General features: G+C 40.8%; 82 protein-coding genes and 1 tRNA gene (1 of these 83 only partly in view). 14 read left to right on the top strand and 69 right to left on the bottom strand.

The annotated features are described in order from the left end of the window. From F9K23_13190 to F9K23_13465, 56 genes are all read right to left on the bottom strand, one after another. Positions 1 to 681: the beginning of a PKD domain-containing protein gene (locus F9K23_13190; protein ID KAB2914678.1), read on the bottom strand. Its footprint begins 16,185 nt before the window's first position; 681 of the gene's 16,866 nt are visible here — the first part of the coding sequence; it begins with the start codon at positions 679 to 681; the stop codon falls past the left edge of the window. Positions 682 to 931: 250 nt separating this feature from the next. Further along, positions 932 to 1,771: a methyltransferase domain-containing protein gene (locus F9K23_13195; protein ID KAB2914679.1), complete on the bottom strand. Its 840-nt coding sequence runs from the start codon at positions 1,769 to 1,771 to the stop codon at positions 932 to 934. Between the two features lie 57 nt (positions 1,772 to 1,828). After that, positions 1,829 to 2,269 (bottom strand): exosortase F system-associated protein, encoded by a 441-nt coding sequence (locus F9K23_13200; protein ID KAB2914680.1) that lies wholly within the window; start codon positions 2,267 to 2,269, stop codon positions 1,829 to 1,831. Further along, positions 2,256 to 2,867 (bottom strand): exosortase family protein XrtF, encoded by a 612-nt coding sequence (gene xrtF, locus F9K23_13205; GenBank protein ID KAB2914681.1) that lies wholly within the window; start codon positions 2,865 to 2,867, stop codon positions 2,256 to 2,258. Before xrtF ends, F9K23_13200 begins: the two co-directional genes overlap by 14 nt. Further along, positions 2,833 to 3,669: a glycosyltransferase gene (locus F9K23_13210; protein KAB2914682.1), complete on the bottom strand. Its 837-nt coding sequence runs from the start codon at positions 3,667 to 3,669 to the stop codon at positions 2,833 to 2,835. The genes xrtF and F9K23_13210 overlap by 35 nt, the downstream gene beginning before the upstream one ends. Next, positions 3,662 to 4,246, bottom strand: coding sequence for an acetyltransferase (locus F9K23_13215; GenBank protein KAB2914683.1), 585 nt, complete (start codon positions 4,244 to 4,246; stop codon positions 3,662 to 3,664). The genes F9K23_13210 and F9K23_13215 overlap by 8 nt, the downstream gene beginning before the upstream one ends. Then, a complete protein-coding gene (locus tag F9K23_13220; protein KAB2914755.1) occupies positions 4,246 to 5,199 on the bottom strand; it encodes a glycosyltransferase family 4 protein in 954 nt (317 codons plus the stop codon). Before F9K23_13220 ends, F9K23_13215 begins: the two co-directional genes overlap by 1 nt. A gap of 69 nt (positions 5,200 to 5,268) precedes the next feature. Then, on the bottom strand, positions 5,269 to 6,303 hold the full coding sequence (locus tag F9K23_13225) for a Gfo/Idh/MocA family oxidoreductase (GenBank protein ID KAB2914684.1): 1,035 nt from the start codon (positions 6,301 to 6,303) through the stop codon (positions 5,269 to 5,271). Then, the gene (locus tag F9K23_13230; GenBank protein KAB2914685.1) at positions 6,290 to 7,453 is read right to left on the bottom strand and encodes an acyltransferase; all 1,164 of its coding nucleotides are present in this window, start codon (positions 7,451 to 7,453) and stop codon (positions 6,290 to 6,292) included. The genes F9K23_13225 and F9K23_13230 overlap by 14 nt, the downstream gene beginning before the upstream one ends. Then, positions 7,450 to 8,355, bottom strand: coding sequence for an NAD-dependent epimerase/dehydratase family protein (locus F9K23_13235; protein ID KAB2914686.1), 906 nt, complete (start codon positions 8,353 to 8,355; stop codon positions 7,450 to 7,452). Before F9K23_13235 ends, F9K23_13230 begins: the two co-directional genes overlap by 4 nt. Before the next feature lie 47 nt (positions 8,356 to 8,402). Then, positions 8,403 to 9,041: a PIG-L family deacetylase gene (locus tag F9K23_13240; GenBank protein KAB2914687.1), complete on the bottom strand. Its 639-nt coding sequence runs from the start codon at positions 9,039 to 9,041 to the stop codon at positions 8,403 to 8,405. Positions 9,042 to 9,098: 57 nt separating this feature from the next. Then, positions 9,099 to 10,298 carry a glycosyltransferase family 4 protein gene (locus tag F9K23_13245; protein ID KAB2914688.1) on the bottom strand — a complete coding sequence of 400 codons (1,200 nt, stop codon included), beginning with the start codon at positions 10,296 to 10,298 and terminating at the stop codon, positions 9,099 to 9,101. Then, positions 10,299 to 11,621 carry a phenylacetate--CoA ligase family protein gene (locus F9K23_13250; protein ID KAB2914689.1) on the bottom strand — a complete coding sequence of 441 codons (1,323 nt, stop codon included), beginning with the start codon at positions 11,619 to 11,621 and terminating at the stop codon, positions 10,299 to 10,301. A gap of 8 nt (positions 11,622 to 11,629) precedes the next feature. Then, complete coding sequence (locus tag F9K23_13255; protein KAB2914690.1) at positions 11,630 to 12,637, bottom strand: glycosyltransferase family 4 protein; 1,008 nt, start codon at positions 12,635 to 12,637, stop codon at positions 11,630 to 11,632. After that, on the bottom strand, positions 12,638 to 13,168 hold the full coding sequence (locus tag F9K23_13260) for an acyltransferase (protein KAB2914691.1): 531 nt from the start codon (positions 13,166 to 13,168) through the stop codon (positions 12,638 to 12,640). Beyond that, positions 13,169 to 14,131 (bottom strand): polysaccharide deacetylase family protein, encoded by a 963-nt coding sequence (locus F9K23_13265; protein KAB2914692.1) that lies wholly within the window; start codon positions 14,129 to 14,131, stop codon positions 13,169 to 13,171. It abuts the gene before it with no gap. A 14-nt stretch (positions 14,132 to 14,145) separates the two neighbouring features. Further along, positions 14,146 to 15,855 (bottom strand): carbamoyltransferase, encoded by a 1,710-nt coding sequence (locus F9K23_13270; GenBank protein ID KAB2914693.1) that lies wholly within the window; start codon positions 15,853 to 15,855, stop codon positions 14,146 to 14,148. A gap of 50 nt (positions 15,856 to 15,905) precedes the next feature. Further along, on the bottom strand, positions 15,906 to 17,081 hold the full coding sequence (locus tag F9K23_13275; protein ID KAB2914694.1) for a glycosyltransferase family 4 protein: 1,176 nt from the start codon (positions 17,079 to 17,081) through the stop codon (positions 15,906 to 15,908). Between the two features lie 2 nt (positions 17,082 to 17,083). After that, positions 17,084 to 18,280, bottom strand: coding sequence for an O-antigen ligase family protein (locus tag F9K23_13280; GenBank protein ID KAB2914695.1), 1,197 nt, complete (start codon positions 18,278 to 18,280; stop codon positions 17,084 to 17,086). Between the two features lie 20 nt (positions 18,281 to 18,300). Beyond that, positions 18,301 to 19,341 (bottom strand): glycosyltransferase family 2 protein, encoded by a 1,041-nt coding sequence (locus tag F9K23_13285; GenBank protein ID KAB2914696.1) that lies wholly within the window; start codon positions 19,339 to 19,341, stop codon positions 18,301 to 18,303. After that, positions 19,341 to 20,063: an NTP transferase domain-containing protein gene (locus tag F9K23_13290; protein KAB2914697.1), complete on the bottom strand. Its 723-nt coding sequence runs from the start codon at positions 20,061 to 20,063 to the stop codon at positions 19,341 to 19,343. The genes F9K23_13285 and F9K23_13290 overlap by 1 nt, the downstream gene beginning before the upstream one ends. Further along, on the bottom strand, positions 20,060 to 20,422 hold the full coding sequence (locus F9K23_13295; GenBank protein KAB2914698.1) for an HAD hydrolase family protein: 363 nt from the start codon (positions 20,420 to 20,422) through the stop codon (positions 20,060 to 20,062). Before F9K23_13295 ends, F9K23_13290 begins: the two co-directional genes overlap by 4 nt. Continuing rightward, positions 20,413 to 22,053 carry a hypothetical protein gene (locus F9K23_13300; GenBank protein KAB2914699.1) on the bottom strand — a complete coding sequence of 547 codons (1,641 nt, stop codon included), beginning with the start codon at positions 22,051 to 22,053 and terminating at the stop codon, positions 20,413 to 20,415. The genes F9K23_13295 and F9K23_13300 overlap by 10 nt, the downstream gene beginning before the upstream one ends. Then, positions 22,035 to 23,246 carry a glycosyltransferase family 4 protein gene (locus tag F9K23_13305; protein ID KAB2914700.1) on the bottom strand — a complete coding sequence of 404 codons (1,212 nt, stop codon included), beginning with the start codon at positions 23,244 to 23,246 and terminating at the stop codon, positions 22,035 to 22,037. The genes F9K23_13300 and F9K23_13305 overlap by 19 nt, the downstream gene beginning before the upstream one ends. Positions 23,247 to 23,375: 129 nt before the next feature. Further along, positions 23,376 to 25,271: an asparagine synthase (glutamine-hydrolyzing) gene (gene asnB, locus F9K23_13310; GenBank protein ID KAB2914701.1), complete on the bottom strand. Its 1,896-nt coding sequence runs from the start codon at positions 25,269 to 25,271 to the stop codon at positions 23,376 to 23,378. Then, positions 25,272 to 25,841, bottom strand: coding sequence for an acyltransferase (locus F9K23_13315; GenBank protein ID KAB2914702.1), 570 nt, complete (start codon positions 25,839 to 25,841; stop codon positions 25,272 to 25,274). Positions 25,842 to 25,848: 7 nt separating this feature from the next. Then, on the bottom strand, positions 25,849 to 26,076 hold the full coding sequence (locus tag F9K23_13320) for an acyl carrier protein (GenBank protein KAB2914703.1): 228 nt from the start codon (positions 26,074 to 26,076) through the stop codon (positions 25,849 to 25,851). A 12-nt stretch (positions 26,077 to 26,088) separates the two neighbouring features. Next, complete coding sequence (locus F9K23_13325) at positions 26,089 to 27,510, bottom strand: hypothetical protein (GenBank protein ID KAB2914704.1); 1,422 nt, start codon at positions 27,508 to 27,510, stop codon at positions 26,089 to 26,091. Then, positions 27,510 to 29,264: an HAD-IIIC family phosphatase gene (locus F9K23_13330; GenBank protein ID KAB2914705.1), complete on the bottom strand. Its 1,755-nt coding sequence runs from the start codon at positions 29,262 to 29,264 to the stop codon at positions 27,510 to 27,512. Before F9K23_13330 ends, F9K23_13325 begins: the two co-directional genes overlap by 1 nt. A gap of 117 nt (positions 29,265 to 29,381) precedes the next feature. Continuing rightward, positions 29,382 to 30,104, bottom strand: coding sequence for a class I SAM-dependent methyltransferase (locus tag F9K23_13335; GenBank protein ID KAB2914706.1), 723 nt, complete (start codon positions 30,102 to 30,104; stop codon positions 29,382 to 29,384). A 58-nt stretch (positions 30,105 to 30,162) separates the two neighbouring features. Beyond that, positions 30,163 to 31,356 carry an SDR family oxidoreductase gene (locus F9K23_13340; protein KAB2914707.1) on the bottom strand — a complete coding sequence of 398 codons (1,194 nt, stop codon included), beginning with the start codon at positions 31,354 to 31,356 and terminating at the stop codon, positions 30,163 to 30,165. Positions 31,357 to 31,367: 11 nt separating this feature from the next. Continuing rightward, positions 31,368 to 32,999, bottom strand: a complete 1,632-nt coding sequence (locus F9K23_13345) for a hypothetical protein (protein KAB2914708.1) — start codon at positions 32,997 to 32,999, stop codon at positions 31,368 to 31,370. A gap of 2 nt (positions 33,000 to 33,001) precedes the next feature. Then, on the bottom strand, positions 33,002 to 33,712 hold the full coding sequence (locus F9K23_13350) for a PIG-L family deacetylase (GenBank protein KAB2914709.1): 711 nt from the start codon (positions 33,710 to 33,712) through the stop codon (positions 33,002 to 33,004). Next, positions 33,690 to 34,376 carry a methionyl-tRNA formyltransferase gene (locus F9K23_13355; GenBank protein ID KAB2914710.1) on the bottom strand — a complete coding sequence of 229 codons (687 nt, stop codon included), beginning with the start codon at positions 34,374 to 34,376 and terminating at the stop codon, positions 33,690 to 33,692. The genes F9K23_13350 and F9K23_13355 overlap by 23 nt, the downstream gene beginning before the upstream one ends. Continuing rightward, complete coding sequence (gene pseI, locus F9K23_13360; GenBank protein KAB2914711.1) at positions 34,361 to 35,410, bottom strand: pseudaminic acid synthase; 1,050 nt, start codon at positions 35,408 to 35,410, stop codon at positions 34,361 to 34,363. The genes F9K23_13355 and pseI overlap by 16 nt, the downstream gene beginning before the upstream one ends. Before the next feature lies 1 nt (position 35,411). Next, on the bottom strand, positions 35,412 to 36,416 hold the full coding sequence (locus tag F9K23_13365) for a hypothetical protein (protein ID KAB2914712.1): 1,005 nt from the start codon (positions 36,414 to 36,416) through the stop codon (positions 35,412 to 35,414). Continuing rightward, positions 36,416 to 38,509, bottom strand: a complete 2,094-nt coding sequence (locus tag F9K23_13370) for a glutamate-1-semialdehyde 2,1-aminomutase (protein KAB2914713.1) — start codon at positions 38,507 to 38,509, stop codon at positions 36,416 to 36,418. The genes F9K23_13365 and F9K23_13370 overlap by 1 nt, the downstream gene beginning before the upstream one ends. Further along, positions 38,506 to 39,372 (bottom strand): aldo/keto reductase, encoded by an 867-nt coding sequence (locus F9K23_13375; GenBank protein KAB2914714.1) that lies wholly within the window; start codon positions 39,370 to 39,372, stop codon positions 38,506 to 38,508. Before F9K23_13375 ends, F9K23_13370 begins: the two co-directional genes overlap by 4 nt. Next, the gene (locus F9K23_13380; protein KAB2914715.1) at positions 39,353 to 39,880 is read right to left on the bottom strand and encodes a GNAT family N-acetyltransferase; all 528 of its coding nucleotides are present in this window, start codon (positions 39,878 to 39,880) and stop codon (positions 39,353 to 39,355) included. The genes F9K23_13375 and F9K23_13380 overlap by 20 nt, the downstream gene beginning before the upstream one ends. Further along, entirely contained in the window at positions 39,870 to 41,033 is a 1,164-nt protein-coding gene (gene pseC, locus F9K23_13385; protein ID KAB2914716.1) for a UDP-4-amino-4,6-dideoxy-N-acetyl-beta-L-altrosamine transaminase, read from the bottom strand. The genes F9K23_13380 and pseC overlap by 11 nt, the downstream gene beginning before the upstream one ends. 12 nt (positions 41,034 to 41,045) lie before the next feature. Next, a complete protein-coding gene (pseB, locus tag F9K23_13390; GenBank protein ID KAB2914717.1) occupies positions 41,046 to 42,059 on the bottom strand; it encodes a UDP-N-acetylglucosamine 4,6-dehydratase (inverting) in 1,014 nt (337 codons plus the stop codon). A gap of 10 nt (positions 42,060 to 42,069) precedes the next feature. Further along, positions 42,070 to 43,524, bottom strand: coding sequence for an oligosaccharide flippase family protein (locus tag F9K23_13395; protein KAB2914718.1), 1,455 nt, complete (start codon positions 43,522 to 43,524; stop codon positions 42,070 to 42,072). Continuing rightward, positions 43,521 to 44,243 carry an acylneuraminate cytidylyltransferase family protein gene (locus F9K23_13400; GenBank protein KAB2914719.1) on the bottom strand — a complete coding sequence of 241 codons (723 nt, stop codon included), beginning with the start codon at positions 44,241 to 44,243 and terminating at the stop codon, positions 43,521 to 43,523. The genes F9K23_13395 and F9K23_13400 overlap by 4 nt, the downstream gene beginning before the upstream one ends. After that, entirely contained in the window at positions 44,224 to 45,228 is a 1,005-nt protein-coding gene (locus F9K23_13405; GenBank protein KAB2914720.1) for a hypothetical protein, read from the bottom strand. The genes F9K23_13400 and F9K23_13405 overlap by 20 nt, the downstream gene beginning before the upstream one ends. Next, positions 45,167 to 46,174, bottom strand: coding sequence for a polysaccharide deacetylase family protein (locus F9K23_13410; protein ID KAB2914721.1), 1,008 nt, complete (start codon positions 46,172 to 46,174; stop codon positions 45,167 to 45,169). Before F9K23_13410 ends, F9K23_13405 begins: the two co-directional genes overlap by 62 nt. Then, positions 46,117 to 47,103 carry a hypothetical protein gene (locus tag F9K23_13415; protein ID KAB2914722.1) on the bottom strand — a complete coding sequence of 329 codons (987 nt, stop codon included), beginning with the start codon at positions 47,101 to 47,103 and terminating at the stop codon, positions 46,117 to 46,119. The genes F9K23_13410 and F9K23_13415 overlap by 58 nt, the downstream gene beginning before the upstream one ends. Before the next feature lie 3 nt (positions 47,104 to 47,106). Then, positions 47,107 to 47,847, bottom strand: coding sequence for a hypothetical protein (locus F9K23_13420; protein ID KAB2914723.1), 741 nt, complete (start codon positions 47,845 to 47,847; stop codon positions 47,107 to 47,109). Further along, complete coding sequence (neuC, locus tag F9K23_13425) at positions 47,847 to 49,004, bottom strand: UDP-N-acetylglucosamine 2-epimerase (hydrolyzing) (protein KAB2914724.1); 1,158 nt, start codon at positions 49,002 to 49,004, stop codon at positions 47,847 to 47,849. Before neuC ends, F9K23_13420 begins: the two co-directional genes overlap by 1 nt. Beyond that, complete coding sequence (locus tag F9K23_13430) at positions 49,004 to 50,005, bottom strand: N-acetylneuraminate synthase (protein KAB2914725.1); 1,002 nt, start codon at positions 50,003 to 50,005, stop codon at positions 49,004 to 49,006. The genes neuC and F9K23_13430 overlap by 1 nt, the downstream gene beginning before the upstream one ends. After that, positions 50,002 to 51,063 carry an NAD-dependent epimerase gene (locus tag F9K23_13435; GenBank protein KAB2914726.1) on the bottom strand — a complete coding sequence of 354 codons (1,062 nt, stop codon included), beginning with the start codon at positions 51,061 to 51,063 and terminating at the stop codon, positions 50,002 to 50,004. Before F9K23_13435 ends, F9K23_13430 begins: the two co-directional genes overlap by 4 nt. A gap of 17 nt (positions 51,064 to 51,080) precedes the next feature. Continuing rightward, positions 51,081 to 52,379: a nucleotide sugar dehydrogenase gene (locus F9K23_13440; protein KAB2914727.1), complete on the bottom strand. Its 1,299-nt coding sequence runs from the start codon at positions 52,377 to 52,379 to the stop codon at positions 51,081 to 51,083. A 5-nt stretch (positions 52,380 to 52,384) separates the two neighbouring features. Continuing rightward, entirely contained in the window at positions 52,385 to 52,915 is a 531-nt protein-coding gene (locus F9K23_13445) for an ArsR family transcriptional regulator (protein ID KAB2914756.1), read from the bottom strand. A gap of 198 nt (positions 52,916 to 53,113) precedes the next feature. Further along, entirely contained in the window at positions 53,114 to 55,600 is a 2,487-nt protein-coding gene (locus tag F9K23_13450; protein KAB2914728.1) for a polysaccharide biosynthesis tyrosine autokinase, read from the bottom strand. Between the two features lie 24 nt (positions 55,601 to 55,624). After that, the gene (locus F9K23_13455; protein KAB2914729.1) at positions 55,625 to 56,443 is read right to left on the bottom strand and encodes a sugar transporter; all 819 of its coding nucleotides are present in this window, start codon (positions 56,441 to 56,443) and stop codon (positions 55,625 to 55,627) included. 181 nt (positions 56,444 to 56,624) lie between these two features. Continuing rightward, the gene (locus F9K23_13460; protein ID KAB2914730.1) at positions 56,625 to 57,620 is read right to left on the bottom strand and encodes an aspartate-semialdehyde dehydrogenase; all 996 of its coding nucleotides are present in this window, start codon (positions 57,618 to 57,620) and stop codon (positions 56,625 to 56,627) included. A 27-nt stretch (positions 57,621 to 57,647) separates the two neighbouring features. Beyond that, positions 57,648 to 59,135: a T9SS type A sorting domain-containing protein gene (locus tag F9K23_13465; GenBank protein KAB2914731.1), complete on the bottom strand. Its 1,488-nt coding sequence runs from the start codon at positions 59,133 to 59,135 to the stop codon at positions 57,648 to 57,650. 136 nt (positions 59,136 to 59,271) lie between these two features. On the opposite strand from F9K23_13465, the gene F9K23_13470 reads away from it, so the two are divergent. The 4 genes from F9K23_13470 (at position 59,272) to F9K23_13485 (ending at position 61,880) form a co-directional block, all read left to right on the top strand. Next, positions 59,272 to 59,436, top strand: a complete 165-nt coding sequence (locus F9K23_13470; GenBank protein ID KAB2914732.1) for a 50S ribosomal protein L34 — start codon at positions 59,272 to 59,274, stop codon at positions 59,434 to 59,436. 24 nt (positions 59,437 to 59,460) lie between these two features. Next, positions 59,461 to 59,874: a ribonuclease P protein component gene (gene rnpA, locus F9K23_13475; protein KAB2914757.1), complete on the top strand. Its 414-nt coding sequence runs from the start codon at positions 59,461 to 59,463 to the stop codon at positions 59,872 to 59,874. Further along, the gene (gene yidD, locus F9K23_13480; GenBank protein KAB2914733.1) at positions 59,849 to 60,082 is read left to right on the top strand and encodes a membrane protein insertion efficiency factor YidD; all 234 of its coding nucleotides are present in this window, start codon (positions 59,849 to 59,851) and stop codon (positions 60,080 to 60,082) included. The genes rnpA and yidD overlap by 26 nt, the downstream gene beginning before the upstream one ends. A gap of 130 nt (positions 60,083 to 60,212) precedes the next feature. Then, entirely contained in the window at positions 60,213 to 61,880 is a 1,668-nt protein-coding gene (locus tag F9K23_13485) for a S41 family peptidase (protein KAB2914734.1), read from the top strand. A gap of 70 nt (positions 61,881 to 61,950) precedes the next feature. On the opposite strand, the gene rlmD is transcribed toward F9K23_13485, so the two are convergent. The 4 genes from rlmD to F9K23_13505 form a co-directional block, all read right to left on the bottom strand. Next, on the bottom strand, positions 61,951 to 63,354 hold the full coding sequence (gene rlmD / locus F9K23_13490; GenBank protein KAB2914735.1) for a 23S rRNA (uracil(1939)-C(5))-methyltransferase RlmD: 1,404 nt from the start codon (positions 63,352 to 63,354) through the stop codon (positions 61,951 to 61,953). A gap of 50 nt (positions 63,355 to 63,404) precedes the next feature. Beyond that, positions 63,405 to 63,584 carry a DUF2157 domain-containing protein gene (locus F9K23_13495; GenBank protein KAB2914736.1) on the bottom strand — a complete coding sequence of 60 codons (180 nt, stop codon included), beginning with the start codon at positions 63,582 to 63,584 and terminating at the stop codon, positions 63,405 to 63,407. Positions 63,585 to 63,674: 90 nt separating this feature from the next. Next, entirely contained in the window at positions 63,675 to 65,120 is a 1,446-nt protein-coding gene (locus F9K23_13500; protein ID KAB2914737.1) for a hypothetical protein, read from the bottom strand. Positions 65,121 to 65,177: 57 nt separating this feature from the next. Continuing rightward, on the bottom strand, positions 65,178 to 67,028 hold the full coding sequence (locus F9K23_13505) for a hypothetical protein (GenBank protein ID KAB2914738.1): 1,851 nt from the start codon (positions 67,026 to 67,028) through the stop codon (positions 65,178 to 65,180). 115 nt (positions 67,029 to 67,143) lie between these two features. Here F9K23_13505 and F9K23_13510 point away from each other — a divergent pair, with 115 nt between their 5' ends. Beyond that, positions 67,144 to 67,365, top strand: a complete 222-nt coding sequence (locus F9K23_13510; protein ID KAB2914758.1) for a DUF3820 family protein — start codon at positions 67,144 to 67,146, stop codon at positions 67,363 to 67,365. Further along, positions 67,365 to 67,835 (top strand): hypothetical protein, encoded by a 471-nt coding sequence (locus F9K23_13515; protein ID KAB2914739.1) that lies wholly within the window; start codon positions 67,365 to 67,367, stop codon positions 67,833 to 67,835. Before F9K23_13510 ends, F9K23_13515 begins: the two co-directional genes overlap by 1 nt. 59 nt (positions 67,836 to 67,894) lie before the next feature. Here F9K23_13515 and F9K23_13520 read toward each other — a convergent pair whose 3' ends face one another. The 3 genes from F9K23_13520 to F9K23_13530 are packed head-to-tail and all read right to left on the bottom strand — an operon-like array spanning position 67,895 to position 70,475. Further along, complete coding sequence (locus F9K23_13520; GenBank protein KAB2914740.1) at positions 67,895 to 69,022, bottom strand: MBL fold metallo-hydrolase; 1,128 nt, start codon at positions 69,020 to 69,022, stop codon at positions 67,895 to 67,897. Between the two features lie 5 nt (positions 69,023 to 69,027). Next, complete coding sequence (locus tag F9K23_13525) at positions 69,028 to 69,843, bottom strand: oxidoreductase (GenBank protein KAB2914741.1); 816 nt, start codon at positions 69,841 to 69,843, stop codon at positions 69,028 to 69,030. 47 nt (positions 69,844 to 69,890) lie between these two features. After that, a complete protein-coding gene (locus F9K23_13530; protein ID KAB2914742.1) occupies positions 69,891 to 70,475 on the bottom strand; it encodes a TetR/AcrR family transcriptional regulator in 585 nt (194 codons plus the stop codon). Between the two features lie 279 nt (positions 70,476 to 70,754). On the opposite strand from F9K23_13530, the gene F9K23_13535 reads away from it, so the two are divergent. Next, on the top strand, positions 70,755 to 72,593 hold the full coding sequence (locus tag F9K23_13535; GenBank protein KAB2914743.1) for a T9SS type A sorting domain-containing protein: 1,839 nt from the start codon (positions 70,755 to 70,757) through the stop codon (positions 72,591 to 72,593). A gap of 108 nt (positions 72,594 to 72,701) precedes the next feature. Here the strand turns inward: F9K23_13535 and F9K23_13540 are convergent. Continuing rightward, a tRNA-Ile gene (locus tag F9K23_13540) sits at positions 72,702 to 72,775 on the bottom strand. An 80-nt stretch (positions 72,776 to 72,855) separates the two neighbouring features. Next, positions 72,856 to 74,748: a long-chain fatty acid--CoA ligase gene (locus F9K23_13545; GenBank protein ID KAB2914744.1), complete on the bottom strand. Its 1,893-nt coding sequence runs from the start codon at positions 74,746 to 74,748 to the stop codon at positions 72,856 to 72,858. Positions 74,749 to 74,878: 130 nt separating this feature from the next. On the opposite strand from F9K23_13545, the gene F9K23_13550 reads away from it, so the two are divergent. Further along, complete coding sequence (locus F9K23_13550) at positions 74,879 to 75,247, top strand: DMT family protein (protein ID KAB2914745.1); 369 nt, start codon at positions 74,879 to 74,881, stop codon at positions 75,245 to 75,247. 436 nt (positions 75,248 to 75,683) lie between these two features. On the opposite strand, the gene htpG is transcribed toward F9K23_13550, so the two are convergent. The 4 genes from htpG to F9K23_13570 form a co-directional block, all read right to left on the bottom strand. Then, a complete protein-coding gene (htpG, locus tag F9K23_13555; protein KAB2914759.1) occupies positions 75,684 to 77,498 on the bottom strand; it encodes a molecular chaperone HtpG in 1,815 nt (604 codons plus the stop codon). A gap of 76 nt (positions 77,499 to 77,574) precedes the next feature. After that, the gene (locus tag F9K23_13560) at positions 77,575 to 78,459 is read right to left on the bottom strand and encodes a site-specific DNA-methyltransferase (GenBank protein KAB2914746.1); all 885 of its coding nucleotides are present in this window, start codon (positions 78,457 to 78,459) and stop codon (positions 77,575 to 77,577) included. A 1-nt stretch (position 78,460) separates the two neighbouring features. Then, a complete protein-coding gene (locus F9K23_13565) occupies positions 78,461 to 79,369 on the bottom strand; it encodes a type II deoxyribonuclease (GenBank protein ID KAB2914747.1) in 909 nt (302 codons plus the stop codon). Further along, entirely contained in the window at positions 79,344 to 80,267 is a 924-nt protein-coding gene (locus F9K23_13570; GenBank protein KAB2914760.1) for a DNA adenine methylase, read from the bottom strand. The genes F9K23_13565 and F9K23_13570 overlap by 26 nt, the downstream gene beginning before the upstream one ends. 664 nt (positions 80,268 to 80,931) lie before the next feature. Between F9K23_13570 and F9K23_13575 the strand changes: the two genes are divergently transcribed. The 6 genes from F9K23_13575 to F9K23_13600 form a co-directional block, all read left to right on the top strand. After that, positions 80,932 to 82,158: a site-specific integrase gene (locus F9K23_13575; protein KAB2914748.1), complete on the top strand. Its 1,227-nt coding sequence runs from the start codon at positions 80,932 to 80,934 to the stop codon at positions 82,156 to 82,158. 456 nt (positions 82,159 to 82,614) lie between these two features. Continuing rightward, positions 82,615 to 83,514 carry a hypothetical protein gene (locus F9K23_13580; GenBank protein KAB2914749.1) on the top strand — a complete coding sequence of 300 codons (900 nt, stop codon included), beginning with the start codon at positions 82,615 to 82,617 and terminating at the stop codon, positions 83,512 to 83,514. Between the two features lie 168 nt (positions 83,515 to 83,682). Beyond that, complete coding sequence (locus tag F9K23_13585; GenBank protein KAB2914750.1) at positions 83,683 to 83,985, top strand: helix-turn-helix domain-containing protein; 303 nt, start codon at positions 83,683 to 83,685, stop codon at positions 83,983 to 83,985. 279 nt (positions 83,986 to 84,264) lie between these two features. Beyond that, positions 84,265 to 84,570, top strand: coding sequence for a hypothetical protein (locus F9K23_13590; GenBank protein ID KAB2914751.1), 306 nt, complete (start codon positions 84,265 to 84,267; stop codon positions 84,568 to 84,570). Between the two features lie 95 nt (positions 84,571 to 84,665). Continuing rightward, a complete protein-coding gene (locus F9K23_13595) occupies positions 84,666 to 84,872 on the top strand; it encodes a hypothetical protein (GenBank protein ID KAB2914752.1) in 207 nt (68 codons plus the stop codon). After that, positions 84,869 to 85,295, top strand: a 427-nt coding sequence (locus tag F9K23_13600; protein ID KAB2914753.1) for a winged helix-turn-helix transcriptional regulator, incomplete at its 3' end; no start/stop codon positions are given. The genes F9K23_13595 and F9K23_13600, both read left to right, overlap by 4 nt.

The following is an 85,295-nucleotide window of genomic DNA, read 5'->3' on the forward strand; positions in this document are numbered from 1 at the left end:
GGTAAGACTGTTACCAAACGTCCAACTGTAACTTAATGAACTTCCCGTTGATGTATTAGAAAACGAAACTGTTGTTCCGGAGCAAGCCGTATCGGGTGCAAACGTAAAATCTGCATTGGGGTAATTATAGAAAGTAACAACCACCGAGTCTGAAAGTCGTGAACACCCGTTTTGAGTTACTCTTACCTTATAAGTTCCGGGCGAAGTAGCACGCAAAGTTTGCGAAGTAGCTCCGCTGCTATCAACCCCATCCTTCACCCACTGGTAAGTTAATCCTGCCCCACCATTTGCCGTTAATGTTACCGAGTCGCCCACACAAACATTCTGCAAGGTTGCAGGAGTGATGGATGCGCTAACATTTGTAATGGTAAATACCTGAAAAACGGTATCTGAACAAAACGACGGGTTATTAAAAAAACGAATCAGCCACACCGTATCGGTTAAAGCTGAACCAAAACTCTTGTTAACAGTATCTGAAGTGTATGTTGAATTATCGTTACCAAACACCCACAAAACACTATCGGGGGTAGCGCTGCCGGTATCAATAAATGAAATGGATTGATTTACACAATTTGGCGTAGATATAGAGAAGCCACTGTTTCCTGAACACTGCGCAAATACGGACTTTGCGAAGCCAAAAAACGCCAACAGTATGAAAGTAGATAGTAATCTGTTTTGCATAGTAAGGCCACCCTAAAATAGCGGCAAATTAACACGCCATTTTAAATTTTATGTAAATTGTTTTAAAATAAATACCTAGCGCCCTTGCAAAGATAGACAATAAGTTTTAAAAGATTGTTGCGTTCAGAGGGCTAAAGTGAATTTTTACAATTGCAAATCGCTAAACCCCAAGCGTATAGGTTTGGAAAAAAATACAACCGGAAAAAAGGGTTTTTTCGCTTAAAAATAACAGGTGTTATAACGGTATTTATTAATCAGGTTTTTCAGAAATAATATGGCACCTTACATTCAATAATTCATCCTTTGGTTTGCCTGCAAACCTCTCTGTAAGCTTCACTGTTCCAAGCTCCTGCTCTTCTCCTTTTTCTAACTTAATTTGTATCGGAGCAAAACCTGCCAAGGCAAAAAGCTTGTAATAATCATCCGCTAAAAGTCGGTTTTGGTATTGTAAACCGTTGTTATATTTTTTTTGCCATTCGTTTTCTCCATAGCCGTAAAAGTTAAACCTCGACAAGTTTTTATCAAAGTATGCGTAATGGTCTTGTAAATCAATCACACAGCTTATCACACCACCGGGTTTTAGTATGCGGTAGCACTCCCGCAAAATCAATAGTATATCTTCAGCAGGTATGTGCTCTAAGGTATCGGTAGAGTGTATGTAAGTAACGCCGGCAGTTTCAAGATTTGTTTTACGTGCATCAAAAGGGGCTTTATAAGAAATACCCAAGGCAGCCAAATCCACTACACCTGATAACCCTGCACGTTTAGCAGCATCAGCCACTAATGCCGGCTTCAACAACGGTTTAATATCTGTAACCAGTTGCTGCTTTATTCCTGCTTTGTGCAACAACAGCGGCACTGCCAAATCGTAGCCCCCTCCAAATTCATACACAATACCTTCTTCAAGGTCTTCATGGTGGCCTTTAAAAGCTTCTAAATGCTGTTGAGCTGCTTTAATTTTTTGCCCAAACACTTCATCACTCATAGGCAGGTTGCGGGTGATGCGGGTTTGCAAAAAATAGTTAATCCTTTCAGCCGCAGGCAAACGGCTGATTAGTTTCTGCAAAGCGGCTTTGGTTTTCCAATTCATGGTAAAACACAAATATACCTTGCAGGCCTATTGGGTACTTCGTATGTATGAAATAAACTACTTTTTAAGTTTTTGCTGGAAATAGAAAGCAGGGATAAGGAGTACCATCAGAATTGGATTCATCACCAAGCGGTACAAAGGGACAAGTGCCGAATACTCGGCATTTGACGCTGCATTAAGCGTAAGATAAATATAGATAGGAAACAGGACTACTAATCCAAAAAGCTGGACGTAGAACCCGAAAATTACGAAACGTCTGTTGTTAAAAAGCGCATAGATAAGCAGGATGCACAATAAATCGTTTGCCAGAAAACGGACAAGGCGGCTAATGATAAAGTTTACTTCGGTACCGGGCTCCATTGCACCGCCAAAACTCTGGTTAAAGCGAAATTGCCAACTTACAAAGTCAAACTCTTGCAAGCCATAAAACAAGGCAAGCCCTATAAGGGCCAACAGTGCTAAAAAAATCCGTTTGAAACCTATGTTAAGCAACTCCATTTTGCGGTGGTGTATCTTGAGGATTTTCTTCGGCTTTAGTTTCAGGTTTTATCATGCGTATCCACCAAATCCATAAAGCAAACACAATTACATATATTGAGAGTGTAAACAGGTATTTATGGGTAAAGTGAAAAAGTTGTGAGTGGTTTTGTGCCACATAGGCCAACAGTAACAACCTGCCCAAGTTAAACAAATGTATAATGGCAATGCCAAGTACACTAAACCAAGCAAGGCGTTTAGCACCGCCCCAAAAGCCTACTAAAAAGGCAAAGAACAAGTAAAATATTGCTACTCCGTTGCAGCCTTCATAAACGGCAATACCAGCAGGTTTGCCATTAATCCAAACGCGCACACTGTTATCACCTTCCAGTATTTCAGTACTTACGTTATCATAAAACAGTCGCATAGCACCCACCACCTGACTTGCAACACCTTTTGTAATCGGGTCGGGTTGGGTTTCGTACCCCTTTACCCAAAATCCGTATATCTGGCTCAGTACTATGTACGTTACCAGCAACCTTGCCAAGAATAAAATAGCAGGCTTAAACTCGTTGTAAAAATCTTTAATGGTTTGTTGCACTTCGCAGATAGTTTTTATAAAATTTACCGGCCCATCCGTCGGGCAAAAGTTTCACCAGTGCCCGCACGAATATACCCAACAAATATTGCTGGTGTGTAATTAATCCTTCTTTACAAAACCCGCCGATTGCTTTAAAGTCATTACGCACGGATGCTAACCCTAACCTGCGGCTATAGTTTTGCGACTGGGCATATACCAGCACTTTGGGAATATTACCCGATTGCGAGCCTGATTTAAACATACGCAACCACAGGTACCAATCTTCAGCAAAGTAAAAGTTCACATACCCGCCCGCATCTTGCACGGCTGATTTTTTGTAGAATACCGTTGGATGGCTATGGGGGTTGCGATAACCTGAAAACGCAAGCACACCTTCAAAATCAAGGGGCACCTTGCGCACAAAGTCTTTCCCTTTTGGATGTTGCTCGGCATAATATGAACCCACTAAATCAAGTTCAGGATTGGAAATAATATAGTTTACGGTTACTTCAAAACGGTCGGGTTGAGACTTATCATCCGCATCCATACGTGCTACCCACTCGTAGCTGCAATGCTTCAAGCCTTCGTTAAGAGCAGTGCCTAACCCCATATTCCGAGGCAATTCAACCACTTTAACATTCGGGGTATTTTTCAGCGTTTCAAGTTGAAGTGAAATTCCTTCTTCAACAGGGCCGTCGCGTACGATTACAACTTCAGTGGCAGGCAAAGTTTGCGAAAGAATGCTATTGAGAGTCACTGTAAACTCATGCGGGGTATTCCCGTGATAAACAGGCAACAGCACAGAAAATTGAAAATTTGCCACCAAGTAATGTTTATGCAATTATAGTACCCGCCGACAGTTTTTGCCAAGGGGTTATGACTTCGGGTTTAGATATTTTGCTGCCGGTGCCTATATAGCACCCCTCGCCCACTTGTGCGCCGGTTGATATATTTACCCCGGGCATTATGGTACTATAACTTCTTATTACGGCATCGTGATTAATAATTGCTCCTGCATTCATTATTACAAAATCACCCAACCTAATATTTACTGTAAGCACTGTATTAATGCACAACACGCAACCCTTTCCCATTTCTACATATTCATCGTCAGAAATTATTACTGACGGATGAATAAGTGTGGGGTATGCTACGTGGGGATTTGTTATTTGCTCTGCAATGGCTTTCCGTACTTCGGGTAATGATATTGCTATGCAAACAGCCACAGGTTTTTGCAGTTGGTTAATGTATTCTACACCACCTAATACAGTAAAGCCGTTAACGATTTCTCCTGCCGTTTTGCCGTCGTCAACAAAGCCTAAAACATTCCAAGCAGGTGTTATTGCATTGCAGTTTTTCAGCAACGCTAACACTTCACGCCCGAAACCGCCAGCACCAACAATTATGATATCCTGCATTAAGAAATCGGCTTAATGACGTTAGTAATGATTAATCTTTTTGCCACTACATACACTGCACCTAATCCAAGTAGCATCAGCACAAAGCTTGTTATAGATACTGAAGACGAGAAAACCACCCAAGCCGAAACAAGAGCCTGCAAAGCTGCATACAAACTACTTACCGCCAAATGCGGCCATTTAAGTTGATTGGTCAGGTATTGGTACAAGTGCAAACGATGGGCTACGAATATGTTTTGTTTAAGTATAAGACGATGTACAATGGTAAGTACACTATCAACTCCATACACCGCTAAAAACAGTACGTATTTGTAATCCTCAGTAGTTAAAATAAGTTTTATAAGCAGAAACAACACAACAAACGCCATGGCTACACTGCCCACATCGCCCGCAAAGCATTTTGCCTTTTTTCGGAAATTGAACATTAAAAATACAACAGCTCCTATTGCCGAGTAAATGATAAACTCGTCTTGAATAAATGGAGTGTATTGGTTGGCAAGTAAGGCAGCAAACAAAAACACTAAGCTATAAGCCCCAGTGATACCGTTAATCCCATCCATAAAGTTATAAGCGTTAATTGTGCCGATAACTAAAATATACGCGATTACTATTGCAGCGGGATGTATTGAAAATATACTCAAATCAACAAACATGAGTGATACTGCCAATAAATGAACAGCCACCCGTATTTTGCCTGAAAGACTGCGAACATCGTCAACAAAGCTGATGGCCGAAATAAGCAAAAGCCCCACTGCAAACCACAAGTACTTGCCACCGCTCAACGCACAGTAAATTAGCGGCGGCAGAACAAAAATAACGCCTCCCCCACGAAGGGTAATGGCAGTATGTGAGCTACGCTCATTGGGTTTGTCGATAATGTTAAACCTATCCGCTATTCTAAAATACAATAGCTCCATCACGGTTAAAACCACAAACAATATTGGGTAGGTTATAAATTCCATCTTGTATTCGGCAGGCTTTGTATTCAGGTCAAACGTTTATTGAATACAAACGCCATTCTCTCATTTAATCTTTGATAAATCTCTTGATTGATATATCCGCTCAATTATATCCACCACTTTTAATCCTTCTAAAGCATTGGCGGTAATAGTATCCTTCCCGTTCAGTGTTTTCACTACGTTCTCAATCACATAATGATGATTAGCCGCGCTGCCCTTAAACGGGCCGTAATCATTAGGCGGGTTGGTGGCCTCTAATTGAGGGAGTGTATAATCTTTAATATGGCAATATTCTATCTCGTTCATGTATTGGCCGCCTACTTTAAAGCTGCCTTTGGTACCAACAACAGTAATACTGCTTTCCATATTGGTATCCCACACTGCGGTAGAAAAGTTAATACACCCGATACCTCCATTCACAAACTCAAAGTTTACAACCCCGCTATCTTCAAAGGTGGTAGTATGTTTATGGTTAAAGTCTTTAAATATGGCGTGGGGGTTTTTAATATCCCCAAACACCCAATACATAATATCTACAAAATGACTAAACTGGGTAAACAATGTTCCCCCATCCAAATCAGTCGAACCTTTCCAGCCACCTTCTTTGTAATACCGCTCATCACGGTTCCAATAGCAGTTCACTTGCACCATCAGCACATCGCCTATAATGCCTGCACCCACAACCTCTTTCATCCAACGGCTCGGCGGGCTGTAGCGGTTTTGCTTCACCACAAATACTTGCTTCGAAACGTTTAACGCCTTAAAAATTACAGCTTCACATTCTGCTTTGGTAAGCCCCATCGGCTTTTCAATCACCACATTACAATGGTGCTCTAACGCCTGTATGGCTTGCGGGCAATGCAGCCCGTTGGGCGTAGCTACTGTAATTACATCGGCCTCAATACCTGATTTATAAAACTCTTCGGCTGAATTGAAAAAAGGAATTCCGGTGGGGTAAAGCTCGTGATGTTGGGCATTAGCATCCGTATCAATTACAGCCACCAATGTTGCCCCCTCGTAGTTATTTACGATGGTAGCATGACGGCGGCCAATATGACCGAACCCAAGTATAGCAAACCTAATATCAGCTTTTTGCATTGGCTGCGCCCAAGCGGGTTTTAAAGTAATTCATTAATTTTTGCGGCCAGTTCTTGTCCATACAGGGCTGTTCAACCAGTTTAAAAAACACTGCCGAAACCACCAGTAGCGCAAAAATAGAGATTACAAAGTTTATAATAATGGTGGGTAAAAAACCTCCAAAACTTATAATGCTTAATCCCTTCATCACAATGTATAAAACGGCGTAGTGCAATAGGTAAATACTGTAGCACATACCGCCGATAGCCGTAATAACATCTTTAGTAAAGAAGTTGTTGAATAACCTGCCTCTGAATACGCTTAAAAACAACATCAACGCACCGGCATCAAACACTATGCGCCCATACAATTCTCTATTTAAATGGAACTGATAAATTAATACTAATGCCACAACCCCCAATACATCAAATAGGTAGGACTTTTTAATTTTATCAAGGCCAAACAGGTAAATCTCAACAAATAAAAACCCTACTAAAAAGCTGTGCAAATAACTCACAATGGTTTTGTGCAGCCTCAAATCAACAATATCATCAAATAAATAGGGTACAATTATGTCAATAGCAATAATTGAGAGCGGTAATAACACCCTGCGGACATTGGTATTTTTGATAAACAGCAACGCGGCCAACAATGGCGCAAGTATGTAAAACTGTACTTCAACCTCTAAACTCCAAGTTACAGGGTTAATAGGGCTCCAAACCCCATACAACGGGAAATGAACGTACAGTAACGTAGCAATAAAGCTATCGCCGTATTCAGCCCATGTGTAGCCTGAAATAAATATACCTGCCACAAAAAGGGCAACTAATGAAAGTATGTAGGGAGGTTCAAGTCTTGTGAGTCGGCGAATAAAGTAGTTTTTAATACTCACTTTATGACCGTTTTGCAGGTAGTACTTGGCAAAAGGCAACCCAAGTATAAAGCCGCTGATGGAAAAGAAAACATCAACACCTACACTACCGCTATCAAGCAGATGGAAGATAAATGAGTTGGAATAATCGGCAGGAACAATGTTTTCGTACACACGCAAAAAATTGGTATTGGTGTGCAAAAAAACTACCGTGATGATGGCTATAAAACGCAGACCATCAATTTCGGGAATAAAGTTATTGGAAGAGGTAACCCTTCTGAACGATTTGATGCTAATCATGTAACAGGAGTATCAATAAATGAGCGTGATACCCAATTAAGTTGTTTCCTCGCTTTTTCGTCAGAGAAAGTAAGCGTTGAAGTAATTTTATTGTACTGGCGGCTTTTTAGCGGAAACTTCGGAATAAAATCACCTACCGTTGCTATCAGTTTAGCTATAGCTGCCGGAATAACAATTTTAACTTTTGACCCGATATAGTGCGCTATTTTATCTTCTATTTGAGCAAAAGTAGGATTAACACCGTCTGTAAGGTTATACTCTCCTGATTGTTTATTCTCAAACAATGAAGGTAAAAATGCAGCTACATCTTCAGCCAATACTATCGATTTTCTGGCACTGCCTTTTCCTATCCTGAAATAATACCCCTTTTTAAGGGCTTTTATCATACTTCCTAAATTACCGGGAGGATTTGCACCTGAAATCAGTGGTAAACGCAGGTTGAAATAGGCTATCCCGTTTTTTGTACACCATTCTCGCACAAAAGCCTCTGCCTGTATTTTACTTTGGCCGTAGGGATCGGTTGCATTTAAAGGATGAGCCTCGGTAATGTTTTCAGCCTTATCCAGCCCGTACACACCAATTGTGCTCATAAAAACAAACGTTTGGGGTACTTGCCCGCTTGCTTCAATAGCTGAGATTAGATGTTTAGTACCTTGAAGATTTACATCAAAAAAAGCTTGTTTCTCTACCTCGGTTTTGGGCACCATGTGCGCTTTGCCCGCGGCATGAACTACTACTTGATACACATTTGGCAATTGAGGTGTTTGTGATGACAAATCACACTGCACTGTGCTGTTTGAGCGTCCAATGGTATCCACCCAAAAACCTGACGTATCAAAGGCTTTCTTGATATAATTACCTAAAAAGCCGGAGGCTCCGGTAAGTAAAATCCGCTTGGTCAAAATATATTCCTAGTTAGTTGAGGGCACAAGCTACAACAACGGCAGCATTAATCCATTACCCACCTTAATACTTCAAAAGCCTCGGCATATTGAGAGCCGATTTGTACACCGCGTGCACGGGCTAACGAAGTAATAAAATCGGTTTTCATATAATCCCTGTGGCTTTGTGATTGATATTGTTGCAAAGCAGCCACTTTGCTGTCAACGTGTCGCTGCTCCAATTTCACAAAACATTGGGTATTAAAAGTAAGATTATTCCAAATGAGCTCATAGCCAAGCAGGGTTGTGTTTTTAAACGCCCTAAGCCCCTCGTTGGCAATGGTACTGTGGTCTTGGTGAATATCGTGCAAGGTGGGCATAAACACCGCATCAAACTTTTGCGATTTACCAATGCGAATCAGTTCTTCTAAAATCTCCTGTCGCACATAATTCAGTTTACGCACCTCGTAGTTAAACACTAAAAGGTTTTCAGCAGGGATACCCAGTTTTTGAGTTGCTGCTTTCACCTCTCGGGTCAAAATATCTTTAGGATATCCTTCAGGCACGGATTGTTGTGCAGTTGAAAATGCAGCGTACCATACATTGGCACCGTTTTCTATCAATTTGGCAATAGTACCGCCCGCCCCAAGTTCACCATCATCAGTATGGGGTGCTAGTACAAGTATATTTTTAAAGTTATTTATCACAGGTTATTTATTCAGCAAAGAGCCTTAACGGCAATTTATAGGTTTTACTTTGTAAAACTATTTTGCGCTCACGTTTTCTAATACTTTCAACATTCTGCCTGCAAGTATCTTTTTATCAAATTCACTTGCTGCCAATTGTTTACCAATTTCGCCCATTTTTGCAGCTTCGGCAGGGTTATCGGCTAAAAACAATAACTTCTCAACCAAGTCGCTTTCATCTTCAGGATGCACATTGTAACCACACTTATTTTCATTCAATAAACCAACCAGCCAGCCGGTTGTATTTTGAATTACGGGCACACCCGCTGCTAATGATTCATACAGCTTGTTGGGAGAAACAGTGCTTAATACGGGAGTATCAGTAAAAGTTACCAGCGATACCAAAGAGTTTTGCAAGTAATTAACCAAATCTACCTTGGGCATTAACCCCTGCACAATAAAATTAGTCAACCCTTCTTCGGCAGCTTTCTTAACCAACTCTTCTTTTTGCTTACCGTCGCCGATAAGAAGTATCACAATATCGTGGCGACCCATCTCATTCAGCAATTGGGCGGCACGGAACAATAAATAAGAATTGTTTGTAACACCGATATTACCAGTGTAAATGGCTACTTTTTTATCTTTAAAATAATCGGGTAAGGGCGCGTTTTGTTTTGTGCCAAATAGCTCCAAATTTGCCGAATTGGTAATAGACTCGATATTTTTATATCCGTACCTTTTTTGTATGTCGGCCACCATGCCGGGTGAAAGTCCCACAATATAGTCTGCATTTTTGTAGCACTGCTTTTCAAACCAACGGAATAGTTTTATTAATGTAGGATTTCTGATAATCCCTAACTCTATCGCACCTCCGGGCCACAAATCACGCACTTCAAACACTAGCTTTCTACGGGCAATTTTCTTTGCGATTAATCCGGGCAAACCCACTGTAAGCGGACCCGAAGAAGCAACCACGACATCGGCCTTTTGGGTAAGTGCATACCACGATGAAAGCATGCAAAATTTAACAAACGACCAAATACGCTTTACTAAGCTTTGTTTATTATCAATATATACGTTTAGTACTTTTACCTTGATACCGTCAAAAATCTGTTCTTCAATCAGTTTTTCAGCCTTCAGGTCAGATTTTGAATAAATACTTGTTACCACAGTAACCTCATGGCCTTGCTCCACCCACTCTTTGCAGAACTCATACACACGCGTACCCCAAGAACCCTTTGGCGTTGAGAAATATTGGTAAAAATAAAGAACCTTCATCTATTTTATTGCTGACTGAAAATGTTTCAATTTACCTGCTTTGGTGCGGGTAATTACTTCCTTACGTTCAAAACTGCACGTTAGTCCCGGCTCTAAATAAGTATCCATCGCCTTGGCTACCGCAGCCTTTTCTTCGTCGTTTATATCCCTATCGGCAACGTACTCATAGTGGAAATGACTAAGCGATGTTTGCCTGATAATAAACTCTTTCATAAAACCACCGCTTTCAAGCAGCTTTTTTGAGATATAATAAAAAGTTAGCCCCGGAGATTTTTTCCCACCGGGCAATATAGCCACATCATTGGTGCGGCCTGTAAGGCTTTGCAATATTCTGTAAATACCCTTTTTCCGCGTAGATATAGTACCCACATCGCCCAACTCGTATTTAACAAAAGGCATCGCTTTGTTATATAACGAAGTGATAATCACTTTGCCTTCCTGTCCATTGGGTACAGGCCGGTTATTATCATCAACTATTTCTATGTACAAGTTTTCTTCGTTCAGTATCCAATCAAAGTCCTTATCCTCAAAGGCTATCAAATCAAGTTCAGCAGCACCGTATTCGTTTGCAACAGGAATGCCGAACCCCTTTTCAAGCACCTTGCGATCGTCTTCGGTACACATTTCAGAAGTTGGGAAGGTAACCTTCAACGTAGGGCAAACATCTTTTAACACAATCCCCCGCCTGATAAGGTAATTAGCAAACAACACCAACGAACTGGTATAACCGTTCAAGTACTCAAACTTATGCTTCTTAAATACCTCAAAATACTTATCCAATACTGCATCCGACAAATCAAAAATGGGAAAACGAACCCTGTTTGCAATCAGGTCTTTAATTTTCTCCATTTTGTTTTTAATAAAGCCCAACGGAATACCGTAGAACCTTGCCTGTTTTGACTTACCGCTGATAATGCCGTGCCTTGCGTTACGGTCTAAAATCATTGCCCATGTCATTGCATGGCAAAACCTGTCTTTAGCAAAGAAAAACGGTGTACCTGTTGAGCCTGATGTATTGTGCATGTAAACATCTTTGGCCGTATATCCCGCAGTTAAGCGTTCATCAACAGGTTTTTGAAGGTCTTTCTTGGTAAGTACGGGTATTTGTTCCCAACTCGTTATCGGGGCTTCCGATTTTGAATCGACCCAAGCTTTGTAATTTTTATTGTTATTGTAATGATGCTTAAAAATCTCCCAACGCATGGAAGTTTGAAATTCATCAAACTCTTGCTCGCTTTTAGATTGCACCTCGCGAAGCCGTTTAATAGCCTCGTCGATTGGGAATTTTTTAAACCGTAGTGTTTGTAGGAAAATATTCATAATTGCTATCGCTATGCCTTTTCAGCAAAAAGCGTTTCCCATTTCTTTTTTATCTCGTCCCAGCTAAACTTGCGGGCTTTAGTTTTGGCATTGCCTGATATTTTTTGCCACAACTCTTTATCACCAAACATGGCTGTAACTCGGCTTGCCATTGCATCAGCATCAAACCCGTCAACAATCATCATATCCTCACCGTCAGCCCATATATAGGGTATTTCTCCCACCTTTGTTGAAACCACCGGAATGCCGCAAGAGGCAGCCTCTACCACAGCAATTCCAAAGCTTTCGTAAGAGGTGGTATTTAAATATACGCTGTGTGAAGAATAATATGCCGGCAATTGCTTGTTATCAACCCTGCCAATAAACTCAATTTTGTCTAACACCCCCAACTCAGCAGCCAGTTTCTTTACATCGTTCAGCAAACCATCATCTGGTCCCACCATGGTCAATGTTGCCTCTGGATATTTTTGAGCAACACTGTGTAATATTTTTACGGCTAACTCAGGGTTGTAGATGTATTTAAACGCCCTTACCCATAGTAATGAAAAAGGTTTCCGCTCTTGTGGCTGCTCTGTAAAAACAGACGTATCTATAAAATCGGGATAATATTCAACTTCATATCCTTCAGGTTTTAAAAAACCTATCAGGTATTGTGAGGGGGAAATAATTTTATCCGCCCTGTTAAGTACTGTTTGTACGTTACTTCTGTTGGTTTTATATAACTCAGGTAACCTGCCACCTCTTAACACCAATACTAATTTTTTCCTTCTTAGCCTGGCAATTATTGAGGCCACACGTGCAATATTAAATGCGTTTCCGCTATACGTATCCGCAATTACTAATTTATAATCAGCGGTAAAGCAAGTCCAAATAATATCCAGTAAACGCGGTAACTGTGAGGCTTTATCAGAAACCGCTTTTATGTGGTATTCCTCTCCTAATAAACGGGTTATTTTTTCAGATGGCCCAAGAGTTCCCCTGTGCTTTGAAAGGATATTACCTACAAATAAGATACTCATTTATTTCTTTTCGGCTATTTTAAGCAGTTTACCCGGCACTCCGCCATAAATACCGTATTCTTCAGTGTTACCTGATATTACTGAGTTTGCTGCCACTAAAACAGCTTTATTTATATGGGCACCGGCCAAAACCGTTACATGGCTTCCTACCCATGAACCATCATCAATTACTACTTTCTCTTTTTTAACCTCTTCTCCAAAAGCATAGGCTCCGTTTTTAAGAGAATGATTAGAGGTAACCACTGCTACGTATGGGCCAAACAAAACGTTATCTCCTATCTCTATACCATTGTTGCACACAAACCAACATCCTTTGGCTATATACACGTTATTACCAATGGTTAGCTGCGAAGGGTTATAAAAGGTTAAATCCCTGCCAAGTTTAAGGGTACGCCCTGCTTGTTTAAAAAAGGGACGCGCCAAAGCTCCCCGCAGTTTTATAAGTGCAACGTTATCAGGAAGCCAGTTTGTAAAAAACAATACAAAATGCAACGGCCAATCGTACCTCAAAAGTGTAAGAAACCTATTCACTTATTTATTTGTTTTGACAAATGCCATTAACAGGTGATGGTATATTTTGCCCCAAAAAGAGGCAAGGGTATCACCTGGATACATACCTATACGTGGAATAAAATAAATATCGGTGTTTTTAGTACAAACACCCTGTACAAGTGAAAAACCACAAGTATAGTAATCGCCCACAAACCCAAAAATTTTATCACCTATCACCTCTTTTGAGCCATAGGGATAGCATATTGAGAATACTTTAACCCCTGTTAGCTCTTCTAATTCCTTTTTCGAATCGGCAAACTCCTTTTCAATTTCCTGTGGGGTGCACAGGCCTAAGCTCTCGTGATTATAAGTGTGCGATTGGAAGCTAAATATCTTTTCAGTGCTTAGCTGCTTTACTGAAGAATAGTCCATTACCCTATAGTTGGGGGTAATTATATCCGTTTCAGCAATATTATTCTCAGCAAACCAATCCCTAACCTTTTTATCAAACTCGTCTATCTTTATCTTAACAGGATTAAACTCTTCTCTCAACCTGTTCCTAACCTCAACAAAGTTTTGAGGTGTGATGGTGATTTTTTCACCGTTCAATAAAAACTCTTTTCGCTGTTCCAGCAGCTTTTGCACCCAAGTACCGGGTAGTGCTTCGTTATTTTTTGAAAAACGAACGGGCAAAAACAGGGTTATTGGTGCATTGTGCTTACGGCACACCTCGGCTGCTTTTTCAACGTCTTCTTTCAGGCAATCATCCAGCGTAAGGGCACAATAGGCTCCTTTTTGCTTTTTTGCCAATCTATTTGCAAATGTTTCTAAATCAACTACTTCAAACCTCTTTTTAAGAGCGGTTATCTGCTCGTCGAATTCTTTGCTATCTATCTGATGATAGCACAGCACAAAGGGCTTCACCATACCGGGAACGGCATGAGAAATCTTGTTGAGGAATAGCGTTTCCCGCAGTTTAAAGTAGGTTGATTTTAAGCCCATTGGAAAGTAATGTGTTAATCTACGTCGCGAGCCTCAATGCTATGGGCTTCAAGAATGTAGTTACCAATCGAAAGATAATCCAAACGTCCGTCGTTAAAGGTTTTAACAGCATCGTAAGGGTTACAGATAATTGGTTCCTCGTGCATATTGTAACTGGTGTTTACCAAACTTGGTACACCTGTCAGCTGGAAATAATGCTCAAGGATTTTGTACATGGTAGGGTTGTTTTTAGCCGTTACAATTTGTGGCCTTGCTGTACCATCTACGTGTACTGCTGCGGCAGAGTTTTGTTTCATCGCATCTGTACAGTCAGTAGTGATGGTCATAAACTCGGCTGTGTATCGGATTTTATCCATGTTCAGATACATTTTATCTGCCATGTAATCCAATGTAGCGGGTGCAAAAGGCATAAACTCGGTACGGTTCAAACGTTTGTTTAACCACTTGTTTACATCACTTTGCTGAGTTGGCGCCATAATTGTACGGTTACAAAGTGCACGGGGGCCGTACTCCATCCTACCATTAAATCGGCCTACCACAAAGCCTTTTGCCAATAATTCCGCTGCTTTTTTCTCAGGCTCTTCTTCGCGGGTATATTTAAAATCAAACTTCTTAATCGCGTCTAAAATTTCATCTTCGGTATAATCAGCTCCCAAGAAAACATCATCCAATTTATAGGGCTTGAATGGCTTTTCTTTATGCGCTAACATCAAAGCCGCACCTGTTCCAATACCACAATCAGACATTCCGGGATGTACGAAGATTTCTTTAACACCGTCTATCTCCATCACACGTTGGTTCATCTTAACGTTAGCAGCCACACCACCAGCCAAACACACCCTATCAAGATTGTATTTTTTAAGGTTTTGTTTAGCCATGTGTACCACTACGGTCTCAAGCACTTTTTGGAATGCGGCTGCCAAATCTTCTGCCTTGCCGTCTTTAAATATCTTTTTGTATTTATTAGGGTCAAGAGGGTTTAAGTACATGAACGCATCATCGGTAAGGATGAAATCTTTCATGATGTCTTTAAAATAAATATCAGGATTACCGTATGCAGCCAAACCCAATACTTTGCCCTCGTGGCGGTTAGGAATAAAACCAAGGGCTTTGGTAACCTTGCTATACATCAACCCTAACGATTGAGGGCTTGGTATAAACTTAACAAACTTTAGGTTTTCGCCATCACCAATGTATATCGAACCTGCACTACCTGAACCATACCCGTCAAGAGTAATTACAAGAGCTTTATCAAAACCTGATGTATAATAAGTGCTTGCGGCATGACAAAGCTGGTGGTTGAAATACTCAACAGACCCTTTATACCCGATTTTCTGCAAACCGGCTACAAACTGCCCATGAGCTTTATCAAATTCAGCGGGGTTGATAAACATACCCCTTCTGTACATATTTACTGCATGACGCACTGACTCCATGAAAGGAGCTTTTGATGAAAATGCTTGCTTAATACTCAGTTTTCCCGATTGAAGATATAGCTTCTTTTCTTGCTCGGGTTTGTACCAACCATAGCCAACACCTGTAATGTCAGCGATGGTGATGCCTAAATAACGTAATCCGTCTTCAATTGCTTTGTAAGGGAAACCTGTTTGTTGTTTCACCCTTGTAAACCTTTCTTCTTGTGCGGCATATACAATCTTGCCGTCTTTAATAAATGTTGCTGTTACATCGCAATCAGGAGAAGAAATACCAAGATAAATAGACATATTTTGTTATGATTAAGTGCTTCTAAAATTATTATAGGTTGTTATAAAACTTAGGCTTGATTAAGAAAGTTCTTAAGTTCAGTACACATTTTTTCTGCCTGAATTTCTAAGGTAACATCGGCAACTGTTTCTTGCCCGTTTTTAATAAGCTTCCTTCGTAAGTCGCCGTCGGTAATCAGGGTTTTAATCCTGTGGTATAAATCATCTGCGTTTTTGGGTCTCACAAACAACACATCGTGCCCGTCTTTCAAATAGTGTGGTATTGCACCTACAGGGGCAGCAATCACAGGTGTTGAGTTTGCTAAGGCTTCCCAAATTGTTCGCGGAAACCCTTCTGCCGTTGAAGCCATCACATACATATCCGCGTTTTTATAAAAGCTAAATAGTTCCTCTCCCACCGTTTTCTTCCCGTGAAATAGTATCCTATCGCTAATGCCCCATTTCTCTGCCGTTTCTTTAATCCTCTCACCTGTGGGATCGTTTCTATCCACCCAGCCGACTAAATTAAACCGACATTCTATACCGTCTTGATGCAGCCTTCCTATAGCCTCCGTAATCTCTATCACTCCCTTTTGATCGGCTATTCTTCCGGCAAAAAGTATTTCATACATGTTGTTTTGGCAGGTATCCTCCCTGTAAAACAAATCTGTTTTCTTAAGGGTAGTGGTTTTTATCGGAAATGCCTGTTTCGATATCGGCTTGTACTTTTCATACATCACTGTACTATTGGCAAATACAATAGCATCTTTCGCGTATTTCTCTTGCCTGTTTTCGTTCCAAGAATAATAGGTTTTTAATGCTCTTTCTTTCACCGAAAGATTTTTGGCATCTTCCATATAATCCAACCAGTTCCCAACATTAAGATAGGCATACTTAACCTTTTTGCCGATTGCTCGGACAATGAAAGGCAGCATTGGCGTCGGAGCTCTTAGTAAGAGAATATCCAGCTTTTGCGCGTGTGCTTCAAATATTTTAGTGGTGCGCTTAGCCTGCAAAATTCTTTTTGGAACTGAAACATGCAGCATAAGCTCTACAAATTCAACATTTGGAGATTGGATTTCATAATCCATAAACTCCTTTTCCGATTCAACCGGAGTGTGTAAAAAGGCAATAACCTTATCCCAATGCGGGGCAAGACTGTCGATAAACAGACCTTGCAAAGACATGGTGTATATTTTTCCGTTTTTCTGATATGCGGGTATGTGATAATGAAAACCTAAAACCATGATTACTTTTGGGAGTTATATTTAATTGCAGAGGCCACTAATGCCATTAGTAACCACGCAAAAACATTTACAAGTGCGAAAATGAAATAAAAGTGGATTGCCATCCCCAATAAACCCCAAAAGAATGGTTTCTGAAAATCGGGGATACTTTTAAATTTAGTAATAAAGTACAAAAAGAAGCTGAGTAACAAGCCTACAAATGGTATAAACAAAAAGAGCCCTCCTTCAGCTAACACATTTATATAAGAGTTATGTGAACTAAGCTGATCCAGATTATCTACCCCAGTCAGACGTTCAAAACCTTCAAACTTCCCTTCAATGTTATAACTCCGCGAGTTAAAATTGTTTAAGCCGATTCCAAAAAACGGATTTTCGCTAAACAATCCAAGCCCTTTTTCAACCTGAGCCAAACGCACCAAGTAAGATTCATCCTCAGCAAGGGTGGTTTCAGTTTCATAAATCAGGCTGTATGTACGCTCGTTAAGTTGAAAAACGGTATCCTTAACCACAGGCAAATTCATAGATAAATACCCTGTAAACAAAAGCGCTGCTATTAAACCTATCCGTAATATGTTTAGCCTGTTTGAGTACAAAGTAAGGAAACAAGTAAGGATGGTTAATATTGAGCCTGAACGGCTACCTGAAAGTGTACCTGCAAGTACTACTAATATACTTGCAATAACAGCCCTTGATTGCCCCCATTTCTCTTGCACATAAAACACCAGCATGGGCGCAAAACAAATAAGAATAAACGAATACATGTTTTGTTGCAACCCGATAAAAAAGGCAGAGGCATTACCCAATGCCTCGCTTATGGTATAAAAATAAATAGTGGATATGGTTACACCCCAAAAAGCGGCTTTATAAATAACCTTATAATCAAGCTGTATGGCGTTAAATGAGAAGAGTAGCACCAAAAATATCCAATACAGGTAGTTGGGTAATACTGCTATTCCTTTCGTAAACGAGTTTTCTACCGGAGAAAGCAACGACATTAACACTGAAAGTATGGCACCAATTGCAAACATAATTGCAAAGAGGTCTACCCTATTCATGTTTTTGAAGAGCAGGTTTCTTTTACGGTATAATTCAGAAACTAAAAATGGAAAAAAGTAAAACGACAGGTTTTGAATGATAATAATTACCGGAAACGTGGTAAAAAACACATAATTGTACAACATTTTATTAAGCCTGCCCATGGTAAAAAACGCTTATGTGTTTAGTTGTTAAAATTTTGTTTAAATGGTTTAAGTATCCAATATCCCAAGGGTCCTGATAAAATGAACAAAAAAAGAATGTAAGTGAGTCTTTTTTTAAACATTACAGCAGGATAAGCAGCAAACCCCATACACCAAAGACGGAAAGCGCCCATTGGGCTACCCTCTTTTATACGACGAAAGGTGTATTTATGAATGATATTTAACACAAAACTATCTGTCAAATCTTTTTGGGTTATACCGGCTTTCTCAAGCATGGTTTTATCGGTTTCAAAAGTAGTGCGGTATTCGTCAACAAAAAACTTTAATGCTCCCGACTTTTTTTGAAGTGCATTTTGATTGTTTGGATGGACTCTATAACTGAATAACGGCTTATCTATGAAATAAGCGTACTCAACAGGCCCACCCAATAAACGGAAATGAAACCATTTGTCAGGGTTCATCATCCGTGTACCGCCATATCCCCCCACCTTTATATAATCTTCTGTGCGATAACAGGTAGCGGCAAAGTTAAAAGCTCCTTTGGCATTCAACAGGCCTCGTTTCAGCAGTTCACCTGCTTTAACTTTATATACATCACACCCTAATTGTTTGCTAAGCTCAGTATCTATATCGGTTTTCAACCACATTTTTTGCGGTGGACCCGACACACCTGTTCTGTTATCATCAGGATCTATTACATGCCACGTTGAAGAAATAATAAACGATTGGTTGCCAATTAATCCAATCAGTTGTTGGTAGGTTTCTAAAGCACCCGCACCCATCAAATCGTCTGACGACAACATAATGGTGTATTCAGCCGTAACCATGCGTGATACGGCATCTAAGTTGCCGGCAAAACCTACATTGGTTGGGTTTTTTGAGGCTATTACACGTTTATCTTTCGCAACATATTCTTGTATAACCTCCCACGATGCGTCAGTGCTATTATTATCTGCAATAGGTATTTCAAAATCAGTGTGGCTTTGTGAAAGCACACTGTCTATCGTCCTGCCTAAATACGATGCGTAGTTAAAATTGGGTATACAAACAGAAAATCTCATTATTGGCCGTTCAGGTAATTCTCAAATGCTTGCTTGGCTTCAGGGGTTCCCATGTCCCACATTTCATCAGCTTCACTGATGGTTAAGTGCAAACCTTGGGCAATATATTTTCCATACAAGGGCATTACGTAATACTCACCCTTTGTAGTTTCTTTATTATCAATAAGTTGGGTAGCTTGACGGGCAAAAAATTCCACATCGCTAAAATAGTACAAACCAGTGCTGGCGTGGTCAGATATTTTTACTTTTTCTGCCACCTCAACCACACGGCCTGTTTCATCGGTTTTTGCAAAGCTCCAGCGATCGCCCGGTAAATCAGCAACTGAAATTATCCCGGTACAATCAGCAGGTTTATTGGCAATGTGTTTACCAATTTCACTTTTTACATACGTATCGGATGCAGCGATTAACAAATCTTCGCCCGGAGCAAAAAACTGTTTTGCTTCCATTACTGTGCAAAGCTGCCCTTCGGTAACATCATCCAGTAACACCAATTCAAAATCAGTAGTGATATTATCAGTTATTACCTTACGTACATCGTATTGTTCCTGATGTTCTTTTAAGGCAATAAACACCAGTTTTGTATACGGTATTCCTTCAACCGATTTGAAAGCATGACACAACATAGGTTTGCCACACACATCAATCAACGGTTTGGGCGTACTGTAGCCTACATTGGCAAAGCGGCTGCCCCTGCCTGCCATAGGTATTACAATAATCATTTGCTACGTGCTAACCCTTTTAAAAGTTCTTCGCTCATATCGCCCCAGCTTTCAAAGCGCAAGGCGCGGTCATCGATATACAAATCGCCGTTAGGCTTGCCAAAGTATATCTCATCGTATTCTATCCCATGTGTATCCAACCACTCAAGGGTAATTTTGCCTACGTTTTTCATTACTTTACCCAAATTAGCCTCGCAGGTAGCCATATTACGTGCAGTTTGTATAATCACATAATGACCTTGCTTACGCAGGTTGCTGATGAACTCCGCCGCACCTTCTTTAGGTTTCACATCGGCATAAGTTTCGCCCTTTTCTTTCAGGTAACAGATAGTCCCGTCTAAATCTATAATTAATCGCATAATTCGTTTAAAATGAAAAGCCCTTGCAAATACATCATTTGCTGACGCTCAAAATAATCGGCGTGGTAGGGCAACATAGAAAGGAATAACAACCCTTCTATCAATTTAATATCTTCTATTGAATAGCCGCTTTCAGCTATTTGCTTATCAAGGTGAATGGCCAGATCCTCAGTGTTGGGATTGTTAAATATTGAGTACGTAAACGTGTTGCCTTCGTTCTCCACATAAAACAAATCTCCTACAATGTAATCGTAACAGCCCGAAATGCTATGACGCAGTTTGGCTACATCATATCGGGGGTCGCCATAAACTCCTTTTGCACCAAAACTGCCACGAGGGTCAATCAAACGCACTATCTGGTTATTTACGTCGTATAAGATGTTTGACAAACAATAGTCACCGTGAACGATGGTAAAGTTCTCAATGTTACACAGTGCTTCAATCTTGTTCTTAAACTTCTCTAACAGGTAATTATAATTATGTAGTTTCTTGCCATTTACAATTACCTCGTTGTAAGCCCATACCTGTTTCCAATAGCTGTTCTGTTGTTGCAGGCTATCTATACGTTTAAGGGTTTTGATAAGATATATATCGCGGCAATCGGCAGCAATGGCCGGTTGTGTGTGAGTAAGAAACAGTTTATGAATATCGAACAGGTAGTTTACTATTGATTTCCATACTGAAAGGCTTAAATCGCCATATACGTATAACTCTGAAAGCGAAGGATATCCGTAAAATTCTTGGGTGATGGATATTTTCCCGTCACTCGTTTCTTTTTTAAGTATACGCGGGGTAAGTATTTGCAGCTCTTCGGGTAGTAGTAAGTACCAGTTTAACTCATCTGCAAGCTTGTCGTTGTTCTCACTCACCTTGGTAATGGTGTTATACAACGGATGTATTACCAATTGATTGAAATGGCGCGGACGCAACAACGATTTTTTTGAAGCAATGAAAGTTTCCATGTGCCCAAAATCAAACCAATCTTGGGCTTGGATAGCTTTTAAAGGGTGTGCCGCATTGTAAGCAATCAATACGTTGCTTAATTCCCGAGAGCCTTGTTGTTTGGCTTGCTCAACACAGTTTTTAAGTAATGTAGTATCTGTGAAGCTGTAATAACCACACAAGGCCGTGAACGACTCACCTTTAAAAACCTTTTTATCTGTTAACGAAACAATAGCATTATCCGCGTTTGTTTCAGCTATACACCAGTTTTCGCTATCAACAACTTGTGATGTATAAACAAAATCGTCGTAACGGTTATAATCGTCGTATATCAACGTATCACCCAATATTAAACGAGTGCCTTTGTTAGTATCCGTATACTGTATACCAGCCATTAACGAATCTATAATTGACTGAGGATTATCCACTTCAGCAATTACAATATCCATCCGTTTGTGGTAATGGTTTTCTAATACCTCACGCAGTTTTTTGTTTTCAGCGCGAATAACCACGGTTACTTTTTCAATTTCCTTGCGGATAAGATCGTCTAAAATCCAACTGATAACGGGTTTTCCGTTAATGGGGATTGTAGCGTTTGACTGATGACTGCCTATCGGCAGCCTTGTATAGTCAATCTTACCGGCACACAGTATTATAGTATTGTTTATGCTCAATTTGCTTGTAACAATTCTTTGTAAATTCCCTCAATCTTACCCATATTAATTATGGGGTTAAATCTCTCAGCAGCGTATTGTTGACCATGCTTTCCAAACTCTGCCCGCTTTTCGGGATGGTTTATCAGGTCTTCTATTGAAGTGAGCAATTCTGTTTGCTTCACAGGATTTGATATTACATAGCCGGCAAACCCATTTTTAAGTATAGTTGATTTTCCGCTATGCCCTTGCGTAACCACGGTTGATATGCCCAAGGCTTGCGCTTCTATTGGCTGGCGGCCCATCACACCATTGTGGTTAGCAACCACCAACACATCTAGCCCCGACATTATAGCCAAGGCGTCTTTTCTAAATCCTGTTACCAGTATTTTACCCTTCAAATTGTTGTTTGCAATAAACTGCTCAACATATTGCTTTGGGCTAAGCGGTGATGATTTACCATCATTTAAAGGGGTTTGGCCGCTTTCGGCTACCCTGCCCACCATTAAAAATTTCAACGGTTTTTCAGGGTATTTGTTCACCAATGCAGCTGCCATTTCCATGAAATCCCATGCCCCTTTTTTGGCACTTATATCAGCCACCATACCAACCACAATATCATTGTCAGCTATATTTAGCTCCTTGCGCTTGTCTCGTTTTTGCGCAATAGCCTCTGCAATTTGTGACTGGGGAACGGTATTATTTATTATATGAAGGTTTTTAACCCCTTCATGTCCGTCGGTTTCATCTTCTGAGATGGCTATAACCGCATCGGCAAATCTGCTAATAGCCGATGCACTTAGCCATTTATTAATTTTTGCAGCAGTTATGCAATAAGAACTGCGTGAGTGCTGCACAATGGGAATACCAGCACCTTTCATGCTGATACCCGCATTTATAGATGCTTTATCGTTAATATGGATAATAGCAGGATTAATCTTTTTTATAAAGGCTGCCAGTTGCTTATCAGGCAATAGGGCCTTTAGCTGTTTAAAGTTAGTAGGGCTATACCAATTGGGCCCCGGAAATGTCCAAAAACGTTTAAACGCATGTACAATAACCTCTATCCCTAATTCTTCGTACAACTGACGTGCTGGGCCTTCTTGCGCAAGCAATACTACAGGTTCAAAGCTATCACGGTTGATTGCTGAAAGAAAATGCCGTAAACTGATTGCCGAGCCGGTTATCAAGCCGTCTTGGTGTATGTATAGTACTTTTATTTTTGGCATTTTTATATCCCCGTCATTGCGAGGTCTTCCGAAGCAATCTGTTTGTATATCTCCTAAAAGATTGCTTCGCTGATAATCAATTTAACTTTTTTGAGTATTGTCAAACCCGCTCGCAATAACGGTTTGCAATTATACCTCAATCTTATTTTGCTCCATCCATGCTTGCAGCACTACTAAAGCCCAAGCCTTATTCCAAGGCATTTTACCGCTTTGCCAGTTATTCAGCAATGTTTGGGTTGCTTGCGGGGTAAATATTACACCCGATAATTTACTGATACCTTCGTTTACCCTATCGGCCAGCAAACCACGCATCCATTTTTCAAACGGCATTTTAAACCCGCGTTTGCTACGCTTATCAAAGTTCGCCGGTAATTCACTTTCAAACGCGTCAAACAACAGTTTCTTTACTCCCCCTTCACGATAGCTAAGAGTTTGTTCGAATCCCTTGTTCAATGCTGCCATGTCTAAGTTGTGGTGTACTTTGTAGGCATCGGGTAAATTCCAAACATATTCTACCAACCTGTAATCTATTAACGGGAAACGCACTTCTAATGAGTGTGCCATTGCTACTGCATCGCTATCGCGCAACAGACGTGCCCCCATAAAGTAACGCAAATCCTGTTTTGCAACTTGTTGTAAACGGGTATAACCGTTTTGCAAAGGGTATTGTTCAACTGTTTCTTCAAGCAATCCGCTGTGTGAAACGCTACCCAATGATGCTCGCAAGCTGCTTTGCAAAAACTCTTCGCTATACAGGCGGTGAATGTTTTTATAGTATTGTTGGGTTGATGAATAATCAATAAAACGACCCTTTACTTTCTTTCCGATGCTGCCCATTGCAGCTACAGCCCCTCCAAACGGAGCTAACAAACCACCAATGATATTAGCACTTTGCGGGCTTTTGTGAAACTTGTGTTGCCAGCTATAACCGATAAACAGCTCATCGCCGCCAAGACCCGAAAGGGCTACGGTTACATTCTTTTTTGTGGCTTTTGATACCAAATAGGTATTTAATCCATCTACCGAAGGCTGGTCTATACCAAATATAAAATGGTCGAACGCATCGGTTACTTCCCTATCTCCAACAATTACTTTGTGATGGTTGGTACCAAAGTGTTTGGCACTTTCTTCAGCATCGGTGGTTTCGTCCAAATCATCGGCCTCAAAACCTACCGAAAAAGTATCTATTCTGGGAGTGCCAAGAGCCTTCATTGCTCCTACCACTACACTCGAGTCTAACCCTCCGCTTAAAAACACCCCTAACGGCACATCACTTACCAATTCTTCATCAACTGCATCCAGCACCATTTGGCGCACGCTTTTTACAGCATCGTTGTATGAATTAGCAGCAACGGGGTTCTTTTCAATATCCCAATAGGGACGTATCACGGGTGCACTCCCTACTTTCCAGGTAAGGCTGTGCCCGGGTTTCAGCATTTGTACATTCTCAACAGCGGTGTAAGGCGGAGCTATGTATCCTTTTTGAAGATACAGCGATAGTCCCTGTTTGCTTAGTTTACGTGGCACTAAACCACTTGCCAGCATCCCCTTCATTTCTGAACAAAACACCAATACTCCGTTGTTGTATGAAAACAACAAAGGTTTAATTCCCAAATGGTCGCGCGCTATAAACAGTTGATTTTCTTGCTTATCCCACACAGCAAATGCAAACATACCGCGAAGGTATTTCACGCACTGTTCTTTGTATTTTATGTAGAGGTGAAGAATTACTTCTGTATCTGAACGGGATATAAAACTAACCCCTTCGGCTTCGAGTTTTTTACGCTCTTCGGCAAAACTGTAGGTTTCGCCATTATAAACCATCACATAACGTCCGTCGGGCGAAAACATAGGCTGATGGCCGGCTGCGCTCAAATCTATTATAGATAGGCGAGCCATGCCCAAATGCACATTGCCCCCATCCCAAGTACCGTTATCATCAGGCCCCCTATGGTGCATGGCTTTCACCATTGCTTGTAAGGCAACATGGTTTTCAGCGCCTGCTATTCCTGCTATTCCGCACATTTATTGTTGGGTAGTTTCTTCAGCTTCTAATTTTTTCATTTTACGGCAAGGCACACCTAAATACAGGGCATCTGAATCCAATTTACCTGATACAAGGCTTAATGCACCCACAACTGTATTAGGGCCCATTGAACTGCCTTTAAGCACTACGGCATTATTTGCAATCCAACAACCATCGCCGATAAACACAGGGTCTACCGAAAAATCACGACGCATTACTTTATTCCCCACAATGGTATGGTCGTTATCATACACTTTCACGTTTTCGCCTAGCATTACACCATCGCCCAAGGTTATCCCTTTGTGGGCAATTAATGTAGTAAAACGGTTCATTACGCAGTGTTTTCCAAGCGATATGGTTGCATTATCACGGGCTTGTATCAGCACATCGCCCATCAAAGTAAGATTGCCTTTTATAATCAAACGGCTGCCCTTACCTAATTTAAACTCGCATCGTTTATCAAGGTAAAACTTACCTTCAATGCTTATTTTAGGGTAATGCTTTAATACGATGTAATATTTCACCGCATACAACCACAATGCCTTTATGTAGCCTAGTATCTTTTTCATGCAGTGATTATGCTTGCGCCTCTTGCAAGGTTAGCAACACCAGTTTATAACTTTGCATATCAGCAATCTGGTCGTCGGTAAGTTGTACACCAAATTCCTCTTCCAAAGCTACAACAAGGCTCATGTGCCTTATCGAGTCCCAGTTTTCAATTGTATCCTGGCTGCTGGTTTCGTTAATTGTAGTAGGGTCAACTTCAAATACTGCACCCATTATTTCTTTTACGCGATCTTCCATTTTATATACTTCTTAGTTAAGAGATGGTTCTATTAATTGTGCGCAACGTTGAGCTGCTTGTCCGTCGGTAGGACCATAAAATTGTTTGGCATACAGTTCCGCTTTTCGGCTTGATGCATCAAAAGCATCAAAGTTCTGTAGAACTGCCTGTTCAATCACTGTATTCAGCTCTGCTTTGTCCGATATAAGTTTTACTGCACCTTCCTTCACAAACGAAAGTTCTTTGTAATCACCCGTAAGGTCTAAACTGATTACCGGTTTGCGACAAAGCATAGCCTCGATGGCTACGGTTGATGCACCCGTCAGCATAATGTCTGCAAACAATGCCCAATCAAAAATATCGTTGCTTTGAGAGTGAGGCAGTTTGAAATGAACATTGGTAAGGTTTTTACCTTCCATTTCAGCAGTATAGTAACTACGGTTATCTTTTGGATGTAGCTTGAAATAAAACTCTACGCTTCCGCTATGGTTTTTTGCTACCTCCATCACTGCTTCAATGCTCTTTTTGTGATGATTTTCAGTAGTTAAGTGCCCCGGCCCTGAAAACGCCACTAAAACTTTTAGTTTACCCTGCGCCTTACTTCCCGCAGTATGAAGTTTTTTCATCAGTTCATCAAGGTAAGGGGCTCCGGTAATTTTAATATCAGCTTTGGTCCCTGAATCTTTCAGTACTTGTTTAGAAACTTCACCATATACAAATATTGTCTTGCTAATATGTGTACCGAATATTCCATCAACCTTTGCCATGGCTCCATGTTGTATCATAAACGTAGGGATGGATTTTGCATTAAGAACATCCGTAAGTGTACGTCCTTCGGTAGGAATATCGTAGCCGATTAGGGCTGCTTTGGGGTTTACGTTTGTAATTACTTTTTCGTAGTCAGCCTGAAGTTGACGGGTGTAAGTAACATACTCCCTAAATGCTTTTGAAATCGTATCGATATCTTCTGCAGTAATTATAGCAAGGTTTGTATTTGCTATAATGCTTGAGACAACCGCCTCAAATTCTTTTACTTGTTTCTCTGCTATTATACCCCGTTTGGGCAGTACTACTTGTATTTTGTTGTATCCTTCTAAAGCAGGATTTGCCAACAACTGCTGCTTATTTGAGATGTAAGTAACGCGGTACTTCTTTTCCTTTAATAGTGAGGTAACAGGTAACGCTTGGGGTAGATGGTTGCTTTCAGCAACCCACACCAGCAAATCAGTTGCGGGATAATCTTTTCTTAGGGATTGCTTCCGCTTAAACTCCTGCAAAATACCGGCTGCCTGTTGTTTTAATCCCTTAGCATTAGCTTTTTGTGTATGGCTGCTTTTGATTAGGTGCAGGTAATAATGCACTATCATTTGCCCAAAAGTGCGACTATATTCAGTAGGCAAGTTTGCCTGTATAGTGCGCAAATCATTAAAATATTGTCCCTTGTCTGTACTCATCAGGCGTTAACGCCGCTTTCAGCTAATTGTATGGTTATAAAATCAGGGTAAACAGCCTGCCAGTTGTTAAGTGCAAGACTATAGTGCTTTTCACTGTCGTTTTGTTGCAGCACTTCAAAGCCGTTGTTATCATAAAACGGTTCTACCTGTGCATTCTTAGCTGTTTTACTGTATTTGGCGGTTACTTTTTCAACACCGCTTTTCTTTAAATCTTCAATAATGTAGGATAGGAAACTAGACTCAATCTTGCGACCCAATACACGACAACTCATCAAAAAGCTGTCAAATTCGGCTTCGGTACCGATGGTTTTGGCGATACTTAACCCTGTGATGCCATACGACCCGAATTTATCGCTCACTTCAAATACGTACACTCCGTAATCAGGCGACTCAATAAACTGTTTGATGTCGTTCTCAGTATAGCGTTGGGTAGTGAGGTTAAACTGATTGGTTTTTTGGGTCATTTGAGCAGTGCGGGGTATCAGGCTGCTATCGTCTTTAAATATCTTGATAACGATACCCAACGAGCTTAAATACTCTTCAAGGTTACCAAAGCTGTCTTTCTGAGACTCGCGTTGTTGTTCCTGCTTATACATCTTAATGCGCTCCAAATCTTCTTTGGTTTGCGAGTGATGATAAAACAAACGGCTCACCTCTTTTATCATCGCAGGATATTCATGCGCGGCTTTAGGCACCTGAAAAGTAAGTACTTCGGGCAACTGCTCACGGATAAAGTTTACCTCAAAGTTTGAGTCGTCAATAAACACCAAGCTATCAATGCCAATGTTCAAATCGGCAGCAATTTGACGCAGGTTGCTAACTTTATCTTGCCAGTTTACTTTCTTTATTACAATATGCTCATCGCGCAGGTACATATCAGAATGCTTTTCTAACACCTCGTCTACGTCGGCAGCATTGTTTTTACTATTCAGCCCTATTATTATGCCCTTCTTACTCAATTCAACAGCCATACGTTGCACCAAATGAAAAGGTTTACCCTTTCCATCCTCAGCCATTTGTATGCCTTCAAATCCATCTTCACCCAAAATACCACCCCAAAGAGTGTTATCACAGTCAAAAATCAATGCTTTTTTGGCCTTGCCCATTACTGAGCGCAGCACGGGCAGTATCTCTTCAACATATCCTTGAAAAAATGCCAATGTATGTAAGCTTTTGCTGCTGTTAAACATCCGCATATCTATGCAGGTTTCCAGTGAGTAGCGTTCGTACACACGTTTCACATCCACCAAAAATACATTGTCGGGCTTTTGCTGCTCAAGGTATTGGTTCAATACCTCCTCGGCAATGCGCAAGTTGCTTTTGCGTACATCATGTTCAGCAAAGGGTGTAGCACAAAATGTATTCACGAATACTATTGATGATGATGCCAAACTACCAAACACTAAATTGATATCGTTTTTAACTTTATCAATCAATTGTTGCAGTTGGGTATTATCCATTTCATCGGCTTTGTAATATAGGCCGGGCATATAGTTTGCCAGTTCCCAAAATACAATTTTGGCCTTCTTATCATCGGCCATTACCATACTGTCCTGCACAATGGTATCGTAGTCGTGTACCTGCACATCGGGGTTCACCCCCATCATCCGCACGTTATATTCCAACACATCTTTCAGCATATTTACTGTGATGTTGTTGAGTATATGAAAGCCAACGGCAGGTTTACCCGCCAATTCGTCCTTCAAGCGTTTGTTTTCCTTTAATAAGTCGGTATATTTTATAAGCGTTTTCATACTTATAGCATGGTTTGACCACCCCTTACACGAATGGTCTCACCGGTAATGTAATTTCGCGCTTGCAAAACTATGCAAGCCAATGTGAGAGCGTATTAAATGATTATGAGCAATGCATTAAGCATCTTGTCTCTTAAACGCTTCAAGCACTATCAGCTGGAAAGGCTCCTGCCTGTTGTAGTAAGTACGTGTAAGCAACTCAAGGTAAGTCACTTCAAAACCGTGTTGGTTAAACATTTCGGTGATATGCTCAGGGGTTTCAAAACGTAACGGGAAGAAATTTCCGTAATACGGTGAGTTTTCACGATGAATACCGTCGAGAGTATACTCATCAATTTTTACTGACGGTGCGTGATTTATAAACGCCTCTGAACCGGTCGAAAAAGTATTGCAAAACATTTTTGCACCCGGTTTAAGTACACGGTTTGCTTCGGTTAAGAATTTATCAAAGTCTTTCACATCCAAGCATACGCTTGAAAGCACGTCAAGCAAAACATCAAAAACCTTATCGCCATAAGGCAATTCGGTCATACTTGCTGCTTTCAATTCGCCATCCGTACCCCAACGCTCAAACATCTTCTTTCCCCATTCTAATGACGCAGCAGAAATATCGATGCCGTAGATATCAAAATTTTCTTTGCCTAATGGCCACAAATTGCTACAAACGCCACACCCTACTTCAAGTATTTTAATGTTTTTACGCTCATCAAAAGGCATTTTGAAGTAATTGCGTCCCATAAAGCGCATTAACTCTTCGTTTGGGAACATACGACCGGCAGCATAACCTGCTCCCGAATATTCTCTATCGTAGTATTTTTTTACATCTTCTTGCGTTGACATAGGTATAGTTTTTAGTAGTTAGTTGTTTTGTATTCTCAAATCTGGCTATACTATTATCTTACAGCATTGTTTGCCCGCCATTAACCCTAATAGTTTCGCCAGTCATGTAATCACTTCCAGACGATGCTAAAAAGGCAACTACATTAGCCACATCGGTGGGTTTTGCCAAGCGACGTAAAGGAGCCTTGCTGGCTGCTACTAATCGGGCTTTTTCAGGCACATCAGATATTAGTTCAGTCTCTGTCATACCGGGCGACACAAGATTCACTTGAACATTAAACGGCCCCAGCTCTATGGCAAGGGCTTTAGCAAAACCGTTCAGCGCATTTTTAGCAGTGATGTAATGTATCAACTCAGCAGGCGGAGTACTTTCGGTATATTGAGTGGTCAGGAAGATTATTTTGCCGCGTTTGCGCTCCTTCATTTGGGGCACAATGTGTTTAAGCAGCAAGAAATTGGCTTTTATATTGATATTGATATGATCGTCAATATCCTGCCAATCCAGTTTATCAAATTTTATGTTTGAGAATTTAACTGTTGAGGCATTAATCACAATATCAATATGGCCAAGTTTACGTGTCGCTTGCTCCACCAAATGCTCTACTCCTTTTTCGGTAAGTAAATCCCCCTGAATGACCTGCGCCTTCACCGTTTCAGATGAAAGACTTTCGGCTAATCCATCGGCCTTGCTTTTGTTGCTATTGTAATGTATACCGATATTGTATCCTTCTTTAGCCAGTTTTTTGCAAATGGCTTCTCCAATCCCTCCTGAAGCACCTATTATCAACGCATTTTTAAGCCCAATATCCTCAGTAGTTTCTTCTTCAGCTTTTTCTACCTCGTGTTCAACTACTTTTACTTTGGCTGAACCGTTGGTTACTTTTTGTTTGTGCTGGTTATAAATTTCAGTCTTAAGCTCAATTACATTTTCGCGGGTGTTTTTGCCTGTTACCTCACCACGAATGGTAAGCGTATCACCCACTCTAACGGGCATTAAAAATTCAAGACTTTGCGAAAACCACAAGGCACCATCGCCGGGTATTTTCGTCCCTATAATGGTTGATATGAACGAAGCCCCCAGCATACCATGGGCTACAGGTTTTTTGAACGATGTCTTTGATGCATATTCTTTATCAATATGAAGCTTATTATCATCTCCTGTTAAGTCAACAAACTTCCTGATATCTGCATCAGTTATTGTATGTACAATTTCAGCAAAATCGCCTATTTGTATTGATTCAAATTTGCTCATTGTTGGTTACCTTAATTATTTGCAGGCTGGTTTTGTTGTAACCCTTGCCCTGCATGGCGAGGACCATTAAGAATATAATCCACATAGTAGCGGCTCATCTCTTCGATATATTGCTCTTCAGTAATTCCTACTTGCGCCATTTCAATGTAATCGTTAGGGGTGTTTGATGAACGATCATCCAAACGTTTTACATAGTTCAGCACATCAATTCTTTCAGGTTTTGCACCGGCCATAATTGCCTTGAATGCATTACGCATGTCTTCGTTGGTTTTGATAATAAACACACCCGGAGCATACATAATAGGACTTGCGCCAAACAACAAAACGGGTTTTCCGGTAAATAAACTTTCCCACGCCACTGTACCCGCGATTGTTGAAACAGCACGACAATTTTGTGCCAGTTTAAAGCTATCAAACGACTTGCTAATCAGCTTTATTCGCGGATTTTTAGATAAATCGTTATAAAAATCAATGTTACGGTTGATGTATTGCTGCGCAGGATGTTCTTTAAGATACAAAAACCAACCTTCGGGCAAATTGTGCGCAATCATTTCAGCCATCAATATTTGATTTGCGAAGTAACCTCCCACGGGTGAGTTAGATGCTTCGGGCTGATAATGCAACGCTAAATACACAAAGTTTTTGGTCATATCCGGATTAGGATCGCACTTGGTTTCATAAAAATCCCTCAGCAAAGCACCAATGTGTTTGCGACTCTTATGACGCAGCTTAAAGTGTATCTTATCCAGTATAAGTGCTAAATCTACTTTGTTAAATATGCTTTTTCTTTTACGGGGTGTTCCGGGTTTTGGACGCAGCTTGCGTGCCTGCTCATTTTGATGAACTAATTTGTGCACCGGAGTGCTGGCAAGCAGCTTATCCATATAGCCATCCACCATGTAGTATGGCTTTTCGCCGTGCACTACACGTTTTATTACGTCTTGTGCCTTTTTGCTCAATGAATTGAAAAGCTCTTCTTCGTTATCAGAAATGCGGGGTAACCCTTTAAGGTCTTCCGTATGTTTTTCTAAATCTTCATATAAGATCCATTTTCCTGTAATTGGCGTGTGTGAGGTGAGCAAGGTACGAACACCGCGCAATTTGCACATACGGTACAAAATATACTCGTACGGAAAATGTGGGTAAAATGCACTTATGGTAAAGTCTATCTTGTTTTCATTCAAAAAATGATTCCAAAACCTTACGTAACGATAGTATTTGCGGCGCTTTTCTTCACCGCTATACTCAACATGGCTAATAAACGAGCTGTAATTTTGTGCCCGCATTAACAGTTTAGTATTGTGGTAATCTTCGTCAAACCAACCCCTATCGTCCTCGTTCACTACCTGGTAATCGCGCTCAAGCAAACGCATTATTTCGCTTTCCCAAGGTGACATGCTTTCTAGCAATGGCCTGTCTAAAGAAGGCATCGTGTTCCAATCCACCCCTCTAAACAAGGCATTAAACAAATCGGGTTCATCAAACTGCACCAAATTACAATCCAATGCAGCTAACTCTTCTTTAGCAGGGCAACCGCTTTCACTACCAATAAAATAAAGATTTTTAATGCCTAGTTTTTTTACCAGGTTTACTAAAAAAGGTTTATTATAGGGTAGCGAAAATTTAAGAACTACTACGTTCATACTTAGTTTATACTCCTTGCTATGTTAAATGCTTCTGCGTAATCAGTACCCACTGCTACACCCCAGCGTTTAGCTTGTATGGTAAGGGCTTCAGGTGAACGGGGATGCGGATATGGTCGCTTTTCAAACTCGTAGCTTTCCATGCCCTTTATTTTGGCTTGCACATCCGCCTCGGTAACGCTTACAAAAAAATTAGGGATAAAATGACGGGGGTCGGTAGACACCCTCCATTCAGTACCCGATGGGGTTTCAAATGTTATAATGGTTTTTACCTTTTCGTGCTGCATTGGACGACAGGCAGTAACCACGGCTTCAAAAGTGCGTTGATGGTCAACATTCACGTCCCCTCCGTGGTGAGTAAATATCACTTCAGGGTTAAAAGCCGTTTTTTCTTTTTCTATTACTTTGATAATGTCCAATAGGGCAACGGTATCAAAGCGATTGTCGGCAAAATCATAAATGCTTACAGTATGATAACCAATAGCTGCCTGCGCATTTTTTATGTTTTGACGGTGGGTAGCCAACTCAGCTTCCCATTTAGCCACATCACGAACGTCAGAACGTGAGGTGATACCTTCTCCTAAAATTACCACGTGAGTAGTAACTCCGTAATCTTTTATCAAACGGTGCATGGTAGCTCCAAGCCCCAACAATTCATCGTCGGGGTGGGCCACTACCACCATTATGCGTTTATTTCTTAGTGATTCTAACATCGGCTATTATACTTTCATCACCTTGTAATGAAGCTCTTTTAAACTCAAATCTAAAATTACCTGCTTCAACAAAGGCATTAGGATATCCTTCACAATCCAGCATACGGATGTAATCATACACTTGCTCCAGTGTTTCAAGCTGGGCAATATTACTATCCTCGGGTTTGCGGCGTTTAAATACTACCGCTTCGCCTTGTTGCGCAACAGGTTGTGTATTGTTTACTATGATTTCTTCTATCATTCCCTTTATTATCACAGCCATGCGGATAAATATCTCTTCGGCTGTGCCGTACAAACTAACAGGACGTTTCAGGTAAACCGGGCCGGTATCTAACCCTTCTTCAACTTTAATTGCAGAAATTTTTGTTTCTGTATGCCCGTTTACTATCAGGTTTTGCAGCGGACTACCTCCACGTCCGTAAGGTAAATCGGTCATGTGGAATACCACACACGTATAGTTCTCAAATATGTCTTTGGGAATGATATACGACCAATGGGGAATGAATATGTACTGGGGTTTTACCTCATTCAGTTTTTCAACCGTAAAGTCCTCTTTACGGTCAATATGCAGCCACTCTTCGGGCTTTTGTGCCGAAAGTTCCCTAAAGAGGGTAGTGTGCCACGTTTTAGGTGTGAGCAGTATGTATTTTACAGAACTTCCCATGTTAGCGGTGTTCCTGCTTTTATATCACGTGAAGCGGTTTTACCCAAAATGGTTTCGTAGAATTTTGGCTGCATCCCATCACCGGGGCGAATTACACGAAGGTTATCAGCAGTAAAAGTATCGCCTGCTTTTACATCTTTCACTACGTATAGTGAACGTTTAAAACGAAGGCTTTTCTTTTCAGCTTCTTGTACTCCATAAAACACTTGCCCCATCGCCAAGAAAGCACGTTCGCTCTCTATCACAAGGTTCTTTAATTCTTCCGGCTCGATAGAGAAAGTACTATCCACCCCGCCATCTGCACGACGAAGTGTAAAGTGTTTTTCAACCACTCTTGCACCCAATGCTACCGCAGCAACTGCTGCACCAATCCCCATTGTATGGTCTGAAAGGCCAATATGGCATTTAAATAACTCACGCATATGAGGTATGGTAGCCAAGTGAGTATTCTCAGGAGTTGCAGGATAGGTGCTAGTGCATTTTAGCAATACCAAATCTTTGCAGCCTGCATCGCGCAAGGTTCTTACTGCTTCATCAAGGTCGGTAATGGTAGCCAACCCTGTTGACATAATAACAGGTTTACCTGTGGCGGCTACTTTTTTCAATAAAGGCCAGTCTGTATTTTCAAACGAAGCGATTTTATAGGCTCCAACACCCAACTCTTCCAAAAAATCAACGGCACTTTCATCAAACGGGGTACTAAATATCATTAGCCCTCTTTTACGGGCATGGTCAAACAAGGGTTTGTGCCATTCCCAAGGGGTGTGAGCCTCTTTGTACAAATCATACAAATTGCGGCCTTTCCACAATGAATCGGGGTCGTTAATATCAAACAAACCTCCTGCCGCATTAATGGTCATGGTATCAGGGGTATAGGTTTGCAGTTTCACAGCATGAGCACCGGCATCAGCCGCTGCATCAATAATTGCAATTGCCCGCTCGATAGATTGGTTGTGATTGCCTGACATTTCTGCAATCACAAAGGGCTTATGCCCTGTGCCAATGGTTATATTTTCTATTTGTATGTCTTTCATACTATGCTAAGTCTTCAAATAAATGTATAAAATTTTCGACTGAATTGAGAGGTTTATCCAGCACTCCCACTTCGGTTTCAGCAGCGAGAAGATGGTTAATATGCTCCCCTGTTATTGTATTAAAATCACCCAAACCACCCGCCAAATGGTTTTGTACAAAACCATTATAAATAAGGTGTTGGTTTTGGGTATAATATCCCGCAAAACATTTTAACCCGCGTGAGTAGCTTTCTATCAACACAGTGCTGGCTGAAATAAAGGCATGAGTGCAAGCATCCATAACCTCAACTATCTGCTGTGCTGATAGGTTAAAATGCAAGGTTATTGGATGAGTTGTAGACAACTGCCGTAAATTGCTTAACAAGGTTTCTTCAAACTGTGCAGAACACAATATGTGTATGTGATTAAAGCTATTAGTTGCAATAAGTGCCTTGCATATTTTAAGAGTAAACCCAAAATAATCGCTGCCCCCTAAACTTATATAGGCTATTTTGTTAGTATAGTCTTTTGGTTTAAGCGGCATAAAAAAGGGTTTGCGCAAAATGGCATACTCTAAGCCTAAACATAAACGGGCGTTGGTGTTATAATCTTCCGAATCAACACCGGGTGCGTGGTTAATAATCGCATCAGCAAAAGGGTAATCTCTTAACAAATCATCCAGCCAAACCTGTTTGCAACCTATACTTTTCAAACCTTGTTGGTAACCCATCCCGAAATGATAGCCGTCAACAACTACAATATCCCTTTCGTCTACAACATTTTGCAGATCAAAAGGTAACTGGTTCTCAGCGTTCATCTTATCAGGTAGTGGGTAGTTATATTCAGTATCCAGGCTAATCACTTGGCATACTTTAGAAATTTGGTCTTTGATAAAACCATCAGGACGGTTTATTGCAAAAACACATTCGAAATCGTTGTAAAGCATTCCCGCCAGTGCCAATGTGCGGTACACATGGCCAAAACCTATGGTATGGTTTCCATCGGCGCGAAATACGATGCGTTGCATTATAAAAATTTGCGGAAAACAGGTTTGGCAGGTTCGCCTACCAAGTATTTCTCATACCCTTCTTCTAAACCCATTTTGTAAACTTCAAGCGATTGACGCATGGCTTCTGCAAAGTATTGCACATCCAACTCGGTATGGCTGAAACAAGGAACAAATGCACCTTGGAACAATACTCCGCGTTTAATCATTTCTTGCTGTGCAAGGGTACGAAGACCTGCATTAGGCTGACCTGTTTTATCTTTAAAATTAAACAAGGTGAACCAATTGGCAGGTACTACTTCAACGTAATTTTGCAAGCCTTGTTCAGCAATTACCTCGTTATTAAGTTTTATAAATAAATCGCCAATGGCTTGGTTGTGACCTATTACATCGTTCTTTTCAAACTCCTCAATGGTAGCAAGACCAGCAACTATGGCATGGGTCTCCCCACCGTGAGTGGTTGAAGTCAAAAACACTTTCTCTTCTCCCGTTCTTCGAATACCGCCCAACTCCATCACTTCTTTCTTGCCAGTAAGTGCACAAAACGAATACCCGTTTGCAATCCCTTTACCCCATGTAGCCATATCAGGCTCAATGTTGTATTTGGTCATTGTACCTGGGAAAGCTGTTTTGAAGCCGGTAATCATCTCATCAGCAATAAATAGTGCTCCGTTTTGGTGACACAATTCAATGGCAGCACGCAAATAATCAGCAACGGTTTCATCACAATTACTGCGTTCGGGCTCTGTAATCACGCAGGCAATTTGACCGGGATATTGGGCAAATAAGTCTTTTAATGATTGTAAATCATACCCTTTAAAGGTTACCGAAAGCTCGGTTATTTCATCAGGAACACCTTTGTTACAAGCTGTTTTGCCAATGAACCAATCGTCGTAAGAATAAAATGGATGGTCGCCGGGGAATGCTACTAATTTACGGCCTGTATATGCACGCGCCAGTTTAACTGCCGCTGTGGTAACTATTGAACCGTTTTTGGCAAACTTCACCATATCGTGTTGGGGAACTAACGACAGGAATTTTTCTGCCATTTCCATCTCTAAATAAGACGGGCGTTGAAAGTTCACACCGTTATCTAACTCAGCTTTAATTTTCTCAACCACGGGACCGTAAGCATGACCTAAGCCTACCGAGGTAAGCCCCATTGAGCAATCTAAATATTCATTACCGTCAATATCCCACACGTGTGAGCCTTTGCCATAAGCAATGGCTGCGGGAGATAATTGAGGAAACTGGTCGTCACCTTTTGAATAGGTGTGGGCACCACCCGGTATTAAATCATGGATTTTGCTACGGTACACATCCGACTTGGCAAAGTTGGTGATGGTACGTAATTGTATTTTATCTTGTGCAAACGATTTCATAAGTCCCTCGTTTCGTTTTATATATGCGTTAATTTCAAAAAGCTCTTTGTGTGTATCTAAGTAGCCTACGTAATCTTGCCACCCTTTATCATCCCCTATAGCTTGAACTAATTTGCTTATCAGCTCAAAGTCAGAAGCCTCGTCTACAGTTAAGCGATACCCTGAATAATCTTGTTTGTTTTCAAAACTGATGCTTTTAAACAACGTTCCGCCTTTGGCTGTTGAGTTTTTCCAAATGTATGGGGTTACGTGCTCACGTTCTGAGGTAAGAACAGCTTCTTTCCAAGCCTTTTCCAGTGCGCTAAACTTCATTACTTCCACATCTACCCCATCAGGATAAGTAGGGTTCATTGTGTTGGAGCAATAATCGCAACCGTTGCTAATGCAGGTTTCTATTACGGCATCTATTACCGTAGCATCTATTAACGGGCAATCCGAGGTGATACGCACCACGTAATCGGGTTGCTCGCTTTTAACGGCTTGGTAAAACCTGTCCAGCACGTCGTTTATAGAACCCCTGTATGCCTTCAAACCCATGTTATAGGCAAGGGTCTCAATTGCATCGGCTTCTTTCTCTACCGTTGTAGCAACTATTAACCCATCAATTTTTGATGACTTAAGTGTACGCTCTAGGTGCAGTTGCAGCAGGGTTTTCCCGTTGACGGTTTTCAGCACTTTACCCGGCAATCTAGATGAACCATAGCGGGCTTGTGTGATGGCAATAATTTTCACTTCCAGTTTTTGGGATAAAGAAGTTCTGTTTCTGCTACGTGAATAGCGTTTATGCGGCTAACAATATTTGTAGGCAGCTCCGTATTTGAATAGGAAAGATTTTGTTGTAATTGTTCCAGCGTGTCAACGCCTATCAGCACATTGTCAATTTCGGGTTGAGCTAATGCGTATGACAGTGCTAATGCCTCCATACCCATACCGTTTTCAAACTCATTAACCGTTTGCATATACGGTTTTAATGGTGTCAAGTAGGCTGGATAATCGTTTAGGTTTTTAAAGAATAGTCCTTGCAAAAACACTGAACGTACTTGTATTTCTTTGCCCTTTTGCTTGGCTTGTTTTAGTAACGCACCACGTTGGCTGTAGTTATCCAATAAGTTAAAGGGCAGCTGAATTGCATCAACTTCGGGGGTATTAACAGCAATCTCAAATTCATTATTGCCGTAAACAGAAACCCCGATTTTGTTTATTAGACTTTGGTTTTTAAGCACCTGTAACTCCGTTAAGGTTTCAGGAAACTCCAGCATTTCATCAAAACGGTGGTAAAAATAAATATTTACCTGTTCTGCATTTAGTTGGTTAAGTGAGTGAGTAAGCTGGGCTTCAATACTTTTACCTTTTTCAGCCTTAAATTTGGTGTTTATCTCAAAGCGAGTTTTTGAAACGGAGAAAAACTCTCCAATCAATTCTGAAGCATTACCATAAGCATCGGCCGTATCTAATATAGTTACGCCTGCTTTGGCAGCTTCTTCAAATATTTTGAACACTTGTTCTTTTGAGGGTTTGCCCGCAGAATTATTAATTCCGTAATCTAACCCAAACTGAACCGTGCCCAGTATTAGTTTATTGTTCAAAATGGGGATTAAAGCAGCTAACTATTATCCTGTCTTCAAACTTGCCTTCAACCACATAATGGTTAAATAAGCGACCTTCAATTATCCAGCCTGCATTGGTATAGGCTTTGGTACTTCCTATGTTAGAAGCATACATACCGCCTGTAAGTTTCCGAATATTGTATTTCTCAAACGCAAGTCTGTTCCCAAGTTTAATGGCTTCAGTTGCATATCCCTTACCCCACTGCTCCCTGTCACCGATAACGGTAACCAAGTCTGAAAGACCGTGTTTCCAATCAATAGGACCTACTTTTAGGTTCCCTATATGTTTACCCGTTTCTTTCAAGCAAATAGCGTACATAAAATACGTTTTTGTTGCCCTGCCGTGTTCAAAGTACCTGATTACATCTTGTACAGTCAAAGCATGGCCATCTACCTCTAAAAACTTCGTAACCTCGTCGTTTTTAAACCAATCTAAATAGCTTTCTTTTATATCTTCTGCTACTAACTCGCGTACAAATAAGTTTTTACTCTCCATTTTCAAGAAAATTAAGTACTGACTTGATTACAAACTCTTGTTCATCATTGGTTAAGGTTGGAAACATAGGTAAACTAAGGCATTGCGAGTAATATTTCTCAGCCTCAGGCATATCTCCCTTCTTCCATCCAAACGTTTGATAATAAGGCATGGTATGCACGGGTATATAATGTACCTGTGCAAAAATATTGTTTTTGCGTAGATGATTATACAAACCAGCTCTATCTTCTACTTGGATAACATATAAATGATAAGCGTGGCCTTTAACAACACCAGATTGCGAAAGTATTTTTGAATCGCCTTTAAAAGCAGCCTCATACTTAGCAGCAATTTCCCTTCTTCTTTCTAAACCCCAATCAGCACGGCTTAATTGGGTAATACCCAAGGCTGCCTGAAAATCGGTTAGACGATAGTTGTATCCCAGCTCTTGCATTTCATAGTACCACCCGCCATGATTTTCTTGCATCACTGCCGGGTCTTTGGTAATACCATGTGTACGCAATACCATTAGTTTTTTGTACAACTCTTCGCTGTTGGTAGTTATCATTCCGCCTTCTCCGGTTGCTATGTGCTTAACCGGATGAAAAGAGAACACCGATACCTCAGCAAAGTTTCCGTTTCCGCAAAATTGTTTTTGGCCTTTTGAGTCAGTGAAATATCCACCCGGGGCATGACAAGCATCCTCAATTATCCAAAGTCCGTGTTCATCGGCCAATTTACGGTAGGCTTCCAAATCAACTGCAAAACCGGCAAGATCAACAGGTATTATTCCGCTAAAAAATCCTTTTGGTTTAGATTTTATCAGCTCCTCAACTTTATTGATATCTAAACAATACGTTTCAGGATCAATATCAGCAAAATATACATTACCGCCACAATACCTGATGCAATTTGCTGAAGCGGCAAAGGTGATTGAAGTAGTAATTACATTACTGCCTTCTTTTACTCCCAAAGCCATTGCACAAATGTGCAATGCCGCAGTAGCATTTGAAATTGCTATCGCATACTTGCTGCCCACGTATTGGGCAAACTTTTCTTCAAAACGTGCGATGTTAGGTCCCTGAGTAAGGAAATCCGATTTCAGCACTTCAATAACAGCAGCAATATCTTCGTCTGTTATATTTTGCTTGCCGTAGGGTATGGGCTTTTGCATAGTAGGCGATTATTAAACATTAAACGTTGAGTCAACGTGTTCTTTTATAAGCTGGCGTAACGATTCAACAGTTTCCCATTCGGTATTCTCCTCAGAATTGTATCTAAAACCGGGAGTAACTTTGACCGCCTTATGATAGGTTAAGAACTCATCTAAACTCCACGAATGGGTGGCGGGTAGAATTGCATAGTACTTACCTAAATCATAGGTATAGAATGAATCAGAAGAAGTAATCATTTCTTCGTGAACCTTCTCTCCGGGTCTGATACCCACAATGGGCTTTTCACATTCGGGGCCTATTGCTTCCGCGATATCTAAAATACGATAAGACGGGATTTTAGGCACAAAAATCTCACCACCCCAAGCATGGTCTAAGGCATGCATTACCATATCTACACCGCCTTGAAGACTAATGTTAAAACGGGTCATGTTTGGGTCGGTAATAGGCAATTTACCTTCTTTCTTTTTCTTGATAAAGAAAGGAATTACGGAGCCATTTGATCCCATTACGTTGCCATAACGCACCACAGAAAACTTTATTGGGTTAGCTCCCCTTATATTATTAGCTGCCACAAACAACTTATCCGAAGCAAGCTTTGTTGCTCCATACAAGTTAATAGGTGCCGCGGCTTTGTCGGTTGATAATGCTACCACTCGTTCTACTTGTGTATCAATGGCTGCATTAATCACGTTTTCTGCACCCATGATATTAGTCTTCACACACTCCATAGGGTTGTACTCAGCAATGGGAACATGTTTCATGGCCGCTGCATGTATCACATAATCAATGCCTTTAAATGCTCTTTTCAAGCGCTCATAATCCCTAACATCACCAATAAAAAAACGGATTTGCGGGTATAAATGGCCGGGATACTGCTGAGCCATCTCAAATTGTTTTTGTTCGTCTCTTGAAAAGATTACCAGCCTTTTAACTCCTTCACACTTGTTCAAGATGTGGCTGGTTAGGGCTTTACCTAATGAACCGGTACCACCGGTAATTAATATTGATTTATTTTTAAAATCCATTATAACAGTTTTATAGGCGTTTTGATTTTATGTAATTTTTTAACGTGTCAATACTTGCCATACGGGTTACTACCAACAAACCTGCAAATGCCGCTACTAAAGCTAACCCAAAACCTAATTGTAAATAGCTGTTGGGTTGATAATTGGCAAACAATACCGATACGGCAACTAATACCAGACCCAATAAACCACTTTTAATGATTAGTGGCACGTTGGGATTGAAATTAAACATTTTGCGGGATATAAATACTGAGAACAACATGATGATGATATTCTCAATAAACTTGGCTAAGATTAATGCATAATAACCCCATTGCTCAATGAATAACAATGCTATTGCAAGGTTAGAGACAAATCTGGTTACTGCAATTACGCTCACCCATGCAGTCTTTTTACTATAATACATCTCGTTCGAGTACATCACAGTAAGCACTGTTGGCAAAAAACTAATGGCCATAAAAGGTATAAGTTCAGCTGCGGGGTGGTATCTTTCAGGGGTTATTAAATGGATTAAGGATGGCGTTAATGCTGATGCTGCAACAAACATAAAGATGGCCACTAACCATATTTTTTTGCAAGCATCTTCCAATTTTTTATAGCCTTCCGGCTCGTCTTTTTTGCGGGCTTCAAAATAGATGGGCGAAAAGGCTGTGTTAAAAGCCTCGCTTATAAGGTATAACGGCGTGATAAAACGCATCGCCAATGAATATAAACCTACCGCTGCTAATGATGAAAAACCTGATAGTAAAGACCTTGAAAGTAAATTACCAAAAGGAGTAACAAAATGCGAAGGCAATATATTTAATGCGTATTTGAACGATGGAGTAAGTAATTTGAAAGAGAAATTACCCCCCATATCTTTCCGCAAATAAAATTGTGCCTGAATAAAGAAAATAGTTGACCCCATAAGACTGGCACCAACAATTCCTAATGCGCCTAAATCAAATCCAACAACTAAAACGATTGCCGTTATAATACCAACTAAAGAAGTTACTATACTTAGTTTGGCAGAGTATGCAGATTGTTTGCGGGCTTGTAATAATCTCTTTTGTATTTCAGAGTTTGCTGAAAATATATCAGCTAGTAATACAACACCCACAAAAGGCCACAAAGGAAGGCCGGGAACTAATTTATGCAGGAAAAAATACGAAACAATATAAATTAGGGCTGCCATCCCCACACTTATAGCCAGTAACGACCAATAGATTGTTGTTATATAGTCCCGTAACTCCGGACCTTCTTTATGCTCATAGTAAAAACGAGACACCGAACCGGGGAGTGCTAAACGCATTAAGATAAGTGAAAATGCGCCAAAAGCGGTTGCCAACTCTACTATACCATAGTCCTCAGGGGTAAGGTACATTGTGTACAGCGGAATTAGAAAAAAACCAATTACTTGTGGCAAAAACTTACCAATGCCATAGTTAAGGGTTGCCCCGCCTATTTCTTTAAGCTTGCTGCTCAAGTAATGTTATTGGCTTTTTTATATAAATATTCGGCAAACTCAAAGTCCATCATACTGTTTATATCCGCTGAGGTTTCAGCTGGCATTACGTATGCTAGGCTTTTTTTACCTATCACGTCGGGGCGGGTTTCTAAATCCTTGCGCCATGTAACATATACCGCGCAATTCCGCACGTAAACATCGGGCAACTCATGGGCAGCAAACCTACCTTTTTCTTCTTCGATATAGGGCATTAACTCTTCGCCCTTCAACACCTTCAATTTCACAGGGTGCACCATGTGGTCAATCTTCACTACGCTTACTGAAGAATCGGCATCGGGGTTATTGGCCAATAACTCAATGGTATTGTCAATATCTTCAACGTAACGTAGCGGTGAACTGGGTTGCAGTATCACTACCATATCATAGGTGTACCCTTTTTGAGGCTCAAGTACCGATAATGTGTGCCTCACAAACTCAATAGCAGGTGAGGTATCGGTTGAAAATTCTTCGGGTCTTTTCAAGCTGATAACCCCTTCATAGTTTCGACCGATATTGAGTACTTCCTCGCTATCAGAGCTTAGCACTACATCAGTTATCTGTTTTGACTGTAAACCGTGTTTAATGGTAATATCCGTTAGCGTAGTACCCGCAAACGGACGGAAATTTTTTTGCAACACCCTTTTAGAGCCTTCGCGCGCAGGAATAATTGCTAATATTTTATACTTGTTGTGACTCAAGTTGAAGTGCTTTTTTTAATTTTTCCAGCAAAAACAATTCAGTTTTTGCAAAGGATTCGTAAGTATTACCACCAATGTGAGGTGTGATAATCAAGTTGCTGTTTTGCTTTGCATAAGCTACCAGCGTGTTATCAGCTGTATTGTATTCGTCTTCTATCACATCCAATGCGGCACCGGCTATGGTTTTGCCGCTCAATGCCGCAACTAAATCTACACTGTTTATTACGCCACCTCTTGCTGTATTTATCAATACAGCGGTCGGTTTCATTTTTTGCAGCAAAGAAGCGTTTACTAAATGATGTGTACTATCGTTATAGGCAACGTGAACGCTTACTATATCTGATATTGCAAACAGTTCATCAATAGAATCAACTTTATTGCAAATAGAAGTATCAAAGTCTTTTACATCATAGCCATATACTTCGGCACCAAAGGCTTTGAAAAAGCCTGCCGTAATAGTGCCTAGACGACCTACCCCTAATATCCCTACCTTTTTCCCGAATATTTCGTGGCCTTTAAATAAATCACGATCCCAAACACCTTCTTTTACTGAAGAAACTGCATGGGAAACATGACGGAGCAGCGAAAGTGTAAGTCCGATTGTATGTTCGGCGGTGGCACGAACGGTTTTTAAAAATTCGGTCTCACCACGAAGGGCTAGCACTTTTATACCCCTTTTCTCACAAGCGGCTAAATCTATATGGTCAAGCCCTGTAACAGGACAAAGTATATATCGACAACGAAATTGAGGCGGAAAATCCTTTTCCTCAATTTTGAATTTCAGCCTAAACCAAAACACATCATAAGCAGCCAGCGCATCGGTAAGGTTCTCTTTCTCAATATCACGCAAAGTAACATTACCTAGCTGCTCCAAACCTTTCACGGCTTCGGGGCTAAAGTTCAGGGTTTCTGCGATCAGTATGTTAAGCTTTTGCGCCAAGCGAAATGTATTCGGTTGAGTTGTTTTTCCCCCCGGGTGCATCATTGGTGTCTACACGGTGTAAAAACAACGGATTATTTAGGTTTTCAGCGGTGTTTACTCCTCGCCACATGGTTAGAGCAAATTTCACATTCGTTTCCTCAAAGGCCGGAGCGAGGTCGGTATTCACCGCATCCTTACCACCGTATGGGTATGAAAACGATATTACAGGTTTACCCGTAACATTTTCTAAATAGTTTATTGATTGTTGAATATCGGTTTTTGCAACTTCAAAAGACTTTGTAGCCAATGGAATGTGTGCACAACCGTGCGAACCTAAAACACCAGCATTGGCAAGCGTTATCAGGTCTGTTTCGTTCATGTATAATTGGTTGGCAAAGTCGGTTTCGTTGCTCACCAAACGACTAAAGAAAAAGTTAGTGGCTTCTTCTTTTTGTTCTTCGGTCAACACAAAGTTCAAGAAGTACTTCACTTTGCGAGCCGTATCATCATCGTAGCGGTATTGGTTGGCAAGGGCTGCCATATCAAATTTTACATTTGATACATTGTATTTTTCATCCAACAAGCTAAACAAATCACTATCTGTCATTTGTGTACGCACATAATGCAATTTATGTACGTTAAGTACCTTACGGTTTTGTACAGCGTCAGTGGGGACGTATAAGATTGAAGGGATGCCTTTTTCTTTCAAAAACTCAAAAGCAGCCATTTGTTCCTTCAATCCATCGTCAATGGTAATCAGACAAAAGTCTTTATCAGGATAGTTTTTTGTTGAAACGGCTTCTGCCAACTTCTCCTGTGATATAAACTCGTAATATTTAGCCAATTCATCTACCTGCCTGTTTAAAGCAGCCCTACTTACAGGATAAATACCTGAAGCATAGGTTTCCTCACGGAAGTAATGAAAGTTAACTATTAGTAGCCTCAAACCGTTTATTTTTTGGGGACTCGGGTTCGTGTTTGCACCAAATCTTCGTTGGTTGTATATAATATGTCACCCACTTTAATTTGGCCTTTTATGTCGTTACCTTCAATATCTGTTACAGAACATACTATTAACTCACCCCCGTTTGCAGATATTGTTATCCAATTTTTGTTCTTGCGGTGAACGATACCACGTTGAAACGGGTGCGTGTATCCATCAGTAGCCTGTGAATAAGCCTCTTTTAGAATAATCACTTTATCATTCCACCGTGTTCTAGCCCCTGCGTAGGGATCGTCGAAAGCACACACAAAACGTTCAATTTCTTGCGCACTCCAATCCCAATTTACCCATCCGTTAATGCGTGCATCTAAACGAGGCCAGTATGAAGAAAGATACTCGGGGATAATAGCATCATTTATCTCTAATCCCTCGGCTTTAATCTTATTAAAGAATGTTCCTAAAAAAGCAACATTTTCAGTGGCATATTGCTTCATATAATCGGCAGGTTTACGGTTGGCTGTAGACCAAATAAACTCTTCATAGCCCACTATAACACCACGGTCTATTTTATCTGTAAGTTGATGCAGAAGACACATACCTGTGCGGTGTCCCATAAATATCAACCAAGAATAAATCGTGCCTCCCCTATCTTTTGGAAGCTTCGTACCGTGTAGATTTAAAATGTTTCCTTTAAGTACGTCTTTAATATACTCTTTGGTAAATATCCAAGGTGCCCCTACTGAAATTGCTACTGAACTATTCATATCACCCAAAGCTTTAACTACTTCGGGTGTTGTAATATCATCACTAATTATACTCTCGGCCTTTGCAGCTAAAACAGCATCATTAAAGCTTTGTCCATTTTCTGTAACACGGTTGGCTTGTGAAGTGTTTGAAACAATTAGCGTCTCAAACCCAACTTCGGCAGCAAGGGCGGCAGCTCCAGCTGTAATATCATTAAACCCAAAAAATATAACTTTACTTATTGCTGCCATTATCTAGGTTAAATCGTAACCATTTTCGCGAATAAGGTGTTCCTTTTCGTTAAAGGTTTGTGAGGTGTAACGTCCAATCTTGACCGGGATAATTTCAATCCCAAAAGATTGTTTAAATTGAGTAATCCCTGCTTTTGAAGGGTCGTTCAAATCAACTCCGCCCAAATCAAGGGTTGCAAATCCGTTTTCGATACCGTATTTACAAAATTCAAATATGATACGCTTGGTACTTGCACCGCTGAGTGCGTTTGAAATTTCAGTTTGGTCGTTAGAACGTTTAGTAGAATATATTCTGCCCAACCGAAGTTTGTTTCCTGTAGTATAAGCGGTTACTCCGGCTATGAAATGCCCGTTAAACGCTGCAGAAAAAACAATACTATTTTTCAATTCCGACTCAGGCACCGGATACCATCCCCGCTCGTTTTCACACCGTTTGTAGAACTGAAAATAGGAATCAAAATCATCAATAGCATGTGTAAACGACAACTCTTCAGTTGTCTCCGTTCCCCTCACATGTTGGCGATTTTTTTTGTTGAAGTTAGCAAACACATGATCCAGACCTTTTGTAAGGTCTATTATTCCTGCATTTTTATCAATCGTGTTATATTCCGGGTCTTCAAATCCTCCATAAGAGATTACAAACGAATAATCATAGTCGGCCTTTAGCGAGGCTGTAAACTCAGGAGTAACTGAGTTTGCCAACACACGATGATATTTAAGCCCTAAAATTTCTGCTGTCAGCATTAGTACATCAATATTTTCTCGATAGACAACGGTGCTTTAGCCAATATGTCGGCTATTTGTGTACCGGCGGTACCATCACCGTAAATCTTATCAGGGCTGTAGTGCCCGTTAGCAATTTGCGCTTTTATAGCCTGCTTAATGGCTTCCTTATCGTAATCTACATCCATTACATTTTTACCGCGCTCACGACCTGCTTGACGGCCACCGATGTTCACAACAGGTATACCTAAGTATGCACATTCACGGATACCAACACTTGAGTTTCCTACCAAACATTGTGAGTTTTTAAGTAACAGAAGAAAATCGTTGGGCTCCATGTTTTTGAAGAAATGGAAGTTTGAAGCGTCGCGATGTTCGCGGAATACGCGGATACCTTTTGAAGTGCCGTCAGCACCGGCATCTACGTTTGGCCAAAACCACAACACGGGTATGTTTAGTTCGGCAACCGCATCCAATGTTTGTTCGATATGAGTGCGTGATTGACTATACTCGGTAGTTACCGGATGTTGCATAACAACAATATAGCCTTTGCTGATATCTACTTCCTGCCCTGCCCCTTTGTACTTATCAAACGGGTTAAAGGTTAATGCGGGATTTTGTAAAATTTCGTCGGCAAGGTCAATAGACGGGCAACCTGTTAAATGGACTTTCGTTTCATCTTCGCCCATTTTAACTACACGTTCTTTTGCCTTGGGTGATGCCACCAAATGCAAATCGGCAAGTTTGGTAATGGCATGACGAACTTTTTCATCAATATTACCGGTAACCTCACCGCCCTGAACATGCGCTAAAGGAATGTTCATGTACGATGCCGCAACGGCTGTAGCCATGGTTTCAAAACGGTCGGCAACAGTTACCACAATGTCGGGCGACAGGTTATCAAATACTGTTGAAAGCTCCAAAATACCAATGCCGGTTGTTTTGGCAGCTGCGGTAAGGTTTTCACCTTCCAACACGTTAAACACCTTGGCGGCAATTGTAAATCCATCCCTTTCAATAACATTTACGGCAGAGCCATACCTGTCTAGCAATGCTGAAGCCGCAATTACTAATTGCAACTCCAAATCGGGGTGATCTTGTATGGCCTTTAATGCCGTTTTAATGCGGCTGTAGCTTGGCCTTGCTGTTACTACTACACAAACTTTGCGTTTGCCCATTAATTAATATCGTTTTCGGTTAAAAAATCCCACTTACTCAAATCACGGGCAAGGGTTTTGCCCAATACATTTTTGTACAATGTGGTGCTTATACCATATCCCGCAGGTTTTTTACTTTCTAAATCATCGAAAGTAAGTATGTGCCCAGCCGGAAGGTTTTTGTTTACAGCCAGCGATTTGCCAAACATGGCCTTTAGCTGGGTATACTTTTCAGTATTGTTTTTATCAACAGGATTAGCCAACGAGGTGCTGATATAATTAACCCCTTCTGAAAGCTGTTTCACTTGCTCTATAGTAAGTGATGATGAAGCGTCGGGGCCAAACATCTTTTTATCAAACACTACGTGAAACTCTAACAATTCTGCACCTAATGCTACTGCTCCCAAACTTGGATATATAGTTCCTGAATGGTCTGAAAGGCCCACTTTCAGTCCGTAACGCTCCTTCATTTGAGGGATTACGTTAAGTCCTGAGTTTTCAGCACTGGTGGGATATTGGGTAGTACATTGAAACAGAATAATATCATTACCGAAGCCTTTTATAAAGTCTACGGATTTATCCAGCTCTTCAAAGCTGCTCATGCCTGATGAAAGCAGAATGGGTTTTCCGGTTTGAGCAATCTTTTCAAGCATTAAAAAGTTTGAAACTTCGCCTGAGCCAATCTTGTAGTTTTTAACCCCTATTTTCTCTAGCAAATCAACAGCTGCTTGTGAAAATGGTGAAGCGCCAAACTCCATTCCCTTGTCTTCGCAGTGTTGCTTCAAGCCTGCCCATTGGTCGGCAGTAAACTCCATACGTTGCCAGTAATCGTAACGTGTATCGTCTTCATAACTGAACTTAACACGGAAAGGTTCATACTGACTGCTTTCAGCTTCAGCAATGTGAACTTGAAATTTAACCGTATGAACACCGGTACCTGCTAAAGCATCAATGTATGAGTGCGCTAAACCCAAGCTACCTTCATGCGCCTGCCCTATTTCGGCTATCAGTTCTACTTTCAATGGTTTACGCTTTTTATTTGGTAATACTCCAAATACCAATCAACAAAGGCTTTCATTCCTTCTTTAACGGTTGTTTGGGGTTTAAAACCGGTATAGTCTATAAGGCTTTGCACATCGGCATAGGTAATGTGCACATCACCCGGTTGCAAAGGCTTCATTACCTTTTCAGCTGTTTTGCCCAAGGTTTCCTCAATGGCAGTAATAAAGTCCATTAAGTTAACCGGGCTATTGTTACCAATATTAAACAACTGGTAGGGTGCAGAACTATCATTGGGTGATAGATTACCCTCTTCGGTTTGTACATGCGCTACGGGAGGTTTATCCAACAAGCGACTGATGCTCTCCGTAATATCGTCTACATATGTAAAGTCACGCTTCATATCGCCGTTGTTAAACACGTCGATAGGCTCTCCTTTTAGTATCTTATTGGTAAAGATAAAATAGGCCATATCGGGCCTTCCCCAAGGACCATAAACTGTAAAGAAGCGCAAACCCGTAACAGGCAAATTGAATAAATGGGCATACGTATGCGCCATCAGTTCGTTGCTCTTTTTAGTAGCAGCGTATAGAGATATGGGGTGATCTACGTTTTGAGTGGTGCTGAACGGTATTTGTTTATTCAGCCCGTAAACTGATGAACTTGAGGCAAACACCAAATGTTTGATGTTATTATGCCTGCAAGCCTCTAATATGTTTAAAAAACCTTGTATGTTGCTATCAACGTAGGCTTGAGGTTGTGTAATAGAATAACGAACACCTGCTTGTGCTGCAAGGTTCACTACAACTTCAAATTGTTGCTCCGAGAATAATTGCTCAAGCAAGGGCTTATCTTCCAGCTTTAACTGGATAAAGCTACCACAAGTTTGACTATATAACGGCTGGCCATACTGAATGTCGGAAACATCAAAACCTTGATCTTTTAGACGGCCCATTTTTAATTGTGGGTCGTAATAGTCGTTTAATGAATCCAATCCCCACACCTCGTGTCCTTGTGCAGATAGCTTCTTCACCAAATGATGCCCTACAAATCCCGCTGAACCGGTAACTAATACTTTCATTTTATTAAATCGCGGGATTACAGCCTGCCGTCAACCAAGTTACGGTCCAACACTCCTTTAATATCAAATATTACGCTTTCGCTTTTACGCAAAGCATCTAAATTAAGGTTTGCAAATTCTTTGTGAGCAACTGCCAATACTACTGCATCGTAAGTATGTCCGTTGGTATTTAACTCCTTCATTGTTTCTACACCATACTCGTGCATCACTTCAGCAGGTTCTGCCCACGGGTCGTAAATACTTACGTCGGTAGAGAAGTCTTTTAATTCTTTTACCAAGTCAACTACACGGGTATTGCGCACATCGGGGCAGTTTTCTTTAAAGGTGATGCCCAAAATCAAAATTTTAGCTCCTTTAACCCTGATGTCTTTTTTCACCATCAGTTTCACTACCTCATTAGCCACATAAGCTCCCATGCCATCGTTTAGCCTGCGTCCGGCTAAAATAATTTCAGGGTGATAACCTACGGTTTGCGCTTTTTGAGCCAAGTAATACGGGTCTACACCTATACAGTGGCCGCCTACCAATCCGGGTTTAAACTTCAAAAAGTTCCATTTGGTACCTGCGGCCTCCAATACATCATTGGTATCAATGCCCAGCAGGTTAAATATTTTTGAGAGTTCGTTTACAAAAGCAATGTTTATATCACGTTGTGAGTTCTCAATTACTTTGGCCGCTTCGGCAACTTTTATGGTGGGTGCCATGTGGGTACCCGCCTTAAGTATGGCGTTATACAGTGTATCCACTGTTTTAGCTACCTCAGGAGTTGAACCCGAAGTAATCTTAAGTATCTTAGTTAGCGGGCGCTCTTTGTCACCGGGGTTGATACGCTCGGGTGAATATCCTGCAAAGAAATCAACATTAAACTTCAAGCCGGAAACACGCTCCAACACAGGAACACATTCTTCTTCCGTAACACCGGGATATACTGTTGATTCGTATATCACAATATCCCCTTTGCTCAATACCTTACCAACTGTCTCGCTCGCTTTGTATAGCGGGGTCAAATCAGGATGGTTGTAAGCATCAACGGGTGTTGGTACGGTAACAATATAAATATTGCTATCCTTAAGTTCGTTAATATCAGAACTGAATACTATGCCTGCACCTGCAACACATTCGGCATCTGTGCCGTTAATAACTGCTTTTAGATAATCATCTTCCACCTCAAGGGTATGGTCGTGACCTTCTTGCAGTTTGTTGATACGGTGTTGGTTGATATCAAATCCAACAGTGGGGTATTTTTTAGCAAATTCAACTGCTAAGGGAAGCCCTACATAGCCCAGTCCTATTACTGATATTTTATGATTGCTCATAAAAGTTATTGGTTCCAGATTAATAAATTATTTTCAGGTAACACCCTGTCTTTTTGTTCGTTAAACTGCTCGGGTGTAAAAGTAGCGTATCGCAGTTTTTTATCGATTATTGCTTCAGCCTTTTCCGTCAAACGGGCAAGGTATTCTTTGTTTATGTTTCCTACTATTATTAAGTCGATAATTGGTGAATCAACCCCTCTGCCTAAATCACCTACCAAATAAACTCTCTCCAAATCACCCAGCTTGCCAAGCACTTGCTCCACAATTCTATCAAGCCCTGTGTATTTAAACAATATACTGTTGATGTCTTTAAACAACGGATGCCTTGTATTGGCACTAAACAGTTTTTTGTTGCCTTGTACAGCACTATTAAGCAACCCTGCATCTTCAAGCCTGTTAAGCTCCAGGCGTATTGCGTTACTGCTTTCTCCGAACTCAGCCTCCAAACCCCTCAAATGGGCTTTGTTAGTTGCGTTCAAAAAAAACTTCAACAATAACTTGACGCGTGTTTTTGATGATATTAAAGTGTCGAGCACGTTGTTTAAACCTTTGTTAATTAGCGAGTGATAGATACAGCTTCGCCACGTCAGTCCCAGCATGGACTAAAGAATGAGTAGAAAAAGTACTCAAATTTAAGAAAATTTTGTAAACAGCAAATATCTTTCGAGTAGTTTTTGCGATTACAAAACGTCTGAAATAAAAAAATACCCCTGTGAAGGGGTATTTTCTATAAATTATTTTCGGCCAAACAATCGTTGTATAAAGGATTTCCGCTTAGCTGGCTCATCATCATAATAGCCGTAACCATAACCGTAGCCATAACCGTAGCCGTAGCCATAGCCATAGCCATAACCGTAACCGTAGCCATAGCCGTAGCCGTAGCCACCTCCGGCTTTAACGTCGTTAATCAATATACTAAGGTTCTTGATTTGGTTTTGCTTATACAAGCCGTCCACAAAAGTTACCATTTCTTTGATGGTATAGTTTTGACGGACCACATACAAGTTCAAGTCTGAGAAACGCATTAATTCAAATGCATCTGAAACTATACCGAATGGAGGGGTATCCATCACCACACATTCGTATTCTTTTTGCAGTTCTAACACAAGATCCCTGAATTTCTCACTCAACAACAACTCCGAAGGGTTTGGAGGTGTAGGACCCGCTGCAATAAAATCAAGGTTTTCGTATTTAGTATGCTGTATGATTTGCTCTTTGGTAGAACGACCGATAACATAGGTTGACACACCATGTTCGTTAGTAAGTCCAAAATCATTATAGATTTTGGGTTTACGAAGGTCAAGACCCATTAGCACAGTTTTTTTACGGCCGATAGCAAATATACTAGCGATGTTAGTTGAACAGAAGGTTTTACCCTCACCACTTATACTTGAGGTAACAAGTATAGTATATCGCTCTTTCTCACCTGCCATAAATTGCAGGTTACTCCTTATCGCCCTGAAACGCTCACTAATAGATGATTTTGGACTATCATAAACAACCAGGTTAGTTTCTTTATCACTGTGCCCAATACCACCAATCATCGGTATTGATGAAAGTTGCTTCAAATCATTTGTGCTACGTATCTTATCATTAAAGTACTCTAATATTAATACTATGATGATAGGGATTAACGCCGCAACTATACCGCCAATAACATAATTGGTGCTGTTCTGAGGGCTTATTTTAGCCTTAACACTAGCCCTGTCAATAATTTTGTTATCAGCACGTGAAGATGCCTTCAAAATACCTAGTTCAGCACGACGTTGTAACAAGAAGTTGTAGATATTTTCGTTTACTTTAAACTTACGCTCGATTTTAAAGTACTCGCGCTCTTTACCCGGTAATAAATCAATTTCACTCTGTAGAGAACTTAATCTTCTGGCTATATCCTCAGATGTAATCTGAGTAGTCTTAAGTAAGTTTCTGGCTGATTCTGACAGAACTGCACCAAACTGCTCCAACTCCCTAAGTCTTTCTTTAAAAATTGGGCTTTCCTTGCTACTACCTTTGCTAGTCTCTCTTTTAAAGTCTGTTTGAAGTTTAGCTAAATCCGCAACTCTACCTTGTAAAAAATTATCATTAATACCCATCAGTGATGGCGCTATTAAATCTTTTGTAAAGTCGTTTTGACTCAAGTAATCAATTAAGTACTTTAAATAACTTTGCTGAAGCTGAACGTTTGACTTATCGCTTAATATTTGATCTAGCCTGTTCAACAACATACTACCTTGGGCAGAAAGGTCTATTGCATTACGATTAACCCTAAAGTCCTCCAAATTATCTTCAACCAATTGTAACGAGTCGCTAATAGTACCTAACTGAGTTTCGATAAACTGGATAGCGTTGTATATAATCTTGTTTTTCTCATCCAAGCCGGCACTCATAAATACATCCTGAAGACGATTTATGTATGCTTTCATTTTTTCACGGCTATTTCCTTTCATAGAAATGCTAACACCCGCAGACCCTTTTGCAAGGGGTTCAAACTTAAGAGCAAGCTGGATTTGTTTAATTACATCTTCATTCTTCCGAAGTATTACACGCAATTTATTACCCTTAGCAAAAGGCAATCCTGAACGTTTAACCCTATACTTTGCACAAGGGGTTTCTATCCATGTATCGTATTTATGATTACCCGATGGGGCAACGCAACCTTTCACTAATACAGGCTGTTGAGTATTGATGTTGAAACTGATACCCATGTTTTCATAGGTTATCGAAAAGCTATTATCATCAACGCTCTGGATAAGAAAGGCTGCACTTACCAATTGTGCATGACCGGTATCAAATTCAATATTTATGGGACATTCCGCCCCGTAAACCTCATTTGCTACAGCACGTCCAACACTAAAATAACTGGTATTAAAATCTGTACCTTCTAATGCTTGCTCGTTCAATGCATACGATTTCAGCATCAATATCGAGTTCTCAAAAATCAGCCTTGAATCAGAAAAAAGTAACGCTTGAATACCAACACCTAACCCGTTTTGGTTTTTATCTTCCTGCAAAAGCATGGTTCCTTGTACCGAGTACACAGGTTTGGTGTAACGATTGATAAGGAATGCGGCAAAAAGTCCTACTAGTGCGCTAAGAACAATGAAAGGTAACACCGGCAAAACATACGTGTACAAGAATTTTTTTACATCAAATCCTTGGTTTGCAACAATGTCGGTGGGTCTTAATATATTGTTATCCGTATTGGGTGAAGGGATATTCATTTACTATTGGGGCTGTTTTTCTGGTTAGCGATTAAAGTAATTTATTAGCAGTAGAGCTGTTGAAATAACTGAAAGTGCTGTAGTAAGGGTTTGCAAACCGTTTACACCAACACCATAAGCCCTGCGTTTAAGCGGCTCCACATACAACAAATCATTTGGCTGCAAGAAATAATAGGGTGAGTTGATTATATTCTTATCTAGAACATTTATGTAATGTATACGAACCCCATCAGTATATTGACGTACTAATGTAACTCTATCTCTACGGGCAATCTCTCTCAAATCTCCTCCGGTTGCAATGGCTTCAAAAATTGTTACTTGATTCTGAAGTACCACATACTTACCTGCTCTGTTAAACTCACCCAAAAGCGTAAAACGCATCCCACCCAAACGAACAATAGCCATCGCGTCCACCTGAAATACCTGAAGCTCTTTTCCAATTTTATCTGATACTTCTTGAATGGTAAGTCCGGCAATCTCTATTTTACCTAAAAAGGGGAAATTAATAAACCCTGAATCACTGATGGTATAGCCCACTGTGTAAAACAAATCACCTCCACCGCCACCTGCCACGTTACCTAAGTTTCCACCAGCGGCTAAGCTGCTATTGCCAAACAATGCAGCAAACTCAGTATTACGGGTTTTAATCTCGATATTTATAATATCGTTTACCTGTAGCTTATATTCGCTGCGGTTGTATTTAATTGTATCGGTATAGTTTGTTTTACTATCAAGCTCTTGCAAGTATTGTATTCTCTTATTGGTAATACAAGACCCGAAAAAAAGACAAGAGAATAGAAGTATAACAAAGGGTAAAATCTTGCTGCTGCGGCTGTTAATCATAAATTATAGCTGATTACTTTTTTGTTAAAGCTGGTATAGTAGGTTAAATACTTTTAATTAATTTTCTAAGGGTAGCAGCACATTTTTTCAAACACCATATCTAGCACTATTTAAAAAAAGTGATTTTTTAAATTTTGGCAAATATAGCCGTTTTGTAATAATACGGTACGTAAACTAAAGGTTAATTAACGGCGCTTTTCATTTGTGCCACTAATTGGGCTATTTGCAGTGCATTTGTTGCTGCACCTTTTCGCAAATTATCAGCCACTACCCACATGTTTAAACCGTTTTCAACCGAATCGTCCCTACGTATCCTACCCACCAACACTTCATTACGGTTTGCAGCCAACATTGGCATTGGATACTTAAAATTCTCAACATCATCTACCACTTCAACTCCCTCTGTGTTTTTCAAAATAGAAAATACATCACCAATCTCGTAGGGTTTTTCAAACTCAATGTTTATCGCTTCGGAATGTCCCCCAACAACGGGAACACGAACCGCAGTTGCTGTTACTTTAATGTTATTATCACCCAAAATCTTACGGGTTTCGTGCACCATTTTCATTTCTTCTTTGGTGTACCCGTTATCTAAAAACACATCGCAATGGGGAATGCAATTCATATCAATAGGGTACTTGTAGGCCATTTCGCCTTCAACTCCCTTACGCTCATTTGTTAATTGTGCTACAGCTTTTTGCCCTGTACCGGTAACCGATTGATAGGTAGATACTACAAGACGTTTGATGGTATACTTTTTATGCAACGGAGCCAATGCCATTACCATTTGTATGGTTGAGCAATTGGGATTAGCAATAATCTTATCCTCGGGGGTAATGGTGCTGCCGTTAATTTCTGGCACAATCAGTTTTTTAGTTGGGTCCATGCGCCAAGCACTGCTGTTATCAATTACCACAGTACCTACCTCGGCAAACTTAGGGGCCAGTTCTAAAGAGGTTGACCCGCCGGCTGAGAACAGCGCAATATCAGGACGCTTGCTAATGGCTTCATCAGCACTGATAATGGTAATTTGTTTACCCTTAAATTCAACGGTTTTTCCTACTGATTTTTCAGAGGCTACTGGATACAATTCACTAACAGGAAAGTTTTCTTCTTCTAAAACTTTCAGCATGATACCACCTACTAATCCGGTGGCTCCCACTAAGGCTACTTTCATTTTTATTTAAATACGATACTTTTACCCCTACTGCTTTATCAAGCGTTGGGGGGGCAAAGATACACCGTTTTTGTCGAGTGCAAGTATCATATATACACCATTTTCCAACCCGCTCACAGCAAGGGTTTCACTAGTCGAAACCAGCACTTGCCTACCTGCTAAATCCACTACACTTACCGAAGATATACCGATGGGGCATGAAATGGTTATATCTGAAGTTGCAGGATTGGGGTAAATGTTGACAGACGCAACCGTATTTTCTTCCGAGTTTACGCTGGTGAAGAATCCTCTTGAAAGTGTGATATCGTTAGTATCCTCACTCATAAATTTATATCCGATAATATCGGCTTCAACTGTCCATTTAAGCTTAGCGTTCTTCCAGTTTTTGCCGTACTTCTTATCCAAACTGTCGCGAAGGGTAATGTATTTTGCTTTCAACGAAGTGTCTCCAACGGCAGTTGAAAGTCTGAAAACAGGCTTTTGAAAATTGAAACCGGTTTTGGCAGTATCAAACAAAATAGTGTACGAAGCGGCGTCAGGAAACCCTGAACGGGTGCGGTTCCATGCAAAAAATATGGTATCGGTTTGTTTACCGCTTATGGTAAACACTGAGTTATCGATGGGGAATACCGTTCCAAACGGTATATGCTCGTAGCGCATAAGGCCGCGTTGTAAACTTACGCGACGACTGGGGGTAATGAACTCCTCATTGTTACCCGTTACTTTCACTGCCCATTTATACGTTTTTGGGGTATTGGTAGGCATACCGTTGTCATACATCATTTGAGCCAGGATGTCTTGCCTTAAATCAAACAGCGTATCAAACGGGCTTTGTGGAATTGTAAACGAATATAACGGCGTGCTAAAATCGCCGCTCATCTCATCAAACATAATGTGATACTGCGCAGTAGCACAACCTGATGGGCAATACGCCTTGTTCCATTGGAATTTTAAATTTATCGAGGCGTTGTCTTCAACAAAAAAGCTTGAATTGTCTAACGGCATCGCAAGTTTTACGGGAACATATTCGCTACCAAACTGCCCCCTGTTGAAGGTTATGCGCTGCGATGTTGTCTGACGGTTTTCATACGTGGCATTAGGGCCGGTTGCGTTTACCATCACAATCCAATCAAAAGTGGCCGTTTCACCAATCTTGAATGTTTTTTGCAGCTTGCTTTTTATGGCTGCCTCCAGCTCACCGGCCAGATAACCGTATTTGATGTTAATGGTTGAATCTTCAAAAAAGCTTGCACAACAAGTAGAACCGATAATCAATACCGGATTGTTGAAGTTTCCTCCGGGCGTATCTAATTGCACCGAGTACCTTATCACTGTACCGGGTTGTTGCAAATCAGCGTTTGTCCAAGTAAGGTACAGCTTAGTTTCTTTATCTCCCTCTAAATTTATCGTAGCATTGTTAGCCACCGATACAATCGAAAAGTTTTTTGTAAGCTGCGCACTGGCAGCCGTCGCAATCCCAATAACTAAAAGCAAAGCGGGTATAACTCTTTTCATCACAGGTTTTGATTTAGGGTGGTTGGTATCTATCTTTGCACAAAGATACCACAAGACAAAAAATCGTTGCTAATTAATTTATTTGTATTGGTTTAGTTTTTTGCTATCTTTGCCGTCCTTTAAAAATTAGACTGACATGGCCCAGAAAAGAACATACCAGCCTTCTGTAAGGAAGAGAAGAAATAAACACGGATTCAGAGAAAGAATGGCAACCAAGAATGGTCGCAAGACTCTGGCAAGGCGTAGGGCAAGAGGTAGGAAAAGACTTACCGTGTCTGACGAGAAAAGACATAAGGCTTAACCCACCGTTAAGCCTTTTTCATTTATATTGCCTTTTGTTTTGGCAAACCAAACGTTCCATAAAAGCGAACGACTTGGGTCGAAAAAACACATTGCCCGTTTGTACAGTGAACCAACGGGTTCTTTTTTTTTGTACCCGGTAAAATTTGTGTACCTCGTCGCGCCCATGCGTGAGGAAGTTCCCGCACAGGTATTAATTAGCGTGCCCAAACGCAATTTTAAAAAAGCCCACGACCGAAACAGGATTAAAAGGCAATTGCGGGAGATTTATCGAAAAAACAAATCTATTCTATACGATTCTTTAACTTCGAATAAGCAACAGGCGTGCTTTTTGATTGGGTATGTAGGGAAGGAACATATTACTTCCGAATTACTTGAACAAAAGCTGGTTCCCTTATTTAAAAAGTTTGCCCATGCAGTGGCTGAAAATAATTCTTAGTGCCCCGCTTATATTACTGGTTAAGCTGTACCAATGGCTATTATCGCCATTGTTGCCGCCTACGTGCCGCTATACACCCACGTGTTCAGTATATGCTATACAGGCATTAAAAAAATACGGCCCCCTAAAAGGCGGTTGGCTGGCTGCAAAACGCATACTAAGTTGCAACCCATGGTGGGGCGGACACGGCTACCACCCGTTGAAATAATTTACTTATTGCAACGTTTTTGGTATTAATAGTTACATAGCTAATTGTATAACTTAACGAGAGATGATATTGTTGCTATCTGATAGCACTAATTACAAACAACGGATTGCCCAATAACCGATACCATTGTATGAAACGAGTAAGCACATTTTTTAGAAACCGCCGCAAAACAATTATGATTGGTCTTGCGGTTGTAGGCCTTGGCTTTGCTGCCTTTAAAAGTGCCGATGACTACTTTGAAATTTCAAAGAACATCGACATTTACACCACTTTGTACAAAGAGGTGAATACCTATTATGTGGATGAAGTGGAGCCCAGCAAATTGATGCGCGAAGGCATTGATGCGATGTTGAACTCGCTTGACCCTTACACCAATTTTATCAGTGAGAGCGAAATTGAAGACTATCGTTTCCAAATCACAGGGCAATACGGCGGTATTGGCTCTATGATTGTTAAAAAGGGAGACTATGTAGCCATTAGCGAACCGTATGAAGGATATGCTGCCGCAAAAAATGATTTGCGCGCGGGTGATATTTTATTGGAAGCCGACGGTAAAAGCTTAAAAGGGCTAAATGTTGACGGGGTGAGCAAGTTTTTGAAAGGCCAGCCTGAAACCGAAGTGAAGCTGAAAATTATGCGCGACGGGGTAGAAATGACTAAGGTGATTAAGCGCGAGGAAATAAAAGTGAAAAACGTGCCTTACTACGGCATGATTAACGAGCATACAGGCTATATAGTGCTGGAAGAGTTTAGGAGTGATGCAGGTAAAGAAGTGGCTGATGCGTTGAAAGAATTGAAGAAGAATACCGGACTAACCTCGGTGATATTGGATTTGAGGGGCAACCCCGGTGGTTTGCTGCACGAGGCTGTAAATATTGTGAATGTGTTTATAGACCGCAACCAATTGGTGGTAAGCACTAAGGGCAAAGTTACCGAGCAAAACCGCGATTACCGTACTATCAACGTGCCTGTAGACATGGAAATTCCGTTGGTAGTGCTCACCAACAAAGGCTCTGCCTCGGCATCAGAAATTGTATCGGGCACCATACAAGACCTTGACAGGGGTGTGGTACTTGGCCAACGTACGTATGGAAAAGGTTTGGTACAATCAACCCGTATGCTTAGCTACGGCACTCAATTAAAAATCACTACCCAAAAATATTATACTCCAAGCGGTCGTTGCATACAGGCATTGGATTATTCACAACGTAAAGAAGACGGTACGGTGCCCAATACACCCGATTCATTGCGCAAAGAGTTTAAAACCAAAAACGGCCGCCGTGTATTGGACGGTGCAGGTATAGACCCTGATGTAAAAACTACACGAACCGAATACAGCAAAATAACCAATAGCCTGATTAGCAAACTGCTGGTTTTTGATTTTGCCAACAAGTACCGCAATACCCATGATAAAATTGCGAGTGCCAAGGATTTTAAACTTACTGAGGCCGACTGGAAGGACTTTACCAACTTTTTGAAGGATAAGGAGTACGATTACCAAACCGAAACTGAAAAAGCTCTTGAAGAGTTGAAAAAGAAAGCCGAAGGCGAAAAGTATTACGAAGGCATAAGCAAAAGCTATGAGCAATTGAAAAAGGAACTTGGACACGATAAAATGGCCGACCTTGAGAAAAACAAAGCTGAGATAATGAAGTTGCTTGAAAAAGAAATTGCTACACGTTACTACTACCAACGAGCTACTTGGGAAGTTGGTTTTAACGACGACCCTGAAATAACTGAAGCGTTGGCATTGCTAAACGACATGACCCGCTACAAAAAGATTTTGGCAGGACGATAAGAGTTTAAGTTTAACAGAGATACTAAAAAAAATGCGGCCTGAGCCGCATTTTTTATTTATACCCTTGGGGTTATATTTTCTCTAGTAATGCCACGTTTTCAACGTGGGCAGTGTGCGGGAACATATCAACGGGTTGTATTTTCACAACTCGGTAAGTATCGCGCATCAAGTCAAGGTCGCGGGCTTGTGTGGCAGCATTACAGCTCACATACACCACACGGGGCGCGCCTATTTCACATATCTTTTTCACAACATCGGCATGCATGCCTGCACGCGGTGGGTCAGTAATTATCAAATCAGGTGTACCGTTTTTAGCAATAAAGGCATCGTTCAATACGTCCTTCATATCCCCTGCATAAAATACCGTATTTGTAATGTTATTAAAGGCTGCATTCTCGCGGGCATCGTCAATCGCTTGCTCAATGTATTCAATCCCTACTACCTTTTTTGCTGTACCGGCCACGTAATTGGCAATAGTGCCCGTACCCGTGTACAAATCATACACTACCTCGTTTCCGGTTAGCCCTGCAAAGTTTACGGCAATGTTATAAAGGGTTTCAGCTTGGCGGGTATTCGTTTGAAAAAACGATTTAGGCCTCACTTTAAATGTAAGATTGCCCAGCTTTTCAAGCATGTGGTCTTTTCCCTTCCACACCAGCACATCTTGGTCGTAAATAGTATCGTTGCGCTTATTATTGATTACGTATAACAACGAAGTGATTTGCGGGAATGAGGTTTCAATGTACCCCATTACATCATCCATAGCATCCGTATCATTGCCATGAAACATCACTATCACCATCCACTCCCCTACGGTACTGTTGCGGATAATCAAACCGCGCATCAACCCGTGTTGTTCTCTTAAATCAAAAAAAGTATAGCCTTTGCTGATGGTGTAATTACGCACCGCATTGCGGATGTTGTTGGCCATATCATCCTGCAACCAGCATTTATCAATATTCAGTACTTTATCAAACCTGCCCGGTATGTGAAAACCAAGAGCGTTTAGTTCGCCCTTGTCTTCAATATCCATTTCGGTTTTGCTTAGCCAACGTTTGTTGCTAAAGGCATAATCCATTCGGTTGCGGTAAAAACGATTTTCGTCACAACCTTGTATGGGTAATACTTCCCCTACCTCAATTTTACCAATCCGTTCAAAGGCATCAATCACCATTTGGTGTTTATTGCGCAATTGCTCGGCATAGTCCATTTGCTGCCATTTGCAACCGCCACACTCACCAAAATGTGCACAAAACGGTGTAACCCTTTGTGGCGAGGGAGTAACCACCTCAATCACTTCAGCTTCGTAAAAGCTCTTCTTCTTACCAATCACACGCACATTTACCACATCACCGGGAACGGCACGACGCACAAACACTACTTTATTTTCGTGCCTACCTATACAGTTGCCTTCAGCTCCGGCGGCTGTAATTTGTAAATTTTCTATGATTAGGGGTTGTTTTGCAGTTCTCAAAGCGGTACAGTAAAAATGGAGGGCAAAGTTAAGGCATTGACACTAAAAGCCTATTGAAACAGGAAAATGATGCCTAAAAACACCAATACCATCATCACAACAGCAATAATGTACCATCGTTGCTGACGTTTTCGTACCTGCGCAGCAATGGCTTCTAACTGTTCCATCGTAACTTTTTTATCGGGCTGTGCCTTTTTAGTGCGTTTGCCGTTGCTTTTATTTTTTGTCATTACAGCCCTTGTTTATCGGGCTTACAAGTATAAAAAAACAGCCGTTAAGTGATACACTTAACGGCTGTAGTATTGTTGTTTTAGTTAGAATTATACCAATATGGGTTTTTCAACCAAAGTAAGCCAGCCTTGTATAATGGCTGCAGGGTTCTCCAACTTGTCGCTCAATTCAGCCGCTTTTTGGTTTTTATAATTCAAAAGCTCGCTGTTACAAAAGGCATCGTAGCGTGGATTTTTGCCACCCTTTTCATCTTGGCCAATCTTTTTCTCTACCGTAGTAGCGGCACCATTATCGTTTACACGTACCCAATAATGTACATTGAGCAAGGTTGCATATTTATTGTGTTTTACCGGCTGAAGTCGCTTCGTAAACTTCTCGGCTTTTACTTGTGCTTTGCGGTCGTCTTGTACTTTAATCCAAGTTTTAGCAGCAAACTCTGCGTAGTTTTTAGCCATTTTTGCTACGCTGCCTGTTTTGGGCAGACCATAGCTTGATTGAAGCGGTGACTTCCAACCGTTTTTCTCATCACCGTTATAAGGGTCGATGTTCGCCATTTCTTGAAAAATTGCCAGTTGTAATGCCGCTCCCAGCATAAACACCCCAAAACCGACTTTGGCAATTTGGTCTTGTTGTAGCGAGCCTAGCATACCACCGGGACCTGAAAGAAAGGTTTGATCGTACTTTTGAAGTAAATCATACAAACGGCGACGGTCTTTTTCTAATTTCAAGTTACATACCGATTTGGCAGGTTTATATTCATTGGCAAGTTTATCCACCAAATTAGCAAGTGCACCGTTTATGCTATCAATACGACTTTGGTCTACTTTCTGGTCAACAATTTTTGTAATCTCTTTATATACCTCATCAAAATAATCGGGCACACCGGGAGGGAACAAAGCATCCCAAATAGCTTCGGCGATAAAGCCTCCTATTTTTGAAAGCATAGCACCTCCTATGCCCTTGGCAATTTTCATCGGTAACGATGTTTTACCGCTACCGGCCATAAACTGTCCACTGGCCATTAGCACTACCTCTTCCTCAATTTGTACTTGTTGCGGCAATGCAACCTTGCCTTCCATTTTCACATTAAGCACAATGTAATACAGGGTTGCAAGATTTGTAGTACGCTGCAACACAACGGTACCTTGTGGGATTTCCTCTAGCGTATCAGCTAAAGTGGTTACAAAATCTTCTATTACATACTCTTCCGGTAACAACGGGTATTTATCGTCAGCAGTTTCAAGTAAGCAATCAATACTTTTTTGTAACGTTTTAGTAACCGGTGGTAATTTTTCAGGCGGAGTTAGTTTAAGTTTTGCCGGCTTGATTGTACCACTGTCTTCAACAGGTGAACCGGGGAAATAGAACTGAGACAACACAGCCATTTTAGCACTGTAATAGCTTTTAGGCACCCCGTCTTGCAAAGCACCAAACATTACCATTATTTCTGCGGTTGAAAGTTGTTGAGCAGCTTTAGGAGGTGCCACCTCTTTTGCTACGGCCTTTTGAGCCTTTGATTGAGTTGATTTTGCCATGATAGTTATTTTAACTCAAAAGTAAAAAGTTTTAGCAAAATGCAAAACAACCTGCCTCTAATTCTGGCCGTTCTGACTCACCACTTTAATATGAACAGAGCCTGAATGATAGGTGCAATGCTCTGAAGCCTGTATCCACGCTGCCATTTTATAGGGCGGCTTACCTTGCAACGGAAAATTACCTTGCGGAAAACTCCACGTATAATCCTGTGAACTAACCGTTCCTTGCAGGTCATAGCTAACCCAATTGCTAACATTGTCCTGTTGTCCTATTGGTATATAAACTACCTTCCAATGCAATGCAGGGGGATTATTTACCGCTTGCCCGTTGTGGTCGTACACTTTTGCTGTATAAGTTACTTTGGTGCCTTTAGCTATTTCGGTGGCGGCATTGCTTGTCGTCAATTCAACTTTTGAATACGCTTTTACATCGGTAGTGATTGTTTCCGTAACCGTTTCGCCATTTACTGTGTACGTACAGGTTACAGTGCAGGGTCCGCCTTTATCTGCCTCAACCACCGTTGTAGGTATATTTCCTGCCGGTCCGTAAAACTTAAGTGACGCGGATGATAATGTCCAACTGAATGTTCCACCCTGCGGCTCAACCCTTGCAGTTAGTATCCTTCTCTCCTTTAAACACATTGTAGCCATTGGCGCATAGGCTATATCTATTTTAAGTGTCGGTTTTTCTAACACTATTACACGTACTTTTTTCTTATCAGAGCAATCGGTGCCTGTAAATTCCACTTCTGCCCAACCCTCCCCTGCTGTTACACCCTTAATAGTTACCGCCTGTTGGTTTGCTGCCCCTTCAATTTGCACATTATTACCTGCCGCCCAGCTAAATGAGCCTTGCATATTACCACTTGCAGTTATAGTGGCCGAAGTCCCTTTCAGCACCTTCACCGAGTCGGGCACAGTCACCATACATGGATTAACTTTTACCTTAATGATCTTTACAATAGTTTCCCCGCAGGCTTTAATGGTGCAGGTAACAGTTTGGTCGCCCGGTTGTTTAGGAGTTACAAACGCCACAAAATTGTACGGCCCTGAATTAAGTTGTAACCCGCTTGAAACCTCCCACGATACCTGACCTCCTGAGGGAGTAATTGTTGGGTTAATGGTAAACTGTTTGCCCACTGCTGCCGTAATCTCATCAGGAACATTAAAAGTAACTACAGGCTTAATACAGTTAACAGCTACCGTATGCTTGTAACTTACGCCTTGTATGGTGTACTCTACCGTGAGGGTGCTATTACCCAAAGCGGTACTTTTAAACTGTACGGTTTGATTATTGTTACCGTTGGTAAGGGTTATATTTTCACCCGCAGTCCATTTAAAGCTGCCTCCGTAAGGGTACGCTTCGGCATAAATGGTAAATTCTCTATCTAAACATGAGGTAAAATTTTCAGGGGCTGATGTTTTAACACTGTAAACCTTAAACTCCAGCTTTTGCGAACCGGTTTTACTCACTATTTCGTGCACCCCGTTTTGGTCACCGTGAATGTGGCAACCTCCCCCATTGCAATTATAGGTAGACTGAACCGTTCCGCCCGCCCCCGCCCCTTGGGCTCTGCTAAACGTTACATCATAATTTGCAATTACTTCTGCATTCGCTGAAGTTCCGGGTATTGGAGCATTGTTAATATCAGGATATACTTTGCCCTGCCAGTTTTTTGTTTGGTTGGGACCGATGGATATATCGGCCGGACTTACATCCACCACAATAGGTCCCGTGTGACTAAGGTTTACGGTACCCTGTTCGTGTTTATCGGTAGTTTTTGATTGGGAGCCATCATAGAAAGTGTATTTCCCGTTTTGGGTACTTACGTATAAACTGATTTCTCCCTGAGCGTAAACAATGCTTGCTGTAGTTGCAAAAAATAAAATCAGCAGTGCCTTTTTCATAATTGGTAGGTTAAGGGTTGCTTAATCAAATGTAGTTGAATTAGTTAGGAAACACAACGAGGTGTTACTATTTTGTAATAATGGCGCGTTGAAAAAAATTGTAAGTTGCCGACGAATGACTACCGACCCTCAACTACTGCTGCAACTGGTGAAAATGGAGATGCCTTTTGGGAAATACAAAGGCACTGTGCTGTGTGATTTACCTGTATCGTACCTTGAGTGGTTTAACCGCAAGGGCTTTCCCCAAGGAAAGTTGGGAATGATGCTGCAAACCTTGTATGAAATAAAACTGAACGGGCTTGAATACCTGCTGGAACCCTTGAAAAAAATGAAGTAATGAAGGCTGCCACATTAGCTGAATTAAAACGCGAACTGAATGAACTGCCGACAAAGCAGGTGGTTGAACTGTGCCTAAGACTTACAAAATACAAAAAGGAAAACAAGGAACTGCTTACCTACTTGTTGTTTGAGGCACACGATGAACAGCAATACATCCGTAATGTGCAGCTTGAAATAACCACCCAGTTTGGTGAAATAAACACTGACAACATTTATTACGCCAAAAAGGGGATTCGCAAAGTGTTACGAATGGCGAACAAGTTTATTAAATACAGTGGTAACAAACAAACCGAAGCTGAGGTACTGATTTATTATTGTCGTGAGTTGAAAGAAACAGGCATACCCGTGCACCGTTACCTCGACTTATCTAAACTATACGACCGCCAGCTTGAAAAAATACGCAAGGCAGTAGCCACCCTTCACGAGGATTTGCAGTACGATTATTTGAAGGAGCTGGAAGGTTTATAAATTAAAAAGGGCATGGCAAATTACCACACCCTTTATATACACTTAAAATTGTCTTGAGGTCATTTCAATCCCTGCCACCACTCCACATAAGTTGCAGAGTCTTGTAGGCTAACTTCTTCACCTATTACAGGGGTAATAATGGGTTGATTGTTGGTTTTTGCAGCCGTGGTAACCCGTAGTATCGGGTCGTCCCAAGCATGGTTACCTAACGAAAACTTGGCCCAATGCACAGGAAGCAATTTGTATGCTTTTAGTTCTTTGGCTGCTTGTACTGCTTCTTCGGGCATCATGTGTATGTATTTCCACCCTTTATCGTATTGCCCGCACTCAAGTATCGCAAGGTCAAACGGCCCGTATTTAGTTCCTATTTCGGCAAAGTGTTTATCATGGCCTGAATCGCCGCCTAAGTATATCTTTTTGGTGGGTGTTTGATATACAAACGATACCCACAACGAACGGTTACGTTTAAATCCACGACCTGAAAAGTGTCTGGCAGGAGTAAAGGTTACTTTAAACCCTGAATCTAATACCACCTCATCGTACCAGTCTTGCTCGATTACGTTGGCCACATCAAAACCCCAACGTTCAAAATGGGCTCCAACACCTAATCCGCAGATTACCTTTTTAACACGTGACTTTAGAGCAGTTACTGTTTTGTAATCCAAATGGTCCCAATGGTCGTGCGAAATAAACAGGTAATCTATTTCAGAAATATCATCTACCGTGTAAGCATCACTACCTACAAAACTTTTTGTTGTAAAGCTTACCGGAGAGGCCGACCCGCTTAAAACAGGGTCAACCAATATCCGTTTGCCGTCAACCTGCATAAAGTATGACGAGTGACCAAACCACACCATCATATCTTTTAAAGGGTCTATCGCTTTCAAATCTATTTTCTTTGTAGGGATAGTATCGGCAGGTTTATTACGTGGGTCTTTATTAAAAATAAACTTCTTCATTACGGAGAAGTAGTTTTCACCCTCTGCTAAATCAGGCGTATGGCTTTGGTTTTGAAATTGTCCGTCTCTAAAATTCGGTGATTTTTTAATTCGCTCCAATCTCTCTCCTTCAGGATATTTCCCAAACTGTTCCTGCTGCATAAAAATGGCTACGGCAGCAATAAAAACAGCTATCAAAACAAGTAGTATCATTAGTGTTTTCTTTATTATCTTAAATGTTCTTCTCATTTCTGTTACTTTAACATACGCATTAAAATGCTGTCAAAAACCCTATCGGGTAGTATGCTCTTCATAAACAACGTTGATTTTGCCAATGCACCTGCCACGTAGCGGGTTTTTGGTTTATTCGCGTCAATGGCTTTTTTAATGGCTTCGGCTATCACAATAGGCTCAGAACCCATTTTCCCTTCCTCGTTTTGCAATACTTTAGCATGCATGCGGGCAAGATTGCCATACGCTGTATTGCCTGATGTTTTTAACATATTATCACCTGCTATACCGCTCCATTCGGTTTTTATTGCGCCGGGCTGCACTACCACTACATCAATACCAAATTGTTTCAACTCCATACGTAAGCTATCGCTAAAGCCCTCTACTGCAAACTTAGTTGCATGGTACCAAGCTCCGTGGGGCTCACCGAATTTACCTCCCATTGAAGACACATTAATAATTCTACCCGATTTTTGGCTGCGCATGTGGGGCAACACCAACTGTATAAGGCGTGCCAACCCAAACACGTTTACCTCAAACTGGTAGCGTGCTTCATCCAAGGGCACATCTTCAACTGCTCCATACGAACCATAGCCTGCATTATTTACCAATACATCGATGCGTTTTTCAGCAGCAATAATCTCATTCACCCCTTTTATCATTGACGCGTCGTCTGTTACATCCATTGCCAACAAACGCACTCCGTATTGCACCAACTCTTGCATCTTATCAACCCTACGTGCTGCCCCATATACTATGTGGCCTTCTTTTGCCAGCAGCTTTGCAGTATCTTTTCCTATCCCGGCCGAGGCTCCTGTTATTAATATTACTTTTTTCATTTTTGTTTATTCGATTGATTAATCACTCTATTATCCGTTAAAAAAATTTATGCTCCTATCATGCGCCAAAGACGTTCAAAACTGTCTTCGATAACTTTAGCTTGCGCATCGTTACTGAGCTTAGCCATGCTTAGGTATTGGTGCAGCCCGTAAATATTACTGCTGATTAATGTATTAATATATTCTAATGGCAATGGTTCTACTTCACCCTTAACAATGCCCTCTTCAATCATTGACAACCAAGCCTTTGATTGTTTTTTCATTTCATCGGGTGTAATCAGCATTAGGTACGGAGAGCTGGAAAATTGCTGCACAAACCTAAACTCAGCTTCATTGTTCATGGCCCAATACAAAGCATCAACATAATTACGCTTACACGTTGCTTTGGTATCTTCTCCCGGCAAACCTTGCGGCCTAATGCAGGCTCCGAGCTTTGATTTAATATCAATGTACAAGCCTATGATTAAATCATCTTTGGTTTTGTAGTAATGAAAAAGGGTACCATTGGCCACACCAGCCTCTTTGGCAATTTTGCTGGTGGGTGTACCGTGAAAACCTGACTCAACAAACAGCTTCAATGCCGATGCAAGAATCTCAGCTTTCTTATCTCCTTTTTCAGATTGACTAATCACTCTACAAAGGTAAGAAGGTTTTCTTCTTCTCCAAGAAGTATTAATAAAATTTAACACTCTACTGGTACCATTAATTTAATGTCACAAATAAAAAATTAGAAAGTAAATTATTTATAATCAAATAATTATAAGAAACAGTTACCGGAAAAACAAAACCAAAGAGAGATTAGACGTTAATCGAATAAATCATTAAGTACAAGAAAGTGTAAATGTGATATTATAGATTTGTTACAACAATTGTAATCTCATTCGACATAAACTATCATTAAAATTAATCACATGAAAAAATCAATTCAAAAACACTTTAAATTATTAATTGCAGTAATTGCTATCGCAGGTTGGTCACATGAATTAAACGCACAATGCAGTATTAATGCCTCAGCTGACACGACAGTTTGCGTATTCGGTAGCTCTGTACAGCTAAATGCAACCTCAAGCTCTACACCAATAGGTTATTCTTGGAGCCCATCAACACGCTTAAGCAACACTACGATATCAAACCCAGTAGCAACCGTAAATGGAACAATCAAGTATTATGTTACCGCTTCTTTTGCAAATGGCACTGAACTAGTTACAAATGGAAACTTTGAAAGCGGTAACACAGGCTTTTCCTCTGACTATACCTTTAACCCTACGCCCGTTCCTTATTCGAACGATTTAGACGAAGAAGAGTATTACGTGGGGACTAATCCGTCAGCTATTCACCAATGTTTTGCCGCTTGTAGTGATCACACCACGGGTGTAGGAAAAATGATGATAATAAATGGTGCTCCGACAGCTAATGTTAAAGTTTGGAAGCAAATTATATCAGTCACTCCAAATACAGATTATGCATTCTCAGCTTGGCTAAACAATGTCACTTGTGGTGTTGGATATAACGCTCAACTACAATTCTCAATAGGAGGAAATTTAGTGGGCGGAACATTTGAGTCCGATTCTGCGCTCTGTAGCTGGAAAAAATTCTTTCAAATTTGGAATTCTGGGAGCAATACATCTGTTGAAATATCTATAGTAAATCAAAACACGGATCCTAACGGCAATGATTTTGCCCTTGATGATATTTCATTCAGATCAATATGTTACGCAACAGATTCAGTATCGATAACATTTTCCCCAAAGATGTTTACTCAAAATCTTGTTCTATGTAATGAAGAAGACAGTGTACAATTACCATCCGAAATATGGGTAGACACTGTAGGGACTTTTTATGACACATTGCAAGCAGGAAATGGCTGTGACAGCATAATAACAACGAACGTGTCGCTTTTCAATCCCATTGAGTTGGTTGAAAATGGTGATTTCGAAGACGGTGACACAGCATTTGATTCCGACTACACATATAATCCTTACACCACTCCATATACAAGCAACTTACTTGAAAGCCAATACGATGTCGGCACCAATCCATCTTCAACACACCAATGTTTTGCATCATGCTCTGACCACACATCCGGAAGCGGAAACATGATGATTATTAATGGTGCACCAACAGCAAACGTAAAAGTTTGGAAACAAACCGTAAGTGTGCAACCTAATAGGTATTACGAATTTTCAGCATGGCTAAGTAATATTACATGCGGTGTTGGATATAACGCTGTTCTTCAGTTCTCTATTGGTGGAACTTTAATTGGGGACACTATCGAGTCAGATTCGGCACTATGCTCTTGGAAACAATTTTACCAGATTTGGAATTCAGGAAGCAATACTTCTGTTGAGATATCAATCGTGAATCAAAATACAAATGCCAATGGAAATGACTTTGCACTTGATGATATTTCATTTAAAGAAATTTGCGATACTACAGGGTTAGGGTTTTATAAAACAGGAAAAAACACTTTAAAAATTGATGAATACGGGTATAGCAATAAACTGAACGTTTACCCTAATCCAACAAGAAACAACATATTCATCCAAGCCAAAGAATCACTTAAAGGCGGGTATATCATCAAAGTATATGAATCTACAGGACGTATAGTTTTATCAAAACAATTTATGACCACTAATGCTGAAATAATAAATGTACCCGTAGACGAGTTATCAGAGGGATCATACATTATAAATATTTCAAACATCGATAACACCATCAATGAAAACCACAAAATAATATTAATAAAATAGTCTATTAAAGAACTGAAAAAGAGCTTGACACTCGTGTCAAGCTCTTTTTTATGTTAACCACAGTTAAAACAAAAAAGCCATCCGGACGTGGATGGCTTCTAATTTTTGTGGGCCCACCTGGGCTCGAACCAGGGACCCCCTGATTATGAGTCAGGTGCTCTAACCGGCTGAGCTATAGGCCCGCAAACCCCAAGGGTTTTGCTAAAAGGACTGCAAAAGTAATGCAGCGTTTTTACTTGCGCAAGTTTTTACCTGCCAATTTTTATTCTTTCACGTGGGCATACAAACGGTCGATATCGTTTGCGTACTTGGTTTCAATCACTCGGCGTTTGGCTTTTTGGGTAGGGGTCAGTTCGCCCTCGTCAATGCTAAACGGCTTACGCTTAACAATAAACCCTTTGATACGCTCAAATTTTGCCAACTGGTTTGATAGTGCTTTTATGTCTTCATCAATCCACTTCACAATCTTCTCATCTTGTATAAATGCTTCACCTGTTTCAAAAAAGTCGCTCGCAATTTTAAACTGCTCCATCAACTCTTCTTTTGAGGGAATAACAATGGCAGTAAGGTGTTCACGCTTATCGCCTATCAAGAAAATCTGTTCTATCTTATTACTGCGTAAATACACATTCTCTACAGGGGCAGGATAAATGTTTTTACCGTAGGCATTCACAATCATGTTTTTGATACGGTCAGTGATTTTAAGGTTACCCTTATAAAACTTACCGATATCACCTGTATGGAACCAGCCGTCGGCATCAATTACTTTGGAGGTATCTTCAGGCTTGTTCCAATATCCCATCATTACATTGGGCCCTTTAATGCATATTTCGCCTTCTTCGCTCTCAAAATCAAAATCCTGGCTTTCATAGGTTTGTTCGGTAATAATCACACCGGTATCGGGATTTTTAAGGCATACTGTGTTACCGGGAGCTATGCGACCTACCGTACCAAACACCTGCCTTTCAAACTCATTTACGCATACAAACGGCGAGGTCTCGGTAAGACCGTAACCTTCCATCACTCTGATGCCAATATTTCCGAAAAACTCACCTACGTGTTGAGGTAGTGGCCCCCCTCCTGATATAATCATACGGATATTACCGCCAAGATTGGCTTTAATATCACTAAACACCAGCTTATCGGCTATAAAATGCTGCAAGGCTAATACGGGAGTTAACCCTTTACCTTCTTCGCGACGCAAGCGTGCTTTTTGACCCACCTTAAGTGCCCATAAGAAAATACTGTTTTTAAGTTTGCCCTTACCTGCTGCCTTTTTACGCACCTTTTCCTCAATGCGCTCCAATAGACGGGGCACGGTGGCAATAATGGAAGGCTTAATTTCTTTTACGTTGGTTGCTATGGTATCCACGCTAACGGCAAAAGCCATCTCGGTAGCTACACACGACCCAAGGTAATAAGTTACCATGCGCTCATACACGTGACTAAGCGGTAGGAAGGACAAAAAGCGATCGGCGGAGCTAATGGCTTTACACAAAATAAGCGCCATCACAATATTGCTCATAATGTTGCCGTGCGAAAGCATCACCCCTTTAGGAACGCCAGTTGTACCTGATGTATAGATGAGCATCGCCAAATCGCCGGGGGTGGCTTTTGCTAACTCTTCTTCAATGGCAGCGTGGTATTTGCCATACAAGCTCTTCCCTATTTCGTAAACCTTTTCTAACTCTATAATCCCTTCGTCTTCAACTGCCTTAGAGTCGGTATAGTTGATTATTATCTTTTGCAAGGCAGGACAAAGACTGCGAACCTTCAACACTTTTTTAAGCAGAAAGGGCGAGCCTACTAATACTACCCTCGAACCCGAATCGTTAAGGATGTATTCGATTTCTCCTTCTGAAAGGGTTGGGTAAATCGAGGCATTTACCGCACCAATTTGTTGCAAGCCTTGATCAAAAAAGATAAACTCGGGGCAGTTTTCTAATATCAACGCTGCACGGTCGCCCTTGCGCAGTCCCAAATCGTACAAGTATGCCGAAATAGCATTCAATTTCTCAAATGTCTCTGCATAGGTAATGGCCTTGTACTCGTTACCCACCTTTTCATACATGTAATTGTGGTGGGGTGTTTTAATTTTACTGGCCGCGTTGCGCATCATGTGATGCAACGAGGGGTATGGCAACTCTATTTCCATAAATCTTCTTTAGTTGTTATGACTAATCAACTACAAATTTTGTTTTTATAAAGCAGCTATCCTTACGGTTTAGCGCATTGGTTAAGGTTAGTTTTTGCAATATTTGCAAAACTGAATCACTAATATACTTATGAAATCGTTTTATACAATACTGCTACTTATAGTTTCTAACGCTTTTATGAATATGGCCTGGTACGGACACCTTAAGTTTAAGGAGTGGAAGTTTATGGAAGGCTGGGGACTTTGGGGTGTAATACTCATCAGCTGGGCGATTGCTTTTTTTGAATACTGTTTCCAAGTGCCGGCTAACCGTTTGGGTTACAAGGAAAACGGCGGGCCGTTTAGCCTGATGGAATTAAAAGTAATGCAGGAAGTAATAACACTGGTGGTGTTTGTTTTGTTTTCAGTAGTGTTTTTTAAGAACGAAACCTTACGCATCAACCACCTTATCGGTTTTGTGTTTTTGGTACTTGCCGTATATTTTATTTTTAAGAAATAACTGCATTACCCCTTACGACGGGTATAAAACCCGTCGCTATTGAAAATGTTGTGTCTAATGGTGTTAAACCATTCGACACACGCCCACCAACAAAACAGCATTTTATATGCTGGCTTCAATAATCCTTGTTACGGTGTTATCAGGTTACGCAGTTATGCTGTTATTTTTGTTACGCGCCGCACAAGGGATTGCGACGTTAGTGCCAAACCTGTGAAACTGACAAAGAACAACTACCGAATTGTAATTGGAAAAACTAAATAAATCCCCGACGGGTATAAAACCCGTCGCTCTTGGAAATGTTGTGTCGAATGGTTTAAAACCATTTGACACAAGCCCACCAACAAAACAGCATTTTATAAGCTGTTAAAACCACAATAAAAAAGCCCCGAACGCATCACGTTCAGGGCTTACACATTATTCAATTACTAAAACCCAATTATTTAGTAAGCAATTCTTCGCTGCGTTTAATAAACGCACTCATCTCCTCGCCTGTAAGCAGGTTTTGCTGCAACTTGGCAAGATCGACCGCTTGTTTCACCAAGCTGTTTTTAGCATCGGTATTTTCCTCGTTCGCAATCTTTCCGGCCAAAGGATGGTTGCTGTTTATCAGCACTTGGTAGCTGTCGCCCATGCCGCCAAACATCTGCCCCATGCCGTTCATCATTGCCATTTCCTGCATACGGCGCTCAAACTCAGGTTTGGTAATAGTGATAAAATGGTCGTCGGGGCTTAGTGCCTCCGATTCAATGCGCCACTTATCGTTATTAATACCCAGCTTAAACACTTCTTTCAAGCCGTTCACTTGTTCGTCGCTCAATACCGATTCGCGTTTTTCGTCTTTGTTAATCAACTTATCAATCACATCGGCATCAATGCGGAAAATGCGGTTATCAGGATTTTTATTTTCAAGGTAGCTGATAAAGTGGTTGTCCAACGGACCGCCCAACTCCAACACATCGTAGCTGCGTTTTTTTGCCGCCTCAATAAAACTGTATTGTTTATTGGCATCGTTGGTATACAGCAAGATTACCTTATTGTCTTTGTCCGTTTGCAAAGGCTTCACCTTCTCCACGTATTCATCAAACGTGTAAAACTCTTTATCGGTGTTTTGCAACAGACTGAATTTACCCGATTTTTCAGCAAATTTCTCATCGCTCACCGTCCCGAATTTCACAAACAACCCTACGTTTTCCCACTTCTCTTCGTAGGCTTTGCGGTCGTTGTTAAATATCTCTTGCAATTTATCGGCAACCTTGCGGGTAATATAACCGGTAATTTTTTTCACGTTACCGTCGGCTTGCAATGCACTGCGCGACACGTTCAACGGAATATCCGGACTATCAATCACCCCGTGCAGCAGCATTAAAAACTCAGGCACAATGTCTTTCACCTCTTCGGTTACAAACACTTGGTTGCTGTATAACTGTATTTTATTGCGTTGGATATCGAAATTATCCTTCACCTTGGGAAAATACAAAATGCCTGTCAGGTTGAAGGGATAATCCACGTTCAGGTGAATCCAAAACAACGGAGGCTCGCTAAAAGGGTACAGCGATTTGTAAAACTCTTTGTACTCTTCCTCGGTAATATCGGCGGGCTTTTTAGTCCACAAAGGCTGGGTGTTGTTAATCACCTCGCCGTCAAATTCAATTTCAACGGGTAAAAAGCGGCAATATTTCTCCAACAACCCTTTTACGCGAATTTTTTGTAAAAACTCTGCGCTTTCTTCGGTAATATGGAGGATAATATCCGTTCCGCGCTCGGCACGGTCGTGAGCATCAATGCTAAATTCAGTGCTGCCTTCGCATACCCAGTGGGCGGCAGTGGTATCGTCTTTATAAGATTTGGTAATAATTTCAACCTTATCAGCCACCATAAAACTTGAGTAGAAACCCAAGCCAAAATGTCCGATAATGGCAGCCGCATCTTTATCCTTGTATTTCTCAACAAACTCTTCGGCACCGCTAAACGCAATCTGGTTAATGTACTTTTCAATCTCCTCGGCAGTCATACCAATGCCCACGTCTTTAATGGTAATGGTTTTGGCCTCCTCGTTCAATTCCACGCGTATTTTCAAGTCACCCAAATCACCTTTAAACTCACCCGTTCCGGCAAGGGTTTTCAGCTTTTGGGTAGCATCCACTGCGTTGCTTACCAACTCACGTAAAAAAATCTCGTGGTCGCTGTATAAGAACTTCTTAATGATAGGAAAAATGTTCTCCGTGTGTACACTAATGTTGCCTTTTTGCATAGTTTCGTAATCGTTTAGTTCTTCATCCATTTATCAGTAACTATGCCGAGGATGGAGAGGTGACAGAATGGCGGAACTAGCTTATAAAATTTAACTCTGGGCTGTATCTTTCCTCTGGTTCTTTCACAAGAAAGTTTGATAGTTCTTCTGGAGTATTAAAACCGTTAATTTTTTCTTTGTATTTATTGGAAGTTTGCAAATTCTCAATTTCCAGCTTTCTACATTTACTTATTTCCAAATATTCTTTTTCAATATCAATTCCCAAATACCTTCGGTTAAGTAAATTGGCTGCAATTCCGGTGGTGCTGCTTCCGGCAAAAGGGTCAAGGATCCAGGCATTAGGTTTTGTGGAAGCAAGAATTAAACGGGTTAATACAGAAAGTGGTTTTTGGGTAGGGTGTTTACCACATGTTTTTTCCCATTTTGCAATAGCAGGCAACTTCCACACGTCTTTCATTTGCTTATCCCCATTCAGTTGCCTCATAAGCTCATAATTATAATAATGGGGTGTTTTGGGGTTTTTACGTGCCCAAATAATCAACTCAGTTGAATGGGTAAAATAACGACATGAAAAGTTTGGAGGTGGATTTGTTTTTTCCCAAGTAACAACGTTTAATATTTTAAAATTTAGCTCAGTTAAAATTTGACCAATCGAAAATATATTATGATGAGTACCACTAATCCATATAGTGGCATCTTCCTTCATTTTTTCTCTTACCGGGTAAAGCCACTTACGGTTAAAATCATTAACAAAATCGTATCCTCTAAACTTATCCCATTTGCCTTTGTTAACACTAACTACTTTGCCACTTTGAATCGTCAATCCATTGTTTGATAAAAAATAGGGAGGATCAGCAAACACCATATCGAACTTATGCTCAAACTGTGGCAACAATTCCATTGAATCTCCCTGTAGGAGATAAAAGTTTTTATCGTTGGATTTATAGTATGGAATCAATATGTTATTGTTTTTCTTGTAATAGTGTTTTCAAAACACCGTATTTCAACATTTCTAAATTCAACAAATAGTCAGCTTTATCAAAATATTCCCTTAAAGGCTTTTCTGTTGATTTCCAGCCAAACCCATCGGTTACCCAAATGAATTCTATCCCTTGAGCATTCCAGTAATCATTCATTTTGCTGTATTCCGTAGCGGTTGATTTTAACTTTGAACCACCACCTCCATAAAAATTACATTCAATAAAACACAATTTGTTTCCCTTATTCACCGCAAAATCAATATTTCTGGAAGATTTGTCCACAATAATATCGAGGTTCCAATCTCTTTTTATTTTTTTAGCATTAGCCTGAGGCATATAAGCTAAGTTTAACTCAGCGCAGGTTTTCGCAATAAAGTTTTCCGTCAGCGCTTCCATAAGGGTTCCGCCCCTGTTTTTCCGTCCATTGCTATCTAAACCAACTTCAACGCCAGTTACATAATCAACAAGGTTTTTGATTTTTTTGTCCTTAAACAGTGTTCCAATGCCAGATTTTATGATAAAATCCGTCAACTCTTTACAGTCATTATCCGTTAACTTTCGATGTTGAAATGAGTAGTTTTTGTAAACAAAATTTTCGGCATCAATTAATATATCAATAGATTGTTCTCTAATGGCAATTAGAGCGGGGAACGCTTTAATTACTTGGGGATACTCTTGTAGCAAATTAAACATCTCACCCTCGATGTCTTCTTTACCAATAAGTACATTAAGAAGATTTAACTCCTTTTCAATCGGAGTTATGTTTTCAAGCACCTTTACCCAATTCACAAAATAGTCCCATTGGGTTATTTTTTCTTTAAAAGTACTTGTTATGTATTTAAAAAGGGCATCGTCATCAGGTATATTAAGCAACTGACAAAGCTTCTTCATAAGGATAATTAGTGATTAATAGTTCATTTAACTCGCCTCGTTTTTCAGGATTGGCATTAATTATCCTTTTGGCCTTTACACGAGATATGTTGAATCCACTATAAAGATCATCAAAGAAATTATTTTCCTTGTTTTCCCCTTTAACATCAGAATTACTTAATAACCATTTGTGGCCGAGCATATTTAGTTTATCACAAAAATTTTTTAACCGAATTTGCTCATCATCATTAAATTCATCCTTAGCATATGAATTGAAGCTTGACGTATTGCTTAACGGCTTGTAAGGAGGGTCTAAATAGAAAAACGTATTATCCCCTGCGTAGTTTAGAGTTTCCTCAAAGTCAACATTTAGTATTTCAACTTTCTGAAGAGCGTTACTAGCCGCTAAAATATTTTCCTTATCACAAATAGCAGGGGTTTTATAACTACCTATTGGAACATTAAATAAGTTGTTTTTGTTAACACGATATAAGCCATTAAAACATGTTCTGTTTAAAAAAATAAACAAGGCCGCCTGAGTTTCCATGCTACTTTTCCTGCTGTTATAAAGGTTTCTACAGGCGTAGTAATACTCTTTCCGTTTTTCTTCATTCAAACAGTGATATTCCTTTTGCCAGTTATCTAAAATTGCAATTAGTTTTTCCGGAGATGTAGCAATCATCCTATAAGTGTTAATCAAATCCGTATTAATATCATTGATAACTGCTTTTTTCAAGTTTTTGAATTGGGTAAGCATCCAAAATAATACGGCTCCACTGCCAACAAATGGCTCAACATATACTAAATTCTCATTTTTTATTTCATCCGGTAAAAAGCTTTGAATTGCAGGTAATAGCTGAGTTTTACCACCTGCCCACTTTAAAAAGGGTTTAGCCGCACTGTTTGTTCTGTTTCTCACAAAGTCTTCTTTTGCTTTAATCAATCTCAAAAATAAGACTTTTGACCGACAACAGGTAAACTATGAACTTATCCCTTCGTTTCCTTGTGCTACATTTTAAAAAATTATTGTGCCACAGAAGAAATCTTAGAAGTAAAATGCTCGCTATTGGCAGGACTACGAGCGCAGCATCTCCACCCCCTACCCCCGCAAGCGGGGGATATTGAACGACGAACGAAATTTGATACTCGAAAAGTTAATGAGGTAGGTCAGCACCCCCAATGTCCTCCTTTGGAGGAGGATGTAGGAGGAGGAAAACCACCGTCATCCCGAACTTGGTTCGGGATCGTATAGGTAAATCTCGTTAATGGTGATGAGATGCCGAAACAAGTTCGGCAGAACTACCCGAATTGTCATTTCCACCCCCTACCCCCGCAAGCGGGGGATATTGAACGACGACCGAAATTTGATACTCGAAAAGTTAATGAGGTAGGTGAGCACCCCAATGTCCTCCAAGAGGGGAGAGGTTTTTATACTTTCCGTGTTTTTACATTCTTTAAAAGTCCATATTTTAAAGCACTTACAGTCTTTACATCTTTTCATTGTTTGTTATTCTTTTCTATTTTTTGTTAATTTGCTGTACCTATGTTGTACCTTAAATCAGGTCGTAGGGTAAAAACAAACGATGGCATCTATAAAACTTGTACTACGGAAATCTAAGACCCTTGCGGACGGAACCCACCCCATTGCAATACGGTTTACCGTTCACCGAAAATCAAAGTTCATCTTTACGGGCAAATCTTCTTTGGCTGCACACTGGGATGACAAACAAGGACTGCCGAATAAAAAGCATCCCCTTGCCTCAGAGCTAAAAATCTACTTATTAAAGCGTAAACGCGATGCAGAAGTGGAACTGTTGGGCTTGCAAAACCAAGATGCGAACCTGACAGCTACATTGGTAAAAGAGAAAGTAAAGAAAAGCAAGGTGGACAAAGCTGTATTCCCGTTTTTTGATGCTACCATAGCTGACTTAAAGAAATCAGGCCAAGTTAGTACCCGCCGAAACTACAATGCTGCTAAAAATATGTTGTTGGACTTTATGAAAGGCAGCCAAAGTTTGCAGTTCTCAGAAATCGACCTTGTGTTTTTGCGCAAGTATGACCAATACATGATTGCTAAGGGTTTTAAAATGAATACCCGTTATTGCTATTTATCAAAACTGAAAGCCTTGTTTACCTTAGCTGACATCCCCTATGAAAAAAGCCCGTTTAAGGATTTTCAGATAGCTCACCTCAAGAAAGATGAAGTGGAGCATAGGGCATTGGATAAAAGCAGCCTGAAAGGCTTATTAAGTTACAAAGCAGAGGAGGGAAGCCCTAAATTCTATGCAATGGTATATTTCACCTTTAGCTATTACTGTTGGGGCATGAACTTTACCGATATAGCCCACTTAAAATGGAAAAACATTTATAGCGGACGTTTAACCTATAACAGGTCAAAGACAAATAAGCTGTACAACATCGAACTATTAGAACCTGCGTTGAAGATATTGGAGTACTTCAAAATCCAACGGTACGGACAAGAGGGAACACCGAATGGTGAAGATTTTGTGTTTCCGATTATTGACCCTGCCGTCCACAATACCCCTGAAAAGCTGAAAAACGTCAAACAGAATAAATTAAGCAAAATCAATGAACATTTAAAGAAAATTGCCAAAGAACTCAAAATACCCGCCGACATTACCAGCTATTGGGCAAGGCACTCTTTTGCCACCCACCTGCGGGACTTGGATATTTCCACTGCTAAAATACAAACGATGCTTGGCCATACCACCGAAGAAATGACACAAGTGTACCTTGACAGCATTAAAAACAACGAACTGGACAATGCCGCAAAACAATTGCTGCTTTGAGACAAGACACCGTGTCAACCCACAGCCGGATTAAGCCCGTTTTCCAACAACACGTTGTTGGAGTTAAAAACAGGTTAATCAGTTAACTATCAGTTGAGTAGATAAAATTATCAAAAAACACTCTGTTTTTACCAAAATTAACTAATTACTACTGAAACACTTGCAAAAACAAGGCGTTGGGAATTTTCCAACACCTTGTTTTTCAGGATTAGTATAACTGATTGGTTATTAATTTAATCCAAAAAACCACCTGCAACAACGTGTTGTTTTTAAAAGGCGTTTATACATCCCATCCTGTGCTATCTGCCGTTATTGGCTTTGTCGAAAATATGGCATTTGTTTGTACTTTCTGCACCTGCTTTCGTTTATATGTGAAATAATAGCTGAATAAACACCGTTTGTTGTTTCACATTTATGATTTTCAGAACACACATTTCAAAGGAGAGGAACCAAACTATGAATTTACGGAATGATTTGAATGCGGAGGTATTGCTCGCACATTTTAAAAACTATTTTCAGAATTACAACGACACCACCCACTTGTTTGATGCTGGGGACACCTCCAAAGAATTAGGGCACGGCTACCCAAAAGGGTATTTTAAACTCTTCAACTTACCTACCCTCAAAGAAGGGATTGATATTGAGGAAGTCAACAAGGCAATTATGAAGGTAATTATGGATAATTACGGCCAATTACCTAAACTCGACGGCATACCCGAACCTGAAGTGGAATACAACCAGCTCTTGGGTATCAATATAAATTTCAAGAGAATAGTGGTAACCCACCCGGACGGACGTGTCAGTACGGTTAGCTTTCGTTACAAATTTTACAGGCTTGGTTACGTGGTAAAATTCTTGTTTACCAAAGATGTTTGGAAAAAGGCCATTATCTACAATAGTTTTCTCAAATCAAGAACCACTGAAACAGTGCAAGGCCAACCGCCAGCCGTCGGTAAAACCCTTACTGCTGAAAATGTGCTTGAGCAAATAGCCAACAATGACGGACTGTTAGGATTACAGGGGAATGAAGCCCTTTATACCATACGCAGGCAACGTATGGCTTTATTGTTAATTTTTAATGCCATGCGTTTGGATATTACCACGGTAAACCTTGCCGCAATTGCCCGTTTAATATATATCCTTACTGCTAAGGAAATCCCTAAAGGGAGTGTGAAGCTGTATAATTCCAATATTTACAAATCCCTGAAAAACCCTAACAACGTTTCGGCGGAACGTAACAAAGAAGACTTGCTTTTTCTTAAAGGAGCATTTGAAGATTTGAATTTGCCCAACGACCCAATCGTAGAAAAAATAATCAATGACATCGAAGAAGAGTTAGAGGTTTTAGGCAGCTAAAAGAAGGCTGTTTACAAACATGGGGTGCCCTATCCGCTAATTTTTTGCCCACCCCATGTTCTAACACATTTAAAATCAGGATAAAAAAATTTGCTATGGGGTGCCCACCCCATAAGGGCACCCCATACAGATTTTGCTAAATATTTGTTGCCATTACTCGAATAAACAATGGCACCTAATCCCTTCACTGAAATTTACGAAAAGTTAGATGCTCTTACCTTACTGGTAGTTGAGCTTAACAGAAAAGTCCACGGAAGTTCTAAAACCGCTGCCACGGGTTTACCCATGAACGTCCAACAAGCTGCGGACTATCTTGATATGGCTAAGGCAACCCTTTATGTAATGACCCACAAGCGGGAAATCCCTCATTTTAAGCGAGGCAAGCGCGTCTTTTTTTATGAAGAAGACCTTGAAAAATGGCTAAAAGAGAAACGTCAGAAAACTGTTAAGGAAATTCAAGATGAAGTCTGAGGTTACCATTGTGGGAGTGCATTCGGTTATTCATTACCAATGCCCCCATTGCGGGCAAAACACGGCTTTCAAAACGACTGTGTTTATCAAATTGATGGGGGCGGAACAAGCTGCCACACTATGCAGTGAGTGCAATTTACCCAACAAGGTTTCTAACCTGCATAAAAAGCCAAAGGTCAGCAAATCCGCCTGCAAGCATCCGATACAAAGGGCGGTGAGTTTTTTTTGGTCAAAATAACCGCCCGTTTACCCTCAAAAACCCAAACAAAACGTATAACAATGGCAAAGAAAACCACATTGCCTGCCCCCGCTATTTCGATAGATGCGGTAAAGGAGCAGGTAAAAGCAGCCCTCACCCCAAAGGATGCACAGGGCAAACCTGCCCCCGACAGAAACCTGACCGACAGCCAGCGTACATGGCTGACCGTTGATGAAATTACCGATGTACTTCAACTAAAAGCCCCTGAAAGTAAAATTACTAAGGTAGTAGTGGTAAAAGCCGTTACCGAAATGGTACAGGACGGCACCATCAAACAGCGGCTGCGTAAGCCCCCGCACATTAGCGAATATACCAGCCTGCAATGACCCCTCACAAGCAAGTGAATAATAAGCAAGCGCAGGGGGCTGAATAGCCCCCTATGCCGCTTGGTGTAGTAGTTAAGTAAATTAAGACAGGGAAAATGCAAAGGTATCTTCAAAAAGCCAAAACAGAAACCGAAAAAATACGGCATATACAACGGTTGTTATTGTTTCCGACTGTACCCCACAGTAAAGGGGACACCGAACTGCTGACCCGTCAAATTGCCACCCACCAACGCCTGCACCAACGCTTCATCACCCTTGCTCTTAAATACCAACAAAACCCCAACAACACGTTGTTTTTATGACAGCAACCCCCACCTATAGCCATACCCATAACCCCACCCCCATAGACGGGTTTGATTACCGCAGGATAGACATTGCAGAAGTCCGCAAACACCTTAACCAGTTTGTAAAGGATGTGAACCAAAAGGCAGCCACCCCCAAAGAGCGCATCCGGGGCGGTTTGTTCCTTACTTTGTTAAAAGTATGCGATGCCTACGTGCGCCAAAACAACCGTGTAGGGTGTTTGACCATTAACCCAATTCCCTGCCGCATGAACAATGTGCGGTTAGCCCACCTTGTCAAAGTGGACAAACGCACCATTTTAAACCACCTTTCCAAACTGGAGGACATGGGGATTGTACAAAAGACCTTTCGGGGGACAAAAGCCGATTACGAGTTAACCGTGCCCGCATGGATATTGCTGTACGACCCCCAAAGCCCTAACC

It is taken from the genome of Bacteroidota bacterium (assembly GCA_008933805.1).
Lineage (GTDB): Bacteria > Bacteroidota > Bacteroidia > UBA8524 > UBA8524 > SB11.

Excerpts from the sequence above, each read along its gene's own strand:
- F9K23_13495 (KAB2914736.1), bottom strand. The coding sequence starts at position 63,584 with ATGACAAAAAATAAAAGCAACGGCAAACGCACTAAAAAGGCACAGCCC.
- F9K23_13565 (KAB2914747.1), bottom strand. The coding sequence starts at position 79,369 with ATGAAGAAGCTTTGTCAGTTGCTTAATATACCTGATGACGATGCCCTT.
- F9K23_13270 (KAB2914693.1), bottom strand. The coding sequence starts at position 15,855 with ATGTCTATTTATCTTGGTATTTCTTCTCCTGATTGCGATGTAACAGCA.
- F9K23_13350 (KAB2914709.1), bottom strand. The coding sequence starts at position 33,712 with ATGTTAGAATCACTAAGAAATAAACGCATAATGGTGGTAGTGGCCCAC.
- F9K23_13355 (KAB2914710.1), bottom strand. The coding sequence starts at position 34,376 with ATGGGAAGTTCTGTAAAATACATACTGCTCACACCTAAAACGTGGCAC.
- F9K23_13515 (KAB2914739.1), top strand. The coding sequence starts at position 67,365 with ATGAAGGCTGCCACATTAGCTGAATTAAAACGCGAACTGAATGAACTG.
- F9K23_13575 (KAB2914748.1), top strand. The coding sequence starts at position 80,932 with ATGGCATCTATAAAACTTGTACTACGGAAATCTAAGACCCTTGCGGAC.
- F9K23_13245 (KAB2914688.1), bottom strand. The coding sequence starts at position 10,298 with ATGAAGGTTCTTTATTTTTACCAATATTTCTCAACGCCAAAGGGTTCT.
- F9K23_13415 (KAB2914722.1), bottom strand. The coding sequence starts at position 47,103 with ATGGCAGCAATAAGTAAAGTTATATTTTTTGGGTTTAATGATATTACA.
- asnB (KAB2914701.1), bottom strand. The coding sequence starts at position 25,271 with ATGTGCGGAATAGCAGGAATAGCAGGCGCTGAAAACCATGTTGCCTTA.
- F9K23_13315 (KAB2914702.1), bottom strand. The coding sequence starts at position 25,841 with ATGAAAAAGATACTAGGCTACATAAAGGCATTGTGGTTGTATGCGGTG.
- F9K23_13405 (KAB2914720.1), bottom strand. The coding sequence starts at position 45,228 with ATGATGCACCCGGGGGGAAAAACAACTCAACCGAATACATTTCGCTTG.
- F9K23_13255 (KAB2914690.1), bottom strand. The coding sequence starts at position 12,637 with ATGAGTATCTTATTTGTAGGTAATATCCTTTCAAAGCACAGGGGAACT.
- F9K23_13335 (KAB2914706.1), bottom strand. The coding sequence starts at position 30,104 with ATGTCAACGCAAGAAGATGTAAAAAAATACTACGATAGAGAATATTCG.
- F9K23_13520 (KAB2914740.1), bottom strand. The coding sequence starts at position 69,022 with ATGAGAAGAACATTTAAGATAATAAAGAAAACACTAATGATACTACTT.
- F9K23_13225 (KAB2914684.1), bottom strand. The coding sequence starts at position 6,303 with ATGCAAAAAGCTGATATTAGGTTTGCTATACTTGGGTTCGGTCATATT.
- F9K23_13595 (KAB2914752.1), top strand. The coding sequence starts at position 84,666 with ATGCAAAGGTATCTTCAAAAAGCCAAAACAGAAACCGAAAAAATACGG.
- F9K23_13510 (KAB2914758.1), top strand. The coding sequence starts at position 67,144 with ATGACTACCGACCCTCAACTACTGCTGCAACTGGTGAAAATGGAGATG.
- F9K23_13465 (KAB2914731.1), bottom strand. The coding sequence starts at position 59,135 with ATGAAAAGAGTTATACCCGCTTTGCTTTTAGTTATTGGGATTGCGACG.
- F9K23_13200 (KAB2914680.1), bottom strand. The coding sequence starts at position 2,269 with ATGGAGTTGCTTAACATAGGTTTCAAACGGATTTTTTTAGCACTGTTG.
- F9K23_13275 (KAB2914694.1), bottom strand. The coding sequence starts at position 17,081 with ATGGTTTTAGGTTTTCATTATCACATACCCGCATATCAGAAAAACGGA.
- F9K23_13345 (KAB2914708.1), bottom strand. The coding sequence starts at position 32,999 with ATGAACGTAGTAGTTCTTAAATTTTCGCTACCCTATAATAAACCTTTT.
- F9K23_13280 (KAB2914695.1), bottom strand. The coding sequence starts at position 18,280 with ATGGGCAGGCTTAATAAAATGTTGTACAATTATGTGTTTTTTACCACG.
- F9K23_13380 (KAB2914715.1), bottom strand. The coding sequence starts at position 39,880 with ATGGAGAGTAAAAACTTATTTGTACGCGAGTTAGTAGCAGAAGATATA.
- F9K23_13325 (KAB2914704.1), bottom strand. The coding sequence starts at position 27,510 with ATGAGTACAGACAAGGGACAATATTTTAATGATTTGCGCACTATACAG.
- pseI (KAB2914711.1), bottom strand. The coding sequence starts at position 35,410 with ATGAAAGACATACAAATAGAAAATATAACCATTGGCACAGGGCATAAG.
- F9K23_13460 (KAB2914730.1), bottom strand. The coding sequence starts at position 57,620 with ATGAAAGTAGCCTTAGTGGGAGCCACCGGATTAGTAGGTGGTATCATG.
- F9K23_13470 (KAB2914732.1), top strand. The coding sequence starts at position 59,272 with ATGGCCCAGAAAAGAACATACCAGCCTTCTGTAAGGAAGAGAAGAAAT.
- F9K23_13455 (KAB2914729.1), bottom strand. The coding sequence starts at position 56,443 with ATGATTAACAGCCGCAGCAGCAAGATTTTACCCTTTGTTATACTTCTA.
- neuC (KAB2914724.1), bottom strand. The coding sequence starts at position 49,004 with ATGGGCAAACGCAAAGTTTGTGTAGTAGTAACAGCAAGGCCAAGCTAC.
- F9K23_13215 (KAB2914683.1), bottom strand. The coding sequence starts at position 4,246 with ATGCAGGATATCATAATTGTTGGTGCTGGCGGTTTCGGGCGTGAAGTG.
- yidD (KAB2914733.1), top strand. The coding sequence starts at position 59,849 with ATGCAGTGGCTGAAAATAATTCTTAGTGCCCCGCTTATATTACTGGTT.
- F9K23_13320 (KAB2914703.1), bottom strand. The coding sequence starts at position 26,076 with ATGGAAGATCGCGTAAAAGAAATAATGGGTGCAGTATTTGAAGTTGAC.
- F9K23_13420 (KAB2914723.1), bottom strand. The coding sequence starts at position 47,847 with ATGCTGACAGCAGAAATTTTAGGGCTTAAATATCATCGTGTGTTGGCA.
- F9K23_13265 (KAB2914692.1), bottom strand. The coding sequence starts at position 14,131 with ATGGGCTTAAAATCAACCTACTTTAAACTGCGGGAAACGCTATTCCTC.
- F9K23_13535 (KAB2914743.1), top strand. The coding sequence starts at position 70,755 with ATGAAAAAATCAATTCAAAAACACTTTAAATTATTAATTGCAGTAATT.
- F9K23_13440 (KAB2914727.1), bottom strand. The coding sequence starts at position 52,379 with ATGAGCAATCATAAAATATCAGTAATAGGACTGGGCTATGTAGGGCTT.
- F9K23_13365 (KAB2914712.1), bottom strand. The coding sequence starts at position 36,416 with ATGCAACGCATCGTATTTCGCGCCGATGGAAACCATACCATAGGTTTT.
- htpG (KAB2914759.1), bottom strand. The coding sequence starts at position 77,498 with ATGCAAAAAGGCAACATTAGTGTACACACGGAGAACATTTTTCCTATC.
- F9K23_13305 (KAB2914700.1), bottom strand. The coding sequence starts at position 23,246 with ATGCCAAAAATAAAAGTACTATACATACACCAAGACGGCTTGATAACC.
- F9K23_13545 (KAB2914744.1), bottom strand. The coding sequence starts at position 74,748 with ATGGAAATAGAGTTGCCATACCCCTCGTTGCATCACATGATGCGCAAC.
- F9K23_13330 (KAB2914705.1), bottom strand. The coding sequence starts at position 29,264 with ATGAAAACGCTTATAAAATATACCGACTTATTAAAGGAAAACAAACGC.
- F9K23_13580 (KAB2914749.1), top strand. The coding sequence starts at position 82,615 with ATGAATTTACGGAATGATTTGAATGCGGAGGTATTGCTCGCACATTTT.
- F9K23_13295 (KAB2914698.1), bottom strand. The coding sequence starts at position 20,422 with ATGCGATTAATTATAGATTTAGACGGGACTATCTGTTACCTGAAAGAA.
- F9K23_13195 (KAB2914679.1), bottom strand. The coding sequence starts at position 1,771 with ATGAATTGGAAAACCAAAGCCGCTTTGCAGAAACTAATCAGCCGTTTG.
- F9K23_13435 (KAB2914726.1), bottom strand. The coding sequence starts at position 51,063 with ATGAAAGTATTAGTTACCGGTTCAGCGGGATTTGTAGGGCATCATTTG.
- F9K23_13450 (KAB2914728.1), bottom strand. The coding sequence starts at position 55,600 with ATGAATATCCCTTCACCCAATACGGATAACAATATATTAAGACCCACC.
- F9K23_13485 (KAB2914734.1), top strand. The coding sequence starts at position 60,213 with ATGAAACGAGTAAGCACATTTTTTAGAAACCGCCGCAAAACAATTATG.
- pseC (KAB2914716.1), bottom strand. The coding sequence starts at position 41,033 with ATGCAAAAGCCCATACCCTACGGCAAGCAAAATATAACAGACGAAGAT.
- F9K23_13525 (KAB2914741.1), bottom strand. The coding sequence starts at position 69,843 with ATGAAAAAAGTAATATTAATAACAGGAGCCTCGGCCGGGATAGGAAAA.
- F9K23_13340 (KAB2914707.1), bottom strand. The coding sequence starts at position 31,356 with ATGAGCAAATTTGAATCAATACAAATAGGCGATTTTGCTGAAATTGTA.
- F9K23_13550 (KAB2914745.1), top strand. The coding sequence starts at position 74,879 with ATGAAATCGTTTTATACAATACTGCTACTTATAGTTTCTAACGCTTTT.
- F9K23_13500 (KAB2914737.1), bottom strand. The coding sequence starts at position 65,120 with ATGGCAAAATCAACTCAATCAAAGGCTCAAAAGGCCGTAGCAAAAGAG.
- F9K23_13590 (KAB2914751.1), top strand. The coding sequence starts at position 84,265 with ATGGCAAAGAAAACCACATTGCCTGCCCCCGCTATTTCGATAGATGCG.
- F9K23_13505 (KAB2914738.1), bottom strand. The coding sequence starts at position 67,028 with ATGAAAAAGGCACTGCTGATTTTATTTTTTGCAACTACAGCAAGCATT.
- F9K23_13285 (KAB2914696.1), bottom strand. The coding sequence starts at position 19,341 with ATGAGATTTTCTGTTTGTATACCCAATTTTAACTACGCATCGTATTTA.
- F9K23_13585 (KAB2914750.1), top strand. The coding sequence starts at position 83,683 with ATGGCACCTAATCCCTTCACTGAAATTTACGAAAAGTTAGATGCTCTT.
- F9K23_13290 (KAB2914697.1), bottom strand. The coding sequence starts at position 20,063 with ATGATTATTGTAATACCTATGGCAGGCAGGGGCAGCCGCTTTGCCAAT.
- F9K23_13230 (KAB2914685.1), bottom strand. The coding sequence starts at position 7,453 with ATGATTAGCATCAAATCGTTCAGAAGGGTTACCTCTTCCAATAACTTT.
- pseB (KAB2914717.1), bottom strand. The coding sequence starts at position 42,059 with ATGGATTTTAAAAATAAATCAATATTAATTACCGGTGGTACCGGTTCA.